Origin of the sequence: Hydrogenophaga intermedia (assembly GCF_023715105.1) — a bacterium.
Classification (GTDB): Bacteria; Pseudomonadota; Gammaproteobacteria; order Burkholderiales; family Burkholderiaceae_C; genus Hydrogenophaga; species Hydrogenophaga intermedia_A.
On the sequence record NZ_JAMBNO010000004.1, the window covers coordinates 54,800 to 169,460 of the forward strand.

Annotated in this window: 96 protein-coding genes and 1 pseudogene (2 of these 97 cut by a window edge); 57 read left to right on the forward strand and 40 right to left on the reverse strand. The window is 69.4% G+C overall.

Going from position 1 to position 114,661, the window contains the following annotated elements; genetic code table 11:
• On the forward strand, positions 1-801 hold the 3' portion of the coding sequence (gene pyk, locus M3149_RS05010) for a pyruvate kinase (protein WP_251708232.1). 627 nt of this gene lie to the left of the window's left edge; 801 of the gene's 1,428 nt are visible here — the last part of the coding sequence; its start codon lies off the left edge, out of view; it ends in the stop codon at positions 799-801.
• Positions 802-811: 10 nt separating this feature from the next.
• On the opposite strand, the gene M3149_RS05015 is transcribed toward pyk, so the two are convergent.
• Complete coding sequence (locus tag M3149_RS05015) at positions 812-1,579, reverse strand: DUF481 domain-containing protein (protein ID WP_251708233.1); 768 nt, start codon at positions 1,577-1,579, stop codon at positions 812-814.
• Positions 1,580-1,701: 122 nt separating this feature from the next.
• On the opposite strand from M3149_RS05015, the gene M3149_RS05020 reads away from it, so the two are divergent.
• Positions 1,702-2,577 carry an alpha/beta hydrolase gene (locus tag M3149_RS05020; RefSeq protein ID WP_251708234.1) on the forward strand — a complete coding sequence of 292 codons (876 nt, stop codon included), beginning with the start codon at positions 1,702-1,704 and terminating at the stop codon, positions 2,575-2,577.
• A gap of 88 nt (positions 2,578-2,665) precedes the next feature.
• The gene (gene fba, locus M3149_RS05025; protein WP_251708235.1) at positions 2,666-3,730 is read left to right on the forward strand and encodes a class II fructose-bisphosphate aldolase; all 1,065 of its coding nucleotides are present in this window, start codon (positions 2,666-2,668) and stop codon (positions 3,728-3,730) included.
• Positions 3,731-3,808: 78 nt separating this feature from the next.
• On the opposite strand, the gene M3149_RS05030 is transcribed toward fba, so the two are convergent.
• Positions 3,809-4,636: an IclR family transcriptional regulator gene (locus M3149_RS05030; protein WP_251708236.1), complete on the reverse strand. Its 828-nt coding sequence runs from the start codon at positions 4,634-4,636 to the stop codon at positions 3,809-3,811.
• A 196-nt stretch (positions 4,637-4,832) separates the two neighbouring features.
• Here M3149_RS05030 and M3149_RS05035 point away from each other — a divergent pair, with 196 nt between their 5' ends.
• From M3149_RS05035 to M3149_RS05045, 3 genes are all read left to right on the forward strand, one after another.
• The gene (locus M3149_RS05035) at positions 4,833-6,521 is read left to right on the forward strand and encodes a long-chain fatty acid--CoA ligase (protein WP_251708237.1); all 1,689 of its coding nucleotides are present in this window, start codon (positions 4,833-4,835) and stop codon (positions 6,519-6,521) included.
• Positions 6,522-6,589: 68 nt separating this feature from the next.
• Positions 6,590-7,582 carry a tripartite tricarboxylate transporter substrate binding protein gene (locus tag M3149_RS05040; RefSeq protein WP_251708238.1) on the forward strand — a complete coding sequence of 331 codons (993 nt, stop codon included), beginning with the start codon at positions 6,590-6,592 and terminating at the stop codon, positions 7,580-7,582.
• 102 nt (positions 7,583-7,684) lie between these two features.
• Positions 7,685-8,593 (forward strand): phosphoribosylaminoimidazolesuccinocarboxamide synthase, encoded by a 909-nt coding sequence (locus M3149_RS05045; RefSeq protein ID WP_251708239.1) that lies wholly within the window; start codon positions 7,685-7,687, stop codon positions 8,591-8,593.
• Positions 8,594-8,603: 10 nt separating this feature from the next.
• Here M3149_RS05045 and trxA read toward each other — a convergent pair whose 3' ends face one another.
• Positions 8,604-9,512 carry a thioredoxin gene (gene trxA, locus M3149_RS05050; RefSeq protein WP_251708240.1) on the reverse strand — a complete coding sequence of 303 codons (909 nt, stop codon included), beginning with the start codon at positions 9,510-9,512 and terminating at the stop codon, positions 8,604-8,606.
• A gap of 89 nt (positions 9,513-9,601) precedes the next feature.
• Between trxA and purE the strand changes: the two genes are divergently transcribed.
• The 3 genes from purE to M3149_RS05065 are packed head-to-tail and all read left to right on the forward strand — an operon-like array spanning position 9,602 to position 12,349.
• On the forward strand, positions 9,602-10,096 hold the full coding sequence (gene purE / locus M3149_RS05055; protein WP_251708241.1) for a 5-(carboxyamino)imidazole ribonucleotide mutase: 495 nt from the start codon (positions 9,602-9,604) through the stop codon (positions 10,094-10,096).
• Entirely contained in the window at positions 10,093-11,334 is a 1,242-nt protein-coding gene (locus M3149_RS05060; protein ID WP_251708242.1) for a 5-(carboxyamino)imidazole ribonucleotide synthase, read from the forward strand. The genes purE and M3149_RS05060 overlap by 4 nt, the downstream gene beginning before the upstream one ends.
• Before the next feature lie 13 nt (positions 11,335-11,347).
• Positions 11,348-12,349, forward strand: coding sequence for an L-threonylcarbamoyladenylate synthase (locus M3149_RS05065; protein WP_251708376.1), 1,002 nt, complete (start codon positions 11,348-11,350; stop codon positions 12,347-12,349).
• Positions 12,350-12,389: 40 nt separating this feature from the next.
• Here M3149_RS05065 and dacB read toward each other — a convergent pair whose 3' ends face one another.
• Positions 12,390-13,868, reverse strand: coding sequence for a D-alanyl-D-alanine carboxypeptidase/D-alanyl-D-alanine endopeptidase (dacB, locus tag M3149_RS05070; RefSeq protein WP_353056801.1), 1,479 nt, complete (start codon positions 13,866-13,868; stop codon positions 12,390-12,392).
• A 32-nt stretch (positions 13,869-13,900) separates the two neighbouring features.
• Between dacB and tsaB the strand changes: the two genes are divergently transcribed.
• The 3 genes from tsaB to M3149_RS05085 all read left to right on the forward strand — a co-directional run bounded on the left by tsaB (position 13,901) and on the right by M3149_RS05085 (position 16,180).
• Positions 13,901-14,653 carry a tRNA (adenosine(37)-N6)-threonylcarbamoyltransferase complex dimerization subunit type 1 TsaB gene (tsaB, locus tag M3149_RS05075; protein ID WP_251708243.1) on the forward strand — a complete coding sequence of 251 codons (753 nt, stop codon included), beginning with the start codon at positions 13,901-13,903 and terminating at the stop codon, positions 14,651-14,653.
• A 163-nt stretch (positions 14,654-14,816) separates the two neighbouring features.
• Positions 14,817-15,302, forward strand: a complete 486-nt coding sequence (rimI, locus tag M3149_RS05080; RefSeq protein ID WP_285886562.1) for a ribosomal protein S18-alanine N-acetyltransferase — start codon at positions 14,817-14,819, stop codon at positions 15,300-15,302.
• Entirely contained in the window at positions 15,299-16,180 is an 882-nt protein-coding gene (locus M3149_RS05085; protein ID WP_251708245.1) for a uracil-DNA glycosylase, read from the forward strand. Before rimI ends, M3149_RS05085 begins: the two co-directional genes overlap by 4 nt.
• Before the next feature lie 7 nt (positions 16,181-16,187).
• On the opposite strand, the gene M3149_RS05090 is transcribed toward M3149_RS05085, so the two are convergent.
• Positions 16,188-17,102, reverse strand: coding sequence for a DMT family transporter (locus tag M3149_RS05090; protein WP_251708246.1), 915 nt, complete (start codon positions 17,100-17,102; stop codon positions 16,188-16,190).
• A 71-nt stretch (positions 17,103-17,173) separates the two neighbouring features.
• On the opposite strand from M3149_RS05090, the gene pyrF reads away from it, so the two are divergent.
• The 5 genes from pyrF (at position 17,174) to M3149_RS05115 (ending at position 22,889) form a co-directional block, all read left to right on the forward strand.
• The gene (pyrF, locus tag M3149_RS05095; protein ID WP_251708247.1) at positions 17,174-18,016 is read left to right on the forward strand and encodes an orotidine-5'-phosphate decarboxylase; all 843 of its coding nucleotides are present in this window, start codon (positions 17,174-17,176) and stop codon (positions 18,014-18,016) included.
• 150 nt (positions 18,017-18,166) lie between these two features.
• Entirely contained in the window at positions 18,167-20,053 is a 1,887-nt protein-coding gene (locus tag M3149_RS05100) for a DUF1800 domain-containing protein (RefSeq protein WP_251708248.1), read from the forward strand.
• A gap of 10 nt (positions 20,054-20,063) precedes the next feature.
• Positions 20,064-21,497 carry a DUF1501 domain-containing protein gene (locus tag M3149_RS05105; RefSeq protein ID WP_251708249.1) on the forward strand — a complete coding sequence of 478 codons (1,434 nt, stop codon included), beginning with the start codon at positions 20,064-20,066 and terminating at the stop codon, positions 21,495-21,497.
• Between the two features lie 67 nt (positions 21,498-21,564).
• Positions 21,565-22,278 (forward strand): glutathione S-transferase family protein, encoded by a 714-nt coding sequence (locus tag M3149_RS05110; protein ID WP_251708250.1) that lies wholly within the window; start codon positions 21,565-21,567, stop codon positions 22,276-22,278.
• Positions 22,275-22,889 carry a glutathione S-transferase family protein gene (locus M3149_RS05115; RefSeq protein ID WP_251708251.1) on the forward strand — a complete coding sequence of 205 codons (615 nt, stop codon included), beginning with the start codon at positions 22,275-22,277 and terminating at the stop codon, positions 22,887-22,889. Before M3149_RS05110 ends, M3149_RS05115 begins: the two co-directional genes overlap by 4 nt.
• 23 nt (positions 22,890-22,912) lie before the next feature.
• Here the strand turns inward: M3149_RS05115 and M3149_RS05120 are convergent, their stop codons facing one another.
• Entirely contained in the window at positions 22,913-24,457 is a 1,545-nt protein-coding gene (locus M3149_RS05120; RefSeq protein WP_251708252.1) for a CYTH and CHAD domain-containing protein, read from the reverse strand.
• A gap of 131 nt (positions 24,458-24,588) precedes the next feature.
• Between M3149_RS05120 and M3149_RS05125 the strand changes: the two genes are divergently transcribed.
• Genes M3149_RS05125 through M3149_RS05135 form a run of 3 tightly spaced genes read left to right on the forward strand, consistent with a single transcriptional unit; the run spans position 24,589 to position 27,182 of the window.
• The gene (locus tag M3149_RS05125; RefSeq protein ID WP_251708253.1) at positions 24,589-25,770 is read left to right on the forward strand and encodes a DUF4382 domain-containing protein; all 1,182 of its coding nucleotides are present in this window, start codon (positions 24,589-24,591) and stop codon (positions 25,768-25,770) included.
• Positions 25,771-25,786: 16 nt separating this feature from the next.
• Entirely contained in the window at positions 25,787-26,338 is a 552-nt protein-coding gene (locus tag M3149_RS05130; protein WP_251708254.1) for a DUF1236 domain-containing protein, read from the forward strand.
• Between the two features lie 7 nt (positions 26,339-26,345).
• A complete protein-coding gene (locus M3149_RS05135; protein ID WP_251708255.1) occupies positions 26,346-27,182 on the forward strand; it encodes a MipA/OmpV family protein in 837 nt (278 codons plus the stop codon).
• Position 27,183: 1 nt separating this feature from the next.
• On the opposite strand, the gene uvrA is transcribed toward M3149_RS05135, so the two are convergent.
• A complete protein-coding gene (uvrA, locus tag M3149_RS05140) occupies positions 27,184-30,150 on the reverse strand; it encodes an excinuclease ABC subunit UvrA (RefSeq protein ID WP_251708378.1) in 2,967 nt (988 codons plus the stop codon).
• Between the two features lie 277 nt (positions 30,151-30,427).
• Here uvrA and M3149_RS05145 point away from each other — a divergent pair, with 277 nt between their 5' ends.
• Positions 30,428-31,606, forward strand: coding sequence for an MFS transporter (locus tag M3149_RS05145; RefSeq protein WP_251708379.1), 1,179 nt, complete (start codon positions 30,428-30,430; stop codon positions 31,604-31,606).
• On the opposite strand, the gene M3149_RS05150 is transcribed toward M3149_RS05145, so the two are convergent.
• Positions 31,592-32,941: a chloride channel protein gene (locus M3149_RS05150; protein ID WP_251708256.1), complete on the reverse strand. Its 1,350-nt coding sequence runs from the start codon at positions 32,939-32,941 to the stop codon at positions 31,592-31,594. The two genes, M3149_RS05145 and M3149_RS05150, sit on opposite strands and share 15 nt — an antisense overlap.
• A gap of 114 nt (positions 32,942-33,055) precedes the next feature.
• Between M3149_RS05150 and ssb the strand changes: the two genes are divergently transcribed.
• The 3 genes from ssb (at position 33,056) to M3149_RS05165 (ending at position 34,926) form a co-directional block, all read left to right on the forward strand.
• The gene (gene ssb / locus M3149_RS05155) at positions 33,056-33,565 is read left to right on the forward strand and encodes a single-stranded DNA-binding protein (RefSeq protein ID WP_251708257.1); all 510 of its coding nucleotides are present in this window, start codon (positions 33,056-33,058) and stop codon (positions 33,563-33,565) included.
• Between the two features lie 308 nt (positions 33,566-33,873).
• Complete coding sequence (locus M3149_RS05160) at positions 33,874-34,203, forward strand: hypothetical protein (protein ID WP_251708258.1); 330 nt, start codon at positions 33,874-33,876, stop codon at positions 34,201-34,203.
• Between the two features lie 69 nt (positions 34,204-34,272).
• Complete coding sequence (locus M3149_RS05165; protein ID WP_251708259.1) at positions 34,273-34,926, forward strand: ProQ/FinO family protein; 654 nt, start codon at positions 34,273-34,275, stop codon at positions 34,924-34,926.
• Positions 34,927-34,951: 25 nt separating this feature from the next.
• Here the strand turns inward: M3149_RS05165 and M3149_RS05170 are convergent, their stop codons facing one another.
• The 3 genes from M3149_RS05170 to M3149_RS05180 are packed head-to-tail and all read right to left on the reverse strand — an operon-like array spanning position 34,952 to position 37,974.
• Positions 34,952-36,244, reverse strand: a complete 1,293-nt coding sequence (locus M3149_RS05170) for an FIST signal transduction protein (RefSeq protein WP_251708260.1) — start codon at positions 36,242-36,244, stop codon at positions 34,952-34,954.
• A gap of 4 nt (positions 36,245-36,248) precedes the next feature.
• Positions 36,249-37,103, reverse strand: coding sequence for a PhaM family polyhydroxyalkanoate granule multifunctional regulatory protein (locus M3149_RS05175; RefSeq protein WP_251708261.1), 855 nt, complete (start codon positions 37,101-37,103; stop codon positions 36,249-36,251).
• 25 nt (positions 37,104-37,128) lie between these two features.
• Entirely contained in the window at positions 37,129-37,974 is an 846-nt protein-coding gene (locus tag M3149_RS05180) for an enoyl-CoA hydratase/isomerase family protein (protein ID WP_251708262.1), read from the reverse strand.
• A 109-nt stretch (positions 37,975-38,083) separates the two neighbouring features.
• Between M3149_RS05180 and M3149_RS05185 the strand changes: the two genes are divergently transcribed.
• Complete coding sequence (locus M3149_RS05185) at positions 38,084-38,437, forward strand: TraR/DksA family transcriptional regulator (RefSeq protein WP_251708263.1); 354 nt, start codon at positions 38,084-38,086, stop codon at positions 38,435-38,437.
• A 6-nt stretch (positions 38,438-38,443) separates the two neighbouring features.
• Here the strand turns inward: M3149_RS05185 and M3149_RS05190 are convergent, their stop codons facing one another.
• Positions 38,444-39,457, reverse strand: a complete 1,014-nt coding sequence (locus M3149_RS05190) for a fumarylacetoacetate hydrolase family protein (RefSeq protein ID WP_251708264.1) — start codon at positions 39,455-39,457, stop codon at positions 38,444-38,446.
• A 95-nt stretch (positions 39,458-39,552) separates the two neighbouring features.
• On the opposite strand from M3149_RS05190, the gene M3149_RS05195 reads away from it, so the two are divergent.
• From M3149_RS05195 to M3149_RS05210, 4 genes are all read left to right on the forward strand, one after another.
• Complete coding sequence (locus M3149_RS05195; protein WP_251708265.1) at positions 39,553-40,440, forward strand: IclR family transcriptional regulator; 888 nt, start codon at positions 39,553-39,555, stop codon at positions 40,438-40,440.
• Entirely contained in the window at positions 40,437-41,579 is a 1,143-nt protein-coding gene (locus M3149_RS05200) for a DUF3108 domain-containing protein (protein ID WP_251708266.1), read from the forward strand. The genes M3149_RS05195 and M3149_RS05200 overlap by 4 nt, the downstream gene beginning before the upstream one ends.
• Positions 41,580-41,736: 157 nt before the next feature.
• Positions 41,737-42,021, forward strand: coding sequence for a BTH_I0359 family protein (locus M3149_RS05205; RefSeq protein ID WP_251708267.1), 285 nt, complete (start codon positions 41,737-41,739; stop codon positions 42,019-42,021).
• 115 nt (positions 42,022-42,136) lie between these two features.
• The gene (locus tag M3149_RS05210) at positions 42,137-42,940 is read left to right on the forward strand and encodes a ChaN family lipoprotein (protein WP_251708268.1); all 804 of its coding nucleotides are present in this window, start codon (positions 42,137-42,139) and stop codon (positions 42,938-42,940) included.
• 12 nt (positions 42,941-42,952) lie between these two features.
• Here M3149_RS05210 and M3149_RS05215 read toward each other — a convergent pair whose 3' ends face one another.
• Complete coding sequence (locus tag M3149_RS05215) at positions 42,953-44,296, reverse strand: aminotransferase class III-fold pyridoxal phosphate-dependent enzyme (protein WP_251708269.1); 1,344 nt, start codon at positions 44,294-44,296, stop codon at positions 42,953-42,955.
• A 118-nt stretch (positions 44,297-44,414) separates the two neighbouring features.
• On the opposite strand from M3149_RS05215, the gene purU reads away from it, so the two are divergent.
• Positions 44,415-45,263, forward strand: a complete 849-nt coding sequence (gene purU / locus M3149_RS05220) for a formyltetrahydrofolate deformylase (protein ID WP_251708270.1) — start codon at positions 44,415-44,417, stop codon at positions 45,261-45,263.
• Positions 45,235-46,146, forward strand: coding sequence for a LysR substrate-binding domain-containing protein (locus M3149_RS05225; protein ID WP_251708271.1), 912 nt, complete (start codon positions 45,235-45,237; stop codon positions 46,144-46,146). The genes purU and M3149_RS05225 overlap by 29 nt, the downstream gene beginning before the upstream one ends.
• 34 nt (positions 46,147-46,180) lie before the next feature.
• On the opposite strand, the gene M3149_RS05230 is transcribed toward M3149_RS05225, so the two are convergent.
• Positions 46,181-46,603, reverse strand: coding sequence for an Hsp20/alpha crystallin family protein (locus tag M3149_RS05230; protein ID WP_251708272.1), 423 nt, complete (start codon positions 46,601-46,603; stop codon positions 46,181-46,183).
• A 203-nt stretch (positions 46,604-46,806) separates the two neighbouring features.
• Here M3149_RS05230 and M3149_RS05235 point away from each other — a divergent pair, with 203 nt between their 5' ends.
• From M3149_RS05235 to M3149_RS05245, 3 genes are read left to right on the forward strand one after another with little or no spacing between them, the layout of a single operon-like run.
• Entirely contained in the window at positions 46,807-48,309 is a 1,503-nt protein-coding gene (locus M3149_RS05235) for an FAD-linked oxidase C-terminal domain-containing protein (RefSeq protein ID WP_251708273.1), read from the forward strand.
• Between the two features lie 49 nt (positions 48,310-48,358).
• Positions 48,359-52,234: a PAS domain-containing sensor histidine kinase gene (locus tag M3149_RS05240; protein ID WP_251708274.1), complete on the forward strand. Its 3,876-nt coding sequence runs from the start codon at positions 48,359-48,361 to the stop codon at positions 52,232-52,234.
• Positions 52,231-52,716 carry a response regulator gene (locus M3149_RS05245; protein WP_251708275.1) on the forward strand — a complete coding sequence of 162 codons (486 nt, stop codon included), beginning with the start codon at positions 52,231-52,233 and terminating at the stop codon, positions 52,714-52,716. The genes M3149_RS05240 and M3149_RS05245 overlap by 4 nt, the downstream gene beginning before the upstream one ends.
• Positions 52,717-52,737: 21 nt before the next feature.
• On the opposite strand, the pseudogene M3149_RS05250 reads toward M3149_RS05245, so the two are convergent.
• Positions 52,738-54,549, reverse strand: a pseudogene (locus M3149_RS05250) (carboxyl transferase domain-containing protein); the annotation flags it as partial.
• A gap of 20 nt (positions 54,550-54,569) precedes the next feature.
• On the reverse strand, positions 54,570-54,875 hold the full coding sequence (locus M3149_RS05255) for an RNA recognition motif domain-containing protein (RefSeq protein ID WP_251708276.1): 306 nt from the start codon (positions 54,873-54,875) through the stop codon (positions 54,570-54,572).
• A gap of 247 nt (positions 54,876-55,122) precedes the next feature.
• Between M3149_RS05255 and M3149_RS05260 the strand changes: the two genes are divergently transcribed.
• On the forward strand, positions 55,123-58,053 hold the full coding sequence (locus M3149_RS05260) for a sensor domain-containing protein (RefSeq protein WP_251708277.1): 2,931 nt from the start codon (positions 55,123-55,125) through the stop codon (positions 58,051-58,053).
• Between the two features lie 15 nt (positions 58,054-58,068).
• Here the strand turns inward: M3149_RS05260 and M3149_RS05265 are convergent, their stop codons facing one another.
• Both M3149_RS05265 and M3149_RS05270 read right to left on the reverse strand, forming a co-directional pair.
• Positions 58,069-59,424, reverse strand: coding sequence for a glutamine synthetase family protein (locus M3149_RS05265; protein ID WP_251708278.1), 1,356 nt, complete (start codon positions 59,422-59,424; stop codon positions 58,069-58,071).
• 70 nt (positions 59,425-59,494) lie between these two features.
• On the reverse strand, positions 59,495-62,488 hold the full coding sequence (locus M3149_RS05270; RefSeq protein ID WP_251708279.1) for an L-glutamate gamma-semialdehyde dehydrogenase: 2,994 nt from the start codon (positions 62,486-62,488) through the stop codon (positions 59,495-59,497).
• 101 nt (positions 62,489-62,589) lie between these two features.
• Between M3149_RS05270 and M3149_RS05275 the strand changes: the two genes are divergently transcribed.
• Both M3149_RS05275 and M3149_RS05280 read left to right on the forward strand, forming a co-directional pair.
• A complete protein-coding gene (locus M3149_RS05275; RefSeq protein ID WP_251708280.1) occupies positions 62,590-63,063 on the forward strand; it encodes an Lrp/AsnC ligand binding domain-containing protein in 474 nt (157 codons plus the stop codon).
• A gap of 77 nt (positions 63,064-63,140) precedes the next feature.
• Positions 63,141-63,686 (forward strand): DUF3617 domain-containing protein, encoded by a 546-nt coding sequence (locus M3149_RS05280; RefSeq protein ID WP_251708281.1) that lies wholly within the window; start codon positions 63,141-63,143, stop codon positions 63,684-63,686.
• Here the strand turns inward: M3149_RS05280 and M3149_RS05285 are convergent.
• Positions 63,670-64,389 (reverse strand): YggS family pyridoxal phosphate-dependent enzyme, encoded by a 720-nt coding sequence (locus tag M3149_RS05285; RefSeq protein ID WP_251708282.1) that lies wholly within the window; start codon positions 64,387-64,389, stop codon positions 63,670-63,672. The genes M3149_RS05280 and M3149_RS05285 overlap by 17 nt on opposite strands.
• Positions 64,390-64,431: 42 nt before the next feature.
• On the opposite strand from M3149_RS05285, the gene M3149_RS05290 reads away from it, so the two are divergent.
• Genes M3149_RS05290 through M3149_RS05300 form a run of 3 tightly spaced genes read left to right on the forward strand, consistent with a single transcriptional unit; the run spans position 64,432 to position 67,590 of the window.
• Entirely contained in the window at positions 64,432-65,475 is a 1,044-nt protein-coding gene (locus M3149_RS05290) for a type IV pilus twitching motility protein PilT (protein ID WP_251708283.1), read from the forward strand.
• A gap of 29 nt (positions 65,476-65,504) precedes the next feature.
• Positions 65,505-66,641, forward strand: a complete 1,137-nt coding sequence (locus tag M3149_RS05295) for a PilT/PilU family type 4a pilus ATPase (RefSeq protein ID WP_251708284.1) — start codon at positions 65,505-65,507, stop codon at positions 66,639-66,641.
• 55 nt (positions 66,642-66,696) lie between these two features.
• Entirely contained in the window at positions 66,697-67,590 is an 894-nt protein-coding gene (locus M3149_RS05300; RefSeq protein WP_251708285.1) for an NAD(P)-dependent oxidoreductase, read from the forward strand.
• A gap of 6 nt (positions 67,591-67,596) precedes the next feature.
• On the opposite strand, the gene M3149_RS05305 is transcribed toward M3149_RS05300, so the two are convergent.
• From M3149_RS05305 to M3149_RS05315, 3 genes are read right to left on the reverse strand one after another with little or no spacing between them, the layout of a single operon-like run.
• Positions 67,597-68,274 (reverse strand): BON domain-containing protein, encoded by a 678-nt coding sequence (locus M3149_RS05305; protein WP_251708286.1) that lies wholly within the window; start codon positions 68,272-68,274, stop codon positions 67,597-67,599.
• Positions 68,271-68,891, reverse strand: coding sequence for an SIS domain-containing protein (locus M3149_RS05310; protein ID WP_251708287.1), 621 nt, complete (start codon positions 68,889-68,891; stop codon positions 68,271-68,273). Before M3149_RS05310 ends, M3149_RS05305 begins: the two co-directional genes overlap by 4 nt.
• Before the next feature lie 37 nt (positions 68,892-68,928).
• Positions 68,929-69,378, reverse strand: a complete 450-nt coding sequence (locus M3149_RS05315; protein ID WP_435370728.1) for a YraN family protein — start codon at positions 69,376-69,378, stop codon at positions 68,929-68,931.
• On the opposite strand from M3149_RS05315, the gene rsmI reads away from it, so the two are divergent.
• Positions 69,319-70,233 (forward strand): 16S rRNA (cytidine(1402)-2'-O)-methyltransferase, encoded by a 915-nt coding sequence (gene rsmI, locus M3149_RS05320; RefSeq protein ID WP_251708289.1) that lies wholly within the window; start codon positions 69,319-69,321, stop codon positions 70,231-70,233. The genes M3149_RS05315 and rsmI overlap by 60 nt on opposite strands.
• Before the next feature lies 1 nt (position 70,234).
• On the opposite strand, the gene M3149_RS05325 is transcribed toward rsmI, so the two are convergent.
• Entirely contained in the window at positions 70,235-70,555 is a 321-nt protein-coding gene (locus M3149_RS05325; RefSeq protein ID WP_251708290.1) for a hypothetical protein, read from the reverse strand.
• A 143-nt stretch (positions 70,556-70,698) separates the two neighbouring features.
• On the opposite strand from M3149_RS05325, the gene M3149_RS05330 reads away from it, so the two are divergent.
• From M3149_RS05330 to M3149_RS05340, 3 genes are all read left to right on the forward strand, one after another.
• Entirely contained in the window at positions 70,699-71,298 is a 600-nt protein-coding gene (locus M3149_RS05330) for a DUF502 domain-containing protein (RefSeq protein ID WP_251708291.1), read from the forward strand.
• A gap of 93 nt (positions 71,299-71,391) precedes the next feature.
• Positions 71,392-71,985 carry an intradiol ring-cleavage dioxygenase gene (locus M3149_RS05335; RefSeq protein WP_435370729.1) on the forward strand — a complete coding sequence of 198 codons (594 nt, stop codon included), beginning with the start codon at positions 71,392-71,394 and terminating at the stop codon, positions 71,983-71,985.
• A 25-nt stretch (positions 71,986-72,010) separates the two neighbouring features.
• Positions 72,011-73,030, forward strand: coding sequence for a metal-dependent hydrolase (locus M3149_RS05340; protein WP_251708293.1), 1,020 nt, complete (start codon positions 72,011-72,013; stop codon positions 73,028-73,030).
• Position 73,031: 1 nt separating this feature from the next.
• Here the strand turns inward: M3149_RS05340 and dinG are convergent, their stop codons facing one another.
• The gene (gene dinG, locus M3149_RS05345) at positions 73,032-75,239 is read right to left on the reverse strand and encodes an ATP-dependent DNA helicase DinG (protein WP_251708294.1); all 2,208 of its coding nucleotides are present in this window, start codon (positions 75,237-75,239) and stop codon (positions 73,032-73,034) included.
• Positions 75,240-75,318: 79 nt separating this feature from the next.
• Between dinG and M3149_RS05350 the strand changes: the two genes are divergently transcribed.
• Positions 75,319-76,398, forward strand: coding sequence for a patatin-like phospholipase family protein (locus tag M3149_RS05350; RefSeq protein WP_251708295.1), 1,080 nt, complete (start codon positions 75,319-75,321; stop codon positions 76,396-76,398).
• A 12-nt stretch (positions 76,399-76,410) separates the two neighbouring features.
• Here the strand turns inward: M3149_RS05350 and M3149_RS05355 are convergent, their stop codons facing one another.
• From M3149_RS05355 to M3149_RS05365, 3 genes are all read right to left on the reverse strand, one after another.
• On the reverse strand, positions 76,411-78,864 hold the full coding sequence (locus M3149_RS05355; RefSeq protein WP_251708296.1) for an ATP-binding protein: 2,454 nt from the start codon (positions 78,862-78,864) through the stop codon (positions 76,411-76,413).
• 77 nt (positions 78,865-78,941) lie between these two features.
• On the reverse strand, positions 78,942-79,622 hold the full coding sequence (locus M3149_RS05360; RefSeq protein ID WP_251708297.1) for a MarC family protein: 681 nt from the start codon (positions 79,620-79,622) through the stop codon (positions 78,942-78,944).
• 16 nt (positions 79,623-79,638) lie between these two features.
• Entirely contained in the window at positions 79,639-81,165 is a 1,527-nt protein-coding gene (locus M3149_RS05365; protein ID WP_251708298.1) for a BCCT family transporter, read from the reverse strand.
• A gap of 253 nt (positions 81,166-81,418) precedes the next feature.
• Between M3149_RS05365 and M3149_RS05370 the strand changes: the two genes are divergently transcribed.
• The 3 genes from M3149_RS05370 to M3149_RS05380 all read left to right on the forward strand — a co-directional run bounded on the left by M3149_RS05370 (position 81,419) and on the right by M3149_RS05380 (position 84,735).
• A complete protein-coding gene (locus tag M3149_RS05370) occupies positions 81,419-83,107 on the forward strand; it encodes an FAD-dependent oxidoreductase (protein WP_251708299.1) in 1,689 nt (562 codons plus the stop codon).
• Positions 83,108-83,187: 80 nt separating this feature from the next.
• Positions 83,188-84,264, forward strand: coding sequence for a calcium/sodium antiporter (locus tag M3149_RS05375; protein WP_251708300.1), 1,077 nt, complete (start codon positions 83,188-83,190; stop codon positions 84,262-84,264).
• Between the two features lie 72 nt (positions 84,265-84,336).
• A complete protein-coding gene (locus M3149_RS05380) occupies positions 84,337-84,735 on the forward strand; it encodes a hypothetical protein (protein WP_251708301.1) in 399 nt (132 codons plus the stop codon).
• Positions 84,736-84,777: 42 nt separating this feature from the next.
• Here M3149_RS05380 and M3149_RS05385 read toward each other — a convergent pair whose 3' ends face one another.
• From M3149_RS05385 to M3149_RS05395, 3 genes are all read right to left on the reverse strand, one after another.
• Complete coding sequence (locus M3149_RS05385; protein WP_251708302.1) at positions 84,778-85,875, reverse strand: enolase C-terminal domain-like protein; 1,098 nt, start codon at positions 85,873-85,875, stop codon at positions 84,778-84,780.
• 26 nt (positions 85,876-85,901) lie between these two features.
• On the reverse strand, positions 85,902-86,351 hold the full coding sequence (locus M3149_RS05390) for a hypothetical protein (RefSeq protein WP_251708303.1): 450 nt from the start codon (positions 86,349-86,351) through the stop codon (positions 85,902-85,904).
• 125 nt (positions 86,352-86,476) lie between these two features.
• A complete protein-coding gene (locus M3149_RS05395) occupies positions 86,477-87,004 on the reverse strand; it encodes a MarR family winged helix-turn-helix transcriptional regulator (RefSeq protein ID WP_251708304.1) in 528 nt (175 codons plus the stop codon).
• Between the two features lie 108 nt (positions 87,005-87,112).
• Between M3149_RS05395 and M3149_RS05400 the strand changes: the two genes are divergently transcribed.
• The 5 genes from M3149_RS05400 (at position 87,113) to M3149_RS05420 (ending at position 94,300) form a co-directional block, all read left to right on the forward strand.
• Positions 87,113-88,069, forward strand: coding sequence for a Bug family tripartite tricarboxylate transporter substrate binding protein (locus M3149_RS05400; protein ID WP_251708305.1), 957 nt, complete (start codon positions 87,113-87,115; stop codon positions 88,067-88,069).
• A gap of 34 nt (positions 88,070-88,103) precedes the next feature.
• Complete coding sequence (locus tag M3149_RS05405) at positions 88,104-89,072, forward strand: Bug family tripartite tricarboxylate transporter substrate binding protein (protein ID WP_251708306.1); 969 nt, start codon at positions 88,104-88,106, stop codon at positions 89,070-89,072.
• Positions 89,073-89,082: 10 nt separating this feature from the next.
• The gene (locus M3149_RS05410; RefSeq protein WP_251708307.1) at positions 89,083-90,408 is read left to right on the forward strand and encodes a sulfatase family protein; all 1,326 of its coding nucleotides are present in this window, start codon (positions 89,083-89,085) and stop codon (positions 90,406-90,408) included.
• Between the two features lie 25 nt (positions 90,409-90,433).
• Entirely contained in the window at positions 90,434-92,083 is a 1,650-nt protein-coding gene (locus M3149_RS05415; protein WP_251708308.1) for a SulP family inorganic anion transporter, read from the forward strand.
• A gap of 189 nt (positions 92,084-92,272) precedes the next feature.
• On the forward strand, positions 92,273-94,300 hold the full coding sequence (locus M3149_RS05420) for a hybrid sensor histidine kinase/response regulator (protein ID WP_251708309.1): 2,028 nt from the start codon (positions 92,273-92,275) through the stop codon (positions 94,298-94,300).
• Between the two features lie 21 nt (positions 94,301-94,321).
• Here M3149_RS05420 and M3149_RS05425 read toward each other — a convergent pair whose 3' ends face one another.
• From M3149_RS05425 to M3149_RS05450, 6 genes are all read right to left on the reverse strand, one after another.
• Positions 94,322-98,053: a CHASE domain-containing protein gene (locus tag M3149_RS05425; protein WP_251708310.1), complete on the reverse strand. Its 3,732-nt coding sequence runs from the start codon at positions 98,051-98,053 to the stop codon at positions 94,322-94,324.
• 4 nt (positions 98,054-98,057) lie between these two features.
• On the reverse strand, positions 98,058-99,602 hold the full coding sequence (locus M3149_RS05430) for a methyl-accepting chemotaxis protein (protein ID WP_251708311.1): 1,545 nt from the start codon (positions 99,600-99,602) through the stop codon (positions 98,058-98,060).
• A gap of 99 nt (positions 99,603-99,701) precedes the next feature.
• A complete protein-coding gene (locus M3149_RS05435) occupies positions 99,702-102,164 on the reverse strand; it encodes an ATP-binding protein (RefSeq protein WP_251708312.1) in 2,463 nt (820 codons plus the stop codon).
• Positions 102,161-102,577 carry a hypothetical protein gene (locus tag M3149_RS05440; RefSeq protein WP_251708313.1) on the reverse strand — a complete coding sequence of 139 codons (417 nt, stop codon included), beginning with the start codon at positions 102,575-102,577 and terminating at the stop codon, positions 102,161-102,163. The genes M3149_RS05435 and M3149_RS05440 overlap by 4 nt, the downstream gene beginning before the upstream one ends.
• Positions 102,578-102,682: 105 nt before the next feature.
• Positions 102,683-103,324 carry a response regulator gene (locus tag M3149_RS05445; protein WP_251708314.1) on the reverse strand — a complete coding sequence of 214 codons (642 nt, stop codon included), beginning with the start codon at positions 103,322-103,324 and terminating at the stop codon, positions 102,683-102,685.
• A 50-nt stretch (positions 103,325-103,374) separates the two neighbouring features.
• Positions 103,375-105,975 (reverse strand): sensor histidine kinase, encoded by a 2,601-nt coding sequence (locus tag M3149_RS05450; RefSeq protein WP_251708315.1) that lies wholly within the window; start codon positions 105,973-105,975, stop codon positions 103,375-103,377.
• A 238-nt stretch (positions 105,976-106,213) separates the two neighbouring features.
• On the opposite strand from M3149_RS05450, the gene M3149_RS05455 reads away from it, so the two are divergent.
• The gene (locus M3149_RS05455) at positions 106,214-108,253 is read left to right on the forward strand and encodes a PAS domain-containing sensor histidine kinase (RefSeq protein WP_251708316.1); all 2,040 of its coding nucleotides are present in this window, start codon (positions 106,214-106,216) and stop codon (positions 108,251-108,253) included.
• A 57-nt stretch (positions 108,254-108,310) separates the two neighbouring features.
• On the opposite strand, the gene M3149_RS05460 is transcribed toward M3149_RS05455, so the two are convergent.
• Entirely contained in the window at positions 108,311-109,348 is a 1,038-nt protein-coding gene (locus tag M3149_RS05460) for a GlxA family transcriptional regulator (RefSeq protein ID WP_251708317.1), read from the reverse strand.
• Between the two features lie 132 nt (positions 109,349-109,480).
• Here M3149_RS05460 and M3149_RS05465 point away from each other — a divergent pair, with 132 nt between their 5' ends.
• The 3 genes from M3149_RS05465 (at position 109,481) to M3149_RS05475 (ending at position 112,608) form a co-directional block, all read left to right on the forward strand.
• Positions 109,481-110,557, forward strand: a complete 1,077-nt coding sequence (locus tag M3149_RS05465; protein ID WP_251708318.1) for a class I SAM-dependent methyltransferase — start codon at positions 109,481-109,483, stop codon at positions 110,555-110,557.
• Between the two features lie 21 nt (positions 110,558-110,578).
• Positions 110,579-110,836, forward strand: a complete 258-nt coding sequence (locus M3149_RS05470) for a hypothetical protein (RefSeq protein WP_251708319.1) — start codon at positions 110,579-110,581, stop codon at positions 110,834-110,836.
• A gap of 182 nt (positions 110,837-111,018) precedes the next feature.
• Complete coding sequence (locus tag M3149_RS05475; RefSeq protein ID WP_251708320.1) at positions 111,019-112,608, forward strand: methyl-accepting chemotaxis protein; 1,590 nt, start codon at positions 111,019-111,021, stop codon at positions 112,606-112,608.
• Here the strand turns inward: M3149_RS05475 and M3149_RS05480 are convergent.
• The 3 genes in view from M3149_RS05480 to M3149_RS05490 are tightly spaced (each overlapping or abutting the next) and all read right to left on the reverse strand, a layout consistent with a single transcriptional unit that may run on beyond the window.
• Positions 112,571-113,476, reverse strand: coding sequence for an EamA family transporter (locus M3149_RS05480; RefSeq protein ID WP_251708321.1), 906 nt, complete (start codon positions 113,474-113,476; stop codon positions 112,571-112,573). The two genes, M3149_RS05475 and M3149_RS05480, sit on opposite strands and share 38 nt — an antisense overlap.
• On the reverse strand, positions 113,473-114,444 hold the full coding sequence (locus M3149_RS05485) for an SDR family oxidoreductase (protein WP_251708322.1): 972 nt from the start codon (positions 114,442-114,444) through the stop codon (positions 113,473-113,475). Before M3149_RS05485 ends, M3149_RS05480 begins: the two co-directional genes overlap by 4 nt.
• Positions 114,441-114,661, reverse strand: partial view of a bile acid:sodium symporter family protein gene (locus M3149_RS05490; RefSeq protein ID WP_251708323.1) — the final stretch only. It continues 706 nt past the right edge of the window; only the last 221 of its 927 coding nucleotides appear in the window; its start codon lies off the right edge, out of view — the gene reads right to left on this strand; the stop codon is at positions 114,441-114,443. Before M3149_RS05490 ends, M3149_RS05485 begins: the two co-directional genes overlap by 4 nt.

Here is a 114,661-nt window from a genome sequence, read left to right on the forward strand (position 1 = left end):
GTGGCCGGTGGTGGCCACAAGCCAGGCCTGATCGCCAAGATCGAACGCGCCGAAGCCATCCCCGAACTCGCCAACATCCTCAAGGTGTCCGACGGCATCATGGTCGCGCGCGGCGACCTGGCGGTGGAGGTGGGCAACGCTGCCGTACCCGCACTGCAGAAGCACATGATTCGCCTGGCACGCGAGATGGACAAGGTCGTGATCACCGCCACACAGATGATGGAGAGCATGATCGTGAACCCCGTGCCCACACGCGCCGAGGTGAGCGACGTGGCCAATGCCGTGCTCGACGGCACCGACGCGGTGATGCTCAGCGCCGAAACCGCGGCCGGCAAGTTCCCGCTGGAAACGGTGGAGCAGATGGCCGCCATCTGCCTTGAGGCCGAGAAGGCCGACCTGCACGAACTCGGCGCGGATTTCCAGGGCAAGACCTTCACCCGCATCGACCACAGCATCGCCATGGGCGCGCTTTTCACCGCGCACCACCTGGGGGCCAAGGCCATCGTCGCGCTCACCGATTCGGGCTCCACCGCGCTGTGGATGAGCCGGCACATCGTGCGCACCCCCATCTACGCGATGACGCCCAACCTGGCCACCCAGCGCCGCATGACGCTGTACCGCAACGTGCGCCCGCTGCTGATGGAGACCAACGTCGATCGCGACAACGCGCTGGCCGATGCCGAGGCGCACCTGAAGAAACGCGGCATCGTGCAGGCGGGCGACGTGTACGCCATCACCGTGGGCGAGCCCATGGGCCAGCCGGGCGGCACCAATACGCTCAAGATCTGCCGCGCCAGCTGAGGCACGGTGCTCAGTCGATGCGCATCGAGATGCCGGTCACGAACGTGAGATCGCCCTTCTCGATGCCGACACCCGGGTCGCTGTCGTAGCGGTAGCTCAGGCCTGCCGACAGGTTGATGCGCTGCGTCATCGCCACCGTCAGACCAGTGTCCAGCACCGCACGGTACTTGCTGCGTTCGCGCAGGTCGGGATAGAGCGTGAGCTTCTGTCGCAGGCTGGTGGTGTCGGTGAGCTTGTGGCTCGATTCCTCGGCCAGCACCAGCTCGGCGCGCCCGTAACGGTCGCGCACAGCGCCGGCGACATCAATCGGCGCCAGGTAGCGGTCCTGGGTGTAGCCCAGACCGACCGACACATCGAAGAAGCCGCCGTCGTCGTGCCACAGGTGGCGGCCCACACCGCCGGCCACCGAGTAGCGCGCCGCGATGTTGGCCAGGCGGTCGCGCTGCCATTCGGCGGCACCGAAGCCGAACCAGTCGACGCCGAAATCGCGGTTGTACTGGGTGCGCAGGCCATAGCGTTCGATGGTGTCGGCGCCGTTGCTGCGCGCGCGGTCGGCGCGGGCGTCCCAGGTCCATTTGTCCTGCGTGGTCTGGCGCGCGCCTTCGGCCGACAAGTTCAGCGAGCCGGCGTCGTTGTTGCCTGAGGAGACGTTGGCACCCGCGGTCAGCAGGTAACGCCACTGCCCGTCGGGCTTGAGCGTGACCTGGGCTGGCGCCAGCAGAGGCACAAGCAGCAGGACGGCGCCCAGCGACGCGAAGCGGGGATGGCGGGGAAACATGGCAACTCCTTTCTTTGGGCAAACCAGAAAGGGTCGGCGCCGGCGCCCCGAGGTTCCCCACGGGTTGTGACGATTTGTCGCACCGAGCGCATCGGGCAGCGCTTCGATGGCGTAATCCATTGATGCCCGATCTCATCCGCCGCGGACTCACCGCCCTGGGCCTGCTGCCACTGCTGCAGGCCTGTTCGCCACTGCGCGTGATCGACGCGCTGGTGCCCTCCGACACCCACACCCGCGTGCCCGACCAAGCCTATGGGCCCGATCCGCGCCAACGGCTGGATGTCTACCTGCCCGTAAAGCCGCTGCCGCTTGCCCCCATCGCCGTGTTCTTCTATGGCGGCAGCTGGACCACCGGTGAGCGCGCCGACTACCGCTTCGTCGGTGAAGCCCTGGCCTCGCGCGGCATCGTCACGCTGGTGCCCGACTACCGGCTCAGCCCCGCGGTGCGCTACCCGGCCTTCGTGCGCGACAGCGCCCGTGCGCTGCGCTGGGCGCAAGAGCGCGCACGCGATTTCGGCGCCGATCCGGCCCGCTTGTTCGTCTGCGGCCACAGCGCAGGTGCCTACAACGCGGCCATGCTCGCGCTTGACCCGCGTTGGTTGCTCGAGGCAGGCATGGCGCCGGGACAGCTCGCGGGCTGGGCGGGCCTCGCCGGACCGTACGACTTCCTGCCCATCGTGCAGCCGCAAACGCGCACGGCCTTCAACTGGCCCGACACCCCCGTCGACTCGCAGCCGCTGTTCCACGCCGAGCGCCTGCGCGGGCCGGCACCGCCCGCTCTGCTGCTGGCGCCGCTGAAGGACCCACTGGTGGAGCCTCAGCGCAACACGGTGGCGCTGGCCAGCGCGCTGCAGGCGCGCGGCGTGTCGGTGCAACACGCACTGCTGCCACGGGTGAGTCACGCCACGCTGGTCGCCACGCTGGCGCCGCCGCTGCGGCCGCTGGCCCCGACACTGGACCGGCTCGCCGGCTTCATGGGCTCCCCGGATCGGTCCTGACGAAGGGCCCAAAGCTAGAATCGTCGGCTGTCCATGCAGCCCGGCGGGCTGCCGCCTCGCCCACCCGAACCCTTCGAAGGAACTCCCGATGGCCCTCGTCTCCATGCGCGAACTGCTCGACCACGCCGCTGCCAACGGCTATGGCATCCCGGCGTTCAACGTGAACAACCTCGAACAGGTGCAGGCCGTGATGATGGCCGCCAACGAGGTGGGTGCCCCGGTCATCCTTCAAGCCAGCGCTGGCGCACGCAAGTACGCGGGCGAGGCCTTCATCAAGCACCTGATCCAGGCCGCGATCGAGATGTACCCGCACATCCCGCTCGTGATGCACCAGGACCACGGACAAAGCCCCGACGTGTGCCGCGGCGCGATCGACCTCGGCTTTTCCTCGGTGATGATGGACGGCAGCCTCGAGGCCGACGGCAAGACCATCGCCAGCTACGACTACAACGTCGACGTGACGAAGAAGGTGGTGGAGATGGCCCACAAACTCGGCGTCACCGTCGAGGGCGAGCTGGGCTGCCTGGGCAGCCTGGAAACCATGAAGGGTGACAAGGAAGACGGCCACGGAACCGACGCCACCATGACGCGCGAACAACTGCTCACCGACCCCGAGCAGGCTGCCGATTTCGTGAAGAAGACCCAGCTCGACGCCCTGGCCATCGCCATCGGCACCAGCCACGGCGCCTACAAGTTCACCCGCAAGCCCACGGGCGACATCCTGGCCATCGACCGCATTCAGGAGATCCACCGCCGCCTGCCCAACACCCACCTGGTGATGCACGGCTCCTCCAGCGTGCCGCAGGAGTTGCTGGCGCAGATCAACCAGTACGGCGGCAAGATGAAGGAAACCTACGGCGTGCCGGTCGAGGAGATCCAGAAGGCCATCAAGTTCGGCGTGCGCAAGATCAACATCGACACCGACATCCGCCTGGCCATGACCGGCGCGGTGCGCAAGTTCCTGGCCGAGAACCCCGACAAGTTCGACGCCCGTGAGTGGCTCAAGCCCGCGCGCGAAGCCGCCAAGCAAGTCTGCAAGCAGCGCTACATCGAGTTCGGCTGCGAAGGCCAGGCCGGCAAGATCAAGGGCGAGCCGCTGCAGGTGGTGGCGGGCAAATACGCCAAGGGCGAACTGGCCCAGGTTGTGAACTGATTCACCGCGAAGCCCCAACGCGCCACCGCTGCGGCACCGCCGGCGGTGGCGTTTTTCATGGTGCCCGGTCGTGACGCCTCAGTCCTCCCAGGCCGCGGTCTGGATCGCCGCGACGATCTCGCGCCCGGTGCGGATCAGCGCGGGCGCGAAGTCCTCATGCAGCAAGGCGCCCTGCAGGCGCGCGGCCGGCCCGCCCACGGTGAGTGAGAGTGCCTCGCGGCCGTCGCCCAGGTCCAGCCCCACGCCGATGGCCGCAATGTCCTGCTCCCACTCCGAGGCCGACACCGCATAGCCGCGCACAGCGTGCTCCGCCTCCGCACGGCTGAGCCCCGCCTCGCGCGCGGGCCAGCGCACCGGGTCCTCGGCCTGTAGCCGGCGCGCGATGAGCGCCTGCATGCCCGGCGTGGACGCGCACCAGATCGCACGGCCCATGGCGGTCTCGGCAAAGGGCAGGCGCGTGCCCACGTCCAGGCCAAGGATGAGACGTGCGGTGCTGCGGCAATGCGCCACGTAGACCACCGAGGTGTCGTGCCGCACGCCGAGCGAAATGGCGGCCTGCGTGTGCTCGGCCAGCGCCTCCATGAACGGCCGCGCGATGCGCCCGATCTGGAAGTTCGACAGCACGCTGAAGCCCAGCGAGAGCACCGCCGGGCTGAGCGCGTACTCGCCCGTGGCCGCGCGGTGACGCAGGTAACCCAGGCTCGTGAGCGTGAACGTGAGGCGCGAGACCGTCGCTTGCGGCAAACCGGTGCGGCGCGCGAGCTCCTGGTGGGCCAGCCAGCGATCGGCCGGGCCGAAGCAGCGCAGCACCGTGAGCCCGCGCGCCAACGCGGTAACGAAGCGGCGGTCCTGCGCGGGGTCGGCATCGGCGAGCGGGGGTGAAGCGGTGTGGCGCTGGCGGCCCATGGCTTGTCCTTTTCTGCAGATCGGAATATCGGGTCCGTCGCGTTCTGTGATATTCCGCTGTTCGGAATTTTCCCGAAGTGCCGGGTCGCAACGGATGCTCGATTTCCCTGAGTCAGGTTGACGTTACCTCTGGTACCGCCGCATATTGACTGTCCCCGATCGTTTTTCCGATCAGCGGAATAGCTTCAAGCCCGCCATGCCCACGCCACCCGCCGACCACTGGCCACCCGGCCTGCCGCGCCACCTGGCGCTGCCGGCCACCAACGTCTACGCCAATCTGGCGGCGTCGGTCGCGCGGCATCCGGAGAAGACCTTCACCGTCTTCTACGACACCGCGCTCAGCTACGTCGCCTTTCAGCGCGAAGCGGAGTTGCTGGCCGGTTACCTGCAGCAGGTGTGTGGCGTGCAGGCGGGCGATCGCGTGCTGCTGTGCCTGCAGAACAGTCCCCAGTGGGCGCTGGCGTTCTACGCCATCCTGCGCGCCAACGCGGTGGTGGTGCCGGTGAACCCCATGAACCGCACCGAAGAGTTGCGCCATTGCGTCGACGACAGCGGCGCGCGCGTGGCCTTCGTCGCGCAGGACTTGCTGGCGCAAGCGCAGCCCCTGCTGGCCGAGGCCGGCGCCGACGGCCTGCACCACGTGGTGGTGGCCACCTACAGCGACCACCTGCGCGCACCGACGGAGCTGCGCGTGCCCGAGTTCGTGAGCGCACCGCGCGCCGCGCTGGACGATCCGCGCCTGCATGCCTGGGCCGATGCCGTGGCCAGCGCCCACACCCCGGGCCCGCTCACCGCAGGACCAGACGACCTCTGCGCCATGCCCTACACCTCGGGCACCACCGGCAAGCCCAAGGGCTGCATGCACACCCACCGCAGCGTGATGGCCACGCTGGTGGGCGGGGTGCAATGGTTCGGCACCACGGCCGATGCGGTCTGCCTCTCGGTGCTGCCCTTCTTTCACGTCACCGGGCTGGCCGGCAGCCTCAACGGCCCGTTGTACGCGGGCGCCACGATCGTGGTGCTGGCGCGCTGGGACCGCGAGGCCGCGGCGATCTGCATGGCGCGCTATCGCGTGACGATGTGGCAGGCGATCTCGACCATGGTGATCGACTTCCTCGCGCAACCGCAGCTCGAGCGCTTCGACCTCTCGAGCCTGGCCTGCGTGCGCGGCGGTGGTGCGGCCATGCCCGATGCGCTGGCCGCACGCCTGAAGGCCCTTACCGGGCGCGACTACATCGAGGGCTATGGCATGACCGAGACCATGGCCGCCACGCATATCAACCCGCTGCACCGGCCCAAGCCGCAGTGCCTGGGCCTGCCGGTGTTCGACGTCGACGCCCGCGTGATCGACCCCGCCACGCTGGCCGAACAGCCCGCGGGCGCCACCGGCGAAATCGTGGTGCACGGACCGCAGATCATGCAGGGCTACTGGCGCAATCCGCAGGCCACGCAGGACGCCTTCATCGACATCGACGGCAAGCGCTTCCTGCGCACCGGCGACCTGGGCCACGTCGACGAAGAAGGCTACTTCTTCATGACCGACCGCTTGAAGCGCATGATCAACGCCAGCGGCTACAAGGTCTGGCCGGCCGAGGTGGAAGCGCTGATGTACCACCACCCGGCCATCCAGGAAGCCTGCGTGATCGGTGCGCGCGATCCGCGCCGCGGCGAGACCGTCAAGGCGCTCGTGGTGCTGCGCCCCGGGCAACGCGGCAAGGTCAGCGAGCAAGACGTCATCGACTGGGCGCACGGCCACATGGCCGCCTACAAGAGCCCGCGCATCGTGGAATTCGTGGAGTCGCTGCCCCGCTCGGGCAGCGGCAAGGTGATGTGGCGCGAACTGCAGGAACAGCAGGCCGCGCGCGACGCCACCGGCCCATCGTGAAACCCCTCGCCGTGCGTTGCGCGGCAACCCTCGCCAACCGGCAGCCCACCCAGCAAGGAGACGACAGCATGACAAAAGCGAACCCACCCACCATCCGCCGCCGCACCCTGCTGCTGGCCGGCGTCGCCGCCGGCAGCGGCGCTGCCCCCTGGGTGTCGGCGCATGCGCAGGCCTACCCCAGCCGCCCCATCACGCTCATCGTGCCGTGGCCCGCGGGCGGCTCGACCGATCGCCACATGCGCACGCTGGCAGAGATCGCCAGCCGCCACCTCGGCCAGCCAATCACGATCGAGAACCGCCCCGGCGCCGGCGGCACGCTCGGGCCTGCGAGCATGGCCCAGACGGCGAAACCCGACGGCTACACCATCTCGCAATTCCCGCTCGGCCTGCTGCGCATGCCGCACATGCAGAAGACCAACTGGGACCCACTCAACGACTTCACCTACATCATCGGCGTCTCGGGCTACACCTTCGGCCTCACGGTGAAGGCCGACTCGCCCTACAAGACCTTCAAGGACTACATCGAGGCCGCGCGGCAGAAACCCGGCGAGATCAACTACGGCTCCACCGGCACCGGCAGCAGCCCGCACCTGCTGATGGAGGAACTGGCTGGCAACGCCAAGGTCAAGCTCGTGCACGTGCCCTTCAAGGGCAACGCCGACCTGCAGGCCGCACTGCTGGGTGGCCACGTGATGGCGCAAAGCGACGCCAGTGGCTGGGACAAGTACGTCGATGGCGGCCAGATGCGCCTGCTGGTCACCTTCGGCGAGCAGCGCACCCAGCGCTGGCCGGAGGTGCCCACCGCACAGGAGTTGGGCTATGGCGTGGTGTCCACCTCGCCCTACGGCCTGGCCGGCCCCAAGGGCATGGACCCGGCCGTCGTCAAGACGCTGCACGACGCCTTCAAGAAGGCCATGGACGACCCCAAGCACATGGAGGTGCTGGGCCAGCTCAACCAGGCCGTGTGGTACCGCAATGGCGAGGACTACCGCAAATGGGCCACCGAAACCTTCGCCAAGGACAAGGCGCTGATCGAGCGCCTGGGGCTGGCCGCCAAGTGATTTCCGCTCGCCGCGCCAACTTGCGATAATCCCGGCGAACTGCACAAGGCCCGTTGAGCGTTCAACGGGCCTTTTTTCTCGCCTTCCGGATTCCACCGCGCCATGACCTCCGCCCTGCACACCTCCAACCTCACGTCGTTGCCGCTGCTTGCGCGCGGCAAGGTGCGCGACAACTACGCCGTCGGCGACGACCGTATCCTGATGGTCGCCTCCGACCGCATCAGCGCGTTCGACGTGATCATGGGCGAGCCCATTCCGGGCAAGGGCGAGTTGCTCACCCGGCTCTCGCTGCACTGGTTTGATCGCCTCGGTCCGAAGGGCCTGAACATCTGCCCGATCCACCTCACCGGCGAGGACCCCGAAAGCGTGGTCGCGCCGGCCGAGCGCGAGCAGGTTCGCGGCCGTTCCATGCTCGTGCAGCGCCTCAAACCGATTCCGGTGGAGGCCGTGGTGCGCGGCTACCTGGCCGGCAGCGGCTGGAAGGAATACCAGGAGAGCCGCTCGGTCTGCGGCGTGCCGCTGCCCGAGGGCCTGAAGAACGCGTCGAAACTGCCCGAGCCGATCTACACGCCCGCGGCCAAGGCCGAGATGGGCCAGCACGACGAGAACATCACCTACGAAAAGTCGGTGTCCATGGTGGGCGCCGAGGTGGCGGCCAAGATCCGCGACACCGCAATCGCGCTCTACAAGGCCGCAGCAGCCATCGCGCTCGAGAAAGGCATCATCATCGCGGACACCAAGTTCGAGTTCGGCCTCGACAAGGCCGGCAACGTGGTGCTGATGGACGAGGTGCTCACGCCCGACAGCTCGCGCTACTGGCCGGCTGAGAGTTATGCCGAGGGCAGCAACCCACCCAGCTACGACAAGCAGTTCCTGCGCGACTGGCTGGAGGCCGCCAAGGTCAACGGCAAGCCCTGGGACAAGACCCCGCCCGCGCCGCGCCTGCCGCGCGAGGTGATCGAGAAAACCGCCGAGAAGTACCGCGAGGCACTCACCCGGCTGGTGGGCTGAGGCGCAGGCCTCAGCTCAACACGGCGCTGGACAACCGGCGACGGTAGGTTGCCACCGTCGGGTCTTCCGGCGGCACCTGGCCTTCGGCCACCTTGGGCTTGGGCGGCTCGATCACATCGAGGATCGCGATGTAGGTCTTGCGCGCCAGCTCCTCGTTCCAGGCTTTGTCGCGCATCAGGATCTCCAGCAGTTCGTCCATCGCGGCCGTCCACTGACCGTGTGCAAACAGCAGTTGCGCCAGCGCGTGGCGCGCTGCGAAATCGCGCTTGTTGGCCGCGATGGCGGCCTGCAGTTCGGCCATGCGCGCGTTCGGGTCGGCCACCGTGGCCTGCTCATCGCGCGCGGCCATCCAGCGCTTGAGCGAATCGAGGCGGCGCACGCCGTCGGCCTTGGCGATCACGGGTGCGAAGGCCACCTTGGCGTCGTCGTCGCGGCCGAGTTCGAGCAGCAGCTTCACGAGGTCGAAGCGCGCGTCGTCGTTGGCCGGGTCGGCCTTGACGGCCTGCTGCAGCCGCTCCAGCGCGGCCTCGACATCGCCATCCGCCAGGGCCTCCTGCGCGGCGGCTTCCTCTTCCTCGGCCTCGACCTCGCCCACGCTGGGCACGTGCTTGTCGAGGAAAGCCTTGAGCTGGCCCTCGGGCAAAGCGCCCATGAAGCCGTCCACCGGCTGGCCATTCTTGAGCAGCACGCAGGTGGGAATGCTGCGGATGCCGAAGGCCGCGGCCAGCTGCTGCTCCTGGTCGGAATCGATCTTGACCAGCTTGAAACGGCCGGCGTATTCGATCTCCAGCTTCTCCAGGATGGGCCCGATGACCTTGCAGGGCCCGCACCAGGGGGCCCAGAAATCCACCAGCACGGGAGTGTGCATGGAGGCTTCGATGACCTCGGCTTCGAAATTGGCGATGGTGACGTCGATCATGGCGGCGCTCGGGCCCGGACGGGGCGTGGGGGGGCGAAACGTAAAATCGCGACTTTACCGGAGGCCCCGCGGGCCGAAAGCCGATCCCCATGAACCCCATCCACGTGGGCGTGGTCATGGGTTCCAGCAGTGACTGGGACACCATGCAGCACGCCGTGCAGATCCTTGAGCAGTTCGGCGTTGCGCACGAGGCGCGCGTGGTCTCGGCGCACCGCATGCCCGACGACATGTTCGCCTACGCAGAAGCCGCCGCCGGGCGAGGCCTGAAAGCCATCATCGCGGGCGCGGGCGGCGCGGCCCACCTGCCGGGCATGCTGGCGGCCAAGACGGTGGTGCCGGTGCTCGGCGTTCCGGTGGCCAGCAAGCACCTGAGCGGCGTCGATTCGCTGCACAGCATCGTGCAGATGCCCAAGGGCGTGCCGGTGGCCACCTTTGCCATCGGCGCCGCAGGCGCGGCCAACGCCGCGTTGTTCGCGGTGGCCATGCTCGCCAACCAGAACGCCGCGCTGCGCGCGAAGCTGGAAGCCTTCCGCGCCGACCAAACCGCCGCCGCACGCGCCATGACGCTGCCGCCCACCCCATGAAACCCTTGTCTCCCCTGCTGCCCGGCAGCACCTCGGCCACCGGCCAGCAGATCACCCTGGGCGTGATGGGCGGCGGCCAGCTCGGCCGCATGTTCGTGCAGGCCGCGCAGGCGCTGGGCTATTTCACCGCCGTGCTCGACCCCGATCCCGCCAGCCCGGCGGGCCTGCTGAGCCACTACCACATCCAGACTCCGTACGACGACCAGGACGGCCTGGCGCAGCTCATGCAGCGCTGCGACGCCATCACCACCGAGTTCGAGAACGTGCCCGCCGGGGCCCTGTTCACGCTCGGCGCGCACCGGCCGGTGGCCCCCTCGTCGGCCTGCGTCGCGATCGCGCAGGACCGCGTGAAGGAGAAAGCCCACTTCGTTCAGAGCGCACCCACCAGCGGCGTGCAACCCGCACCCTACGCCACCATCGACACGGCCGAGCTGCTGGCGGCGGCACCCGCCGACCTGCTGCCCGGCATCCTGAAGACCGCGCGCATGGGCTACGACGGCAAGGGCCAGGTGCGCGTGAAGGACCGCGCCGAACTCGCTGCGGCGTGGGAGCGGCTGGGCCGCGTGCCCTGCGTGCTCGAGAAGCTCATGCCGCTGCGCGCCGAATGCTCGGTGATCGTGGCGCGTGGCGCCGATGGCCAGTGCGTGAGCTACCCGGTGCAGAAGAACACGCACCGCGACGGCATCCTCGCGCTCACCGAGGTGTATGAGGGCGCCATCGAGGCCACGCTGGCGCGCCGCGCGCAGGCCGCCACCGAGGCCATCGCACACCAGATGAACTACGTGGGTGTGCTCTGCGTGGAGTACTTCCTGGTGGACGACGGCCGCGGCGGCCTTGACCTCGTGGTCAACGAGATGGCGCCGCGCCCGCACAACAGCGGCCACTACACGCAAAACGCGTGCGACGTGTCGCAGTTTGAATCGCAGGTGCGCGCGCTCGCGGGCCTGCCGCTGCGCTCGCCGGTGCAGCACAGCCCCGCGATCATGGTCAACCTGCTGGGCGATCTGTGGTTTGCCCCGAACGGCGTGCGCGCGCAAGCCAGCGAGCAGCCGGTGAGCCCGCCCTGGGCTGAGGTGCTGGCCCTGCCGGGCACGCACCTGCACCTGTACGGCAAGCTCGGCGCACGAGCAGGCCGCAAGATGGGCCACCTCAACATCACCGGCCCGTCGGTGACTGCAGTGCGCGAAACGGCGGCGCGGGTGCTGGCCCTGCTGGGCCTGCCCGGGCTCGACGCCTGAGGCCGGCATGGCCTTGTTGCTGGACGCGCGCGACGCCACCGCCATTGAACAGGCGGCGCAGCGGCTGGCCCGGGGTGGCCTGGTGGGCCTGCCCACCGAGACGGTCTACGGCCTGGCCGCCGACGCCGAGAACGCCACCGCCGTGCGCGCCATCTTCGAGGCCAAGGGGCGCCCGGCCGACCACCCGTTGATCGTGCACGTGGCGCCCGACGCGCCGCGCCAGGCGATCGATGCCTTCGCCAGCGCCGTGCCCGCATTTGCCGAGCGGCTCATCGCCGCCTTCTGGCCCGGCCCGCTCACGCTGATCCTGCCGCGCCGCGCCGACGTGGCCGCGGTGGCCGCGGGCGGGCAGAACTCCGTCGGCCTGCGCTGCCCAGCCCACCCGGTGGCGCAGGCGGTGCTGCGTGCCGCAGCCGCGCAAGGCGTGCGCGGCGTGGCCGCACCCAGCGCCAACCGCTTCGGGCGCGTGAGCCCGACCACCGCCGCGCACGTGGCCGAGGAATTCGCCGCACTGGGCGATGACGCGCTGCTCATCCTTGACGGTGGCGCCTGCGCGGTCGGCATCGAATCGGCCATCGTCGATTGCACGCGCGGCCACCCCGTGCTGCTGCGCCCGGGCGTGCTCACGCCCGCGCAGCTCGAGGCCGCTGCGGGCGAGCCGGTGTGGGGGCGCGACATCGGCGGCGCCGCGCCACGCGCCTCGGGCACGCTCGAATCGCACTACGCGCCACGCGCGAAGGTGCGGCTGATGGACGCGAAGCAGCTGCGCGCGGCGATGCAGGTGCTGGGCAATGACGCGAAGCACATTGCGCTGTACACGCGCACTCCCATCGAGGCCGCGCGCGGCACGCCCAGGCGGCGCATGCCCGACGACGCCGCGGCCACCGCGCAGGAGCTGTTTGCGGTGCTGCGCGAGCTCGACGCCACCGGCGTGCGCCTGATCTGGGTGGAGACGCCGCCCGAGGGCCCCGAATGGGACGGTGTGCGCGACCGCCTCAACCGCGCCGCGGCTTGAAGTGAGGCCCCCGCGCGCGCAGCGGCGCAGGGGGGAGTCGTCAGTCCGGCAATCGTGCCGTCCACTCCACCAGCGCTTCCAGCGCCGTGCGTGCGGCAGGTGCGTTCGGGTGGTTCACGAACGCCACCACCACGTAGCGCGTGCCATTGACCGCGTTCACGTAGCCGGCCACGCCACTCACGTCGCGCAGCGTGCCGGTCTTGAGCAGGGCATTGCCGTAGACCGGGCTGCGCTCGCTGGCCGCATAGCGCCGGGCGGTGCCGTTCACACCGGCCACCGCCAATGAACCCACGAAAGCCTCGGCCTTGGGGTGACGCGCAGCATGGCGCAACAGCAGGGCCAACGCCTCGGGCGTGATGCGCTCGTCGCGCGACAGCCCGGAGCCGTTGTCGAGCACCGGCGCGGGCACCGACGGCCCGAAGGTCCGCTTCCACCAGGCCTGCACGGCGCTGCGCGAGCGCTCGAAGTTGCCGCGCGGCAAGGGCAGCGGCCCGCTGCCGGCCAGTGGCGTGGCCTGTGGCGACAACTGGCCCAGGGTGAGGAACACCTGCTGCGCCATCACGTTGTTGCTCCACTGGTTCACGTCGAGCAGGATCTCCGACAGCGGCAGTGAGGAAGCCTCGAACAGCAGCGTGGCGGTGGGCGGCACCAGGCCTTCGCGCACGCGGCCGGTGAGCGCGCCGCCGGTGCTGCGCCACAGGCCTTCGAGTGCACGGGCCGCGTAGCTGGACGGGTCCTGGTAGGCGACGGGCCACTGACCCTCGCCACAGCGTGCGGGGTAACGCCCTTCGAAGAAGATGCGCGCCGGGTCGTCGAAGCGCGCGCGCAGCGCACCACGCCAGTCGCCGCACGGGCCGTTGGTGAGCGGCACACTGGCGTCGATCTGCATGCCCGCCATCGGTGGTTCGCTGACCACGCGGGCCACGCCGACCGCCGGGTCGGGCACGAACTTGAGGATGACCGACTTGAAGTTCACCAGCAGCGCGTCGGGCGACGCGTTGTAGGGTCGCAGCGCCTCGCCGTCGAAGGCGCCCGGGTCGCTGGGCGGCAAGTCGAAGGCGCTGTGATCGAGCACCAGATCGCCCAGCACGACCTGGGCACCCTGGTCGTGCAGCGCGTAGAAGGCATCCTGGATGCGTTCGAGCACGAACTTGGGGTCGCCACCACCGCGGATGTAGAGGTTGCCACGCAGTGCGCCGCCGTCGATGACACCGTCGGTGTAGAAGCTTGTGCGCCAGGTGTGCTCGGGGCCCAGCAGGTCCAGCGCGGCGTAGCTGGTGACGAGTTTCATCACCGAGGCCGGGTTCACCAGCGCGCCCGAGCGGTGGCGCAGCCGTGCCTCGGCCGCGTCCAGCGGCGCCACCACCGCCGAGAAATCCGACACCGGTACCTGCGCGCGCTGCAGAGCGGCCAGCACCGGGGCGGGCAGCGGCTCGCGCGATGGGCCCTGGGCACAGGCGGGCAGGGCCAGGGCCGCGAACAGGCCCAACGCAGCAGGGAGCAAACGGCGACGGATCACGAGGCGGATTATCGGCCGGGGATAATGCGCCGATGCCCGATAACCCGCGATTTCTCGCCATCGAGACCAGCACCGACACGCTGTCGCTTGCGCTCGGCGAAGGCGGGCAGCGCGCGCCCGTGCAGCGCTACCGCGGGCCCGGCGGCGCGCAGGCGTCGATCACGCTGCTACCCCAGGTGCAGGCGCTGCTGGGCGCCGCCGGCTGGCAGCTGGCCGATCTCGACGCCATCGCCTTCGGCCGCGGGCCGGGCTCCTTCACGGGACTGCGCACCGCCTGCGCCGTGGCCCAGGGCCTGGCCTATGGCACGCGCAGCACGCGCCACCCGAAGGGCCTGCCGGTGCTGCCGGTGGACACGCTGCTGGCACTGGCCGAAGACGCGCGCGACGGGCTGACCACCGAGGGACAGGCCGCTCCGCGCCACATCGCCGCGCTGCTCGACGCGCGCATGGACGAGCTCTACGTGGCGCTCTACGCCCTCACGCCGCAAGGCCTGCTCGAGCGCGCGCCGCCGCGCCTGTGCGCCCCCGGCGATCTGGCCGGCTGGCTGGCCGCGAACGACCTGGGGCCCGACACGGTGCTTGCGGGCAACGCCTTTGGTGTGTACCCGGCGCTGGCGGCCTTGCCGAACGTGCGCTGCAACGCCCTGCCCACGGCCGACGCGCTGCTGCGCCTGGCGCCTGCCCTGCTGGCCATGGGCCAGGCGGTGGACGCGCGCGATGCCTTGCCGCTGTACGTGCGCGACAAAGTGGCCCGCACCACCGCCGAACGCGAGGCGGCAGCATGAGCAACGCGCGGCAGGCCGCTTCTGCTCACGCCGGCACGCGACACGCGGGGGTTGCGTGGTGAGCACCACCCTGCCCACCTGGGCAAGCGGCCTGTGGCCCGCGCCCACCGAGGCCGGGCCAGCGCCGGCGGGCGCCATTGATCGCCCCATCGCCTTCGAGCCCATGAGCGAGGCCGATCTCGACGCGGTGCACGCGGTGGAAACCAGCGCCTATGGCCACCCCTGGACGCGCAAGCACTTGCGCGATTCGCTGCAGGCAGGCTACCCCGCGGTGATGCTGCTGGGCGAGGCGCTGCCCGGCGAACACCCACACCCGCCGCGCGCCGACGGCCGTTGGCTGATGGGCTATTTCGTGGCCATGCATGGCGTGGAGGAGGTGCACCTGCTCAACATCACGGTCTCGCCGGTGCACCAGCGCCAGGGCTGGGCGCGCTTCATGCTGCAGGCGCTGGCGCTGTGGTCGCGCGGCCAGGGCGCGCACACGCTGTGGCTGGAGGTGCGAGAGAGCAACGCGCCCGCGCGGCGCCTGTACGAGCGCTGCGGCTTTCAGGCCGTGGGTGTGCGGCGCGGCTACTACCCGCTCACCACGCTGCAGCGCGAAGACGCGATCGTGATGAGCCTGCGCCTGGACGAGCGGGCGGCCACATGAGCGAAGACTGGGTGCGCCAGCTCGACGCCCGCCAGCGCGCCATGCTGGCCGAGATGGGCGTGAAGGTGTGGGCGCCGAAGGCCCGCGCCACCGTGGCCGCAGACGTGCCAGCCGCCGTCGTGAGCGCGCCGGTGCCGCTGCCCGAGGGCGCATCCGCGCGACCAACAGCAGCGCCAACGACAGCGGCCCTGAGCCGCGAACCGATCAGCGAACCGATCAGCACACCGGCCAGCACGCCAATGCGTGCTCCCGCGCCTGCGCCGGCTCAGGGACCGGCCCGCGCCCCGGCTCACGAACGCCCTGACCGTGCTGATATCGCCACCCTGGACTGGCCCGCGCTGCGCGAGGCCGTGGCCGCTTGCCAGGCCTGCGGCCTGTGCGCTTCGCGCCGCAACACCGTCTTCGGCGTGGGCCACACACAGGCCGACTGGATGATCATCGGCGAGGCCCCGGGGGAGCAGGAGGATCGCCAGGGCGAACCCTTCGTGGGCGCCGCGGGCCAGTTGCTCGACGCCATGCTGCGCGCCTGCGGCCGCGCGCGCAGCAACGAAGAGGCCGGGCGCAGCGCTTACATCGCCAACGTGCTCAAGTGCCGCCCACCGGCCAACCGCAACCCGGCGCCCGAGGAGGTGCTGCAGTGCGAGCCCTACCTGGCGCGCCAGGTGGCGCTGGTGCGGCCGAAGCTCATCATCGCCATGGGCCGCTTCGCGGTGCAATCGCTGCTCAAAACCACCGAGCCCATCGGCCGCCTGCGCGGGCGGGTGCACCGCTATGAAGGCGTGCCGGTGATCGTGACCTACCACCCTGCCTACCTGCTGCGCACCCCGATCGACAAGGCCAAGGCCTGGGCCGATCTGTGTCTGGCGATGGATCAGTGAGGCGTGCTCAGGGTTTGTCCGGCGAGACGATCGGCGGGGTCCGGTCCTTCGCCGGCCAGAGCACCGACGCGATGGCCAGCATGATCAGGGCCACGGCCGCCCAGTCCTGCCAGTGCAGCACCTCGCCCAGCCACCACGCGCCACTGAAAACGCCCAGCACCGGAATCATCATCACGCTCAGGGTGGACGCGATGGGCGGCAGATCGCGCGCGAGGATGAGCCAGGCCACCTGCGCGAACGCGAACACGCCCAGTGCGTTGTAGATGATGGCGGCCCAGACCCCGGGCGACGGCAAGGTGCCCCAGGCGTGGCGCTCGAAGGCGAAGGCAAGCCCGCTCATCCACACCGTGGCCAGCACCGTCATCCAGAAGCACAGGGTGAGCGTGGCGTACGGCAGCGTGGTCCGGCGCATCATCTGCGTGCCCACGGCCCACATGGCGGCGGCCAGCAGCATCATGGCCACACCCTGCGGCGCGCCCGACAGGCGCACGAACTCGTGCCACAGCAGCAGCACCACGCCCAGCGCCGCGGCGCCCACGCCGCCCCAGGCGCGCAGCGGCAGGCGCTGGTGGAACCAGAGGGCGCCCACAATGGCCGAGAACACCGGCATGGTGTAGCCCAGGATGGCCGCGCGCCCGCTGGACAGCGATTGGATCGCGATCACCGCCAGGGTGTGCCAGAACAGCATGTTGAAGACAGTGAGCCAGCCAAGCGCGGCCCAGTGCTCGCGTGCGATGCGAAACGGTACGCGCCGCCACACCAGCACCAGTGCGAGCACCGGCAGACCGATCCACATGCTCAGCACCCGAAAGCTGAGCGGCTGGTAACCCATGATCCCGGCCTTCATGATGGGCCAGTTGATCCCCCAGACCAGGGTGAGTGCGACAAGCAGCACCAGGTGCTGGCGGGAGATGGCATGCATGGGCGGGCATGGTAGCGGCCCGCGGTGCCCGGCGGGCGCGGCGGGCACAGACCCCCACCTAGAATCGGGGCATGACCTTCACCGAACAACTGCTGGCCGCCACGCGCGATCACAACAGCCTGCTGTGCGTGGGGCTCGATCCGGACCCGGCGAAGTTCCCCGCCCACCTGAAGAACGACGCCACGCGCATCTACGATTTCTGCGCCGCCATCGTCGACGCCACCGCCGATCTTGCGTGTGCCTTCAAGCCGCAAATCGCCTACTTCGCCGCACACCGCGCCGAAGACCAGCTCGAACGCCTGATCGCGCACATCCAGCGCAACGCCCCCAAGGTGCCCGTCATCCTGGACGCCAAGCGTGGCGACATCGGCAGCACGGCCGAGCAGTACGCGATCGAAGCCTTCGAGCGCTACGGCGCCGACGCGGTGACGCTCTCGCCCTTCATGGGGTTCGACTCGGTGCAGCCCTACCTCAGACACCACGGCAAGGGCGCTTTCCTGCTGTGCCGCACCTCCAACCCCGGGGGCGACGACCTGCAGGCGCAACGACTGGCCTCGGTGGAAGGCCAGCCCCTGCTTTACGAACACGTGGCGCGGCTGGCGCAAGGCCCCTGGAACCTCAATGGCCAGCTCGGCCTGGTGGTGGGCGCCACCTACCCCAACGAAATCGAGCGCGTGCGTGTGCTCGCACCCAGCTTGCCGCTGTTGATCCCCGGCGTGGGCGCACAGGGCGGTGACGCCACCGCCACCGTGCGCGCCGGTTTGCGCACGCAGGGCGATGCGATCACCGGACCGATCATCGTCAACTCGTCACGCGCCATCCTGTATGCATCGTCGGGTGCGGATTTCGCGGCGGCTGCGCGCACCGCTGCCGAGCGCACGCGTGCGGAATTGCACGCTGCGCGCAGCCACTGAACGACCAGCGGTTTTTTCGATACCCCCCAGCGGTAAGCCGTCCGGCGGCTGCGGCGGCGCCGCGACAAGCATCTGTAACGGCTCGCAACCCGCCATCACGCTCGCTTCACGCCTTCCTAGACTCGCGCTCCATTCAACTGGAGGTTGGTCATGGCGAAGGAACGAGAAGCGTTGCCGGCGCTCGCTCCGGCGGACAACGAAACCCGCACACCCACCCACGCGCCTGCGCAGGCGCCCGACGAGCCCGAGGCGCAGCGTTGGCCGGGCGCCGCCGCCTCAGCGGCCGTCGCGGCAACCGCAGCACTCGCCGCCTGCGGGGGTGGCGGTGGTGGTGGTGCGGCCAGCAGTGAACCCGAAGAGCCGGCCATCGTGCCGGTGGTGACCTTCTCCACCGCGGGTTACAGCAACCTGGCGCCTGCCAACGACACCGAAGCCGCGCGCTTCCTGCAGCAGGCGCAGTTCTCATCCACCCGGACCGAGATCGCCGCATTGCGCGGTGAGGGCTACCCCATGTGGCTGGCGCGCCAGTTCCAGACGCCGCTGCGCTCCAGCGGCTGGAACTGGCTCGAAGCGCGCGGCTATGGCGCCAACAACAGCCACAGCTACTACTTCAACACGTATCCGGCCGACTTCATGATCTGGTCGCAACTGCTCAGCGGGCCGGACATGATGCGCAAGCGCTGTGCGCTGGCGCTCTCCGAGATGTTCGTGAGTTCCATGACCTCGGCCGAGTTCACCTGGCGCAGCCACGCCTACGCCTCGTGGTGGGACATGCTGGTGCGCAACGCCTTCGGCAACTTCCGCCAGTTGCTGGAGGACGTGACCCTGCACCCGGCGATGGGCTGGTTCCTCAACACCAAGGGCAACCAGAAGGAGAACCCCGCCACCGGCCGTGTGCCCGATGAAAACTACGCGCGGGAGGTGATGCAACTGTTCACCATCGGCCTGGTCGACCTCAACATCGACGGCACGCCGCGCATGAGCGGCGGTCGTCTGGTGGAGAGCTACACGCAAGACGATGTGACCAACCTCGCGCGCGTCTTCACCGGTTGGGATTTCGACACCTCTGATGGCGTGCGCATCACGCCCCCGGGCGCGAGCTGGACCATCGAGTCCAATGCGTTCGCGCGCAAACCCATGAGCCTGCGCGAGAGCCGCCACTCCACGCTGGAGGCGCGCTTCCTGGGTGCCGTGGTGCCGGCGGGCACACCGGGGCGCGACGCCCTGCGCATCGCGATGGACACGTTGTTCAACCACCCCAACGTGGGCCCGTTCTTCGCGCGCCAGATGATCCAGCGCCTGGTGACAAGCAACCCGAGCCCGGCCTACGTGGAGCGCGTGGCGCGCAAGTTCAACGACAACGGCAACGGGGTACGCGGCGACCTGCAGACCGTGTGGGTGGCGATCCTGCTCGACGACGAGGCGCGCGGCGCAGCCTCACTGGCCAGCACCAGCCACGGCAAGCTGCGCGAACCCATGCTGCGCTTCATTCAGTGGGCGCGCACTTTCTCGGTCACCTCGGCCGCGGGCAGCTGGAAGATCTTCGATTTGAGCAACCCCGGCACGCAACTGGGCCAGAGTCCGTTGCGCGCGCCTTCGGTGTTCAACTTCTTCCGTCCCGGCTACGTACCACCCGGCACCGCCATGGCCGCTGCCGACGCCACCGCTCCCGAATTCCAGATCGTCAACGAGAGCAGCGTGGGCGGCTACCTGAACTTCATGCAGGGCGCGATCGAACGCGGCATCCAGTGCCCCAACCCCTCGGTACCCGAAGCGGCCTGGAACAACCCCGCCTACGACGTGCGCGCGAACTACGCGTACGAGCTGTCGCTGGCGCTGGATGCAGGGCGCCTGGTCGATCACCTCAGCCTGGTGCTGACCGCCGGACAGATTTCACCGGCCACGCGCGCAGTGATGGTCAACGCGCTCGAGGCCACGCCGCTCAACGCGTCGAGTGACGCCACCGCACGCAACCGCCGGGTCTGGGCCGCCATCCTGATGGTGATGGGTTGCCCCGAGTACCTGATCCAGAAGTGAGGGACGAAACATGTATCTGATCGACCCCGCGAAACACACGCGCCGCGCCTTCCTGCGACGCGCCGGCCAGCTCGCCTTCACCGGGGCGGCCCTGCCCACCGCTCTCAACCTTGCCGCCATCGGCGAGGCTGCGGCTTTCGATGCCACCGACTACAAGGCGCTGGTGTGCGTGTTCCTGTTCGGCGGCAACGACTACGCCAACACCGTCATCAATTACGACAGCACCAGCCACGGCCAGTACGCCGCCATCCGCGGCGGCATCGCCATCGCGCGCAACGACCTCGCGGCCACCGTGCTCAACCCGTCGGTGGCCCTGCCCGATGGCAAGCAGTACGCGCTGCACCCGTCCATGACCGGACTGGCCGGCCTGTTCAATGGGGGGGCGGCGGCGGTGCAACTCAACGTGGGGCCGCTGGTGGTGCCACTCACGCGCCAGCAGTACAACCTCAACAGCAGCAACTTCCCGCGCCCGCCCAAGCTGTTCTCCCACAACGACCAGCAGTCGGTCTGGATGACATCGGCCGCCGAGGGCACCACCACCGGCTGGGGCGGGCACATCGGGGATCTGGCCCGCTCCTCCAACACCAACAACGTGCTCACCTGCATTTCGGTGGCCGGCAACACGGTGTTCCTCTCGGGCGACCAGGCATTGAGCTACCAGGTCAGCAGCAACGGCGCGGTGCGCATCAACAGCCTCAACAACAACGTGTACGGTTCGGCCGCGGTGCGCGCGGCGATGCTGCAACTCGCGCTGCAGACCCGCTCGCACAGCCTGGAGAACGAATACAACCTGGTGACCGCGCGGGCCTACAGCACCGAAGGCGCGCTCACCAACGCACTCACGCAGTTTCCTGCCACCAACGCACCATTCAACGCCTTCCCCGCCAACAATGGGCTGGCCAACCAGTTGCGTCTGGTGGCGCGCCTGATCGCGGCGCGCAACGTGCTGGGCTCCAAGCGCCAGGTGTTCTTCGTGTCCATGGGCGGCTACGACCTGCACGACAACCTCATCAACGGCCAGGCCAACCTGATGAACCAGTTGAGCAGCGCGCTCACTGCGTTCTACGACGCCACGGTGCAACTCGGTGTGGCCAACCAGGTGACCGCGTTCACCGCGTCCGACTTCGGCCGCACGCTCACCTCCAACGGCGACGGCTCCGACCACGGCTGGGGTTCGCACCACTTGATGGTGGGTGGCGCGGTGCGCGGCGGGCGTTTCTACGGCAAGGCACCCCCGGTGAGCGTGACCAACAGCACCACCGACGCCTTCGACCAGTGGCACGTGGGCCAGGGCCGCCTGCTGCCCAGCACCTCAGTCGACCAGTACGCGGCCACGCTGGCGCGCTGGTTCGGTGTCTCGGCCGGCGAGCTCGGGCAGATCCTGCCGTACATCAACAACTTCGGCGGCACCGACTACCCGGTGGACCTGGGCTTCATGGCCTGAGCGCCGGCGGTACCAGGCCGCCGCGCACGCGACACGGCCGATCGCGCGGGCGCACTAGCATGCGCCCATGATCGATCTCTACACCGCCGCCACGCCCAACGGACACAAGGTCTCGATCGCGCTCGAGGAACTGGGCCTGCCCTACACGCTGCAGGTGCTTGACCTCACCGCGGGCGAGCAGAAGCGCCCGGAATTTCTCGCCATCAACCCCAACGGCCGCATTCCCGCCATCGTGGACCGCGAGGCCGACGACTTCGCGGTGTTCGAATCGGGTGCCTGCCTGATCTACCTGGCCGAAAAGACCGGCCGACTGATGCCCACCGACGCAAAGGGCCGCTCGCGCGTGCTGCAGTGGCTGATGTTCCAGATGGGCGGCATCGGCCCGATGATGGGGCAGGCGAACGTGTTCTTTCGCTACTTCCCCGAAAAGATCCCGGCCGCCATCGAGCGATACCAGGGCGAGACCAAGCGCCTGTTCCGCGTGCTCGACGGCCACTTGAAGGACCACGAGTACCTCGCGGGCGACTATTCGATCGCCGACATCGCCAACTGGGCCTGGGTACGTACGCACCGATGGTCGGGCGTGGACATCGACGACCTGCCGCACCTCAAGCGTTGGCGCGATGCGATCCGCGCGCGGCCCGCGGCGCAACGCGGCATCGAAGCCCCGCCGTCGAAGATCGACCTCACGCGCGACGGCGATGCCGCCGCCCAGCGCTTCGCGGTGGACGCGCGCAAGCTGATGGAAACCGGCCAGAGCCTGAAAGGCGATACCCGATGAAGCTCTATGTGTCCGAGCGTGCGCCCAACCCGCGCCGCGTGCAGATGTTCATTGCCGAGAAGGCCATCACCGGCATCGAGGAGGTGCTGGTGGACATCAACGCCCACGAGCACCACCGGCACCCGGCGCTCTCACGCGGCCCGATGGCGCGCATTCCCGTGCTCGAACTCGACGACGGGCGCATCCTGGGCGAATCGCGCGCCATCTGTACATGGCTCGAAGGACGCTACCCCGAACCGAACCTGATGGGACGCGACGGCGACGAGCGCGCCTTCATCGAGATGATCGACCGCCAGGTGGAGTGGTGCCTGACGCTGCCGCTGGCGCAGGCGATCCGCCACCAGCACCCGGGCCTGGCGGTGCTGGAACAACCGCAATTCCCCGACTTCGGCGCTTCCCAGCAGGTCAAGGCGATGGAATCGATGCGCTGGCTGGAAGCCCGGTTGCAGACCCAGCCCTGGGTGGCGGGCGAGCGCTTCACCATCGCAGACATCACCGCGTTCTGTACCGTGGAGTTTGCGCGGCTGCTCAAGCTCAAGCCTGCCGAGGCCGGCCTGCCGGCCGTGCAGGCCTGGCGCGACCGCGTCGCCGCCCGCGGCACCGCACGTTGAACAAGGGCTGAGCGCGCGCTGTCTCAGCGCCAGGGCGTGGGTGCCCGCGCCAGCGCCGTCTCCATCGCCGGCAGGGCCAGCAATCCCGCATCGAGCTGCGCCTGCAGACCATGCTGCCACTGCGCCACCAACGCGGGAGCCACCGTGGGCGGCACCTGCGAGAGCAAGGTCTGCGCGGTGCTAAGGTCGTTGAGCTCGCCGAGCAGCGTCTGCGCCTCGGCCAGCGTGGCGGTGCTGCGTGCCACGCGTTTGGGCGGCAGCAGACTGGAGAGGAACTCCTGCGTGTAGCGCAGCTTCTTGAGCACCAGCCGCAACTCGTGTCGCCCGTCGGGGCCCAGGCGGCGCGCCTCGCGCGCCTGATCGCGCAGCCGCGCATGGCCTTCGCGCAATTGCGCGTGCGCCCACGCCGTCAGGTCATCCACGCCACGCCGCGCGGGCAGTGCCAGCAGCGAGCGCGTGAAGGCCAGCAGCACCAGTGCATGCGAGGGCGCTGCCAGCCGTGCCACGGCATGTTGATTGGCCCGCAAACGCTGCCCATGCACCCAGTCGCGCAGCGCGCGTGCCTCGGGCCGTGCATCGCTCTCGGGCAGCAGACTGGGCAGGGTTTCGGTGGCGAACACGTCCCAGTTGCGTGCCTCGCCCAGGCCACTGGCCAGCGCCCTCCACTCGGCCGACCAGTGTGACACCCACGCGGCATCGAATTGGGCGCGGAACAGGCGCAGACCGGTGCGCAGGCGACGCAGGGCCACGCGCGCCTGATGCACAAACTCGGGGTCGGGCAGGTGCCGCGCGTCGATCGGCACGCGCAGCAGTCCTTCGGTGTTGGCCTGCAGGTGCGCCAGTGCCGCCAGGCACGCCGTCTGGCAGGCCTCGCGCACGCCCATGCCGGGGGTGAGATCGACCGCGGCGGCCTTCAGCGGCGCCGGCCGTTCACCGCGAAACAGCGCATAGCCGCGCTCGGCCTTGCTGCGCTGGGCCGGCCACAGGCGCAGCGCACGCTCGGTGCGGCCTTGCGGGCCGAGCACCAGCGTGTGTGCGAGGTCGAGCAACGCGTCCAGCGGCCCGTCAAGCAGTTCGAGTTCGACCTCCAGAATGCGCTCGCGGCGCACGCGCGGCGCCGCGCCCGAGCGCAGTTCGCCCTCGTCCAGCGCCACCTCGATGCGCGCGCCAGCGTGCGCGAGCACCCAGGTGCGGCGTGCGAAATCGGTGTGGAACACAGGTACCAGTTGCGGGGCCCAGGCGTCCAGCCGCTGCGCGAGCGCGGCGTCGTCCACGAAGGGGGCGAAGCGCAGTGCGCCCCGCGGCCGCGGAGCTTCCCACTCACCGCGTCGCGACAGCCCCCCCACGGAGGTTCCGGCGGTCTTGACCGTGAGCAGCACGCGGGTGCCGACGCGGCGCTCGCGCACAGCCATGCGCGCGTTGCGCAGGTCAAGCGCGGGCGTGTCGAAATAGGTGTTGAGCAAGCGCGCCGGCTCGGCGCCCCCCCCGCCTTGCAGCAGCGGGTGGGCCAGCAGACGCGGCAAGTCCTGCGGGTGCAGGGCGAGCTTGATTTCGGTTTCCAGGGCCATGGCGACGCGCAACGGTGCAAGAGTTTCAGCAGCGGTCACCATACCGTACATCTGGTAACGAGGGTTCGTTTGCCGTGACCAACAATTGCCGCTCTCGCCCACCGGCGAGGCGTTGGGAAAGGACACAAACCATGTACAGACTGATCAACACAGGCAAGGCCTTGCTGCTGACCGCACTGCTGGGCGTGCTGGCGGCCTGCGGCGGGGGCGGCGGCAGCGCCGGCGAGGGCACCTTGCGCGTGGCCCTCACCGACAACCCGGCCTGCGGCTACAGCGAGGTCGTGGTCACGGTGCGCGAGGTGCGCGTGCACCAGAACGACGCCCCGGACGATGACGCGGGCTGGCAGTCGATCCCCGTCGATCCGCCGCTCACCATCAATCTGCTCGACTACACCAACGGTGCGCTGCTCGACCTGGGCCAGACGCAAGTGCCCGCCGGCAACTACACCAAGCTGCGCCTGGTGCTCTCACCGAACACGGGTGCCCAGGCCGATCGCAACTGGATCGTGCTGTCGGGTTCAAGCACGAGGGTGCCGCTGAAGACACCCAGCGGCCAGCAATCCGGCCTGAAGATCAACACCAACCTGGACGTGCAGACCGGCGGCCTGACCGACGTCGTGATCGACTTCGACGCCTGCAAGTCGGTGGTGATGGCCGGCAACTCGGGGCAGTACCTGCTCAAACCCGTGCTGCGCACGCTGCCGCGGGTGGAAACCGGCGTCGTGGGCGAGGTCTCGGTGGCCGCGGCAGCCGCCGGTGCCTCGGTGTCGCTGCAGCAGAACGGCGACGTGCGCCGCGCCACGGTGGCCGATGCCAATGGCAACTTCAAGCTGCAACCGGTGGAGCCGGGAACCTACACCCTGGTGGTGGTGACGCCGGGCATGGCCACCGCCGTGGTGCGCAACGTGCAGGTGTTCAGCGGCCAGCTGGTGCGCGCCGCACCCGCAGGGGAGCGAATCGACCCGCCCGCATCCACCACGGCCAGCTTCGCAGGCGAGGTGACGATCACGCCGGTGCCGAGCGCGATCGAAGCTTCGGTGGCGGTACGGCAGACGATCACGGCGGGCGACATCATCACGCTGGTGGATCGACCGGTCAACGCGACGACGGGCGTGTACGGGTACTCCGGCATCGCGGTGGAAGCGCCGCCCGTGGCGCAACACGCGGCCGGCGCCAGCCTGAGCTTCGCGGCCGACAATGCGGCAGCCGGGCAGTTCAGCGTGCGCGCCACCGCAGGCGGCGTGAGCAAGTCCGTCGGTCCGCTGCCGGTCGCGGCCGGTGCGACACTCGACCAAGATTTCGCCTTCCCGTGAACCACGGAGACACCCCATGAAACGACCCACAATCACCTGCAAGACCTTCGTTCTCGGCGCCGCGCTGGCGCTGGCGGCCAGCCTGCCCGCGCTGGCCGAAAAACCCGCCCATGCCGGCGGCGGCAAACACGACAAGCAGGAACACAAGGCGGAGAAGGGCGGCAAGCACAAAGGTGGCGGCCACGACGAGCCGCACCGCGTGATCTCCTCCGGCGGCGGCGACCGCACCAGCATCTCGGTCAACCTGCAGATCGGTGGCTACTTCAGCGACTCGCAGCGTCGCGCGGTGGTGGAGTACTACGAGCCGCGGTTTCGGGCCGGAAACTGTCCGCCCGGCCTGGCCAAGAAGAACAACGGCTGCATGCCGCCCGGGCAGGCCAAGAAATGGCGCAAAGGCTACCCGTTGCCGCAAGACGTGGTCTATTACCCGGTGCCCGACAGCATCTCGATCCGCCTGGGCCTGCCACCCGAGGGCCACAAGTTCGTGCGCGTGGCCACCGACATCCTGCTCATCGCCGTGGGCACGGGCATGGTGATCGACGCCATCGACGACCTGAGCCGCCTGTGAGCCCCCGGTGAGTCGACGCCCACGCGTCATCGCCGGGGCACTGCTGCTCGCCACCTGCGCCGCTGCAGCGCAGGAATCGAGACCGGATGACGTGCAGCTCGAGGCCAGCCGCGACTATCTGATCGGCCTGTCGGTCGGCTCCTCGCGCGACCCGTTCGGCGATTCCGAGCAAAAGGTGCGGGCCGGCGGCATCTGGGCCTTCCAGCTCGGGCGTTTCCGCTTCGCCACGTCCGGCGCCAGCGCCCTGCTCTACCAGGGCCGCGAGACGGTGGACAGCGGCGTCAGCACGGTGCTGGCACGCGGCGACCGGCTCTCGCTCAACACCTCGCTGTCCATCGACGAAGGCCGCGACTGGGCCGACGAGAAAGACCCGCGCTTCGACGGCCTGCCAAAGATCCGGGCCACGGTTCGCGGGCGCCTCACCGCGGGCTACAAGTTGAGCGAGCGCTGGAGCGGCTCGTTGCGCGCCTCGCAGGACCTGCTGGGCCGCGACGGCGGTCTGCGGCTCGACGCCGGCGTGGTCTATCGCCACCCGGTCAGCTCGCAGACGCACTGGGACCTGTCCTTCGGCGCTGGCTGGGCCAACCGCACCTACCGCCAGACGCACTACGGCATCACGCCCGCGGGCGCGGCCAGCAGCGGGTTGCCGGCCTACGCGCTGGGCGGGGGCTTCGACACGGTCTCGATCGGCTGGCGCATCACCTCGGCACTGAGCGCGCGCTGGGTGGCCTACGCCGGCGTGGGCGCGAGCCAGCTGCAGGGTGCCGTGCGCCGCAGCCCGCTGGCCACCACAGCCACCACCTACGGCGCCACCGCAGGCATCGCCTACCGCAACCGGCGCTGAGTCAGAGCAGCCGCGCCAGATAGCGCCCGGTGTGACTCGCGGGGTTCGCGGCCACCTGCTCGGGCGTGCCCTGGGCCACCACGGTGCCGCCGCCGGCGCCGCCTTCGGGGCCCATGTCGATCACCCAGTCGGCGGTCTTGATGACGTCCAGGTTGTGCTCGATGACGACGATGGTGTTGCCTGCGTCGCGCAATTGGTGCAACACCTTGAGCAACAGCTCGATGTCGGCGAAGTGCAGGCCGGTGGTGGGCTCGTCGAGGATGTAGAGCGTTCGCCCGGTGTCGCGCTTGCTGAGTTCCTGCGCGAGCTTGACGCGCTGGGCCTCGCCACCGGATAGCGTGGTGGCACTCTGGCCGAGCGTGATGTAGCTCAGTCCGACGTCCAGCAAGGTCTGCAGCTTGCGCCGCAGGGTGGGCACGGCACCGAAGAAGGCGTGCGCCTGCTCCACCGTCATGTCCAGGATCTGCGCGATGTTGCGGCCCTTGTAGAGGACTTCCAGCGTCTCGCGGTTGTAGCGCTGGCCATGGCAGACCTCGCAGGGCACGTAGACGTCGGGCAGGAAATGCATCTCGACCTTCACGACGCCGTCGCCCTGGCAGGCCTCGCAGCGGCCACCGGCGACGTTGAACGAGAAGCGCCCCGGGCCGTAGCCGCGCTCGCGCGCGGTGGGTACCTCGGCCATGAGTTCGCGGATGCCGGTGAACAGCCCGGTGTAGGTGGCCGGGTTGCTGCGCGGTGTGCGACCGATCGGCGACTGGTCGACGTTGATGACCTTGTCGAAGCCGTCGATGCCTTCGATGGTGTCGTGCGGGGCGGGCTCGTCGTGCGAGCGATACAGCGTGCGCGCCACGGCGGCGTAGAGCGTGTCGTTGACCAGCGTGGACTTGCCCGACCCCGAAACGCCGGTGACGCAGGTGAACAGACCCACCGGCACGTCCACCGTGACCTGCTTGAGGTTGTTGCCGCGCGCGCCGACGACCCGCAGTGCCGCGCTTGGTGCGCTGGCGGCGGGCGCACTGGCCGTCCCGCGCGCGCTGCCCGGGAAGCGCGGTTTGGCCGGCGCAGCCGGCGCGCCAGGGGCCGCGGGTGGTTGCCAGGGCGTGCGACTGGCCGGCACGGCGATGCGGCGCACGCCGCTCAGGTACTGCCCGGTGAGCGAGTCGGCGCTGGCCAGCACGTCGGCGTAACTGCCCTGTGCCATGACGCGGCCACCGTGCACGCCTGCCCCCGGGCCCATGTCGACGATGTGATCGGCCGCGCGGATCATGTCCTCGTCGTGTTCGACGACGAGCACGGTGTTGCCGAGGTCGCGCAGATGCTGCAGGGTGGCGATCAGCCGGTCGTTGTCGCGCTGGTGCAGGCCGATGCTGGGCTCGTCGAGCACGTACATCACGCCGGTGAGGCCGCTGCCGATCTGGCTCGCCAGGCGGATGCGCTGCGCCTCGCCGCCCGAGAGCGTGTCGGCGCTGCGCTCCAGGCTCAGGTAGTTCAGCCCGACGTCGTTGAGGAATTTGAGGCGCTGGCGAATCTCCTGGATCACGCGCGCGGCGATCTCGCCCTTGGCCCCGGGCATCACGAGCTCGGCGAACCAGGCGTGCGCCTCGCCCAGGGTGACATGCCCGATCTGGTGGATGGCGCGCCGCTGCGCGCCTTCGCCGACAAACACGTGGCGGGCCTCGCGCCGCAGGCGTGCGCCGCCGCAGTCGGGGCAGGGCTGGGTGGCGCGGTAGCGCGCCAGTTCTTCGCGCACGGTGATGCTGTCGGTCTCGCGCCAACGGCGCTCGAAGTTGTGCACCACGCCCTCGAAGGGATGCTTCTTGGTCACGCGCTTGCCGGCGCGTTCGCCACCATCGAGCGCATAGCTGAACTTGATGACCTCGTCCCCCGAGCCGAAGAGCACCACCTGGCGCACCGCTTCGGGCAGATCCTCCCACGGGGTGTCGGGGTTGAAGCCGTGGTGCGCCGCCAGGCTTTCGATCAGCGAGAAGTAGTGGCCGTTGCGCCGGTCCCAGCCCTTGATGGCACCGCTGGCCAGGCTGAGTGAAGGGAAGGCGACGATGCGCGTCGGGTCGAAGAACTCCGTGTGGCCCAGGCCATCGCAAGTGACACAGGCGCCCATGGGCGAGTTGAAGGAGAAGAGCCGCGGCTCGAGCTCGCTCACGGTGTAAGTGCACAACGGGCAGGCAAAGCGCGCCGAGAAAGCGTGTTCGATACCGTTGTCGGTGTCGAGCGCGATGGCGCGCCCGTCCGCCAGGCGCAGCGCGGCCTCGAAGCTCTCGGCCAGCCGCTGCCGCTGTGGGTGGGCGGCATCGTCGTCGCCGGCACCGCGCACCTTGATGCGGTCGATCACGACATCGATGTCGTGCTTGTCGTTCTTGCGCAGCGCGGGCAGGGCATCGGCCTCCAGCACCTGGCCGTCGACACGGAAGCGCACGTAGCCCTGGGCCTGCATGTCGGCGAACAGTTCGGCGAACTCGCCCTTCTTCGCGCGTGCCACCGGCGCCAGGATCATGAGCTTCGTGCCCTCGGGTAGCGCCAGTGTCGCGTCCACCATCTGCGCCACGCTTTGTGCAGCCAGCGGCAGATCGTGGTCGGGGCAATGCGGCGTGCCGGCGCGTGCGTACAGCAGGCGCAGGTAGTCGTGGATCTCGGTCACCGTGCCCACGGTGGAGCGCGGGTTGTGGCTGGTGGCCTTCTGTTCGATGGCGATGGCCGGCGCCAGACCCTCGATCAGGTCGACATCGGGCTTGTCCATCAGTTGCAGGAACTGGCGCGCGTAGGCCGAGAGGCTCTCCACGTAGCGGCGCTGGCCTTCGGCGTAGAGCGTGTCGAACGCCAGACTGGATTTGCCCGAACCCGACAGGCCGGTGATGACCACCAGCTTGTGCTTGGGCAGGTCGAGGTCGATGTTCTTGAGGTTGTGCGTGCGCGCGCCACGCACCGCGAGCACGGCGCTGCGCTGGCGCACCGCGTCACCGAGGTAGCGCGCATCCGGTTCCTGCACAGGCAGCACGTTGGCGGGCAGGTCCGCGCTCAGGTTGTTCCGCAGGTTCTGGTTCAAGGCTGTCGGCACGTGGAAGGCAACCCGCCATGATAATCCCGCGCCCCTTGCGCACCGGTGCCCCCCGGGCCGACCAACGCCTTGGCCGACAATAAGCGGCTACCCCCTCCGAACACGCCCCCGCACCGCCTTGCGCACCGCCTCCCCCGACACCCCCACGGCCCTGGCCGACGCGCCGCAGCGCATGACCGCCGTCGAGCGCCGCACCAGCCTGGCGCTGGCGGCCGTGTACGCCCTGCGCATGCTGGGCCTGTTCATCGTGCTGCCGGTATTCGCCTTGCAGGCGCGGCACTACCCGGGCGGCGACGACCCGGCGCTGGTGGGCCTGGCCATGGGCGCCTACGGCCTCACGCAGGCCTTGCTGCAGGTGCCGCTGGGCATGGCCTCCGACCGGCTGGGCCGCAAACCGGTGATCCTGGCCGGCCTGGCGCTGTTCGTGCTTGGCAGCATGGTGGCGGCCTGGGCACCCAGCATGGCGTGGCTGGCGGTGGGGCGTGCGCTCCAAGGGGCGGGCGCCATCTCAGCCGCCGTCACTGCCCTGCTGGCCGATCTCACGCGCGACGGTGTGCGCACCAAGGCCATGGCGCTGGTGGGCATCAGCATCGCGCTCATGTTCGCGCTCTCGCTGGTGGCAGCGCCGGTGCTGGTGGCCCATGTGGGCCTCTCAGGCCTGTTCGTGCTCACCGCCACGCTCGCGCTGGCGGCCATGGCCGTGGTGGCCTGGGTGGTACCGCCCGAGCCCGGCAGCCACATCGATGCGCCGCGCGCGCGCCTGGGCGAGGTGTTGCGCGACGCCGAGTTGCTGCGCGTGGATGTCGGCGTGTTCGTGCTGCACGCGGCGCAGATCATGACCTGGCTGTCGGTGCCCGCCCTGCTGCTGCAAGCCGGGCTGGACACCGCACAACACTGGCACATCTACCTGCCGGCGGTGGGCGCTTCGCTGCTCATCGTGGGCGGACTGCTGTTCAGGCTGGAACGCCAGGGCCACTTCCGCGCGGTGTACCTGGGCACGATCGCGCTCATCGGCCTCGTGCAGCTGGGATTCCTCACGCAGTTGCAGGCGCCCGGCCTGGCCGCGCTGGGCGTGCTGCTGTGCCTGTATTTCGTGGGCTTCAACACGCAGGAAGCCAGCCAGCCAAGCCTCGTCTCGCGACTGGCCGCGCCGCACCAGCGCGGCACCGCGCTGGGCGTCTACAACACGCTGATGTCCCTCGGCATCTTCGCCGGCGGCGCTGTCGGTGGCGTGGTGGCAAGCGTCTGGGGCGCGTCGGGCATCTTCGTCTTCAGCGCCGCGCTCGTGCTGATCTGGCTGCTGGTGGCGTGGCCCATGAAGTCCGTGGGCGCGACATCAACGCGGGCCTGATCCCTCCACCGTTGGCTCGCGCAACGAGCGCATCATGAACTGCGCCATGGTGCTGTAGAGCGGGCGGCTGATCATGCGCGAGACCAGGCTGGCGAGCAGCGCACAGGCAATCAGGCTGAGCACCATGCCATGACCTTCGGTCATCTCCATGACGATGATCATGGCGGTGATGGGCGCTTGCGTGACGGCCGCCAGCAGGCCGCACATGCCCAGCGCGATGAGCGCGGTGGCGTGTGGCGAATCGAGCAACCACGCGATGTCGGCCGCGACGCCAGCGCCCAGCGACAGACTCGGACCGAAGATGCCTCCAGGCACGCCAGCCCAGGCCGACAGCCACGAGGCGATGAACTTGAGGAAGGTAAACACCAAGGGCTGGTGTTCGCCCAGCTCGCCGCCGTCGAGCAACGCGCGCGTGTGCTCATGCCCAACGCCCACCGCGCTGCCCCCGCTGATGACCGCAATCACCCCCACCGCAAAACCGCAGAACGCTGCGAACGCCACCGGCCGCTTGCGCCGGTAGGCGCAGAAGCGGTCCGGCAAACCGGTGAAAGACGCCAGCATCAGGCGCGAGAGCAGGCCACCGACCAGGCCACAGGTGATCGCCACCAGCAACCCCGGCAACAGCAGCGTCCACCAGGAGATGCCATCGGTGCGCACGCGCCCGAAGGTCGCCAGGTTGCCGAAGGCCGACACCGCCACGAGGCCGGCGATGACGATGCCGGCGAGCATGAGGCCACTGCTGCGCTCGGTCAGGCGCCGTGAGAGTTCCTCGATCGCGAACACGATCCCCCCCAACGGCGTGTTGAAGGCCGCGGCGATGCCGGCCGCGCCGCCCGCAACGAGCAACTCCCGATCGCTGATGCCCGAGCCCGGGGAGAGCCAGCGCCGCGCGTGCAGCATGACACCCGCGGCCACCTGTACCGATGGTCCCTGGCGGCCCACCGACAGCCCGGCCAGCAAGGCACCCGAGACCGCCAGGATCTTGGCAACGGTGACCCGGAGCGAGACAAAGCGCGGCCGCTCGGCAATGGGTGTGGCGGGGTCGAGCGCCACCAGCACCTGCGGCACGCCCGAACCGCCCGCGCCCGGGGCCCAGCGTCGGATGCTCCAGACCACCAGGGCCGTGATGGCCGGCGTCCAGACCAGCGGCACCCACCAAGCCATCGAGCGCAGGCTGCCATAGGCCTCGGTGGCGGCATCGGCGAGCAGGGTGAGGGCCACCACGGCCAAACCCGCGAGCACGGCGTACACCAGCACAACCACGCGGTCCAGCCACTGGCGACCTCCCCCGAATTCGTCGCGCAGGCTCTGGAAGAAATCGGGCTCGCCTTTCATGGACGGGCAGTGTAAGACCGCGCTCGCACAGGTTCGGGCGCCTGGCCAGCTTGCGGCACAATGGCCGACCGGTATTCCCCGCGCACGCGCGCGACTGCTTTCTCAGGACACCCCATGGCATCCGTCAACAAAGTCATCCTCGTCGGCAATTGCGGCCGCGACCCCGAGATCCGCTATCTGCCCTCGGGCCAGGCCGTGGCCAACGTGAGCGTGGCCACCTCCAGCCGCCGCAAGGACAAGAACAGCGGCGAGATGATCGAGGAAACGCAATGGCACCGGGTCACCTTCTTCGACCGACTCGCGGAGATCGCGGGGGAGTACGTCAAGAAGGGCCAGCCGATCTACGTGGAGGGCCGCCTGACCTATCGCAAGTACACCGACAAGGACGGCATCGAGAAGAGCTCCACCGACATCATCGCCACCGAGATGCAGTTGCTGGGCCGGCGTGAGGGCATGGGCGGTGGCGACGAGACAGGCGGGTCGGGGGGCGGTTACGCCCCGCGCGCCAGCGCCCCGCGCGCACCGGCTGCACCGGCTGCACCGGCTACAAGGCAGACAGCCGCCCCGGCGCCAGCCCGCCAGTCCAGTGGCTTCGACGACATGGACGACGACATTCCTTTCTGATTTCGTCCAAAGCGCGTAATCTGGCTCGTCGCCCTGCGGCGATGGGCTTCTTGCGTCTCTCTCGGCCGCTGAATCGCCGAAAGGTCTTACATCTAGACGCCCAGGCCGCACAGGTGCAGATCGAGCCTCGCGCGCTAGACCCTCACTTCCAAAAGCTGGCAACAGGAGTTCATCAAGTTTGCCAGCAGGAAAGGCCTGCAGCTGCATGTGCAGCCCTGATCGGCCTGGGTCAGCGCCGACGCCACCGTGCTGTGCTGCATCCGCTCCAACCTTATCGCCAGCGCCCCGCGCTACGTCGCGGCTCGCTGATGAAGATCCAAGTCTTCGGCATCGGTATCGGCATCGGCGAAGTGTCCGAACTGCTAGAGACCGACTTTGAGGAATTCAACCAGATCGGCCGGACACGCGCGCTGCGGCAACTCCCCCAGTCTTGTGGCCTGGGCCTATTTATGCTCAGGCGTAGCGCACGCCCCATCGCCGCCGTCCATGCCTGCCTCGGGCGTGCCGTGCCCACCTTCATGCTCACCGGCGACACCTCTTCGCAGCGCATCCAGGAGGCCTCCGAGCTCGGCTTCCCCCTCCTGCACAAACCCGTCGACACCAACGCCCTCATCAAGGCATTGGCCACGTACGCATGACCGCCGCCAACGGACCGCCGCTGGCCACGCTGGCATGATCGCGCCTTCGCGTCAGACGCCCCCGCATCCATGAACCAGCCCACCCGGCCCTCCCGCCCCGCTCGCCGCCCTCGTCCCGCAGCCAAGGCCGCCCCGGCTGCCCCCCGCCATCCCTTGCTGGTGCAGTTGGGCGAATGGCACCCCGAACTGTTCGGCGACGAGCCACGACCGCTCAAGCGCGGCATATACGAGGACCTGATGGCAGCTCACGGGGAAGCGTTGTCGGCCGAGGAGCTGAAGGCCGCGCTCGCCCTGCACACCCGCAGCACGCGCTACCTCAACGTGCTGGCCTCGGGCCAGCCCCGACGCGGCCTGGACGGTCAGGCGGTCGAGCCGGTGGCACCCGATCAACGCTTCCACGCGATCGTCGAGGTCCATCGCCGCCGCCAGCAGCGCAGTCCCGAGGACATGAAGCCGCAACTGCAGCAGCGCATCGTCCGGGCCTTCGAGGGCAGTGGTCTGGGCCGCGAGGCCTACGCCGCGCTGGTGCGTGGACGCGACGAGGCCATCAACGCCATCACCGAAGCAGCGCTCGACGAGGCCAGCACACGCATCGCCCGCGAGGCCGCGTTGCTGCGCGCATTCGAGGCCAGCGGCCAGGACCTGGAAGCGTTTGCCAGCGGTTACGGCATGCCGACGGACGAGGCACGCCGCATGCTCGAGCGAGCGCGCCAGCGACGCTGAGCGTGGTGGTCGGCCGGCCGTCCGATCAGGCCGGCCGCGTGAACACCGTGAGCACGCCGGTGTAGCCATAAAGCCGGTGGTGCGCGATCTCGCCACCGGCAAAGAAGCCCACCAGGGGCACGTCACCCAACGCGTGCCGCACGATCTGCAATTCCGCGCTCGGCCCCCCGAAGTGCGGGCCGCCGCGCCCGGCGCAGCTCACATACACCGCGCCCGCGATGGCGCGCGCTGGCCGCGGCGAGGCCTCCACATCGCCTTCGCCAGCGCCCACCAGAACCTCCTCGGGTTCCAGCTCCTCGCGCACCTCGGCGCAAACGCGCGTGAGATCGGCACGCGCAGCCTGCACGTGACGCTCGCAGAACGCCAGCCGCGTGCCCGCGGGTGCAAGATCGGCAATGGCCACGCCGCGGCGCGCGGGATCCAGCCCGATGAGGTGGCGCACGATGACCTCGTGCCCGAAGGCGCCGCGCAGGCGCGCGGTTTCGCTGCCGCGCGCCACCCCGCCGTCGGCCTCGGGCCGTGTCAGGCCCACCAGCGTGCTGCGCAGCCTGGGCATGGCGTGCTCGGGGTGATCGAGCGAGATCTGCAGTTCGCGCAACAAGACATCCAGGGCGGGCTCGCCGTCCAGACGCAGCACGAGGTTGCCCTCGGATTCGGTGATCAGGTGCTGCGGCGCGATCGGCTGCGCGCCCTGCGTGACGCGCGAGACCACGTCCACGCCGCGCGAGAACGCCACACCGCTGAGGCCCCCGTGAAACACGCCACCGGCCGCGCCCTGGCCGCTGAGGTTGCCCGTGCTGCCGAGCGCAAACTGCACCGTGGGTCCGCGGCTGCCCGCCAGGCCGCCGAACAGGTAGCCGCTGCCCGTGCGGTCAGCCATCTCGTGGATCAGCTCGGCCAACTCGGGCGTGTTGCCATCGGCATGCACCAGCGCCGTGTGCGCGCTGAAGCCATCGCTTGCGTCGGCGCGTCCACTCACCGACAGCGGGGCCACGCCACTGAACACACGGTATTGATCGGGGCTCAGGTCGCACAGCATCACCGCCATGGCGGGCTCGTCGAAGTACTCGACGTTGTTGGCCGACACGCCCACGCCCACGGTGCCGGCCCAGTCGGTCACCTCGGGCAGTTCGGCACTGAGGCACTCGAGGATGGCCTCGGCTTCGTGCGCATAGTGGTCGGTGATGTAGAGCAGACCGAGCGAGGGTTGGGCCGCGTGGTCGGGCAGGGCCATCTGGGCGCGCAGCTGCGCCACCACCATGGCAGCGGCCATGCGCCACTGCGGGTGGGTGGCGTGGGCGTGGGGAAAGCGTTTCATGGCCTCAGCGCGCGGCCTTGCGACGGGGCGCGGTTTTCCGGGCTGCCGGTGCGGGCCTGGCCGCGGGCGCCGGCGCCAGTGCGCGCGCGGCTGCACGCCCTGCGCCGGCCGCCGCCCCCACCCCGCGGCCCACGGTACCGGCCGCCTTGCGCGCGGCCTGGCCGGCCAGGCCGGTGGCGGTCTTTACCGCGGCGCCGCTCAGGCCGCTGGCGACCTGGCGTGTGGTGTCCAGGGCGGTCTGTTTCGCAGCGTCCTTCATCGCGTTGGCGGCGATCTGCTGGAACTGCTGCGACAGCGCGCCCCACCACTGCACCGGGTCGACCACGCCGGCCGCGGGCGTCGTTGCCGGCGACGGCGCAGTGGACTTCTTCGCCGCCGTCTTGCGCGCCTTGCGGGCGGGCCGCGGCACCACCTTGGCGGCATCGGGCACCGCGTCGCCGTAAGTGCGCGGCGGGATCTCAAGCCCTGCGAACTTGCCGGCGCGCGCCGGCGCGGCCGCCAGACCGGCCATGGTGTCCGCGGCCTTGATCTTGAGCGCGTTGGCCACGTCGCCCATGCTGAAGTTCATGGTCTTGAGCGTGGACAGCGTCATCTTCTGCACTTCCAGTGCCTGGATGGTGGCGCCCAGCGCCTTCGCGTTCTGGTCGAGCCAGAAGTGCACGGTCTTGAGCTCCTCGATGCGCTTTTCGAGTTCTTCGACGTTGAAGGTCGGCGCGACCCAGTTGCTGAGGTTGGGCAATTGGGGAATGTTCTGGCCGATGCCCTGCGCGATACCGCCGGCGGCCTGTGAGGCCAGGCCCTGCAGGAAATCGAAACCCGGCACGAACTTGCCGAATCCGCTGGCCGACGCATCGCTCATCGCGTTCTCCTCAAGGGCTTCGATATCAGCCGTCGACGCCATATCGCGGCGCGCGGCGCTCACGCAAGGATGCCACACCTTCGCGCACGTCGGGGCCGGCAAAACCCATGAACTCGAGCGCCAGCGAGGTGTCGAAAGCCGGACCGGCCTGACGCAGCCAGTTGTTGAGGGAGTACTTGGTCCAACGGATGGCGCTGGCACTGCCGCTGGCCAACCGGTCGGCCACCTCGTAGGCCTTGGTGAGCAGCTGGTCGTCGTCCACCACGAGCGAGACCAGGCCGATGCGCTCGGCCTCCTCGCCGCTGATGGCGTCGCACAGCATGAGGTAGTACTTGGCCTTGGCCATGCCGCACAGCAGCGGCCACACGATGGCCGCGTGATCGCCCGCGGCCACGCCCAGGCGCGTGTGCCCATCCACAATCTTCGCGCTGCGTGCGGCGATCGAGATGTCGGCCAGCAACCCGGCCACCAGGCCCGCGCCCACCGCGGGCCCGTGCATGGCGCTCACGATCGGCTTGTCGCAGTTGACGACGTTGTAGACCAGGTCGCGCGCTTCCTTCCACACGCGGCTGCGCACCTCGAAATCGGTCGCCATGTCCTGCACCAGTGCCAGATCGCCACCGCCCGAGAAGCCCATGCCGCTGCCGCGCAGCACGGCCGCACGCACGCTGTCGTCGCGCCCCACGTCGCGCCAGATCTCGCTGAGCTCCCAGTGCCCTTCGTGGCCCGCCGTGGGCAGCTTGCCATTGCCGCCCGGGCCATCGGCGCGCATGCGGATGTCCAGCACGCAGGGCGTGCCGTTCACCAGCGGTCCGCGGCGCGTGATCTCCAGGGTCTGGTAGCGGGTGTAGTCGACGGCGGGTGTGCTCATGGCTTGTCTCCTTCGGATACGGTCGTGTCGGGTATGCGGACGATTGTGCTTGACCTGCATCAAGGCGGTCCGCAGCGGGCCGAACCATCATGGAGTCATGGAGCGACCCATGAACAAGACCGTTTCCGACACCTTCGAAACCCAGCTGCGAGCACGGCGCGACGAACTCACGGAGCGGCTGCACCGCCACCGCGGTGGTGCCCGCGGACGTGCAGAAGCGGCGGCGGACAAGCGCGAACAGGCCGGCGAAGCGGGCCTGACGCCCGATGACGCCTTTGACCTCGGTGGCGCACTGGGTGAGCGCGAGGCCGCAGAGTTGCAGGCCATCGAGCGTGCGTTGCAGCGGGTGGCTGACGGCAGCTACGGCTTGTGCCTGCAATGCGGCGCGGCCATACCCGCCGCGCGACTGCATGCCCAGCCCACGGCCGAACGCTGCGTGAGCTGCCAGGCCGCGGCGGAGTGACCGGCTTCAGACTGTCTGAAGCGGTGCGATCTTCTGGTCGATCGCGCCGAAGACGGACTGGCCGTCCTTGCCCTTCATCTCGATGCGGATGGTATCGCCGAACTTCATGAAGGCGGTCGAAGGCTTGCCGTCGAGGATGGTCTCGATCGCGCGCTTCTCGGCGATGCAGCTGTAGCCCTTGGGCCACTCCTTGCGGCCATCGACCTCCACGGCCTTGTTGCTCACCGTGCCGCTGCCCACGATGGAGCCGGCGCGCACGTTGCGCGTCTTGCAGATGTGGGCGATGAGCTGGCCGAAATGGAAGGTCATTTCCGGCCCGGCTTCGCACATGCCCACCTTGCGGCCGTTCCAGGTGCTCTGCAGCGTGAGGTGCACGCGCCCACCCTGCCAGGCATCGCCCAGTTCGTCGGGCGTCACCGCCACCGGGCTGAACGCGGTGGCCGGCTTGCTCTGGAAGAAGCCGAAACCCTTGCCGAGCTCGGCCGGAATCAGGTTGCGCAGCGACACATCGTTGGCGAGCATGATCAGGCGCACACCGTCCAGTGCCTGTTCGGGCGTGGCGGTCATGGGCACATCGCCCGTCACCACCGCGATCTCGGCCTCGAAGTCGATGCCGTAGTCCTCGCTCGGGCACACCACGTCGTCCATCGGGCCGATGAAGTCGTCGCTGCCGCCCTGGTACATCAGCGGGTCTTCATAGAAGCTGTGCGGCACCTCGGAATTGCGCGCCGCGCGCACCAGCTCCACGTGGTTGATGTAGGCCGACCCGTCGGCCCACTGGTAGGCGCGCGGCAGCGGGGCCATGCACATCGCCGGGTCGAACGGGAAGGCGTGGCGCGCCTTGCCCTGGTTCAGCGTCACGTACAGGTCCTGCAGCTGCGGCGCGATGAAATTCCAGTCGTCCAGCGCGCGCTGCAGGGTGTTCGCGATGCCGGTCGCATAATGGGCCATGCTCAGGTCGCGCGAGACCACCACCAGTTGTCCGTCGCGCGAGCCGTCTTTGTAGGTGGCGAGTTTCATGCCGTTCTCCTGCTGCCGATCCAGTGATCGTTCGGGTGAATTGGTGCCCCGCCTGCTTCGGGGTGATAATTACGAATAGTGAAATTCATTCACCTATGCGTAAGCGCGAGATTCTAGACCAAACCCCGGCCGACGACGCGACGGACGACAACGAACCCCAGCGCGCGGGCATCCAGTCCGTCGAGGTCGGCTTCGAGTTGCTGCAGGCCATGTCCGAGGCCGACGGCCCGCTGATGCTGCGCGACCTGGCCGCAGCGGCCGGCATGAGCGCGGCCAAGGCGCACCGCTATCTGGTGAGCTTCCAGCGCCTGGGCCTGGTGATGCAGGACCCGGTGAGCACCCGATACGACCTCGGCCCGGCCGCACTGCGCCTGGGCCTGGCGAGCCTGGCGCGCATCGACGCCGTGAAGCTCGCGCGCGAGCGCGTGGCCGATCTGCTGCAGGAAACCGGCCACACGGTGGCGATTGCCGTCTGGGGCAACCAGGGGCCGACCATGGTGCACTGGGCCGAAGCGCCCCAGGTGATGCCGGTGACGCTGCGCCTGGGCGACGTGATGCCCTTGCTGAGTTCGGCCACCGGCCGCTGCTTCGCTGCCTTCATGGGCCGCGAGGGCCGCGACGCGCAACGCCTGGATGCCATGGTGCGCGAAGAACTGGCGCGCCTGAAGAAGTTGCCGCGCAACGGCGCCTTGCCGCAAGACCTGCCGCAAAGCCAGACCGAGGTGCAAGCCATGCTGGACGAGGTGCGCCAGCGTGGCCTAGCGCGCGTGGTGCACAGCCTGCTGCCCGGCGTGGGTGGCTTCTGCGCTCCGGTGTTCGACGCCCAGGGCCACCTCGCGCTCGGGTTGGTGGTGCTGGGCTGGGTGGCCACGCTGGACACCGACTGGCACGGCACGCCCGCCGCCGCCGTGCTGCGCACCGCACGTCGGTTGAGCGCCGACCTCGGGCACCCGCAGGCGCCTCTGCGGTCGCAGAAAGCGTGACCCTGCGCACCGGCCCCTCCCTTGCCACGCTGGCCCTGCTGGGCGGCGCCGTGCTGGCGTTGCACCTGGGCTTGCTGACCCAACCGACCTTGCTGTCCCGCGAGACGACGCCTTCGACGCACGCCCCCTCGCTGGCGGGCGCGCCAGCCACGCCCACCGTGCAGGTCACGCAAGTGCGCACGGTGTCCCTCGCGCTGCCGGCCGCAACAGCACCGCTCCAACCCACTGTGGCGCCGGGCCGCTTGCAGAGGCCCGTTGCACCGCCGGCAGCAACCCGCGCAGAGGTTGCCACCGAGACCACGCAGCACGCGGCGCCCAGCCCAACAGCCCCGAGCGAGGTGCAAACCCTGCCGCCAGCGGTTGAGCCCGCGGCTGCCGATGACGCGCCGACGCAGCAAGTCCTGGCACAGGCCGCGTCGCCGGCCCCGTCCACGGCGAACGCAGCGCCGGCATCTCCGCCCGTATCCCCGCCCGCTGCCGGGCCGGGCCGCCCACCCGGCGACCTGCCGCCCAGCGATCTTCCTCCCAGCATCACGCTGCCCTACGACGTCGTGGGCGAGGCCGGTGGCCTGAGCTACCGCGCGAGCGGGCAACTCGACTGGCGCCTGGATGCTCAGGGTTACGAAGCACGCATGGAACTGTCGATGCTCTTCCTGGGCAGCCGGGTGCAGACCAGCCGCGGCAGCGTCGGCCCCGAAGGCTTGCGCCCGGAACGCTTCGCCGATCGGCGCCGCAGCGAGCGCGCTGCGCATTTCGACCGCGAGAGCGGACGCATCCGTTTCAGCAACAACGCCGCGCCCGCCGAGTTGATGCCCGGCGCCCAGGACCGGCTGAGCCTGTTCATGCAGCTTGCCGGCCTGCTGCGCGCGCGAACGCACCGCGAGGGAGAGGTCATCACGTTCCAGGTCGCCGGCATCGGCGACGCCGAGCCCTGGCACTTTGAAGTGGGGCCGGTGGAGACGCTGGACCTGCCCTCGGGCCCGCTGCAGGCCCGGCGTCTGGCGCGCACCCCGCGCAAGCCGCACGACAGCACGGTCGAGGTCTGGCTGGCACCCTCGCTGGGCCACCTGCCCGTGCGTCTGCGTGTGGCGCAAGCCAACGGCGACGTCGCCGATCAGCGGCTCGCGCGCCTGCCATGAACAGCCGCCCGGGGGGAACCGCCTGGGGTGCAAATGCCACAACCCTTGAAAAATATCCCTTGGGGCCCAACTGCTTCGTCATCGGCCTGCAGTCGCGGCCGGTTTTGCCGATATAACGGAAACAGGCCCAAACCCCTGCGGAAAGGAACAGCCCTCCATGCACATGCTCTACGACTCGGATGCTTTTGCGGTGGTTCACATCCAGGCCAACGCGCCCGCCGAGGGCGAGGTGGCCGTGGCTGACGGGCCGCAGATCCCGCGCCACGGCTTCGAAATCGTGGACAAGCGCTCGGGCAAGGAGGTCTACCTCGACGGCTCGTGGGCGGAGCTGTTCCAGCAGCAGATCACCGAATGGCAGCGCAACAGCCCTTCGCAAGAAGAGGTGGAAACCACGCTTGAGGGCTACGCCACCCTGGCGCAGAACCCGGTGGTGATGCACTGACGCTTCCCCCTCTGCCCACACCACACAAGCCCGGCCCGCCCGGGCTTTGTTGTTGCGGGGGTCGGTTTTTCCGCCGGCGCCAGCGGGCATGCGGCGGCGCGCCTACCATCATGCGATGCGCTCGCGAACCCTGGTGACCCTCGCCGCCACGCTGGCCCTGGTGGCTGGGTGTGCCACCCGTGCCGACACGCCCTCCCCCGACGCGCTGCTGTCGCGCGTGATGCCCACCCCTTTGCTGCTGGTGGGCGAGCAGCACGACGCGAGCGAGCACCAGCGGCTGCAGCGCGACCTCGTGCAGGCCCTGGCCACGCGCGGCCAACTCGCTGCGGTGGTGATGGAAATGGCCGAAGCGGGCCACGACACACGCGGTCTTGCGCGCAATGCCGACGAAGCCGCTGTGCGCGCCGCGCTCGGCTGGAACGAGCAACACAACTGGCCTTGGCCGACCTACCGGCCGGTGGTGATGGCCGCGGTGCGCGCGGGCGTGCCGGTGGTCGGCGGCAACCTGCCGCGCAACCGCATGCGCGAGGCCATGGGCGATGCGGCGCTCGATGCGAGCGTGACGCCCCCGGTGCTGCTGCAGCAGCGCGAGGCCATCCGCACCGGGCACTGCGACCTGCTGCCCGAGACGCAGCTGGGGCCGATGACGCGCATCCAGCTGGCGCGCGATCGGACGTTGGCACAGGTGGCGACAGCGCAGCTCGCCGCCGGCCGCACGGTGCTGCTGATCGCCGGCAACGGCCACGTACGTGGCGACCTTGGTGTGCCGCGGCACCTTAGCCCCGGCCAGGCGCACCGCGTGATCGTGGCGCGCGCCGGCAAAGCCGGCACCGATGTGCCCGCCGACGCCCACTGGGACACACCCGCCCTGCCCGAGACCGACCACTGCGCCGGGCTGCGCGCGCGCTTCAAGCGCTGAGCGCGTTCGTGTTCAGGCCGGCAGGCGCTTGATGGCGTCGGCCAGCACCGAGACCATGGTCTCGATGTGCTCGCGCTCGACGATGTAGGGCGGTGCGAACACCAGGTTGTCGCCCGCGTTGCGCACCAGAACGCCGCGGTGAAAGCAATCGAGGAACACATCGAACGCGCGTTTGCCGGGCATGCCGGGCTGCGGCGCAAGCTCCACCGCGCAGGCCAGGCCCAGACTGCGGATGCCGATGACGTGCGGCAGGCCCTTGATGGCCGAGAACATCGCATCGCTGAGCACCTGGCCCATCTCGCCGGCACGCGCGAACAGGTTTTCCTGCTGGAACAGCTCCAGCGTGGCGATCGCCGCGGCGCACGCCACCGGATGACCCGAGTAGGTGTAGCCGTGGAAGAACTCGATGGCGTGATCGGGTGCACTGCCGTGTGCGCCCATCATGGCGTCGTAGATGCGCTGGCTGCAGACCACGCCGCCCAGGGGAATGACGCCGTTGGTGACGCACTTGGCGAAGTTGAGCATGTCGGGCTGCACGCCGTACCAGTCGGCGCCGAAGGCCGTGCCCAGGCGGCCGAAGCCGGTGATGACCTCGTCGAAGATCAGCAGGATGCCGTGCTTGTCGCAAATCTCGCGCAACCGCTTGAGGTAGCCCTTGGGCGGCACATACCAGCCCGCGCTGCCGGCCACCGGCTCCACGATCACCGCGGCCACGTTGCTCGGGTCGTGCAGCGGCAGGATGCGGTTCTCCAGCTCGAGCAGGATGTCCTCCTCCCACACCGGTTCCTGGTGCTGCACGAAGGCGTGCTTGACCGGGTCGTGGATGAAGCGCAGGTGATCGACACGCGGCAGCAGGCTGGTGCCGTAGACCTTGCGGTTGGCCGGAATGCCGCCGACCGACATGCCGCCGAAGCCCACACCGTGGTAGCCGCGCTCGCGGCCGATGAACAGGTTGCGCTGGCCTTCACCGCGCGCGCGGTGGTAGGCCAGGGCCACCTTCATCGAGGTGTCGGCCGCCTCGGAGCCCGAATTGCAGAACAGCACCTTGTTCAGGTCGCCCGGCGCCATGGCGGCGATCATTTCGGCCGCGCGAAAGGCCTTGTCGTTGCTCACGCTGAACGCGGTGGCGTAGTCCAGCGTGTCGAGCTGCTTCTTGATGGCCTCGTTGATCGGTTTGCGGTTGTGCCCCGCGCCCACGCACCACAGGCTGGAGATGCCATCGATGACCTGACGGCCGTCGTGCGTGGTGAAGTGCATGCCGTCGGAGGCGACGAAAATGCGCGGGTCCTTGGCGAAGCTGCGGTTGGGGGTGAAGGGCAACCACTGGTTGTCCATCTTGAAATCGTTGTAGGCCATGGCGGCGTCTCCTGCACGTTGATCGTGCCATTCTGGCACCGTGCGAGGCCGCCCGGAGGCACCACTGCGACGCGCCCGCCAGGGCCCACCGCCGCGCGCCTGCGACAATCTCGCCGCCATGGAAAACACCTACGTCCTCACCCTCTCTTGCCCCGACAAGCCCGGCATCGTGCACGCCGTCTCCGGCTTCCTGTTCGAGCGCGGCGGCAACATCGAAGAGGCGGCCCAGTACAACGACCACGACACCGGCCTGTTCTTCATGCGCGTGCAATTTGCCTGCGCCCAACTGAGCCGCGAGCAATTGGGCGAGCAACTGGCGGCCTTCGCCGCGCCGTTCGGCATGCGCTGGGGCCTGCACCCGCTGGCACAACCCATGCGCACCGTGATCTTCGTGAGCAAGGAAGGCCACTGCCTCAACGACTTGCTGTTCCGCTGGAAGAGCGGTCTGCTGCCGCTGGATATCCGCGCCATCGTGAGCAACCACCGCGACTTCTACCAGCTCGCGGCCAGCTACAACGTGCCCTTCCACCACATCCCGCTGACGGCCGCCACCAAGGCGCAGGCCGAAGCAAAGCAGCTGGACATCATCCGCGCCGAGGACGCCGAACTGGTGGTGCTGGCGCGCTACATGCAGATCCTCTCGAACGAGCTGTGCCGTGAACTGGCCGGGCGCGCGATCAACATCCACCACAGCTTCCTGCCCAGCTTCAAGGGCGCCAAGCCCTACTACCAGGCGCACGACCGTGGCGTGAAGCTCATCGGCGCGACCGCCCACTACGTGACGGCCGATCTCGACGAAGGCCCCATCATCGAGCAGGACGTGGCGCGCGTGGACCACACGGACACGGTGGAAGACCTCACCGCACTGGGCCGCGACACCGAGAGCCAGGTGCTGGCGCGTGCCGTCAAGTGGCATGGCGAGCACCGCGTGCTGCTCAATGGCCACAAGACCGTGGTCTTCAAATGACGCAGGAGCAGGCGCGGTGATCCGTATTCCCCCGATCCAGTGCCTGCTCACCTTCGAGGCGCTGGCGCGCCTGCGCAGCGTCACGCAGACCGCCGACGAGCTCAACGTCACACCCAGCGCGGTGAGCCACCGCATCCGCCAGCTCGAGGAAGCACTGGGCACCAAGCTGTTCGGACGCGCCGACTTCTCGCTCACCACGGAAGGCATCGAGTACCTGGCGCATGTGCGCGAGGGCCTGGTCTCGCTGCAGAAGTTCCCGAGCCAGCAGGCCGCGCCCGGGCGGCGCAAGCTGCGCCTGGCGGTCACACCCACCTTTGCGCGTTCGATCCTGCTGCCGCGCCTGAAGCAGTTCAGCGACACCTACCCCGAGATCGACCTCACATTGCAGGTAAGCATCCCGCTGCTGGACGTGGTGGCCGAGGATGCCGACCTGATGGTGCGCTTCGGCACCGGTCGCTACGCCGACGTGGAGCACCTGCTGCTGGCCAAGGATGAGGTTTCGCCCATGGCCTCGCCCACCTTCGTGCGCGAGCATGGGCCGTTCGATGCGCCCGAGGATCTGGAGGGCCTGCCGTTGCTGCGCAGCCCGCTGGAGCCCTGGCGCACCTGGTTCGCCGCGCACGACCTCGATTGGCCCGAACCCACCGAAGGCTCGCAGTTCAACGACATCGGCCTGATGTGCGACGCCGCCGCCGCCGGCATGGGTGTGGGCCTGCTGCGCTACAAGCTGGCCGCACCCTGGCTCGACAGCGGCGCGCTGGTACCGCTCTACCCACGCCGCGTGCCCAGCCCGCACGCGCACTACCTGTGCTGGCGCAGCGGCACCATGGAGCGCTGGGAGTGCGCGGCGTTCGCGCGCTGGCTGCAGCAGGCGATGGGTTGAGACCGACCGCTGCCGGCCCCGACCGCGATCGGTCTTATTCGATCGTCAACCGCTGCCCCGCGATCGCGGCCTTCTTGGGCAGCGTCAGGTGCAGCACGCCGTTGTCGTAGCGGGCCTTCGAGGCGTCCTTGTCCACGCGCTGGGGCAACTGGAATGCGCGCGAAACTGCGCCGTAGAAACGCTCGCTGCGCAGCACGCGCTGACCGTCGCGCTGCTCGTCGAGCTGCTTGACCTCGGCGCGCAACGTCACCACGTCGTCCTCGATCGTGACCTGGATGTCTTCCTTGGCGACACCGGGCAACTCGGCGTCCACGGTGTAGGCGGTGGGGGTTTCCTTCACGTCGACACGGATCTGCGCGGGCAGCGGGTCGCCATGCAGGGGCTTGACGTAGAAGCCGGGCGCCACGTCCTTGAAGAAGTCGTCGAACAGGCTGCCGCGGGTGATGAGACCGTTCATGGGATGCGTCCTCCATTGAAGCGGGGCGCGCGACCATCGCAGCGCCCGGTGCCGCTCAACTGGCGCCGGGCCGCAAGATTTTCAAGGGCTGCCCGACGACCGTGCAGCGCCCGGGGGCCCCGCGGCTCAAGCCCTGCTGCAGGAATTTTCAACACACCTCCCCGCAGGCGCGGCCTACACTGGCTGCCTCCTGGAGACACCCGATGAACGCCCCCGCCGCCCCCCAGCAGATCGACCGGTTGCAGCGCGCCGAGCGCCAGGCCGAGGTGGTGCGCGCGCTGCAGCCGCTGCTGCCCGCGCACACGTTGCTCTGGCAGAGCGAGGACACCATCCCCTACGAGTGCGACGGGCTCACGGCCTACCGCGAGCGCCCGCTGGTGGTGGCACTGCCGGAGAACGAGGCCCAGGTCGCCGCGGTGCTCAAGGCCTGCCACGCGCTGGGCGTGCCGGTGGTGGCGCGCGGCGCGGGCACCGGTCTGTCCGGCGGGGCCATGCCGCACGCCATGGGGGTCGTGCTCTCGCTGGCCAAGTTCAACCGCATCCAGGCCATCGACCCACGCGCGCGCACCGCCACCGTGCAGGCCGGCGTGCGCAACCTGGCCATCAGCGAGGCGGCGGCGCCGTTCGGCCTGTACTACGCGCCCGACCCGAGCAGCCAGATCGCCTGCACCATCGGCGGCAACGTGGCCGAGAACTCGGGCGGGGTGCACTGCCTGAAGTACGGGCTCACCCTCCACAACGTGCTGCAGGTGAAGGGTTTCACCATCCAGGGCGAGCCGGTGGTGATCGGCAGCGAGGCGCTGGACACCCCGGGCCTGGACCTGCTGCCGTTGGTGGTCGGCAGCGAGGGCATGCTGGCGGTGACGACCGAGGTGGTGGTCAAACTCGTGCCCAAGCCGCTGCTGGCGCGCTGCATCATGGCCAGCTTCGATGACGTGCGCAAAGCCGGCGACGCGGTGGCGGCGGTCATCGCGGCCGGCATCATCCCGGCCGGGCTGGAGATGATGGACAAGCCCATGACGGCCGCCGTGGAGGATTTCGTGCACGCCGGCTATGACCTCACGGCCGAAGCCATCCTGCTGTGCGAAAGCGACGGCACGCCCGAGGAAGTGGCCGAGGAGATCGAGCGCATGAGCACGGTGCTGCGCCAGCATGGGGCGACGGCCATTGCCGTGAGTCGCGACGAGGCCGAGCGGCTGCGCTTCTGGAGCGGACGCAAGAACGCGTTTCCGGCCAGCGGACGCATCAGCCCCGACTACATGTGCATGGACTCGACCATCCCGCGCAAGCGCCTGGCCGACATCCTGCTCGCCATCCAGGCCATGGAGAAGACCTACGGCCTGCGTTGCGCCAACGTGTTCCACGCCGGCGACGGCAACCTGCACCCGCTGATCCTGTTCGACGCCAACGACCCGGACCAGCTGAGCCGCTGCGAGCGCTTCGGCGCCGACATCCTGGAGACCAGCGTGGCCATGGGCGGCACCGTCACCGGCGAGCACGGCGTGGGCGTGGAAAAGCTCAACAGCATGTGCGTGCAGTTCAGCGCCGAAGAGAACGCGCAGATGTTTGCCATCAAGCACGCTTTTGACACCAAAGGATTACTCAACCCGGGGAAGGTGATCCCCACCTTGCAGCGCTGCGCCGAATACGGGCGCATGCTGGTGCGCGGCGGGCAGTTGCGCCACCCGGAACTCCCCCGCTTCTGAGGGGCATTGCACACGCCGTGTGGCGCGACCTGTCGGGTACATTGCGGCAATGAGCGCCTTGCTGCCGCCCGGTCACGCGCAGCCGGCCCGCCGCGATGGCGAGGCCGGTGCCACCGAGCGCGAGCGTGCCCTGCTGCTCGAGCTGAACGCCCTGCGGGCCGAGAACGAGCACCTGCGCCAGCGCTACGCGCAGCACATCAACAGGCAGCCGTCGCCCGCCAACGATCCGGGCGGCCGCGCAGGCGAAGCCATCGCACCGCATGCCGAGCTGCCCCTGCCGCTGGAAGCCACGCTGGAGCCCACCGAGGGCAACGCGCAGCCGGCGCTGGTGCAATACGAGGCACTGTTTGCCACGCTCGGCAGCGTCTTCCCCATCGGCATCTTCCGCACCGATGAAGCCGGCGTGCTCACCCACGTCGACACGCAGTTGCAGCAGATCTTCGGGCTGCCGCGCGAGGGGTTCCCCAATTTCGGCTGGCTCGAGCGCGTGCACCCGGATGACCTGGAGCGCGTGAAGTCCAGCTGGGCGCAGGCCATTTCCCGCGCGCAGAGCCTGAGCCTGGAGTTCCGCCTGATGCGCCCCGGCGAGCCGGTCCGGCACCTGCTGGCGCGCAATGCCCCCGTGCGCGACGCCAACGGCAAGCTCACCGGCCAACTCGGCTTCGTGCAGGACGTGACCGCGCTGCGGGTACTGGAAGCCGAGGCGCGGATCAAGGAAGAGCTCAACCGGCAGATCATCGCCAGCAGCCCGGACTGCACCAAGGTGCTCGACCTCGATGGCCGCGTGGTGCAGATCACCGAGCAAGGCCGCCGCCTGGTCGAGGCCGACGACCTCGAACAGGTGCAACACAGCGACTGGACCACCTGGTGGCCCGAGGAAGGCGCCCTGCTGGCGCGCGAGGCCATTGCCACGGGCTGCCAGGGCAGAAGCTCGCGCTTCGTGGCCTACGGCACCACCTTCAAGGGGACGCCCAAGTGGTGGGACACGGCCGTCACACCCATTTGCGACACACAGGGCAAGCCTGCGATGCTGCTGGTGGTCTCGCGGGACATCACGGAGCAGCACCGGCAGCAGGAAGAGATCCGCCGTTTCAATGTGGAGCTCGAACGCCGCGTGAAGGAACGCACCGACGAGCTGGCCGATGCCAAGGAGCGGGTGAGCATGGCGCTGGCCGAAGCGCAATCGCTCTACAACCAGGCACCATGCGGTTACCACTCGCTCGACGAGAACGGCACCTTCGTGCTGATGAACCGCACCGAGCTGGAATGGCTGGGCTACGAGCGGCACGAGGTGATCGGGCAATTGCATCTGCGCGACGTGCTGCTGCCCGAACAGCTGGACTTTGCACTCAAGCGCCTGCGCGAGCTGGTGGCCGGCGTGCGCATCGATCCGGCAGAAATCACGTTGCGACGCCGCGATGGAAGCACCTTCGTCGCCCTGGTCAGCAGCACCGCAGTGCGCGACCACAAAGGTCGGTTCTTGCGCACCAACAACACCCTGATCGACATCACGGCGCGCAAGGCGGCCGAAAACGCACTGGCTGCGCAGAGCCGTTTCCTGCAGGCCCTGACGGACTCCGTGCCGGTGCAGCTGGCGTATTTCGACCACGACATGATCTGCCGCTTTGCCAACGCCAGCTACGCGCGCTGGCGCGGCGGCGTGCCGTCCGATGTCGTGGGCCTGCACCTGCGCGACATCGCACAGCCACGCTACTACGAGGCGGCCCGCGAGCGCCTGGCCGCTGCACTGGCGGGCATGCCGCAGCGTTTCGAGGGCGAGCGCGCCTTCCCCGACGGCCACACCTTCTACGCCAGCATCGAATACACCCCGTTCACGATCGAGGGCCACGTGCAGGGCCTGATCATCCAGATGCTCGACATCACCGAGCGCAAGGCTGCCGAGGACCGCGTCGCACAGGCCAACCTGCAGCTGGGCGACGCGCTGGAGCAGGCCCGCACGCTCTACAACGGCGCGCCCTGTGGCTACCACTCACTCAACCTGCAAGGCACCTTCGTTTCGATCAACGACACCGAACTCGGCTGGCTGGGCTACCGGCGCGAGGAAGTGATCGGCAAGCTCAACTTTCGCGATGTCATTCCCCCGCGGCAGGTGGCGCTGCTGGAAGCACGCATGGGCCGCATGCTCGATGACGACGCCCTGGAGGCGGTGGAGTACGAGATGCAGCGCCGCGACGGCAGCCGCTTCTTCGCGCTGCTGTCGTCTTCGGCGGTGCGTGACGCGCAGGGCAATTTCCTGCGCAGCAACACCACGGTGGTGGACATCACGCGACGCAAGGCCGCCGAAGACGCCCTGCGCGAGCAGCAGCATTTCCTGCGCACCATCACCGACCACGTGCCAGGACTCATCGCCTACCTCGACGCCGGCCTGCGCTTCCGTTTCGCGAATGCCGAACACCTGCGGGTCTACGGCATGGACCCCCAGCGCATTCTGGGCGAGCACATCAGCCAGTGTGTACCGCCCGATGTCTGGGCCGACATCGCACCGCGCATGGCGGCCGCCCTCGACGGCACGCCGCAGCACTTCGAGACCTGGCGCCGCACCGTCGACGGCAGCCCGATCTTCGTCAGTGCGAACTACCTGCCCGATCTCGATGCCGAAGGCCGTGCGCGCGGGCTTTTCGTGCAGATCATCGACATCACCGAGCGCAAGCGCATCGAGGAGCGCGTGAGCCACCTCAACGAGGAACTCGAACTGCGCATCCAGGAGCGTTCATCCGAGCTGCTCGACAGCGAGCAGCGCTTCCGCCTGATGGTGGACAACCTGCGCGACTACTGCATCTTCTTCATGGATGCGAACGGCTTCATCACCGACTGGACCGACAGCGCCCAGCGCATGGATGGCTATTCGCCGGTGCAGATGATCGGCCGCCACTACGGGGTGCTGTTCGACCCGAACGACCCCGAGGCCGGCAAGGCCGATGCCGAGCGCATGCTGCGTCTGGCCGCCTCGCGCGGTCAGCACGACGTGCAGAGCTGGCTCACGCGCAAGGATGGCACGCGCTACTGGTCGCACTCGGTGCTGATCGCCTTGCGCGATCAGCGCGGCGAACTGATCGGCTTTGCGAAGATCAACCGGGACATGACCGACGCCAAGCAGCTCGACGATCTGATGCACAACATCAACGACGAGCTGGAGAAGCGTGTGGTCGAGCGCACGGAGCAGCTGCTCGCCGCCAACCGCGATCTCGAATCGTTCTCCTACTCGGTCTCCCACGACCTGCGCTCACCGCTGCGCCACATCTCCAGCTTCGTGAGCCTGCTCGAAGAACACCTGGGCGCCACACGCGACGAGACCACTTCGCGTTATCTCTCCACCATCGGCAACTCCGCGCGGCACATGAGCCAGCTCATCGACGGCCTGCTCGCGTTCTCGCGGCTGGGCCGCGCGGCGGTCAACATTGCCCCGGTGGACTTCAATCACCTGGTGAGCGCGGTCGTTTCCCAGATCGCACACGACACCGATGGGCGGGTGGTGGACTGGCACATCGACCACGACCTGCCCGTGGTCCACGGCGACGCACTGCTGCTGCGCGAGGTCTGGGCCAACCTGCTGGGCAACGCCTTCAAGTACACGCGCCCGCGCGAGCGGGCTGTCATCGCCGTGAGCTGGCACCTGGAGCCGGTGCGCGGCTACGTGTTCTCCGTCCGTGACAACGGCGTGGGTTTCGATACAAAATATTCCCAAAAGCTCTTCGGCGTGTTCCAGCGGCTGCACCGGGCGTCCGAATTCGAGGGGACGGGCATCGGTCTGGCACTGACAAGGCGTATCGTCGAGCGGCACGGTGGCAGCGTCTGGGCAGAAAGCCGCCTGGGCGAGGGCAGCGTGTTCCACTTCTCGATACCGATCGAAGGCCCACGCCAGATCGAGCCCACCGATTCGATGCCGGCCCCGCTAGAACCATGAACAAGAACGCCGATGCCATCCTGCTGGTCGAGGACAACCCCGACGACGCCGAGCTGACCAAGCTCGCCCTCTCACGCCACGGCCTGGAGGGCCGTGTCACACACGTCTCTGACGGCATGCAGGCGCTGGACTACCTCTTCCGCCGCAACCAGTTTGCAAACCGGCCGGGAAGCCACCCGGTGCTGGTTCTGCTGGACCTGAAGATGCCGTTGCTCGACGGCATCGGCGCGCTCAAGGAGATCAAGAGCTCCGAGTTGCTGCACAACATCCCGGTGGTGGTGCTCACATCGTCCACCGAACCCAGCGACCTGCTGCGCGCTTACGACGCCGGCACCAACGCCTACATCGCCAAGCCGACCGAGTTCTCGCAGTTCCTCGGCGCCATGAAGCACGTGTGCGAGTTCTGGGTGAACATCAACCAGACCGCGCCGCCGCTGGCCTCAAGCGGCGTGCGCAGCACCGGTTTCGGCGACCTGCTCTGAGGACCCTCGGACGATCCCGATTCACCAGGGATCGACGTAGCGCGCCGGCCGGTCCTCGCGCACGCGTGCGCCGGCCAAGCCACGAAGCAGCCAGTCGCGCGTCTCGGCCGGGTCGATGACGGCGTCGATCTCCAGCGTGGTCGCCATCGGGATCGCTGCGCCCTGTGCCACCTGCCGGGCCAGCAGTTCGTCGAACAGGGCCTGGCGCTGCGGCCCCTCGGGCAAGGCCTCCAGCTCCTTGCGGTAGCCCAGGCGCACCGCGCCTTCCAGCCCCATGGCGCCAAACTCCGCGCTGGGCCAGGCCACGGTGAAACCCGGGGCATGCAAGCCGCCGCCGCTCAAGCCCATGGCTCCCAGGCCGAAGGCTTTTCGCAAGACGACGCTGAAGAACGGCACGCGCAGCGCTGCTGCGATGACGAACAGGCGGCTCACGTGGCGCACCTGCGCTCGGGCTTCCACGTCGGGCCCCACCATGAAACCGGGTGTGTCGATCAGGCTGACCAGGGGCAGGCCGCGCGCATCGCACAACTGCATGAAGCGCGCGAGTTTGTCCGCTGCATCGGCATCCACGGCGCCGCCCAGGTGCTGCGGATTGCTGGCCACGAAGCCGACCGCGCGGCCGCCCAGGCGGCCCAGGGCCGTGTGCACCGCCTGGCCGAAGCCCTCGCGCAGCCAGACCACACTGCCCCCGTCGGCCAGCCCCAGCACCACCGGGCGGCTGTCGTAGCTGCGCACGCGGCTGTCGGGCAGCACCTCGCGCAACAAGGCACCCTCAGGCGGGTCGCCCGCTTGGGTGACGCCCTGGAACATCGCCAGGCACTGACGCGCCGCGGCCACGGCCTGCGCCTCGTTCTCCACCAGGATGTCGATGACACCGTTGGCGTGTTGCAAGGAAGCGGGCCCGATGTCCTCGGGCGCATACCGGCCCAGGCCGGCTCCTTCGACCATGGCGGGCCCACCCATGCCGATGTTGCTGCCGCGCGTGGCGATGATCAAATCACAACACCCCAGCAGTGCCGCGTTGCCGGCAAAGCATCGCCCTGCGGCGATGCCGATGGTCGGCACCCGCCCCGACAGGCGCGCCATCGCGGCAAACGTGCCCACGTGCAAACCGGCCACGATGGGCATGTCGGTGTCGCCAGGGCGCCCGCCACCGCCCTCGGCAAACAGAACCACCGGCAATTGCTGGTCGTGCGCGATCCCGAGCAGGCGGTCGGTCTTCTGGTGGTTGCGCATGCCCTGGGTGCCGGCCAGCACCGTGGCGTCGTAGGCCAGCACGGCGGTGCGCGCGCGCTCGGGGCCGAACAGTGCGCCGTTGACCGCGCCGATGCCCGTGACCATGCCGTCGCCCGGGGTGTTGGCGATCAGGTCGGCCTCGCTGCGCCGCGTGCGCTGTGCGGCCACCGCCAGCGCCCCGTACTCGATGAAGCTGCCGGGATCGCACAGGTCGGCGACGTTCTCGCGCGCGGTGCGCAGGCCCTGTGCGTGTCGACGCGCCACGGCCTCGGGGCGCGCGGCGTCGGCCACGAAGGCCATGCGCTCGCGCCAGCGGCGCAGGTCCTCGCGTTCGGTGGGTGTCTGTGCGGCGGGCCCGGGGTCGGCGCCCTCGGCGGACTGCGGTGATGCCAGCGGGTCGATGCGCCAGAGCGGGTCACCCGCCTGCACCGCCTCGCCCGGTGCCACGAGGCATTCGGCAAGCCGACCATCGGCATCGGCCCGCAGTTCGTGTTCCATCTTCATGGCCTCGACCAGCAGCAAGGGCTGACCCCGGCGCACGAGGTCGCCTGGCCGCGCAAGCCACTCGACGACCTGGGCCTGCAAAGGCGATTGCAAGGGGGGAGCGTGAGCCGCGCTCAGTAAATGTCGGAGTCGGCCCACTGCGACGAGGGGCCGAATTCCTGCTGCTTGGCGGGCACGTTGAGATTGAGCACGAACACGACTTCGCCGCCGAAGCGGCCCACGCCCAGGCTCTTCATGAGCTGTTGTTCCTGCTCCGGGCGCTCCATGCGCAGGAAGCAGATGGCCTGCTTGGTGCCCTCGTGCATGGCCGTGAGAATGTCCAGACGCGTGATGCGGCCGAACTCGCTGCACAGCTGGTGCAGGGCGGATTTCAGGCTGGTCACGTCGCTGTGCTGCCTGAGTTCTGCGAGTGCGCTCACTTTGTCAACTCCCCCGGTCTTGCCTGGCTGGGCCGATCCCTGCGCTTGGCGCAAGTCTGTGTCATCAGAGACGCCTTTTTCATGACAACCGTCAAGCATCGTAGAACAGCCGCTACAAAAAGTCACAACTATGTTACAAAAATCCGGCGCACCCGCCCGAGGCGTGTCGAAGTTCACGACTCGGGCCCGGCTTGCCCGGTGAAAGACCACAGACCGCTGCCAGAGCGGTCGCTATCCTAGGCCTTCCATGCGACGCCCGACCACCGAAGTCTCCCTGGCCAGCGCGGCCCATCCCCACAACGTCGAGTTTCGTGACGCGTTCGACCGCGTGGCCCACCAGCTGGTGCGCGAGCTCGACATCACCTCGGCCGTGGTGCTGGAACGAGAGGGCCAGGGCTGGCACTTGCTGGGCAGCGCCGGGCTCGATGCCGCCCAGGAGGACGTGGTGCTGGCGCTGTGCGAGCGCCTGGACGCCACCGAGGAGTGGATTGCCGACGCCGGCCGCGAGTCGCGCTGGTCGCACCTGGACCTCGGCCGCGGCAGGCGCGGCCTGCGCCACCTGCACTGGCTGCCCTTCGCGCGCGCCGACGGGGCAGCGCTGCTGCTCATCGATGCACAACCGCGCGAGGAACGGCGCGACGCCCATGGGCTGCGGCCCCTGTGCGAGCTGGCCTGCGACCTGCTGCTCGCCGTGCGCCGTGGCCGCGAGGTGCTGGCCACCAAGACCACGCATCAGCGCAACCACCAGAGCCAGATTGCGCTGATCGAACGCACCGCGGGACTGGGCAGCTGGTCCATCGAAACCAGCGGGCAGCGCCTGGAATGCTCGCCCGGCTTGTTGGCGCTGCTGGCGGTCGAGGGTGACGACGTGCCCGGCACTCTGGAAGCCATGCTGGAGCGGCATGCGCCGGAGTGGCGCCACGGACTCAGGCAGCGCATCGAGCGCTGCGCGCTGCGCGCCGAGCCTTTCGACGAGGAGGTGCAGATCCTGCTGGAGGGCGTGGGCCCGAAGTGGGTGCGCACGGTGGGCGACGCCGTGTGCGACGACGCGGGCGACGTGGTGCGGGTGCAGATCGCGGTGCACGACATCTCGGCCACCAAACAGGCACAGCAGGAAACCTTGCGCCTGGCGATGCGGTTGACCACGACACTGGCGAGCATCACAGAAGCGTTCGTCACGCTGGACCGCCAGTGCTGCTTCACCTACCTCAACCAGGAGAGCGAGCGGCTGCTGCAAAAGAGCACTGCGGATCTTCTGGGTCTGGAGCTCTGGCACGACTTTGCGCCTGCCGTGGCGCAACGCCTGAGAGAACAACTGCTCAACGCGCTGCAGACCAATCGCCGCGTGGAACTGGAAGACTGGTTCCCGTCCCTGGGCAAATGGCTGGAGGTGCGCGCCTACCCGTTCGCCGAAGGGTTGGCGGTCTACTTCCGGGACGTGACAGAACGTCGTCGCTCGCAGGAGCAACTGATGCTGCTGGAGACGAGCGTCGCACGGCTCAACGACATCGTTCTCATCGCCGAAGCCGGCGACCGCGACGTGGAGCCGCGCATCGTGTTCGTCAACGATGCTTTCGAAACCCAGACCGGCTACGCACGCAGCGACATGCTTGGCCAGTCGCCGCGGCTGCTGCTTGAACTGGACCCGACCGTCACCAAGATGCGCGAGCTCACCCAAGGCTTGCGCGACACGCAAAAGGCGCGCACGGAGCTGATGGTGCGACGCAAGAACGGCGCGATGTTCTGGGTCGAGCTCGAGGTGGTGTCGGTGCAGTCCGGCAACGGCGATGCGACGCATTGGGTCGCGGTCGGGCGCGACATCACGCAGCGCAAGACGGCCGAGGACATGATCCGCCACCTGGCGTTCTACGACCCGCTGACCGACCTGCCGAACCGCCAGTTGCTGCAGGACCGCCTGCAGAAGGCGCTGGCCAGCAGCGCGCGCAGCGGGCAACACGGCGCGCTGCTGTTCATTGACCTGGACAACTTCAAGATGCTCAACGACACGCTGGGGCATCAGATGGGCGACCAGTTGCTCAAGAAGGTGGCGCAACGCCTGAGCGCCAGCGTGCGAAAGACCGATCTCGTGGCGCGCCTGGGCGGCGACGAGTTCGTGGTGATGGCCGACGACCTGAGCAACGACCCCACCGCTGCCGCGCACAAGGCGCGCGTGCTGGCCGAAAAGGTGCTCAACACCTTGCGCGAGCCGTTCGCACTCACCGGCCACCACCACTTCGCCACGCCCAGCATCGGCGTCACAATCTTCAGCGGTACGCTGGCCGACGTGGGTGAGTTACTCAAGCAGGCCGACCTGGCCATGTATCAGGCCAAGTCATTGGGCCGCAACACGCTGTGCTTCTTCGACCCGGCGATGCAGTCCGCCATGAGCGCGAATGCGCGCACCGGCTCCGACCTGCGCGACGGCCTGCGCCGTGGCGAGTTCGCCCTGTACTACCAGCCGCAGGTGGACCGTGCGGGCGTGATCACCGGCGTGGAAGCGCTGCTGCGCTGGAACCACCCCGAGCGCGGCCTCACCTTCCCGGCCGACTTCATCCCCGTGGCCGAGGACACCGGCCTGATCCTGCCGCTGGGCCTGTGGGCGCTGGAGACCGCGTGCGCCCAGCTGGCCGCCTGGGCACGGCGCCCCGAGACGGCCAACCTGAGCATCGCCGTCAACGTGAGCGTGCGCCAGTTCCGGCACCCCGATTTCGTCGACTCCGTGGTCGCGTGCATCCGCAACAGCGGCGTGCGCCCGCACCGGCTCAAGCTCGAACTCACCGAGAGCCTGCTGGCCGACCGCATGGAGATCACGATCGAGAAGATGGGCATGCTCAAGGCGCTGGGCGTGACGCTCTCGCTGGACGACTTCGGGGTCGGCTATTCGTCGTTGTCGGTGCTCAAGCGGCTGCCGCTGGACCAGCTCAAGATCGACAAGGCCTTCGTGGCCGACGTACTGACCGACCCGAACGATGCCGCGATCTCGCGCGCCATCATCGCGCTGGCGCAGTCACTGGGCCTGCAGGTCGTGGCAGAAGGTGTGGAGACGGTCGAGCAGCGCGACTTCCTCACCTACCAGGGCTGCGACCAGTTCCAGGGGCACCTGTTCTCCAAGCCGCTGCCGATCGAACAGCTCGACGCCCTGCTCGCCAACCCCTTGGCAGGCATGGTGGTCATGTGACCGCGCCGAGCGCGTTCAGACGTTGAGCAGCAGGAAGCGCCGCTCCCACGGGCTCACCACATCGAAGTACTCGCGGTACTCGGTGTCCTTGATGGCGCCGTAGGTCTGGATGAAGTGCTCGCCGAACAAGTCCACCAGCGGCGCGCACTGCATGAGCCGCTCGACCGCGTCGTCCAGGTGGCGCGGCAGTTGGTGCGGTTGCTCGTAGGCGCTGCCGGTGAGGGGCTCGGTGGGCTTGATGCCCTGCTTCATGCCCAGGTAGCCGCAGGCCAGGCTGGCCGCCAGCGCCAGGTAGGGGTTCACGTCCACCCCCGCCAGTCGGTTTTCCACGCGGCGCGCTTGCGGGCCCGAGTGCGGCACGCGCAGGCCGCAGGTGCGGTTGTCATAGCCCCAGCTCAGGTTGATGGGCGCCGAGGTGTAGCGCGACAGGCGCCGGTACGAGTTCACGTAGGGCGCGAAGAAGGCGGTGGCCGCGGGCAGGTAGGTCTGCAGACCCCCGATGAAGTGGAAGAACAGATCCGACGCCTCGCCATCGGCGCGGCTGAAGATGTTCTGTCCGTTGTCGATGCCCACAACGCTCTGATGGATGTGCATGGCGCTGCCGGGCTGGCCCTGCATGGGCTTGGCCATGAAGGTGGCGTACATCTGGTGGCGGATCGCCACCTCGCGGATGGTTCGCTTGAACAGGAACACCTGATCGGCCAGCGGCAGCGGGTCACCGTGGTCGAGGTTGATCTCCATCTGGGCTGTGCCCATCTCGTGGATCAGCGTGTCGAGCTGGATGCCCTCGGCCTCGCACCAGTCGTACATCACGTCGAAGATGTCGTCGTACTCGTTGATGGCGTCCATCGAGAAGCTCTGCATGCCCGCCTCGGTGCGCTTGGTGCGGCCCACCGGCGCCTTGAGCGGGATGTCCTCATCGGGCTCGACCTGCACCAGGTAGAACTCCATCTCGGGCGCCACGATGGGCTTCCAGCCTTCGTCGGCATAGAGCTTGAGCACGCGGCGCAGCACGTTGCGCGGCGACAGCGCCACGCCCTTGCCGTCGAAGCTGAAGCAGTCGTGGATGATCTGCGCGGTGGGTTCCTTGGCCCAGGGCACGGGGCGCAGGGTGGTGGCGTCCGGACGCAGTTGCATGTCCGGGTCGGCCACCGAGGTGTAGTCCTTCTCGGGGTAGTCGCCGGTCACCGTCATGGTGAGCACAGCCTCGGGCAGGCGCAGGCCCACGGCCGGGTCGTATTTGTGGCGCGGCACGATCTTGCCGCGCGCCTGGCCCGCCATGTCGGGAATCAGGCATTCGATCTCGGTGATGCGGTGTTCGTCCAGCCAGCGCTGGATCTCCGCGGCGTCGTTGCTGGGTTGCTCGGCCATGAAGGGCACTCGGGAGTTCGGGATGCGCGCGACTGTAAGCGCAGCCCGGCCCTGGACACCAGACCGCTTCTCAGTGTGCGAACAGCGCCACGTTGCCGCCAGCGGCGGTGGTGTTGATGGTGAGCGTCTGCTCGGCGCAAAAGCGCACCAGGTAGTTCGGCCCGCCGGCCTTGGGGCCGGTGCCGGACAGACCCTCGCCACCGAAGGGCTGCACGCCCACCACGGCGCCGATCATGTTGCGGTTGACGTAGACGTTGCCGATGCGCGCGCGCGCCGCCAGCGCCAGCGCGCGGCTGTCGATGCGCGTCTGCAAACCCAGCGTGAGGCCATAGCCCAGCGCGTTGATCTGCTCGATGACAACGGCCGGATCGCCCGACCAGCGCACCACCTGCAGCACCGGGCCGAAGATTTCCTGCCGCACATCGGCGATGGATTCCACCTCGAACATCTGCGGCGCCAGCGCCTGTGGCGGAAGGCCGTCACGCTCGGACAGCAGGGCGCGCGCGCGTTCGCGCAAGCCGCGGACCGCCTGCGACACGCCGGCGAAGGCCTCGGCGTCGATCAGCGGGCCGACGTCGGTGGCCATGTCGGCCGGGTCGCCCACCACCATTTCGGCCGCGGCGCCGCGCACCATGGCGATCACCGCGTCGGCCACCGCCTCGTGCACGCACAACAGCCGCAAGGCCGAGCAGCGCTGGCCCGCGCTGCGAAAGGCGCTCTGGACCACGGCGTCGGCCACCTGCTCGGGCAGCGCCGTGCTGTCCACCAGCATGGCGTTGATACCACCGGTCTCGGCGATCAGGGGCACGATCGGCCCGTCCTTGGCGGCCAGCGCGCGCTGGATGGCCTTGGCCACCGGCGTGGAGCCGGTGAACACCACGCCCGCCACGCCCGGCTGAGCCACCAGCGCCGCGCCCACCGTCTCGCCCGGGCCGTGCAGCAGTTGCAGGGCATCGGCGGGCACACCGGCGGCGTGCAGCAGGTCCACCGCCGCCTGGGCGATCGCGGGCGTCTGCTCGGCGGGCTTGGCCAGTACCGTGTTGCCGGTGACCAGCGCCGCGGCCACCTGGCCGGTGAAGATGGCGAGCGGGAAGTTCCAGGGGCTGATGCAGACCCAGGCGCCGCGGCCGATGAGCCGCAGCGTGTTCGACTCGCCGGTGGGGCCGGGCAGTTCGATGGGCGCCTGGATGTGCTCGGCCTCGACGGCGTAGTAGCGCAGGAAGTCCACTGCCTCGCGCACCTCGGCGATCGCATCGCCCCAGGTCTTCTTCGCTTCCTTCACGAGCAGGGCGCACAGGGTGGGCAGGCGTTGCTCCATCGCGTCGGCAGCGCGACGCAGGCAGGCCGCGCGGTCGGCCACGGGCACGGCGTGCCACGCGGCAAAGGCTTGCTGCGCGCGGGGCACCGCGGCGATCGCGTCGCCGGCCTGCGCCTCGGGCACGGTCGGCACCGTGGTGACGCCCCAGGCGGCGTGCAGGCGGGCGCGCTCGGCGGCCACCGCCAGGTCAAGCCCCTGGCTGTTGGGGCGCGCGTCGCCGTAGAGCGCACACGGCAGCACCAGCGCGGGCGCCGGGTCCTCGCCACGGCAGCGCTCGATGGGCGAGGCCAGCAGTTCGTCCAGGCCCACACGCTCATCGGCCAGCTGATGCACGAAAGACGCGTTGGCGCCGTTCTCGAGCAGCCGCCGCACGAGGTAGGCCAGCAGATCGCGGTGTGCCCCCACCGGCGCGTATACGCGGCAGCGCACGGTGGCGTCGCGCAGCACCTCGCGGTAGATGCCTTCGCCCATGCCGTGCAGGCGCTGCAGCTCGAACGGCACGCCAGCGGCACGCGCCATCTGCTGGATGGCCGCGATGGTGGTGGCGTTGTGCGTGGCGAACTGCGGGTAGATCACGTCGCCCGCGTCGATCAGCGCTTGCGCGCAGGCGAGGTAGCTCACGTCGGTGCGGTGCTTGCGCGTGAACACCGGGTAGCCAGCCAGACCGAATTCCTGCGCGCGCTTGATCTCGGCGTCCCAGTACGCGCCCTTGACCAGGCGGCACATCAGGCTCACGCCATGCCGGCGCGCGATCGCGGCCACCTCGCCGATCAGCTCCACCGCGCGGGTCTGGTAGGCCTGCAGCGCCAGGCCGAGGCCGGACCAGGCCGGGCACTGCTGCGCCACCCGCGCCACCAGCACCTCGAACACGTCGAGCGACAGCTCCAGGCGCTCGACCTCCTCGGCGTCGATGGTGAGGTTCAGCCGCGCGGCGGCGGCGCGTTCGCACAGCGTCCACACGCGCGGCACGAGCACCTGCAGCACGCGCTCGCGCTGGGCATGTTCATACCGCGGGCACAGCGCGCTGAGCTTGATCGACAGGCCATCGTTGCGCGCAGGGTCGCCCAGCGGATCAGCACCGGCCGCGATGGCGTCGATCGCGTGTGTGTAGCTGGCCAGGTAGCGCTGGGCGTCGGCGTCGGTGCGGGCGCCCTCGCCCAGCATGTCGAAGCTGTGCACGCGGTTGGGCTGCGCGGCGTGCGCGGCGCGCGCCAGGCGCAGGGCCTCCTCGATCGTCTGGCCCAGCACGAACTGGCGCCCCAGCAGCTGTACCGCGCGTAGCGTGGCGGCCACCACGGTGCGCGCCCCCAGGCGGGCCACCAGCCCGCCGGCCTCGCCCGCGGACGGCAGCCAGCGCTTGCTCCAGCCGATGGCGGTGGACGACAGGCGCGCCAGCACCGCATCGCCCGCACCCTCGAAATCGGCCCGCCCCAACTGGTCGGCCGTGAGCGCGATGGCGGTCTCGGCGTCGGGCACGCGCAACAAAGCCTCGGCCAGGCGCATCAGCGCGAGGCCTTCGGCGCTGGAGATCGGGTACTCCTTGAGCAGCCGCTCCATGACCCAGAACGGCGGCGGGTTGTCACGAACGGCCCGCACCCAGGGCGTGGCTGCGGCCACCACCGCGGGCCAATCGGGGCCCGCGGCCAGGCTTGACAGGCGATCGGCCAACACGTCCGCCTCGGGCCGGCAAGGATCGGGCAGCCGATCGGCGTGGGCGACAGGGGGGAGCGGGTCGGGGTGGAGCATGGCGGGCACCTGTGTTGCAGAATGGTGAATATGCGTATGCTCTGCGCATCGGTGATGAATTTTTCTCCTGATTCAGGCCTGTCTGCCGCACTTTATTCACCATGACCACCGATCTGCCCGACCTCGACCGCATCGACCTGAAGATCCTGCGAGCGTTGCAGGCCGACGGTCGCCTGACCAACCTGAAGCTGGCGGAAGCGGTCGGGCTTTCCCCCACCGCGGTGCTGTCGCGCACGCAGCGCCTGCAGCGCGACGGCTACATCACCGGTTACGAGGCGCGGCTCGACCCGCACAAGCTCGGCCGCGGCATGCTGGTGTTCGTGGAGGTGCTGCTCGACCGCACCACGCCCAACGTGTTCGAGGCCTTCAAGGCCGCGGTGCAGGTCCGCGAGGAGATCCTGGAGTGCCACATGGTGGCCGGTGGCTTCGACTACCTGCTCAAGACCCGCATGGCCGACATGGCCGCCTACCGCGACTTCGCGGGCAGCGTGCTGTGGCAGTTGCCCGGCGTGCGCGAAACACGCACCTACGCGGTGATGGAAGAGGTCAAGCACAGCGGCCGCCTGCCCATTTGACCTCCCCCATCGAGGCTGGTCAGGCGGGCGGCACACCGCCAGAATGCACCGGGTCACCCCGTCACAAGGAGCACGCCATGTCCCACCCCGCCCGCCTCGCCGTCGCACTCGCACTCGCAATCCCCCTGCTGGCAGCCGCGCAGGGCGTCAAGCCCGGGCTCTGGGAAGTCACCCAGAAGATGGGAGGCAACCCCAAGGCCGACGCCGCCATGGCCCAGATGCAGCAGCAGATGGCCGCGATGAGCCCCGAACAACGCAAGATGATGCAGGACATGCTCGCAAAGCAGGGGATGTCCATGCCCGGCGCAGCGGCCGGCGGCGGCATGAGCATGCGCTACTGCCTCACGCCCGAGATGGCCGCGCGCAACGAGCCGCCGCCCGCAGCCGACGGCAAGTGCACGACGAAGGTCACACAACGCTCGGCCGCCGAGATGAAGATGACGTTCCAGTGCACCGAACCGCCCTCCAGCGGGGACAGCACCATCCGCTTCCAGGGCGATGGCGCCTACAGCTCGATCACCAACGTGACCACGCAGGTGGGCGGCAAGCCCGAGCGCGCCACCATTGAAGGTTCGGCGCGCTGGGTGAGCGCCAACTGCGGTGCGGTCAAGCCGCGGCCGTAGCGTCCTTCAAGGGGCGGTGGCCGAACACCGCCCGCCCCACGCGCACCATCGTGGCGCCGGCGGCCACCGCGGCCTCGAGGTCGTCGCTCATGCCCATGGAGAGCGTGTCCAGGGCGTGGCCGCGGGCGCGCAGGTCCTCGAAAGCCGCGCGCACGCGCAGGAACAAGGCCTTCTGGGTGGCGAAGTCGGGTGACGGCTCCGGGATGCTCATGAGGCCGCGCAGGCGCAGGTTGGGCAGTGCGGCCACCGCGTCGGCCAGTGCGGGCAGTTCGGCCGCGCTCACGCCCGATTTGTTTGCCCCGCCATCCACGTTGAGCTGCAGGCACACGTTGAGCGGCGGCAGGCCGGGTGGGCGCTGCTCGCTCAGGCGCTGGGCAATCTTCAGGCGATCGACCGATTGCACCCAATCGAATTGCGCAGCGACCAGGCGCGTCTTGTTGCTCTGCAGCGGGCCGATGCAATGCCACTCGATGGCCTCGCGCGGCAGCATTTGCGCCACCTGCGCGATCTTGTCGATGCCTTCTTGCACATAGTTTTCGCCGAAAGCCGTCTGGCCGGCGGCATGGGCCTGACGGACGGCGTCGGCTCCGAAGGTCTTTGAAACCGCCAGCAAAGTAACCTCTGCGCTGTCCCGCGAAGCCGCTTCGCAGGCCCGCCACAGCCGCTCCCGCACTTGCTGGAGATTGGCGGCGATGCTCGTCATAATCGTTTTCAACTGCCCTCAGAGAACACGGAAACACCCGGGATGGACATCACCCAACTGCTGGCTTTCAGCGTCAAGAACAAGGCCTCCGACCTGCACCTGTCCGCCGGGCTGCCACCCATGATACGGGTGCATGGCGACGTGCGCCGCATCAACGTCGACGCGCTCGACCACAAGGCTGTTCACGCCATGGTGTACGACATCATGAACGACAGCCAGCGCAAGCAGTACGAGGAGTTCATGGAATGCGACTTCTCGTTCGAGATCGAAGGTCTGGCGCGTTTTCGCGTCAACGCGTTCAACCAGAACCGCGGCGCCGGCGCCGTGTTCCGCACGATTCCAAGCAAGATCCTCACGCTCGAACAGCTCAACGCACCCAAGATCTTCGGTGAACTGGCCCTGCGCCCGCGCGGCCTGGTGCTGGTGACCGGCCCCACCGGTTCGGGCAAGTCGACCACGCTGGCGGGCATGGTCAACCACCTCAACGAAACCGAGTACGGCCACATCCTGACGGTGGAAGACCCGGTGGAATTCGTGCACGAGTCGAAGAAATGCCTGGTGAACCAGCGCGAGGTCGGCCCGCACACGCTGAGCTTTGCCAACGCGCTGCGTTCGGCGCTGCGTGAAGACCCGGACGCCATCCTCGTGGGTGAGATGCGCGACCTGGAAACCATCCGCCTGGCCATGACGGCCGCCGAAACCGGTCACCTCGTGTTCGGCACGCTGCACACATCGAGTGCTGCCAAGACCATCGACCGCATCATCGACGTCTTCCCTGCGGAAGAAAAAGACATGGTGCGCGCGATGCTCTCCGAATCGCTGGTGGCGGTGATCTCGCAGACGCTGTGCAAGCTCAAAGACGGCAGCGGCCGCGTGGCTGCCCACGAAATCATGCTGGGCACCAGCGCCATCCGCAACCTCATCCGCGAGGCCAAGGTCGCGCAGATGTACTCGGCCATCCAGACCGGCAACAGCGTGGGCATGCAGACGCTCGACCAGAACCTCGCCGACCTCGTGCGCCGCAACATCATCAGCCCGGCCGAGGCGCGCAGCAAAGCCAAGATTCCCGAGAATTTCCCGGGATGACCACCGCCCAACATTGAGGCACCCGCACCATGGAACGCGATCAGGCATCCAAGTTCATCAACGACCTGCTGCGGCTGATGCTCAGCCGCGGCGGCAGCGACCTGTTCATCACGGCCGAATTCCCACCCGCCATCAAGGTCGACGGCGCGGTCACCAAGGTGTCGCCGCAGCCGCTCACGGCCGGCCACACGCTGGCGCTGGCGCGCGCCATCATGAACGACAAGCAGGCCGCCGAATTCGAACGCACCAAGGAGTGCAACTTCGCGATCTCGCCACCGGCGATCGGGCGCTTCCGCTGCAACGCCTTCATCCAGCAGGGCAAGATCGGTCTGGTGATGCGCACGATTCCCGCGGTGCTGCCCACGATCGACAAGCTCGGCCTGCCCCAGGTGCTCAAGGACGTGGCCATGTCCAAGCGCGGCCTGTGCATCCTGGTCGGCGCCACGGGCTCGGGCAAGTCCACCTCGCTGGCCGCCATGGTCGACTGGCGCAACGAGAACTCGCACGGCCACATCGTCACGGTGGAAGACCCGATCGAGTTCGTGCACCCACACAAGAACTGCGTCGTGACGCAGCGCGAAGTCGGCATCGACACCGACAGCTGGGAAGCCGCACTCAAGAACACGCTGCGCCAGGCGCCCGACGTGATCCTGATGGGCGAGATCCGTGATCGCGAAACCATGGAGCACGCGATCCAGTTCGCCGAGACCGGCCACCTGTGCCTGGCCACGCTGCACGCCAACAGCGCCAACCAGGCGCTGGACCGCATCATCAACTTCTTCCCCGAGGAACGCCGCCCGCAGCTGCTGATGGACCTGTCGCTCAACCTGCGCGCGCTGGTCTCGCAGCGCCTGGTGCCACGGCAAGACAACAAGGGCCGCTTCGCCGCGGTCGAGGTCCTGCTCAATTCGCCCCTGATCTCCGACCTGATCTTCAAGGGCGAGGTGGCCGAGATCAAGGAAGTGATGAAGAAGAGCACCCAGATGGGCATGCAGACCTTCGACCAGGCGCTGTTCGAGGCCTTCGAGTCCAACCTCATCACCTACGAAGACGCGCTGCGCAACGCCGACTCGCTCAACGACCTGCGCCTGCAGATCAAGCTCAACAGCCAGCGCGCAAAGACCCTCGATCTCGCTGCCGGTACCGAGCACCTCACGATCGTCTGAGCGGGGCTCGGTAACATCCCTGGGTTGCTGTACCGACAACCCAGGAGACGACACCTTGAACCCCAAGAACTACGAACCCACCCCCGCGCGCCGCGTCGCCTTCCTCGGCCTGGGCGTCATGGGCGGCCCAATGGCGGGCCACCTGGCCAAGGCCGGCCATCAGGTCACGGTCTACAACCGCACCACCGCCAAGGCCGAGGCCTGGGCGAAGCAACACGGCGGCGCCTTCAAGGCCACGCCGCGCGAGGCCGCTGCGGGTGCCGACATCGTGTTCGCCTGCGTCGGCAACGACGCTGATCTGCGCGCGGTCACGCTGGGCGTCGACGGCGCCTTTGCCGGCATGAAGGCCGGCGCCATCTTCGTCGACCACACCACCGCGTCGGCCGACGTCGCGCGCGAGCTCTACGCCGCCGCCAAGGCCCTGGGCATCGCCTTCGTGGACGCGCCGGTCTCGGGCGGCCAGGCAGGTGCCGAGAACGGCCTGCTCACCGTCATGTGCGGCGGCGATCAGCCCGCGTTCGACGCCGTCAAACCCGTGGCCATGGCGTTTTCGCGCGCCTTCACGCTCATGGGTGCCAGCGGCGCGGGCCAGCTCACCAAGATGGTCAACCAGATCTGCATCGCAGGCCTCGTGCAAGGCCTGTCCGAGGCGATTGCCTTCGGTCAGAAAGCGGGCCTGGACATGAACCTCGTGCTCGACGTGATCGGCAAGGGCGCGGCCCAGAGCTGGCAGATGGACAACCGCGGCAAGACCATGGTGGCCGACCAGTTCAACTTCGGCTTCGCGGTGGACTGGATGCGCAAGGACCTCGGCCTCGTGCTCGACGAGGCCAAGCGCAATGGCGCACGCCTGCCGGTGACGGCTCTGGTGGACCAGTTCTACGCCGACGTGCAGGCCATGGGCGGCAACCGGTTCGACACCTCGAGCCTGATCAAACGGCTGAAGTGATCGGCCTCACTGGCGCGGGGCGGCACTGGGCGTTGTGCCCGCCGCCGGCGCCGGTTGCGCCGCCGGCGCTGGCGCCAGGCGCTGCAGCTCCTCTTCGGTGAGGATCTCGAAAATGCGTACCACGCGCTGCACGCCGTCGACGTTGCGCGCGATCTCGGTGGCCCGATCGGCCTCGCGCTGCGTCACGCGGCCCATGAGGTAGACGATGCCATGCGTCGTGGTGACCTTGATGGCGGTGACCGGCAGGTCGCGCGCGTCCACGAAGCCCGCCTTCACGCGGCCGGTGATCAGCGTGTCGGACGTGCGTTGCGACAACGGCGGCGTGTTCATCACCTTGACCTCGTTGACGGTGCTGCGCACGTTGTCCACACCCGCCACGATCTTCTCGACTTCGGCGCGCGTGGCCTCGCTGTTGGCTTCGCCGGTGAGCAGCACCTGGCGGTTGTAGCTGGTCACCGACACGTTGGCGCGACCGCCCACCTGGTCGCGCAGGCGGTTGCTCGCGCGCAGTTCGATGGACTGGTCGTCAAGCTGGGCGCCGGAGCTGCGGCGATCGGTGGCGACGAGGGCGGTGCCCACGGCAGCGCCGCCCAGCACCAGGGGCGCGCAGGCGCTGAGCACCGCGGACAGGGAGACCACCGCCAGCGCGGCGGCGCCCAGGCGGGGCAAGGGTTTGAGGTTCATGCGGGGTTCTCCGTTTCGGTCGAAGGGGTTTCGGGCAGGCCCAGCAGCTGGGCATCCAGTCCGTCGGCCAGGCAGTGCAGCACGAGCAAGTGCAGTTCGCTCACGCGCGCAGGCTGCTCGTGTGGCACACACACATGCACGTCGGTGTCTCTCAGTTGGGCGGCGAGACGGCCGCCGCGCGCGCCGGTCAGCGCCACCACGGTCATCTCGCGTTCATGGGCTGCCTCGACGGCGGCCACCAGGTTGCCGGCCTGCCCGTCCGGGCTGAAGACCAGCAGCACGTCGCCGGCCTGACCCAGGGCGTGCACCTGGCGCGCATAGACCTGACGGCCGTCGAAATCGGTGGCGATGGCGGACATCGCCGCGGCGTTGCCCGAGAGCGAGAACGCCGCCAGACCGGGTCGCTCACGTTCGTAACGACCGACGATGTGCGCCGAGAAAAGCTGCGCCAGCGCCGAACCCGCGCCGTTGCCGCAGGTGAGCACCTTGCCGCCGCCGGTGAGCCCGGCCAGCAGCGCCGCCACGGCCGCTTCCACCAGCGGTGCCAGCATGGGTGCGCTCTGGTACTTGAGGTCGGCGCTGTCGATGAATTGCTGCTGGATGCGCTGCAGGAGCATGGGGCGATGATAGCGGCCGGCCCGGGTTGAAATGGCATCAAAACGCTTCACCGGCGTCGAAGGCCGCGGGCAGCCATTGCGGTGTGCTGTCGCCGTCGATGAGCACCGCGTCGAAGCGGCACCTTGGCATGGACCGCAGACGCGCCAGAAAGTGCCGCGCCGCCAGCACGATGCGCCGGCGCTTGATGGCGCCGATGCTGGCGGCCGCGCCGCCATGCGTGCCTGCGCGGCGCTGACGCACCTCCACGAACACCAGCGTGCCATCGGGCTCCCGCATAATCAGGTCGATCTCGCCGCCACCGCGCCCCGGTGTGCGGAAGTTGCGCATCACCAGGTGCATGCCCTGCCCGCGCAGCAAGGCCAGCGCCACGTCCTCGGCCTGTCGACCCACCGCCGACGCCGTTGCCCGCTTCTCATCGCCCCACACGTGTCTCTCCAATCGATCGAACTGCTCGCCGCCGCGCGCCTGGCCGCGGGGGCGCAGCATTGTCCGCAGGGCGCGCTCTACATACTGGCTACCCCTATCGGCAACCGCGCTGACATCACGCTGCGCGCCCTGCACGTGCTCGACCTGGCCGACGCCGTGGCCTGCGAAGACACGCGCCACACGGCCGCCCTGCTGCAGGGCTATGGGCTGCACAAGCCATTGATCGCGGCGCACGAGCACAACGAACGCGAGGCCGCGCAGGCGGTGATCGAGCGCTTGCGCGAGGGGCAGCGTGTGGTCTATGCGAGCGATGCCGGCACGCCGGGCGTGAGCGATCCTGGCGCGCGGTTGGTGGCCGAGGTGCGCGCGGCCGGGCTGCGTTGCGTGCCGCTGCCTGGCGCCAGCAGCGTCACCGCCCTGCTGAGCGTGGCCGGCGAGGTGCAGGGTGGGGGCCGCTGGCGTTTTGCGGGCTTTCTGCCGCCCAAGGGCGCCGAGCGCGAGCGCGCTCTGCAGGCCCTGGCCGCCTCGCCCGAGGCGAACGTGCTGCTGGAGGCGCCCCACCGCATCGAGGCACTGGCACAGGCACTGGCGACCCACCTCGGCGAGCGGCAGGTCACGGTCGGGCGCGAACTGACCAAGCAGTTCGAGGAAGTGGACACCCTGCCCGCCGCACGGCTGCCCGACTGGCTGGCCGCCCACCCGCAGCGCACGCGCGGCGAGTTTGCGTTGCTGGTGCACGCAACAGCACCGGTGGCGGCCGGGGAGGACGAGGTGAACGCCGGTGCGCTGCGCGTGCTCGACGCGCTGCTGGGCGAATTGCCGCTGAAAACGGCGGTGAAGCTCGCGGCGCAGATCAGTGGCGCGCCGCGCAACCTGTTGTACGAGGCCGCGCTCGCGCGCAAGCCTCAAGGTTGACTCAGGGCCGGCGCGGGCCGCCCACGTCCTCGATTTCGCGCGCCTCGACGTCGACCACATCCCCACGCGCGGCCCCGCGGGTGCCCTGCGCGTCGCCACGCCAGGCACCTTGTGCGTAGCGCTGCGAGCGCTCGCGCATGCGGGCGAACAGCACCGCCGGTGCCGGCTTTCGCCCGGTGATCAGCGACCACAACGACACCCCGAGCACCACCAGCAAGGAGGCCAGCAGCAGGCTCAAGAGGAAGACCGCCGCGGCCAGCGCCAGCGCCAGGCGCAGGACGGTGCGGCCCAGACGGCCCAGCAAATCGGCAAATGCGTTCATGGGTGACAGAGCGGACAGGCTCACGTGAGTTCCGATGGCGGTGGTGGACACCGGGTGCACCTGCGGCCGGGGAGCCGCGCTTGCAAGAACCGCCCGTCGGAACACACGGGCATACACCGCCGGCTGCTATTCTCGCTGCGCCCATGAAATCGCGAATCACCCAGTACTTCCTGCGCGGCCTGATCACCTTCCTGCCGCTGGCGCTCACCGTCTACACCTTCTACCTGCTGGTGGTGTGGACGGAGTCGCTCGCGCTGCGTCTGATCCGCCCCTTCATCGGCGACTTCTACCTGCCCGGCCTGGGCATCCTGATCGTCGCGGGGCTGATTCTCGGCCTCGGCGTGCTGGTGTCGCAGCCCGCGGTGGCGCGCCTGCTCTCGTGGCTGGAGCTGCCCTTCACCAACCTGCCGGTGGTCAAGAGCATCTACACATCGCTCAAGAACTTCGCCGACTACTTCGCGCCGCACGACAAAGGCGAGCCGCAACAGCAGGTGGTGCTGCTGCGCGCGCCGGGGCAGGACATGTCCATCGTCGGCCTGGTCACGCGCCAGTCCTTCGGCGACCTGCCGGGGGCGCTCGGTGAACTGGATCAGGTGGCTGTCTACCTCCCCATGGGCTACATGATCGGGGGTTACACGGTCTTCGTGCCCCGCGACTGGGTCACGCCGATCGACATGTCGGTCGAGGAGGCCATGCGCTCCTCGCTGCTCGCCTGGATGTCCTCCAGCCGCGAGTCGGGCTGACCCGCTCCCGCGGAACTCCGCCGGCGCGCCTGCTTCGAAGTGGCCATGTCACACACCTCGCACCCGCGCCTGCCACGACGTCGCACCTTGCTGATGGGCGCCGCCGCGGCCCTGGCCGCTCCCGCCTGGCTGCGCCCCGCCCTGGCCCAGGGCAAGGCCTTGCGCCGCACGCCGAGCCAGACCGAAGGCCCGTTCTATCCGGTCGAGATCCCGGTCGACCACGACGCCGACCTGCTGCGCAACGGCCAGGCCCGCTACGCCCGCGGCCAGGCCTGCTGGGTCCAGGGCACCGTGGTCGATCTCGACGGCCGCGCGATCGACGGCGCTGCTGTCGAGATCTGGCAGTGCGACGAGGCCGGCCGCTACCACCACCCCGGTGACGGCAACCGCGCCGACCCCGCATTCCAGGGTTTCGGCCGCGTGCTGGCCGACCGCGAGGGCCGCTACCGCTTCCGCACCATCCGCCCGGTGCAGTACGGCGGGCGCACGCCGCACATCCACGTCAAGGTCAAGCTGGACCGCCAGGAACTGCTCACCACCCAGCTCTACGTGCAGGGGGATCCGGGCAACGAGCGCGACTTCCTCTGGCGCCGCCTGAGCGAGGCCGACCGCGCGCTGATCACCGTGCCATTCACCACCGCGGCCGACGGCCTGCAGGCCACATTCCCCATCGTCGTGCAGGCCTGAAGCGCCGCGGCTACGCTCGCGGCCCATGGATTCCCTGACACAGATCGCCCTGGGCTCGGCCGTGGCCGTGGCCACCATGGGCCGGCGCACCGCGGTGTGGAAATCGGCGCTGTGGGGCGCCGTCGCCGGCACCCTGCCCGATCTCGACGCCCTCATCGACCACGGCGACGCCGTGTTGAACATGGTGCTGCACCGGGGCGAGTCGCACGCGCTGTTCTACCTCACGCTCTTCGCGCCGCTGATGGCCTGGCTGGTGAGCCGCCTGCACGGCGAGGCCGCGCTGTTCAAGCGCTGGTGGCTTGCGCTGTGGCTCGTCCTGATCACCCACCCGTTGCTCGATGCGATGACGGTGTACGGCACGCAACTGCTGCTGCCCTTCACCAACCATCCCTACGGCGTGGGCAGCGTCTTCATCATCGATCCGGGCTATACCGTACCGCTGTTGATCGGCGTGGGCATGGCATTGGCGGCCTCATCCCGCGTGGGATTCAAGGCCAACGCCCTTGGCCTGTTGCTGAGCAGCGCTTACCTGGTGTGGAGCGTGCTCGCACAGCAGCACGTGGCCCAGGTGGCACGCGAATCGCTGCGTCAGCAGGGCATCGAGGTCAATCAACTGCTGGTCACACCGGCGCCCTTCAACACCGTGCTCTGGCGCCTGGTGGCCGTGGGAAGCACCAGCTACCACGAAGGACATCACTCGCTGCTGGACGATTCGGCCGAGATCCACTGGCGGCAATACGACCGCGGGACCGACATCGCGCAGCGCCACGCCGATGTCGAAGGCCTGCGTCGCATCGCTGCCTTCAGCCACGGCTTCTACAAGGTGGACGAGCGCCACGGGCGCCTGTTCGTCACCGACCTGCGCATGGGGCAGGAGCCAAGCTACGTGTTTCGCTTCGACCTGGGCAGCGTGGCCGAGCGGGCCAACGGCGGGCGCGCGGCTCACCTGGTGGGCGAACGCGGCGATCTGCGGGCCGGCCTGACATGGATCTGGCGTCGGATGTGGGGTGAACGGCTGACCCCGCCAGGCGTGTCGGTGCACTGACTCAGACGTCGACCGTCTGCTGCCCCTGCCTGCGCTGCAGCCGGTACGGGGGCAGGCCTTGCAACATGCGCCGGCCATAGCCCTGCCGCAGCAGCCGCGCGTCGTAACAGATCACGGTGGCCTCGTCGGTCTCGGTGCGCAGGGCGCGGCCGGTCCACTGCAGCAGGCGGGCACCGGTGGCGGGCACCACGAGCTCGCTGAACGGGTCCCGGCCCTGGGCCTTGAGCCAGTCGGCGCGCGCCTGGCCCACCGGGTCGCTGGGCGATGCAAAAGGCAGCTTGGTGATGAACACCCATTCGCAGAGCTCACCCGGCAGGTCCAGGCCCTCACCGAAGGATTGCAGGCCGAACAGGATGGAGGCCTCGCCGTCGGCCACGCGTTGCGCGTGGCGCTTGAGCAGCACCGTGCGCGAGGCCTCGCCCTGCACCAGCACGCGCTCGCGCAGGTCGGTGTTGGCGCCGCGCTCCAGCAAGGCGATGGCAGCGCGCATCTGCACACGCGAGGTGAACAGCACCAGCGCGCCGCGTGTCACCTGCCGCAGGTCGGTCATCAGCAGATCCAGCATCTCGCGCGTGTAGCCGTCCACGTCCTTCGGGTCGGCCGCGGTCTGCACCACCACCAGCCGGCCCTGCTTCGCGTGGTCGAACGGGCTTTGCACGGCGCGCGTGGTGGTGGCCGCGTCCCAGGCCAGGCCGGCCTCGTGCAGGAAGTGATCGAAACCACCACAGGTGACCAGTGAGGCCGAGGTGACGACCGCGCCACGCACGTGCCGCCACAGGTGGTGGTGCAGCAGGCTGCCCGGTTGCAGCGGGCAGGCGTGCGCGCTCAAGGTGACCATGCCGTGCATCACGCCGGCCTGCAACCACTTGGCCAGCGGCGGTGCCCCGGACTCGGCCGCCTGCAGCCACAGGCTGGCGGTTTCGTGCAGGCTTTGCAGGCGGGGGGCGAAGCGGCCGATGCGCGCGTAGTGCTCGGCGCTTCGCGTTGCCTCGCCCGGGTTCTCGCGCGCGTTGGCGCGCAGTTGCACGGCCAGCGCCTCGGCCAGCTTGAGCAGCACCCCCGCGTGCAGCTGCAGCGCGGCGAGCGGTTCGTGCCAATCGGTGGGCAGCGCGCCGCCTTCGAAGCGGTGCGTGAGCGGGGGCGACTCCGATGCGAGGTCGCGCACGGCGGGGCCCACCGCGGCCATGCCCAGACGCGCCAGATCGGTCAACGCAGCACGCGCGCCGCGCGCGTGTTCGTTCAAGTCCACCCCGTGCGCGTGCGTGATCGCCTTGGCCACCTCGTCGAAAGCCTTGGGCAGGCGATCGAGCCAGGTGGTGTGCATGAGGTCCATGTGCGCGGTGAACTGGCCTTGCGCCACGTCGGGCAGGTGGTGCGCCTCGTCGAGCACGACGTAGCAGTCCTGCGGCTTGGGCAGCGCGTGCAGGCCCAGGGTGGAGAGCAACAGGTCGTGGTTGACCACGATGACCTGTGCATGCGCGAGCCGGTTGCGCGCCTGGTAGTAGCTGCAGCCGTTGTAGGCCGGGCAATGGCGCGCGGTGCAGGTGTGGCGCTCGGCGGCCACGGGCGCCCACAACGCGGGCTCGGGCGGCTCGGCCAGGCGGTCGCGGTCGCCGTCCCAGTCGCCCTGGTCGAGCGCCATGGTCCACTGCGCGTACTGCTGGGTGCGCTGGGCCGCGTCCCCCAGGGGCTTGCCGCCGCCCTCGCCATCGAACAGATCGGCGCCAGCGTCCTCGCCCGCGGCCAGTTGGTCGAGCTTGAGGCGGCACACATAGCGCCCGCGGCCCTTGGCGAGCGCGAAATGGAAAGGCTGCGGCAGCAGCGCCGCGAGCGCGGGCAGGTCCTTGGCGATGAGTTGCTCCTGCAGCGCCACGGTGGCGGTGCTGATGAGCACGCGTTTGTCCTGCGCGAGCGCGAGCGGGATGACCGTGGCCGCGTAGGCCGCCGACTTGCCGACGCCGGTGCCGGCCTGCACCACCGCAATGCCACGGTCCGGTCGACCCGCCTCGCCGGACACGCTGTCGTCGCCCAGCTTCACACCCGCCAGGGTTTCAGCGATGAAAGCCGCCATCTCGCGCTGGCCCTCGCGGGCGCGAAAGCCCGGCGCGCGCCCCACCACGTGGTCGAAAGCGGCCAGGGCCAGGGCTTCGCGCGCGAGCGCGTCCTCGGGCGGGGTCGGGTCGGGGGAGGCGGGCTGCTCGTCGCGCATGGAGGCCGGGATTGTCGCCGTTCGCCGGAGGGTGACCGGTGGGCGCCAGATCGTCATGCTGCAGTGCAACAATGCACGCATGGCCAACCGCAAGCCCCCCATCCTCCGCATCGACCTGGCGCTGCAAGGCGGTGGCTCGCACGGCGCCTTCACCTGGGGCGTGCTGGACCGCCTGCTCGAGGACGAAGGCCTGGAGATCGCCGGCGTGAGCGGTACCAGCGCGGGCGCGATGAACGCGGTGGCGCTGGCCGCCGGCCTGATGGAAGGCGGTCGCGAGGGCGCGCGTGCCGCGCTGCGCCGTTTCTGGACGCGCGTGGGCGAGCTCTCGCCCTTTGGCAGCGTGGCCGCCGCGCCCGTCGCACCGTGGCTCGACCCGGCCAGTGCCTGGGCAGCACCCTGGCTGGCGCCACTGCGCGCCACCCAGCAATGGCTGGGCGCGCAGGCCTCGCCTTACCAGTTCAACCCGCTCAACCTCAACCCGCTGCGGCGCATCCTGCTCGACACGGTGGATTTCGAGCGGGTGCGCGGCTGCACCAGGACGCGCCTGTTCATTGCCGCAACGCGCGTGCGCACCGGCGAGCTGCGCGTGTTCGACCAGCACGAACTCAGCGCCGACGTGGTGCTGGCCTCGGCTTGCCTGCCGCTGCTGTTCCAGGCGGTGGACATCGACGGCGAGGCCTACTGGGACGGCGGCTATGCGGGCAATCCCTCGCTGCTGCCACTGGTGATCGACAGCCCGGCCGACGACCTGCTGATCGTGCAGATCAACCCCGCCGAGCGCGAGACCCTGCCCATGCGCGCGAGCGACATTCTCGACCGCATCAACGAAGTGACTTTCAACGCCAGTCTGCTCAAGGAGCTGCGCTCCCTCGGCCTGCTCAAGCAGCTGCTGGCGGCCGAGGGCTGGGCCGCGCGGCGCCTGCGCAACCCGGTGCTGCGGCGCGTGGCTCGGTTGCGGCTGCACCGGGTGGACGGTGGCGAGGCACTCGCCGCCCTGGGCGCGGGCAGCAAGCAGCGCACCGATCCGGCGTTCCTGCAGCGGCTGTTCGAGCAGGGCCGGGGGGCGGCCGATGGCTGGCTGGGCGCGCACCGCGACGCGCTGGGCGAACGCGGCACGTTCGACCCCGGCACCGAACTCGGTCCGCCGCTGGCGCGCTGAGCGGGCGGGCGCTTACTGCGGCGACGGCAGGCCGAAGCGCAGGCGCGCGCCGCGCCCGGGTTCGCCTTCGCCGCGGATCCAGCCGCCGTGGCGCTCCAGCACACGCTGCACCGTGGCCAGGCCGACGCCCGTGCCCTCGAACTCGCTGGGCGCGTGCAACCGCTTGAAGGGCTCGAACAACTGCGCGGCGAACTGCATGTCGAAACCGGCGCCGTTGTCAGCCACGCAAAAGGCCGTGCCTCCTTCGGGCGCGGGAATGGCCTCGAAGCGGATCTCGGCATGCTCGGTGCGGCGCGTGTATTTCCAGGCATTGCCCAGCAGGTTCTGCAGCACGATCTGCAGCAATGCGACATCGCCCCAGGCACGCAGGCCGTCGGCGATGACCCACTGCACCGCGCGATCGGGCTCGCTGGTGCTCAGGTCGCTGGCGATGCCGCGCGCCAGCGCCGACAAATCCACCCATTCGGGATACAGCTCGGCGCGGTTCACGCGCGAGAGCGCCAGCAGCGCGTCGATGAGCTGACCCATGCGGTTGGCCGCCTGGCGGATGCGATCGAGGTGGCTGCGCGTGACCGGATCGAGGCGCTCCTGCAGATCCTCGGCCAGCAGACTGGCGTAGCCATTGATGCTGCGCAGCGGCGTGCGCAGGTCGTGCGAGACGCTGTAGGCGAAGGATTCGAGTTCGCGGTTGAGCATCGAGAGCTCGCGCGTGCGCTCGGCCACGCGGTCCTCCAGCGCCTCGTTGAGATCGCGCAGCGCCTCCTCGGCCTCGTGCATGGCGGTGATGTCCTGCACCGTGCCCACGCTGCGCACCGCAGTGTCTCCATCGAACTCGGTAACCGCGCTGTGGCGCACGTGCTTCACGCGGCCGTCGGGCATCACCAGCCGGTGCACCACCTGGTGCGGTGTCTGCGCATCGACCGCGATGCGGTAGGCGCGATTGACGGCAGCGCGGTCGTCGGGGTGCACGCGCTCGATGAACACCTCGTAGGACGCAGGCTGCCCCACGGGGTCGATTTCGATGATGCGGTAGAGCTCGTCGGTCCAGGTGGTGGTGTTGCTGCGCAGGTCGATCTCCCAGCTCCCCACCGAGGCGATGCGCTGCGCGTCCTTCAACCGAGCCTCGCTCGCCTTGAGCGCGGCCTCGGCGCGCCGCCGCGCGGTGATGTCCAGCAGTGTGAACTGCAGCAACTGACGGCCGTCGGTATCGAAACCCACCAGATGCACCTCGGCGTCCCATTGCGTGCCGTCGGGGCGCTGGTGCAGCCACTCGAACACCGCCGAGCCTTCCTTGAGCGCACGACCCACCCAGTGACGACCAGCCACCACGGACGGTCTGCCATCGCGCTGCACGGGCGCCGAGACGTCCATCGCGTTGCGCCCGAGCGTGCTCGCGCGGTCGGCAAAGCCATAGGCACGCACCGCAGCGTCGTTGCATTCGATGAGTGTGAAGCTGACCGGGTCAAGCACCACCATGGGGACCTGGGAGTTGTCGAACAGGCGTTGGCGCATGGACTGCGCGGCTGCGTTCTGCGCCTCGCTGCGCACCACGCGCGCCAACAACCACGCCAGGCCCGCGCCGCCGAGCAGAAGCACCAGCGAGAAGACCCCTGTCAGGAGGCGCCCACGGGCGATGGCAGGCTCCAGCGGCGCCAGCACGCCGGCGTCGGCCAGCCCGACCGCCACCACCAGGCCGCGCGCGCCCACACGATGCCAGCCGTAGGCGCGCGGCGTGCCGTCCACCTGGCCGCTCACGTGGAAGCTGCCGTTGCGCTGCGCTGGTTGCACGAGGAACGGCCGGTCGGCGGGCAGCACCTGACCCATGGCCGCCTCATTGCCCGTGCTTCGCGCCAGGAACGCACCGGTCGCGTCCACCAATGCCACCACGTCCAGCGATGACAGGTTCAACGCCGCCAGCCGGCGCGCCAGGAAGTCGGTGGACACGGCCAGCTGCACCGTGCCGGCGAAGGCATCATTGACCAGCAGGGGCCGCGCGACCATCACCACCCATTGGTCCGCCAGGCGCGAGCGCACCGGCTGGCCGATGAACAGCCGGTCGCCGCCGTCGCGCAGGGCCTGGAAATGCGCGCGGTCCAGGACCGTGGTGCCGTCGTCGCGGCCCAGGCTGTTGTAGACGATGCGGCCCTGCGCGTCCGCGATCGACACATGGGTCACGAACCCGGGCGGCATCACCGACAGCACATTCAGCGCGGTGGCGCCGAAGCTCACGGGCATCTGCAGCCATTCGCGGCGCAGATAGAGCAGTTCCAGATCGAGCAGGCTCACCAGTCCTTCGACCTGACCGGCCATGGCGTCGGCCAGGTGCACCGCGCTGCGCTCGGACTCGGCCAGCACCTGCGCGCGCAGCTGTGCCTGTGCGCGCCCTGCCTGCCACCACAGCAGCGCCGCGGCCAGCACCGACAGGCACAACACCAGCAACGGGAGCAGGCGCGTGCGTGTCGTCATGAAGTGCCGCGGCAGAAAAAGGTGGAGGACATGCCCCGAGTATCGGGCCATGCGAACCGCCGCGGTGACGAAATCCCTCAACCCAGGGGCAGGCTGCGCAACAACTCGCTCACACCGTCCCAGACAATCTGCACCCCCAGGCAGAGCAGGATGAATGCCGACAGGCGCAGGAAGATGATGGCGCCCGCCTCGCCCAGCGGGCGCAGCAGATGATCGGCGTAGCGGAAAGCCAGGTACAGCAGCACGCCGATGGCCAGCAACGCGATCACGCCGCCGCCGATGTTGGCCAGTGCCAGCGTGACGCGCTCATGGCTGAGCGACACGCCCACGGTGATCGCGGCGGCAATCGAACCCGGCCCGCAGCTGATCGGAAAGGTCAGCGGATAGAAGGCCTGGCGACGGGCCATCTCGGGCGTGAACGCCTCGGCGAGCTCGGTGCGGCTGTCGGCTGTGGATTGGGTGGCCGTGAGCAGCCGCCACGCCGTGGCTGCGAGGATGAGCCCGCCGCCCACGCGCACGATGGGCAGCGAGATGCCGAAGAAAGCCAGCACGTGCGAACCCACCAGCATGCTGCCCAGCATGAGTGCGAACATGTTGCGTGCGATCTTGCGCGCCAGCATGGCCCGCGTGCGCGCCGAAGCACCTTCGGTGAGACCGAGAAAGATCGGCGCGGTCGCCGCCGGGTTGAGGATGGGCAGCAGCGCGGCAAAAACAAACAGGAAGCTCTTGCCGAAAGCGAGCGCGATCTCTGCCGTCATCACCATCGCCCTGGCGTCAAACCTTGGGCGTGTCGACCATTTCGCGCATGCGGCGACGCAGCGCGCGCTCGCGGCGGTTCTCTTCGGCCCAGTCGTCGCGCACACCGCGCCACAGCGCCACCGCCATGAGCACGATCACAAGCGCAAACGGCAACGCGAACACGATGGTGGCCGTCTGCACCGCCTTGAGACCGCCGGCCAGCAGCAACGAAATGGCAATGCCCGAGACCAGCACACCCCAGACGATCTTCACGCGCGCGCCCGGGTTCGGCTGGCCGCCCGAGCTCATCATGCCGAGCACCAGCACGGCCGAGTCACCCGAGGTGACGAAGAACACCAACACCAGCACCGTGGCCACGGCGGCCATGATCGCGCCCAGAGGCAGTGCCTCGAACATCGCGAACAGTGCGGTCGATACGTCGGCGGACACCGCCTCAGCGATCGGTGCGCCCTGCATGATCTCCAGCGTCAAGGCCGTTCCGCCAAAGACCGAGAACCACACGAAGGCCGCGAGCGAGGGCGCCAGCACCGTGCCCAGGATGAACTCGCGAATGGTGCGTCCGCGCGAGACGCGCGCGATGAACAAACCCACGAAGGGCGACCAGCTCACCCACCAGGCCCAGTAGAAGACCGTCCAGCCGCCCACCCAGCCGCTGTCGCGAAACGGCGTCATGCGCAGGCTCATGCGCACGAACTCGCTCACGTAGCTGCCCAGCGTGGTGGTGAAGGTGTCGATGATGGCCACCGTGGGGCCGAGCACGAAGATCGCGAGCGCCAGCAGGGCGGCGACGATCAGGTTGAAGGTGGAGAGCCACTTGATGCCGCGTGTGACGCCAGTGACGGCCGACGCGAGGAACAGCAGTGTGGTGACCACGATGATGCCGACCTGCCAGGCATTGCCCACCGGTACGCCCGCCACGGCCGCGAGGCCGCTGTTGATCTGCAGGGCACCCATGCCCAGTGAGGCCGCCACACCGAACGCGGTGGCGATGACCGCGAGCACGTTGACCACCGGCCCCAGGCCGCGCGCCCACGACCACGGCAGCGACTGAACAGCCGTGCTCACGAGCGCCGAGCCACCCTTGCGGAACTGGAAGAAGGCGATCGCCAGCGCGACGATGCTGTACACCGCCCAGGGGTGCAAGCCCCAGTGGAAGAAGCTGTAACGCATGGCCGCGTTGGCGGCCTCGGGTGTGTTGGCCGTGATGCCCGGCGGGGGTGCGCCGTAGTGCGAGATCGGTTCGGCCACGCCCCAGAACACCAGGCCGATGCCCATCCCGGCGGCGAACAGCATCGCGAACCAGGCGCCGATGGAGAACTCGGGTTCATCGTCTTCAGCACCGAGCTTGAGGTCACCATAACGGCTGAAGGCCAGGACCAGGGCCATCACCACCAGACCGAGCACCACCCACAGGTAGAACCAGCCGAAGTCACGCGTGATGACGGCAAGCAGGGTGTCGAACACCGAGCCGAGCGAGGCCGGTGAGATGACGCCCCAAAGAACAATGGCCAGGATCAGCCCGGCCGAGACGAAGAGTTGCATGGGTTTTCCTCCAAAGAGCGCCCGGCGCGTGGCCCGATGTGACAGAGGCATCCGGTGTGCAGGGCCGTCCAGGGGAGCGGCGCCGGGGCTGTCAGCAAGGGCCGGCAGGTGTGGTTGCGTGCGCAACCAGTTACCAGGGCAGCCTGCCATTATGGGCATGGAAAAGTGTTTTTCAGGGGGCCAATTCCGCGCCATGGACGCGAGGATGGCGGTCCAATCTGGCAAACATCGCCCGAAACAGGCAGGAGATCACGTGAAGGAATTGCAGGACGCACAGCGCCAGGGGACGGTCCTCGAAGTGGACGTGCTGGTCGCCGGTGCCGGCCCGTGCGGCCTGATGCTGGCCAACGAGCTCGGGCTGCGCGGCATCGGCTGCCTGCTGGCGGACCCGAAAGCGACCACGGCCTTCAACCCGCAGGCCAACGCGACGCAAGCGCGCACCATGGAGCACTTCCGGCGCATCGGCATCGCGCAGGAGATTCGCGCACTCGGCCTGCCCGCTGACCACCCGACCGACATCGCGTACTTCACGCGGTTTGCCACGCACGAACTGGCCCGCCTGCGCCTGCCCACCGCGGCGCAGGCCACCGAACACGTGCGCGCCCTGCGCGGCGCGTGGAACGCGGCCGAGCTGCCGCACCGCGTGTCGCAGAAGTTCGTGGAGGCCGTGCTGCGCAAGCACGCCGAGGCGCGCACCGGCCGGCCGGTGGCCTTCGGCTGGAAGCTGCTCGACTTCGAGCAGGACGCCGACGGCGTGAACGCGCGCCTGGCCCCGGCCGACGGCAAAGGTCCGCCGGTGACGGTGCGCGCGCGCTACCTGGTCGGCGCCGACGGCGCGCGCAGCACGGTGCGCCAGGCGCTGGGTGTCTCGTACAGCGGGGCCACCGGCGTGCAGCGCCAGTTCATGGGCGGGCGCATGTTTGCGGTGTACCTGCGTGCACCCACCTTCTACCAACAGTTGCCGCACGACCGCGCCTGGATGTATGTGAGCGTGAACCCCGAACGCCGCGTGTTCATGGCCTCGGTGGACGGGCGCGGCGAGTTCGCCTTCCACGCCGCGGTGCACCCCGATGAGGACCCGTCCGGCTGGACGCATGAGGACGCGAAACGCCTGTTCGCGCAGGCCAGCGGCATGGCCGTCCCGATCGAGGTGCTGTCCACCGGCACCTGGATCGCCGGCCACTCGCTGGTGGCCGAGCGCTATCAGCAAGGCCGCGTGTTCATCGCGGGCGATGCGGCGCACCTGTTCACGCCCACCGGTGGCCTGGGCTACAACACGGCCGTGGGCGACGCGGTCAATCTGGGCTGGAAGCTCGCCAGCGTGCTGCGTGGCCACGCGCGCCCCGAGTTGCTCGACAGCTACGACAGCGAGCGGCGCCCCATAGGCGTGCGCAACACCGGCTACGCGCGCGGCTTTGCGGATTCGATCGGCGGGTTCCACACCACACCCGCACTCGAAGCCGAGGGCCCCGCGGGCGACGCGCTGCGCGCGCACGCCAGCACCGTGCTCGACGACCACGTGCGCCGCGAATTCAACATTCCCGGCGTGACCTTCGGCGAGCGCTACGACGGCTCACCGGTGATCGCGGGCGATGGCGGCACGCCCCCGCCCGACAGCGCCAACGACTACCAGCCCAGCACCTGCCCGGGCGGACGCCTGCCGCACGTGTGGCTGGGCGGCGAGCGCTCGCTGTACGACGAACTCGGCTTCGAATGGACCGTGCTGGCGCCGGGCACGCGACGCGCTGCGGCGCAGGCGCTGGTGGCCGCTGGCACGCAGGCGGGGATCGACGTCAAGCTGCGCCTGTGCGACGAACCCGAGGCGCGCGAGGTGCTGGGCGATGCGCTGCTGCTCGTGCGGCCGGACCAGGTGGTGGCCTGGCGCGGCGGCGCCGTGGAGGCGCCGCAGGCGGTCTGGCGCAGGGTGGCCTGCACGCGCTGAGCCTGGGCTCCCGCGCGGGCTTGGGTGCGCGGGCCGGCTGTGGCAGGATCGCATGGCCCTCCACCGCCTCCGAACTCACCATGACCCTGCTGCTCTTTATCGCCGGCCTGGCCGGCCTCATCGCTGGCGCCGAGTTGCTGGTGCGCGGCGCCTCGAAGCTCGCGCTGTCGTTCGGCCTGTCACCCCTGGTGGTGGGGCTCACCATCGTGGCCTTCGGCACCAGCTCGCCCGAGCTGGCGGTGTCGGTGGGGGCGGTGTCCAGTGGCCAGACCGATATCGCCATCGGCAATGTGGTGGGCAGCAACGTGCTCAACGTGCTCTTCATCCTGGGCATCTCGGCCCTCATCACACCGCTGGTGGTGCACGTGCAACTCATCCGCCAGGAGGTGCCCATCATGATTGGTGCGGCGCTGCTGCTGGTGCTGTTCGCGCTGGACGGCCGCGTGAGCTGGTACGAAGCCGCCATGCTCACCGCGGCCATGGTGGCCTACACCGTGTTCCTGGTGGTGCAGTCGCGCCGCGAAAGCCGTGATACCCAGGGCGACTATGAGGCCGAGCTGCAACCGGCAGCGGCCGGTGCCTGGGATTCGAAACTGCCCGCGCAGATCGCCCTCATCGTGGTCGGTCTTGCGCTGCTGGTGCTGGGCGCCGAGGGGCTGGTGCGATCGGCGGTGGTGTTCGCGCAGCACCTGGGCCTGTCCGAGCTGGTGATCGGCCTGACCGTGGTGGCGCTGGGCACCTCGATGCCCGAGGTGGCCACGTCGATCATGGCCGCCGTCAAGGGCGAGCGCGACCTGGCCGTGGGCAACGTGGTCGGTAGCAACACCTTCAACATCCTGGGCTGCCTGGGCATCTCCGGCCTGGTGGCCGGCGGCGCCGGCCTGCAGGTGCCCGCCTCCGTGATGGCCTTCGACATCTGGGTCATGCTGGCCGTGGCCCTGGCCTGCCTGCCGGTGTTCATGACCGGCCGCGAGATCGCGCGCTGGGAGGGCGCCATCTTCCTGGGTTACTACATCGCCTACGTGGCCTACCTGATCCTAGCCGCCCAGCAGCACGCCGCGCTTGGCGCCTTCAGCACGGCCATGCTCAGCTTCGTGGTGCCGATCACCGTGGTGACCCTGGTGGCAGTGATGGTGCGGCATACGCCGAAGCGCTGAGGCGGCCACCGGGAACCTCAGCTTGTCCCGCGGGATCGACAGCGCGTTGCAACAACCATCGGGAGTCTGATCGTGAAATTCGCGCTGTGGGGTGGCTTCGTTCTGTTGGCCGCGCTGTGGACCGGCGGCGCCGCGCTGCTGGCCCAGGTGGTGCAGTGGTCCGCACAAGGCCTTGCATCCGGGGCCGCCGGCAACATCGGCAACGCCGCTGCGACGATGGCCATGCCCGTCTGGCTGGCGCCCTGGTTCGACCCGGCCGCCTGGGCCGCCCTGCAGCAAAGCATCAGCGCCGCCTTCGAGGGGCTTGCCGCGCTGATGCCGGGCATCGGGGGTCTCGTGTCCTGGCTGTCGCCGCTGGTCTGGGTGTTCTGGGGCCTGGGCCTGGCGCTGCTGCTGGCGCTGACCCTGGCGGGCCACTGGCTGATCCAGCGGTTCGGCAAGCCGCCGCACAGCAACCCGCAAGTCGCCTGACCAAGGGCCTTCAGGTGTGCGGCCGGGTGGCGGCCCGCGCCCTCACGGCGCCAGGCACCGCGCCACCGCCGCCTCGTCCCATTCGATGCCCGTGCCCGCGCGATCGGGCACGCTGACCTTGCCGTCGCGCACCCGCACCGGCTCGGCCAGCACCGGTGAGGCCCAGTCGACATATTCGAGCCAGTGCCGCGTCGGCGTGGCCGCCATCAGGTGCACGCTTACCTCCGGGAACAGGTGCGTCGAGAGCGGCAGGCCCGCCGCCTCGGCCAGCGCCGCGGCCTGCAGCCAGCCGCTCACGCCGCCGATCTTCATCGCGTCCGGCATGCCGAGGTCCGACGCCCCCGCGGCCAGGCTGTCGGCCATCTCGCGCGGCCCCCACCAGTTTTCGCCGATCTGGATCGGGCATGTCGAGCGCGCACGCACGCGCGCACACCCCGCGTAGTCGTGCGCCAGGCAGGGTTCCTCGATCCAGGTGAGGCCTTCGTCCGCCAGCACCAGCACGCGCCGCTCAGCCTCCGGCACGCTCAGGCCCTGGTTGTAGTCCGACATCAGGTACACATCCGGGCCGATGGCGGCCTTCACGGCGCGCACCACGCGCAGGTCGGTGGCGAGGTCGGGGTAGCCCAACCGCACCTTGATCGCGGAGAAGCCCTCGGCCACCAGCGCCTCGGCCTCGGCCGGCGCGGCCTCGGGGCCGATGAGGCCCAGGCCGCAGCTGTTGTAGGCGGGAATGGCCATCACGTCGGCCCCCAGCGCGCGCGCCAGCGGGCGGCCCTCGGCGCGGGCCAGTGCGTCCCAGGCCGCCATATCGATACCGGCCAGAGCCATACCGACGATACCGCTGTCGCCCAGCAGCCGGAAACGCGCGCGCAGCAGACGGTTGATCTCCAGCGGTGCGGCCGACACGCCGCGCAGCAGGGGATCCAGGTTCATGAGCAGCTCGCACACGGGCTTGAGCACCAGCGGCGTGTAGCAGAACAGGTAGGTGTGGCCGACCACGCCTTCCTCGGTGCGCAGGTCGATCAGGCACAGCGGCGCCACGCGGATCGTGCCGCTGCTGGTCTGCAACGGCAGGCGCATGGGCACGTGCACGGCGCGCACCGCAAGGCTGTGCACGGTCAGCTGGCTCGAAACGCTCATGGGTTTTTTCCTCGTTGATCGGGTCGTCAGGGCTGGAGCTCGGCCTTCACCAGTTCGACGTGAGACGTGCCCCGACAGGGGCTGGTGAAGCTCGCCTTCACGATGGCGCGCACCGACGGCGCGTACCAGTAGGTGGGCATGAACTCACCCGCCAGAACGCCCGGCCACCCTTGGAGCGGCCCCGTCAGGAGATTGCCCATGTGAGGCGTCACAAAGTGCACGACGACCCTCGCAGACCGGCCGCCGTTCCATCGAACGGCCGACCCGCATTGGATGCCTGCACGGCGCTGCTGTCCAGCCGGCGCATAGGCCCGGATGTCGGGGCTGCCCGGTTCGTTGAGCGTCATCAGGGCACTGCCGAGCACGAGAACAACATTGGCCTGACGCTGCTTCGGCTGACAAACGCACCGCCAGTTGCTGCTGGAGCTCCCGGGGCCGGCAAACGCCGGCAACCCACGCTGCGTGCGCTTGCACATGGGCAACCTGCGCAACAAGATCGAGGCCGACCCGGCGCGGCCACTGTGGTTGCTCAACGAGATCGGCGTGGGTACCGGTTCTCGCCGCCGCAGGCGCCTTCCAGACGACCTCCGGCGACGCGGTGTCAGGGCTCGTCGTCGGGGTTGTCCCGCGCCAGCGGTGCTGCGCCGTCCAGCAGCGTGTCGGCCTTGGCCTGTATGGCCCCCACCATGTGATCGAGTGCGTGGCGCTCCTGAAGCGACAACCCCTCCACCAGCGCCTGGTTGATCGCACGGATGCGCGGAAAGAGATCGTCGTGCACACGGTGGCCCGCCTCGCTCAGGTACATCTGCACCTCGCGCCGGTCGTTGGGTTTCGGGCGGCGCTCGATCAGCCTCTTCTCGGCCAGCAGCGTCAGCGTGCGCGAGGTGCGCGCGCGATCGAGCATGGCGCGCTCGGCCAGCTCGGACGACAGCACGCCCTCGTTCTCGGCCAGGAAGGACAGCACGCGCCATTCGCGCCGCGTGAGTCCGTGCAGGCTCTCGCACAGCTGCACCACCTGTCGGCCGGCGGTGATGTGGATTCGGTAGAGCCGGTAGAGCAGGAACTCGGCCTGCTGCCCGGGATGGAGCAGGGTGTCGCGCGGCGCGCGCGCATCGGTGTCGGCAGGCATCAGGGTTATCCCCCGCAATGATTGATTTCTGCAATCCATTGTGAATGCCTAGCATGGCCAGCTCCAGCGGGGGAAACACCTCGCCCCTCAACCAGCCGGAGACACGCCATGGCCCTCACCCGCCGCCTCATCCACGCTGCCCTGCTGGGCGCCTTTGCCCTGGGCGCGCACGCGCAGGACAAGACCCCGCTCAAGATCGTGGTGGGCTTTCCGCCCGGCGGCTCGGCCGACACGCTGGCGCGCCTCATCGGCGAGCAACTGCGCGGCCAGTACGACCCGGTGGTGGTGGAGAACAAGCCCGGTGCAGGCGGTCGCATCGCACTGCAGCAGGTCAAGCGCGCCGCGCCCGACGGGCAGACCGTGATCGTGCTGCCCAGCGGGCCGATGGTGCTGTTCCCGCACGTCTACAAGAAGCTCGACTACGACGCGGTGACCGACTTCACCCCGATCTCGCTGATCGCCAACTTCCAGTTCGGCGTGGTGGCCGGGCCGGCGAGCAAGGCGAAGAACGTGGCCGACATGGTGGCCGCGGCAAAGGCACAACCGGGTGTGGCCTCCTACGGTACGCCAGGCCTGGGCACGCTGCCGCACTTCATGGGTGTGCTGTTCGAGCAGCAGGTCGGCGCAAAGCTCAACCACGTGCCGTTCCAGGGTGGTGGGCCGGCCAACACCGCACTGCTGGGCGGCCACATCGACTACAAGTTCGACGTCGTCTCCGAAACCGCCGAGCTGCACCGCGCGGGCAAGGTGCGCATCATCGCCGTCACCGGCGCCACGCGCGACCCGCAGGTGCCCGAGGTGCCCACACTCAAGGAGAGCGGCGTCGACATGGTGGCCACCGCGTGGTTCGCGATGTACGGCCCCGCACACCTGAACCCCGCCACACGCGATCGCCTGCAACAGGCCGTGAGCGCAGCGGTGAAATCGCCCGCCTTGAGCGAACGCCTCAAGGGCCTGGGCTATGAACCGGTGGGCTCCACCGCGGCCGAACTGGCCGCGGCGCAGGCCGCCGACCTCAAGCGCTGGCAGGCCCCGATCAAGGCCACCGGCGTGCAGCTCGACTGAACGCCTCAGTCCCTTCCCCCCTGGAGATCCCGACATGACCGCTCGCCGTCGCGCGCTGCTGGGCCTGGCCCTGGCCGCCGCCTTCACCGCCCCCGCCCTGCACGCACAGACCACCTGGCCCACGCAGACCGTGCGCTTCGTCAACAACTTCCCCGCGGGCGGTCCGTCCGACATCCTGGCGCGCTCGGTCTCGCAGGTGCTGCAGGAGGCCACGAAGCAGAGCTTCGTGGTCGAGAACAAGCCCGGCGCGGCCGGCAACATTGGCGCGGCCGACGTGGCCAAGGCCGCGGGCGACGGCAACACACTGCTGTTCGGCATCGACACGACCTTCACCATCAACCCGCACCTCTACCCCAACCAGGGCTTCAAGGTCTCGGACCTCAAGCCGGTGATCGTGATGGCCTCGTCCGGCATGCTGATCGGCGTGAACCCGTCCACCGGGATCAAGACGCTGACGCAACTCGTGGAGCAGAGCAAGGGCAAGGCGTTGAACTTCAGCTCGGCCGGCAGCGGCAGCCCGGGCCACCTGGCGGTGGAGGTGTTCGCCGAGGCCACGAAGAACAAGCTCAACCACGTGCCCTACCGCGGCAACACGCCGGCCGTCACGGCCGTGCTCTCGGGCGAGGTGGATGGCGGCACGCTGGCCACGCCGGGCATGCTGCCGCACGTCAAGAGCGGCAAGATCACCGCGCTGGCCGTCACCAGCCGGCAGCGCTCGGGCCTGGCGCCGGAGATCCCCACGGTGGGCGAGCTGGGACTGAAGTCGCTCGAACAAGAGGTGCTCTATGTGGTGATGGCGCCCGCGAGCACGCCCGACGCGCTGGTGCAGCAGATGGCCAAGGCCATCGGCGATGCGCTGCAGCGCCCCGATGTGAAGGCGCGCCTGGCCAACCTCGACCTGTTCCACGAAGGCCTCGCTGGTGCCGCCGCGGCCAAGCGCCTGAGCGGACTCAACACGCGCTACGGCCAGCTGGTGAAGGCCACCGGCATGAAGGTGGAGTAAGAAGCCCGCCATGACCCGACCAAACATCGTCTACATCGTCTGCGACGACCTGGGCTACGCCGACCTGGGTTGCTATGGCGGGCGCGAGGCCGGCTTCGGCCGCGTCTCGCCGCACATCGACGCGTTGGCCGCGGGCGGCCTGAAGTTCACCGAGGGTTACTCGAATTCGCCGGTGTGCTCGCCCACGCGCTTTGCGCTGATGACGATGCGCTACCAGTACCGGCTGCGTGGCGCAGCAGAGGAGCCCATCAACAGCAAGGCGCGCCACAGCCAGACGCTGGGCCTGCCGCCCGAGCAACCCACGCTGCCTTCGCTGCTGCGCGCATCGGGCTACCGCACCGCGCTGATCGGCAAATGGCACCTGGGCTACCCACCGGCCTTCGGCCCGCTGCGCTCGGGCTACGAGGAATTCTTCGGACCCATGGCCGGTGGCGTCGACTACTTCACCCATTGCTCCAGCACGGGCGACCACGACCTCTGGTTCGGCGAGAACGAGCACCCAGAGGTTGGCTACCTCACCGACCTGCTGAGCCGCCGCGCGGTGGACTATGTGAACCGCATGGCCGAGGGCGCGAAGACAGGCACGCCATTCATGCTGAGCCTGCACTACACCGCGCCGCATTGGCCCTGGGAAACGCGCGACGACGCGCACGTGGCACCCGAGGTGGCAAAGAACCTGTTCCACCTCGACGGCGGCAACGTCGAGAGCTACCGCCGCATGATCCATCACATGGACGAAGGCATCGGCTGGATCATGGAGGCACTGAAAGCGCATGGCCTGAGCGAGAACACCATCGTCGTCTTCACCAGCGACAACGGCGGCGAGCGCTTCTCGGACAGCTGGCCGCTGGTGGGCGGCAAGATGGACCTCACCGAAGGCGGCATCCGCGTGCCGTGGATCGTGCACTGGCCAGCGCAGGTGCCCGCGGGCAGCACGACCGCGCAGCACGGCATGAGCATGGACTTCTCGCGCACATTGCTCGACGCGGCCGGCGTCGCACCTGCCGCCTCGCATGCGCCCGACGGCGTCTCGCTGCTGCCGGTGTGGCGCAACCCGACGGCCCGCTTCCCGCGGCCGATGCACTGGCGCATGAACCACCGCGGGCAGCGCGCGCTGCGCGAGGGCGAGTGGAAGTACCTGCGCGTGGACGGCCACGACTACCTGTTCAACATCGCACGAGACGCGCGCGAGCGCGCCAACCTGGCCCGACGCCACCCGGAGCACCTCGAGGCCATGCGCGCGCGCTGGGAGGCCTGGAACGCCACCATGCCGCCCATACCGGAGGACGCCACCGTGAGCCTGGGTTACGGCAGCAAGGATATGCCGCAGCGATGAGCCGCGCGCTGGTTAGCATCGCGGCATGACCCGCTGGCAACGCCTGTTCCCTTTCCTCCAATGGCCGCGCCCGGACGCGGCCCTGCTGCGTGGCGAGGCACTCGCTGGCCTCACGGTGGGCCTGATGGTGATTCCGCAGGGCGTGGCCTATGCCGCGCTGGCGGGCATGCCACTGATTGCGGGCATCTACGCGGCGCTGCTGCCGGCACTCATCGCGGTGCTGTTTTCGGCTTCGCCGCGCCTGGCGGTGGGGCCCACCGCACTGACCTGCCTGCTGGTGAGCGCCTCGCTCACGCCGCTGGCCACGCCCGGCAGTGCCGAGTGGGTGCAACTCGCGGTGTGGCTCGCGCTGCTGTCGGGTGCGTTGCAGGTGTTGCTGGGCGCGGTGCGCTTCGGCTGGCTGCTCAACCTCGTCAACTCACCGGTGCTGATGGCCTTCACGCAGGCCGCGGCGGTGCTCATCCTGGCTTCGCAAGTGCCTGCGCTCACGGGCTTTCGCAGCTGGCACGCCATCGCCGACGGGGCTGGCTGGCACGCGCCTGGCCTGGGCTTCGGCCTGGCGGCACTGGCCGCGCTGGTGGCTGCGCGCCGCCTGCGCCCGGGCCTGCCCTCGGTGCTGGCCGTGGTGCTGGCCAGCGCGGCCGTGAGCCGCGCCATCGGTTTCGAAGCCGGTGGCGGCGCCGTCATCGGTGCGCTGCCGCAGGGCCTGCCCGCGGCCTATGTGCCCGCGTGGCCGGGTTGGGAGCGTTTCAGTGCGCTGCTGTTGCCCACCTTGATGATCACGTTGGTGAGCTTTCTGGAAACCGCCAGCAGCGCCAAGGTGGACAACGGCCGGCGCGGCGTGCGCTGGGACCAGGACCAGGACCTGATCGGCCAGGGTCTGGCCAAGCTGGCTGCGGGCTTCACCGGCGCCATGCCCACCAGTTCGTCGTTCTCGCGTTCGGCGCTCAACCTGTACGCGGGTGCGCGCACCGGCTGGGCCACGGTGTTCTCGGTGGTGGTGGTTCTGATCGCGCTGCTGGTGGCCATGCCGCTGCTGCACCACGTGCCGCTGGCGGTGCTGGCGGCCATCGTGGTGCTGCCCATCTGGGGCCTGCTGCAGCCGCGCAGCTTCACGCGGCTGTGGCGCCTCTCGCGCGTGGAGGCGGTGATCGCGGCCAGCACCTTCGCGATCACGCTGGTGGCCGCGCCGCGCCTGTACTGGGGCGTGCTCGCGGGCGTGGTGATGGCACTGAGCCACTTTCTGTACCTGCGCCTGCACCCGCGCATCATCGAGGTCGGCCTGCACCCGGATGGCAGCCTGCGCGACCGCCACCTGTGGCAGCTGCCGCCACTGGCACCGAAGCTGTACGCGCTGCGCATGGACGCCGCGCTCGACTTCGCCACCGCCAACGGCTTCGAGCGCGCCATCGCCGAGCACCTGCAGGCCCACCCCGACACCGAGGGCGTGATGCTGATCGCGCACCCGATCAACTGGATCGACGCCACCGGCGCCGAGGCCTTCGGCCGCGTGCGCGAGCAACTCGACGACCGGCGCATCCACCTGCACTTGGTGGGCATCAAGCTGCCGGTGGAGACGGTATTGCGCGACGCCGGCCATCTTGGTGAAAGTGAGCGATTGCACCTTTACCGCACCGAGGGCGAGGCCTTGCAGGCCTTGGCGGCGCCGGGCTGACCGCTACCCCACCCCCGCACCGGCCCTGCAGCCGGTGCCACCCGGGCCGGGATGGCGCGCCAGACGCGGCTTAAGTCACGACCGCGCGGCGGGAATGCCCGCCCGTGGCTTCAGCGGCGTTCCCCCGTGTCGATGCAAGGTCTACATTTCGCTACCCGCCCGGCCCCGCCGGACGTGCCGGAGCAACGCTTGGATGCGCCGCGAAAACCCGTGATCACCCCGCAGGAACGCGCCGAACTGGACGCGCTGGCGGCGCTCGTGCTGGGCGCGCTCATGGCCCACGACGTGACGCCCGACGGGCACGGGGAACTGGTCTACATCAGCGAAGGCTGCATCGATCTGTGGGCCCTGGACGCCCCGACCATCCTGGCCGACGAAGGCGCGATCTGGATGATGGCGCCACGCGAAGAGCGCCGTCTGCTGCGCCACAGCTTCATCGAGGCCGTGCGCGATGCCGTTCCCTGGGCGCACGAGTGGCGCATTCGCGATGCGCGCGGCCAGACCCGCTGGCTGCGCGGCATGGGCAAACCACGTGCCCGCCCCGACGGCCGCACCCGCTGGACCGTGTTCGTCAACGACGTCACCGACAGCGTGCGCGCCCGCGCGCTTGACCTCGCCAGCGACGACCGCTTCCGCCGCATCTTCGACAGCATCCCGAGCATCGCGGTGCAGGCCTACGGGCCCGACATGATCGTGCGCTACTGGAACCGCGGCTCCGAACAGCTCTACGGCTTCAGTGCCGAGGAGGCCATCGGGCGCAGCATGCTCGAACTGGTGATCCCGCCCGCACTGCGCAGCAGCTTCGACCGCAACTTCCTGCGCTCGCTCGATGGCCACACCACGCTCAACTCGGGTGTGCAATGGCTGCAGCGCAAGGACGGTCGCACGGTGGAAGTGCAGTGCAACGAGATCATCACCGAGCACCCCGAACGCGGCTTCGAGATCTACTGCATCGACTTCGACCTGACGCCACGCCGCGAGGCCGAGGACCAGCGCCTCGCGCTGGAGGCGCAATTGCGCGAATCGCAGAAACTGGAGGCGCTGGGGACGCTGGCTGGCGGCATCGCGCACGACTTCAACAACATCCTGGCCGCCATCCTGGGCAATGCACGGCTGGCGATGGAGGACGCGCAAGGCCAGCCGCACATCGCCGAAAGCGTGGGCGAGATCCTCAAGGCCGGCTCGCGCGCCAAGGATCTGGTGCAACGCATCCTGGCCTTCAGCCGGCGCCAGCCGTTGCAGCGACGCCTGGTGAAGCTGCAGACGGTGGTGGACGAATCGGTGCGGCTGCTGCGCGCCACCATCCCCAAGGGGGTGGAGCTGCGCGTGGAATGCGACCCGCAGACGCCCGCCGTGCTGGCCGACCCGACGCAACTGCAGCAGGTGCTGCTCAACCTGTGCACCAACGCCTGGCAGGCCATGGCCGACCGCTCGAGCGGACAGCTCGGCATCCGGCTGCAGCCACACCGCGGCCCACCGCCACAAGAGGCGGCCGGCGTGGTGCTCGAGGCTGGCGTGCGCGAGAACTGGCCCGAGACCAACGTGCGCCTGAGCGTGTCCGACAACGGCGTCGGCATGGACGAAGACACCATCGCGCGCCTGTTCGAGCCCTTCTTCACCACCAAGGCGCCGGGCGAAGGCACAGGGCTGGGCCTGGCCGTGGTGCACGGCATCGTGCGTGACCACGAGGCCACGGTGCACGTGCAGAGCCACCGGGGCGTGGGCACGGTGTTCGACCTGTACTTTCGCGCCGCCACCTCGTTGGGCACCGACGACACGGCGGACGACGGCACCGACGCTGTGGCCGCGCGCGATCGCCGTGCGGGCGAGTCGCGCATCCTGTATGTCGATGACGACGAACTCATCGCCGACCTGATGCTGCGGCTGCTGCGCCGCGCGGGCTACACGGCGCATGTTTTCACCAGCCCGGTGGAGGCGTTGCGCGCGGTGCGCGACCAGGGGCTCGCCTACGACCTCGCGATCAGCGACTACTCGATGCCCGGCATGACAGGCATCGAGCTGGCGCGCGCCTTGCGGGCGCTGCACCCGCGGCGCGAGGTGGCCATGACCACGGGCTACATCAGCGCCGAGCTGCGCCAGCAGGCGCCGGCGGCTGGCGTGAGCGAGCTCATCTACAAGCCCAACACCGGCGACGAGCTGCTCGATGCGATCGAGCGGTTGGCCAGCCGCGTGCAACACGGTCGATCAGGCGACTGAGCGCGGCGCGCGCGGGGTTCTTCAGGCTGCGCTTTCACCTGCCGGCTTGGCCAGCACGGCGTCCAGCTCCCGGCGCGCAGCAGCGAAATCCAGGTTGTCGATAGCTGCAGCCATGGTCTGCTGCGCCGCAGGCGTCAGGTGTTGCGTCAGCGCGCCGCGAAGGGCTGCGAACTGGTCTGCTGCGGCAAGATCGTTGTGGTCGAGCGCGTCGGCCAGGGCCTGAACGCGCGAGCGGACAACGGTCGCCGCCAGCGGGGGCGACGGCGGCGGCACTGGCTCGGGCGCGCCGGGCGCCGCCTGCAGCTCGGCGAAGCAGCGCTGCACATCGACCAGAGCGCGGCTGGCCGCTGCCCAGCCCGGCGCTTTGTTCACGGGGGTGGCCAGCGCGCGCTCGAAATCGGTTGCAGCGCGCGACAGTGCATGAGCTCCCACCATTGCAGCGCTGCCGCGCAGGCGATGGGCACGCGCGCACCAGTCAGCGGCCTGCTCGGCGCCCCACTGCTGCGGCGCTGCGGGCAGCAAATCGGCCCAGTCGCCGCGCTCGGCCAGCAGACGGTTGAGTACGCGGCGAAACAGCACCACGTCGCCACCGAGCTGGCGGTGGGCGCTGACCGCGTCCACGCCGGGCACATGCGGCCAGTCTGTCGGCAATGCGATGGGGAGCACTTCCTGTCGCTCGGCGCAACCAGGCGACGCAAACAAGGCCGCAGGCGTCGCCGCCGCGGGTTGCCTGGCCGCACGCGCGCGGCGCAACACCTCGTACAGCTCGGGCGGATCGATCGGCTTGGCAACAAAGTCGTCAAAGCCGGCGTCCAGTGCGCGCTGTCGTTCGTCAGACAACGCACCTGCGGTCAATGCGATCACAGGCAGCCGCGCGAAGGTGGTGTCACCACGCAAGCGGCGCGTGGCCTGCAGGCCGTCCATCACCGGCATCTGCACATCCATGAGCACCACATCCACGGCGGCGGGCGATCGGTACAGCCAGGCCAGGGCCTGCGCGCCATCGCTGCAGGTGTGGACCCGCGCGCCTTCGCGTTCGATCATGCGCCGCGCAATCTCCAGGTTGACGTCGCTGTCGTCGACCAGCAGGACGCGCAAACCCGCCAGACCTTGCACGGGCAGGGACGCAGAGGCGATGGCCGGCAACCGCGCCGGGTCCGCCGCACGCAGCGGCAGCTCGATGCTGAACTCGCTGCCCTGCCCTGGCTCGCTCTGCACGTGCACCGTGCCCTGCATCAGTTCCACCAGCCGACGCACGATGGACAAACCCAACCCGGTGCCACCGAAGCGGCGCGTGGTCGTTTCGTCGGCCTGCGAGAAGGGCTGGAACAGACGCGCCCGTTGTTCGGGCGTGATGCCGATGCCGCTGTCCTGCACCGCCAGCCGCAGCCGTGGCGCGGCGGCGCTGCCCTGCAACATGGCCGAGATGACGATCCCGCCTGCGTGGGTGAACTTCAGCGCATTGCCCACGAGGTTTGCCATCACCTGGCGCAAGCGCGGCGCGTCGCCCATCAGGGCCGGCGGCAGGCTCTCGTCGATCTGCAGCGTCAGCGCCAGGCCCTTGTCGTCGGCCTGAACCGCGTACACCGATTCCACCTCGCGCAGAACCTCGCGAAGCGCAAAAGGCTGATCGCTCAGATGCATTTCGCCCGCCTCGATCTTGGCGAGATCGAGTACGTCGTTGACGATGCCCAGCAGCGCTCGCCCTGCGGTCTGCGCCTTGTCGAGCAAGGCGCGTTGGTCGGCGTCCAGCGCGCTGTCCGCCAGCAAGTGGGTCACCCCAAGCACCGCGTTGAGCGGCGTGCGGATCTCATGGCTCATGTTGGCCAGGAAGGCGCTCTTGCTAAGGCTGGCTGCTTCAGCGGCGCGCTTGGCCTCGCGCAGGTCGTGTTCGATCGCCTTGCTTGCGCTGATGTCGAGCTGCGTGCCAAACATCCACTCGGGCGCACCGCTGGCCGTGCGCGTGCGCACCTGGCCGCGGTTGAGCACCCACACCCAATGTCCGCCGGCGTGGCGCATGCGCACCTCGCACTCATAGAAAGCCAGCTCGCCCGTGATGTGGCGCAGCAGCTGCGCGTTCGAGCGCACGAGGTCGTCGGGGTGTACGTGGTCCACCCAAGCCTGCGAGCTCACCGGACGCAGTTCGTCGTAGTCGTGCCCGATCATCTCGGCCCAACGCTCGTTGAAGTGGCACTCACCAGTCTGGATGTTCCATTCCCAGGTGCCCACGTTGGTGCCCTGCAGGATGCTCTGCAGCCGCGTTCGTTCGGTGGCTTGCACGGCGAGCATGGCTTCCAGCGAGCGCCGGGTGCGGTTGATGTCGGTGACGTCGTCGAGCACCGCGTAGTAGCCCTGCACCCGACCGTCGCGCAGGTCAGGCAGGTAACGCATGTGCAATTCGCGGGGTTCGCCCGTGGCCGGGTTGGGCATCGTGAGTTCGAACGACTGCGGCTCGCCACGCAACACTGCCTGGATGCGGGGGCGCAGCACGGCGTAGGTGGCCTCGCCCACCACCTCGCGCGCGCTGCGGCCCACCAACGTCCCACCCTGGGGCCTCCGCCAGGCCAGGTTGGCGCGGTTGGCGGTGCGGTTGATCTGCACGCTGTCCCAGTAGCTGATCATCGAAGGCACCGCGTCGAGCACGGTGCGCAGGAAGTGCTCCACATCGGCCAGCGAGCGCGTGCGTTCGAGCACCCGCTCCTCCAGTCCGGCATTGAGCTCCTGCAGGTGCTGCGCGTGGGCCTCGCGTGCGGCGGCCTCGCGCAATGCGGTCTGGCGCTGGCGCCGGCGCAACGCCAGCCACGCCCAGTGCAACGCGGTGAGCAGCACCGTGACGAGGGCGCCGGTCCAACCGACCACGCGCGGCGCGAGCAGGCCGAACTGCGCCGCGTATCCCGGCCGCGCCTCGGTCTGGATGGACCAGGAGCGTCCGAAGGGCACACGCAGCAAGGCCTGGCGCAACGCATCGGCGCGCGGTGCCTCGCCCAGCGCCAGCGTGCTGAAGAACTCGGTGGCGTGCTCGGTCTCGGTGATGTCGGTCAGCGTGAGCGCGATGTGCGCCGCTCGAAGCGGCAGGCCATGCAGCACCTCGTCGGTCACCAGGGGCGCGTAGGCCCAGCCGAAGGCGGCGGCCTCGCGCGCCGCAGGGGTGTCGGTAGGCAGATCGGGCCGGTACACCGGCAGCAGCGCGAGAAAGCTGCGTTGTTGGGCCTGCCGGGCCTGGACCAGGGTGATGGGTGCCGTCATCGTGGCACGCCCGCTGCGCACGGCCGCGAGCGCTGCCATGCGTCGCGAGGGCTCGCTTGCGATGTCCAGCCCCACCGCCTCGCGGTTGGCCTCGATGGGCTCGACGAGCTCGATGATGAAACGCTCGCCCTGGTGCGGTTCGATCTCACGCACGCCGGCGCGCGGCGCTCCGGCGGGCCAACGGTGAATGAAGCCAAAACCGCGTGCACCCGGGAACTCGCGTCCCAGGTCGCGCGAGAGCAAGTAGCGGCGAAACGCCGGCACCGACAGGCCATTCTCACCGGCGTTCTGAATCACACCGCGCGCCCCGCGCAAGCCGTATTCGTACAAGCCGAAGCGGGCAACGATGGCGTCGGCCAGCTCCCGGGACTCGGCCTCGAAGCGCGCGCGCACAAAAGTCGCGTTATCTCGCTCGCGCTGGAGCACCGCCAGCGTGGTCAGCAAGGCGCCGAGCAGCAGCGTGCCCAGCACCCACAAGCCGTGTAGCCGACCAAGGCGCCAGGCCATGGCGTCAGAGCTTGAACACGCGCACCGTCTCGGTGACGGTGGCAGCCTGCGTGGACAGCGAAGCCGCCGACGCCGACAGCTGCTCGACCATGGCGGCGTTCTGTTGCGTGAGGCTGTCCAGTTGCGACACCGCAGCATTCACCTGCGCCACGCCCGAGGATTGCTCTGCCGACGCGGCGCTGATCTCTGCCACCAGCGCGCTCACGCGGCCGATCGAACCCGCCGTTTCCTGCACCGTGGCCTGGGTGTCGCTCACCAGCTTTGCGCCGGCGAGCACCTGCTGCTCCGAAGCGGTGATGAGGGTCTTGATCTCCTTGGCCGACTCGCGCGCACGCGCCGCCAGCGAGCGCACTTCACCCGCCACCACAGCAAAGCCGCGGCCGTGCTCGCCGGCGCGCGCGGCTTCGACCGCGGCGTTGAGGGCCAGCAGGTTGGTCTGAAACGAAATGCCGTCGATCACACCCACGATGTCGTTGATGCGCTGGCTGGCGGCCTGAATATCGGCCATGCGCTGCGCCACCGATTGCACCGCCGCGCCGCCGCGCTCGGCCAGTTCGCGCGCCGAGGCAGCGAGTGCGGCCGCACGCTGCGCCGCGTCGGCGTTGGCCTTGATGGTGGCGGTGATCTGCTCCAGCGAAGCCGCCGTCTGCTGCAGGTTGCCAGCCTGTGCCTCGGTGCGAGCGCTCAGATCGGCACTGCCGGCACTGATCTCGCGCGAGGCGTTGTGGATGCCGTCGACCTGCGTGCGTACGTCACTCACCACGGCTTGCAGGTTGACGTTGAGCTGCGTGAGCCCGCGGTGGATCTGCCCGACCATGCCGTCGCCACCCTCGGCGCGGCGCGTGGCCAGGTCGCCCGCCGCAAGGCGGTTGGCCGATTCGAGCACCCGCCCGAGCGGCGCCACGCCGCGGCGCTGCAGCAGCCAGCCCGCCACCAGCGCGACCGCGCTGGTCAGGCCGATGGCCAACGCGTGGCTGGGCAGGTACGAACCCAGCACCGCGCCACCGGCGCCCATGGCCAGCAGCCAGAGCAGTGTGTGTTGTGCCAGCAGCGCGCGCATCCCGCGGGCGGCACGCGCCAGCGGCGTCTGGCGCAGCACCGCGCCGGCAGACAGCACGTGTTCGCGCCGGCCGCCAGCGGCTTCCTCACGCATACGGGCATAAAGGGTTTCGGCCTGCTGCACCTGCTCCCGGCTGGGCACGGTGCGCACCGACATGAAGCCGGTGATGCGCCCGCCATCGAGCACCGGCGTGACGTTCGCCTGCACCCAGTAGTGATCGCCGTTCTTGCGGCGGTTCTTCACCAGGCCCGACCAGGGCTTGCCCGCCTGGATGGTGGCCCACATGTCGCGAAACGCCTCCTGCGGCATGTCGGGGTGGCGAATCATGTTGTGCGGCTGGCCGATGAGTTCCTCGCGCTCGAAGCCGCTGACCTCGATGAACGAGGGGTTGCAGTACACGATGCGGCTCTTGAGATCGGTGGTCGACACCAGGGTCTGACCCGGCTGCAGGGGATATTCGCGTTGGCTGACAGGACCGTTGTTGCGCATGGCGGGCTCCGGCTTGGGGGGTTGGATGCTGGTGGTTTCGACCGCCGGTGGGGGCGGTTGTGCGGGGAAAGCTGGATTCGCGAGTACAGGGAGTTGCGCTCAGGCGGATCGCCCGGCGGGATCCATCGCCAGTTGGACCCGCGCCAGCGCCGCGTCGATCGCGGGCAGTTGCGCCAGCAGCGATTCGCCCTGCCCTTGATCGGCAGCGGCCGCGCGCGCTGCGCGCTCGAACGCGTCGAGCAAGCGGCCCAGGCCGTGCGCGCCCACCGCGTGCGAGGACGATTTGACGCGGTGCGCGGCCAGCCCGGCACGCAGCCAGTCGCCCAGGCCAAGGGCATCGCACCATTCCTCCTGGGCCCTGACCAGGGAAGCAAGGTAGGTGCGACGCAGCGTGGCCTGGTCTTCGGGGTCGAGGCCGATGGCGCGCGCCAGGGCTTCGGGGTCGAAGTCGTCGGCATGATCCATCGGCTCGCCCGCAACGGCTTCGGGCGACAGCGGCAGCCAGTGCCGCAACGCTGCGGCCAGCCGTTGCAGTGGCACCGGCTTGGTCAGGTAGTCGTCCATGCCGGCGGCGATGGCACGCTCGGCCTCGCCGCGCACCGCGTTGGCGGTGAGGGCGATGATGGGCAGGCGTCGCCCGGCCGCCTCTTCGGCACGGATCGCGGCGCACAGGGCCTCGCCGTCGAGCCCGGGCATGTGCAGGTCGGTCAGCAGCAGGCTGAAGCGTGCGCCATCGGCTCGCCAGCGTGCGAGGGCGGCGTCGCCGTCGTCCACGATGACCGCGGGCACGCGAAGGCGTTGCAACTGGCGCCCGATCACCATCCGGTTGACCGGGTTGTCCTCGGCCACAAGCACCGGCGCCATGCCCGGCGGCAGGCTCCGCGGCGGCGGTGCCGCGCCGGGCTGTGCCGCGATCACGCCCGTGGCAGGTTCGAACGCACGGCTCAAGGCCTGCAGCAGGGCGCTGCGGTGCAGTGCGTCGGTGTCGAGCCAGAGCAGGCCACGGGTGTCGGCGCGGGCGCCGCGCTGCGGGCCGGGGCGCAGCGCCACGCGTCCGGACCGGGCACCGCGCTCGACATGCCAGTGGCCCAACGTGCCGGACTCCTCAGGCGTGGCTTCGCACACATGCACCTGGGCGCCGGCGGCCAGCAGGTAGGTACGCCAATCGCCAAGGCCGGCGGGATGCTGCCCACGCCAGGTGCAAACAGTGCCCGCCAGGTCGGCACCGTCCACACCGCCCGGCACGGCGGTTGCGCCGGGCGCAGGCCTCAGGGGCAGGTGCAGTGTGAAGCAGGCGCCGGCGTGGGGTGCCGAGACCACGTCGATGCGGCCCCCCATGGCCTGCACCAGGCGGTGCGAGATCGCCAGCCCGAGCCCGGTGCCGCCGAAGCGGCGCGTGGTGCTGGCCTCGGCCTGCTCGAAAGGCTGGAACAAGCGCGCAAGGGCATCGCTGGACATGCCCACGCCGTCATCGCGCACTTCGATGGCCAGCGCGCCCTGATGCGCGAAGGCGCGCAGCGAAACCTGGCCGGTCTGCGCTCGCCCGCCACTGAACTTGATGGCGTTGCCCAGCAGGTTGGCCACCACCTGGCGCAGCCGTGCGGCGTCGCCAAGCAGGGTGCCGGGCAGACCGGGCGCCACGAAGACGTGCAGCGACACGCGTTTCTGGCAGGCGGCGCCAAGCCAGGCATCGGCCGTGCCTTCGATGAGACGGCGCAGCTCGAACGGTTTGTCCTCAAGGTGCAGGTGGCCCGATTCGATCTTGGAGAAGTCGAGGATGTCGTCGATCAGCCCGAGCAGGGTGTGCGCCGACTCGCGGGCGGCATGCATGAGCTCCTGCTGCTGCGGCGGCAGGCCGCTGCGGTCCATGAGCTCGATCAGACCCACCACGCCATTCATGGGTGTGCGGATCTCGTGGCTCATGGTGGCCAGGAAAGCGCTCTTGGCGGCACTGGCGGCCTCGGCCGCCTCGCGCGCGTGCTCGAGTTCGGCGGTGCGCAGCGCCACCAGCGCGTGCAGGCGCTCGCGCTGGCGGGTCTCGAGTTCGACCCGGCTCAAGCGGTCGCGTCGGTTCGCGAGCCAGTGCGACGCCACCCGCGCGAGGTCTTCCAGTGCCTCGCGCGCCGCGGCATCGATATCGCGCGGCGCGGTGTCGAGCACGCACAAGGTGCCCAGCGTGTGTTCGCCGTCACCGATCGGCAGGCCAGCATAGAAGCGGATGTGCGGCTCACCCGTCACGAGCGGGTGGCGTGCGAACCGCGCGTCGCCGCTGAGGTCATGCACCACGAGTGCACGGCGCTGGTCGGTGACGGTGGAGCAGAACGCCACCTCGCGCGGCACCCAGGAGCGCTCGGCCTCGGTGCTGGCGATCGACCAGGCACTGTCGGCGTCCACCACGTTGACCATCGCGATCGGACTGCGCAAGCTGCGCGCGGCCAGGCGGACCAGGCCTTCGAGCACGGGGTCATCGGGCAGGTTCGCCAGGCTCAACTGTTCGATCGCCCGCTGGCGGCGCTCCTCGCTGGCCTCGGTCACATCCACCACGTTGTCGCGCGCGTTCACGGTCTGCCCTCCGAAGGCGACGCGCTGCCATCGCCGGGCAGGTGGCGACGGGCCCACCAGCGCAGCACCGTGGGAAGCTCGCGCCAGTGCCAGGCACTCGGCGTCCCCGAAGAACCATCGACAAGTGCATCCTCGAACGCGAACACCTCCAGTTCAGCACGCCAGCGGGCGAGCTGGCCGATCAATGCACGGCCCCCGGAACGCTCCAGCCGCGCATCGACGATGGCCAGCGAAGGAGGTTCGGCCAAGGCCAGGCGCAGCGCGTCGATCGGGTCGCTGGTCCAGCGCACCCGCACCTGCACCGGCCAGGGCGAGAGCACCTCCCGCACCGTGGCCACGCAATGCGAGCGCGTGCAGACCAACAGCACATCCACCGGGTCGATCCGGGGTTTGCTGTCGAAACGAGGGGGCATGAGGGTCTCCGCAATCATGGAGACCGATGGTGCGACCGCGTGAACCGCGGCGATGCCGGGAAAGCTGGACCCGACGCGTACGGGATCGGCGCCCGCTGCCGGCTTTCAGAGATCGTCGGCGCTGATCAGGCCTTCGCGGATGGCCAGGCGCACCAGCGCTGGCAGGTCGCTCACACCCAGCTTGGCCATCAGGCGGCTGCGGTAGCTCTCCACCGTTTTGGGCGACAGGTGCAACTGTTCGCCGATCGCCACGCTGGTGTGGCCCTGCACCACGAGCTGGATCACCTGGCGCTCACGCACCGAAAGCGATGCGATGCCGCCGGTCTCGCCGCCCTGCGTGAGGCCCTGCACCGCGAGTTCGGCCACCTCGCCACCGAGATGCTTTCGCCCGGCGGCCACCGCCTCGACCGCCTGCAGCACCTCGCGCGCCGGCGAGCCCTTGAGCACATAGCCGTGCGCCCCGAGGCGCATGGCCTCGGCCACATGGCGCGGCTGGGCCGACATGGTGAGCATGATCACGCGTGTGGACAGCTTGCGTTTGACGAGCTGCTCCAGCAGCTCGAAGCCAGAGCGCTGGCCCAGCTGCAGGTCCAACAAAAGCAAGGCCGGTGTCAGCCGTGTCAGCTCGGCAAGCGCCTCGGTGGGGTTGTCGGACTCGCCCACCACGCGGTGGCCGGCGTCCTCGAGCACGGCACGCAGGCCGTCGCGCATCATGGCGTGGTCGTCGACGAGGTAGATGTCACTCATGGTCGGGGTCGGGTCCTTCTGTTTCGTGTTCGTGTCGTTACTCTCGCTGTTCAGTACCGCGTGCTCGATTCGGCGCTGGCGTCCAGCTCGCCAAGGCCACTGTCGGGCCGCGTGGCCCAGGTCAGCGTGACCAGCGTGCCGCCGGCATGGCGGGTGCGTACCTGCAGCCGCGCGCCGATGGCCAGCGCCCGCTCGCGCATGCCCACCATGCCCAGGTGGCCGGGCCGCCCGTACAGCGCGTCCTCGGGCAGGCCGATGCCGTCGTCGCCGATGTCCAGCCGCAGCCGCTCGGCATCGCCCTGCACGCGCACACGTATCTCGCGGCACTGCGCATGCTCCAGCGCGTTGGCGATCGCCTCGCGCGCCACCATGAAGGCCGCGTATTCCACGTCCTCGGGCCAGCGTTGTTCGCTATCGCGGGAGTCGCTCACAAGGTCGATCCGCACCGGCTCGGCCTCGGGCGCCCGCTGGCGGATCTCGTTGTCCAGGGCGGCCACCAGGCCCGCCGATTCGAGCAGCGGCGGGCGCAACCTGACCAATGCCTGGCGCACCTCCGCAATCGCCTGGTCGATCTGCTGTCCCACGATGCGCGCGCGCTCCAGCGCCTTGGGCGGCAGCTGCTCGCGCGTGAGGTTGCCCAACGCATCGAACGACAACCGGATCGCCCCCAGCGTCTGGCCCAACTGGTCATGCAGCGTTTGTGCAAGCTCCCGCGTGGTGACCTGCTCCTGCTGCAGCAGCCGTTGCGTGAGCTCGGACAACTCCACCTGGTAGCGCGCCAGCGCCTGCTCAGCGCGCACGCGCTCGGTCACGTCGCGCAGGATGGCGGTGAGCAGCTTGTGTCCGCGCACCGTGATCTGCGAGATCGAGGCCTCCAGCTCGAGCTCGGTGCCGTCGGCACGCATGCCCTTGACGCGACCGAAACCCATGCGACGCGTGGTCGTGCTCGACTCGGCAAAGCGCTGCATCAGCCCCAGATGCCCCGCCCGGTGCGCGGGCGGCAGCAGCACGTCCAGCGGCTGGCCGAGCATGTTCTCGGCACTGCGCCCGAAAATGCGCGCCGCCGCCGGATTGAACAGCGTGATGCGGCCGTCCATGTCCACGCCGACGACCGCGTCGCTGGCGGCGTTGATGACGGCGGCCAGCACCTCGCCTTGCTCGCGCAGACGCAATTCGCCCACGCGCTCGGCGGTGAGGTCGCGCACCTGCGCCAGGATCCCGACCGGCTTGCCGTCGGTACCGAGCAGCTTGGTCAGTCGCCATTCGCCCCAGATGTCGCTGCCATCGCGGCGCAGCATGTGGCCTTCGAAGCCGCGCGGCTGGTTGTCCAGCGCCATCTCGCGCCGCAGCGCCTGTCGCACGCCGTCGGGGACCTTGTCCTGGAAGATCTCGTCGACATGGCGCCCTTCGGCCTGCGCCGCGCTCCAGCCGAACATCGCCTCGGCCGCCCGATTCCAGTACAGCACGCGATAACCCATGTCGACCAGATACACCGGCGCGGGCAGGTGGTCGAGCACGTTCTGCAGGCGGCTTGCGTCGTTGAGCACCTGCGCCAGCGTCTGCTCGGCGCGGGTGGCGCCGCCGCGTGGTGGCAGGCGGCGCATCTGCTCGGTGATCACGCGCAGCACCGCCCCCGGCGCGGCGTCGAGCTGGGGGTCGAGCCGCTCGGCCACGGCATCCAGCACTTCGCTGTAGGGCCGTGCCAGGCGCCGCGACAGCCAGAAGCCCGCCAGCCCGAGGAACAGGGCGGTGAGGCTTCCAGCCCACACGATGCTGCGCTGCACCTCGCGCACCGGTGCCAGGGCCAACGCCAGCGGCTGCCAGGCCACGGCCTGCCAGTCGGTGCGCAAGGGCGAATCGGCGGGCACGACCGGTGTGCGCACCATCAGCAAGGTCTCGCCGGTGGTGCTGACGACGGTGCGCGGCGAGCCCGGGGGCGCTGCCATGAGCGCAGCCCATTGATCGGGCGTCACCGGCGCGCGTTCGCCCAGCAGACGCTCGCCGCCCGCGTTACCCAGCTCGACCTGCAGTCCGCGCTGCGTGGCAGACGGCCCGACCACCGCCTGGCGCAGGCCCTCGAAGAACGCAGCATCCAGGTGCGCCGCCAGAACACCCACGGGTTGACCCGTCGCATCGAGGTAAGGGCGCGCGATGTCGGCCAGCTCGTCCGGCACAGGCAGCTGTTGCGCACGCAAAGGCTCCACCAGGGCGCGCGGTGGGTGCAGGCTTCCGAACCACAGGCCGCGGCGCCCTTCCAGGAACACCGGGCGGTTCGCGATGCTGAGGCCCTCCAGCAGCCCGTCGCTGCCGGCGATCACCACGCCCTGTGCGTTGGTGGCACCGATCCATACATACGCCGGCGAGCTGCGCTTGAGCGCATCGAGTTGCAGGCGCAGGGCGCTGCTGTCCAGCCCCAGCGCGGGCATGTTGGCGACGAGGCTGACTTCGGCGGCGCGGCGGGCCAGCACGCGCGCGAGCTGATCGGCATACACCGCCGAGGCCTGCTCCACGCGCTGTTGGGCGCGGCGCTCCAGTTCGTCGCCGACGATGCGCTCGACCAGCCAGATCACCAGCCCCAGCAGCAGCACCGCAGCGGCGGCCGGCAGCAGTGGTAGCCATAACTGCACCGAGCGTGTTCGGTGTTGCGCCATGCCGCGCGTGCTCCTTCCCCTGACCGGTTCCCTGGCCGGCCTTCTCCGGGCTGCGCCGACTTTACGGCACCGCCCATCAGGGAAAAACCACGATTGCCTCAGGGGCAAAACCGTCACCAGCCCTTGCGCCCTGAAAGTGGCGCAACGGGGCCAGCGACGCTAGAGTCCCGAGCACCGGGGTTGCCACCCCGCCAACCACAACGCCGCGCAGTCCGCGATGCGCATCAGGGGGCGACGCATGAATGCTGCAGACAAGGGGCCGACCGAGGTGTCAGCGAGCGCGGGCGCAGACGCGCGCGACGAGGTTCGCGCGCTCGGGCAGAACGCGCCGTGCGGCCTGCTCGCGCTGGACAGCGGCCTTCGGGTGCGCGCCATCAACGACACGCTGCTTCACTGGCTCGGCCGCGAGCGCAGCGAGCTCGAGCGGCTTGCCGGCCACGCCGGCTGGGCCGACTTCCCCACGCTGGCGCGCCTGAGCGAGGAAAGCGAGCTGCAGTTGCTGCGCGAACACCTGCACGAGCTGCAGACCAGCGGGCGGGCGCCGCCGCTGGCTTTGCGCCTGTTTGGCAAGGACGGCGGTTTTTTCACGGTCGAGCTGATCTCGCAGGCCGTGCGCGACGCCAGCGGGCGCTTCGTGCAATCGCGCAGCGTGGCGGTGGACGTGAGCGCGCGCGAGCAGATCGAGCACCAGATCGTTGCGCGGCTGCGTCTGCTGCAAAGCATCACCGACCGCACGCCCTCGCGCCTGGCCTACTACGACACCGATCTGGTGTGCCGCTTCTGCAACAGGGCGTATGCCGAGGGCTATGGCCTGACGCCCGACGAGGTGATCGGCGTCGAGCTCGGGCGCGTGCTGCTGCCCGAGGTGCTGCCCGAAGTGCTGCCGCGCGTGGCCCGTGCGCTCAATGGGGAAACCATCAGCCACGAGGCCGAACGCCCCGATGCGGACGGCTTGAAGCGCTACCACGAGGTGCATTACCTGCCCGACCTGCAAGACGGGCAGGCCGTGGGCTTTTTCATCGAGCTGATCGACATCACCGAGCGGCGCCGCACCGAGGACTTTGTCTTCAACGCCAACCTCGACCTCGAAGAGCGCGTGGCGCAGCGCAGCGCCGAGCTCTACGCCAGCGAGCAGCGCTTCAGGCTCATGTCGCGCACCATCCGCGACCACGGCATCTTCTTCATCGATCCCGACGGCGCCGTGGCCGACTGGACCGACAGCGCGCAGCGCCTGTTCGGCTTCGAGCGCGCGCAGATTCTGGGTCGCGCGCTGGACGCGCTGTTTCAGGCCGAGGGCAGCGCCGTCGAGCCGCCCGGCACGCAGGACGCGCAGGCACTGCTTGACCGCTGCATCGAGACCGGCCACGCCGAGCACCAGGGCTGGAGCCTGCGCCGCGACGGTACGCGTTTCTGGTCACAGACCATGCTCACCGCACTGCGCGACGAGCGCGAGCAGTTGCAGGGCGTGTCGGTGATCGTGCGCGACCTCACCGAGAGCAAGCGCCTGGCCGACGTGACGGCACAACTGAACCAGGCGCTGGAGCGGCAGGTGAAGGAACGCACGGCCCAGCTCGACGAAGCACACCGCGACCTCGACGCCTTCTCCTACACCGTGGCGCATGACTTGCGCGCACCGCTGCGCCACATCAGCCAATACGTGACGCTCACGCAGGAGGAGCTCGAGCCCGAGGCGCGCCACGAACTGCTGCAGTACCAGGCCTCGATCGCCGCCGCCGCGCGGCGCATGGGCCTCATGATCGACGGGCTGCTGGAGTTCACGCGCCTGGGCCGCGTGCGGCTCGATTCGGTGCCGGTCTCGCTCGCACCGCTGGTGCAAGGGCTGGTGAGCCACCTGCGCGCCGAGGTCACCCCGCGCGAGATCGACTGGGTGATCGACCCCGACCTGCCGATGGTCAGCGGGGATCCGATCCTGCTGGCCGAGGTGCTGGGCAAGCTGCTGGACAACGCCGCCAAGTTCACCCGCCGCGTGCCGCAGGCGCGCATCGAGATCGGCCAGTTGCCGGCCGCCGACCACAAGGTCACCCTGTTCGTGCGCGACAACGGCGTCGGCTTCGACCTCGCCAAGGCACGCAACCTGTTCCTCATGTTCCAGCGCCAGCACCATTCGATGGACTACGAGGGCATCGGCATGGGCCTGGCCCTGGCGCACCGCATCGTGCAGCGCCACGACGGCCGCCTGTGGTGCGAAACCGCGCCGGGGGAGGGCTGCACCTTCTTCGTGGAGCTGCCGCGGGCACAAGACGCCACGCCCGGTTGACCCGGTGAGCCCGCAACGGCCGCCGCGGCTGGCCGAGGCCCTGCGCCGCCCCCGCACTCAGGGCCGCGCGAATGCGGGCACCTGAAAGCGCTTTCGGTACGCACCCGGAGCCATGCCGGTGATGCGGCGGAACAGCCGGCGAAAGAAGGCGGCGTCCTCGTAGCCCACGCGCCAGCTGATCTCGTCCACCGACGCGCTGGTGCGCTCGAGACGGCGCTTGGCATCTTCCACCCGCAGGCGCTGCACATAGTCGAGCGGGGTGAGCCCGGTGGCGGCACTGAAGCGGCGCTTGAAGGTGCGCTCGGCCAGGCGCGAGCGGCGCATCGCTTCCTCCACCGGGTTCGCCACCGAGAAATGCGTGTCGAGCCAGGCCTGCGAGGCCTCGATCTCGGCATCGCCGTGGTCGGTGCGTCCTTCGAACACGATGAAGGGCGCCAGACCCTCCTGGTGCCACTGCAGCGCGAACAAACGCGCCACGTCCTGCGCGGCGGTGGCGCCGGCGTGGCGCGCGATGAGGTAGAGCACGAGGTCGTGCCAGGTGGCCGAAGCCCCCGAGCAGATGAGCTCTTCGCGGTGACCGGCAATCACCAGCACACGCTCGGGATGCACGGTGATGGCGGGATGCACCGCCTGGAACAGCCGCTCGTAGGCGAAGTGGACGGTGGCGTCCTTGCCGTCGAACAGGCCCGTCTCGCCCAGCAGGAAGATGCCCGAACAAGCCGAACACAGCAGCGCGCCCTGCGCATGCATGCGCAGCATCCAGCGCACGAGCGTGGGGTAGCGCTGCTTCACCCAGCCGTCGGCGCGCAACACCAGCGACGGCACGATCACGATGTCGGTGCTCTCCACGTGCGCCACGCTGCGTTGCACCTGCACCGGCACGCCGCTGGCCAGCATCAGCGGCCCCGCACGTTCGCTCACGATCTCGACCTCGAAGGGCGCCTGGGCACCGGTGGCCCGGCCCATCGCGTCCATCACCGAGAACGCGTTCATCACGTCGTAAACGCCGAACAACGTGGACGCCCCGGCCTCGGGCAGGGCCACGAGGCTCACGTGCAGCGCACGGCCGCGAGTGCGGGTCGAGGTGGGTTTCATGGCCGGCCATTGTGACGCGACGCGCTGACGCGCGCATGGCACGAATCGACCGTTCGAGGGCACATCCGCCACTGACGCGATCGGGCTGCGAACGGGAAGATGCCTTCACCCACCCACCACCAGGAACGCCCCATGACCACCGCCACCACCACCGCCATCGATCCGCAACGCCTCGAGGCCTTCGTCAACCGCGCCATCCAGGACATCGCCGCCGCCTACGGGGGCGTGATGGTGGGCCTGGGTCACAAACTCGGCCTGTACCGCGCGCTGGCCGGCGCCGGACCACTGACCTCGCGCGAACTCGCCCGCCGCAGTGGCTGCGCCGAGCGCTATGTTCGTGAGTGGCTCAACGCGCAGGCCGCCGCCGGCTACATCGACCACCACGCCGTCAGCGACAGCTTCGAACTCTCCCCCGAGCAGGCCTTCGTGCTGGCGGACGAAGACAGCCCCGTCTTCATGCCGCCCGCCTGGGAGGTGCCGGCCTCGATGTGGTTCGACGAGGCGAAGACACTGGAGGCGTTTCGAACCGGCAAAGGCGTGGCCTGGGGTGAGCACGACCGGCGCATGAGCTGCGGCGTGGCCGCGTTCTACCGCAACGGCTACCGGGCGGCGCTGGTGCCGCATTGGCTGCCTGCGCTGGACGGCGTGGTCGAACGCCTGCAGGCCGGCATCGCGGTCGCCGACATCGGCTGCGGGCATGGACACACCACGATCCTGATGGCGCAGGCGTTTCCCCGCTCACGCTTCCACGGCTTCGACGCCCACGCCGCCTCGATCGAGGAAGCCCGTCGCAACGCCGAGGCCGCAGGCGTGGCCGAACGTGTGCAATTCGATGTCGCCCGTGCCACCGAAGTGCCCGATCGCGGCTACGGCCTCGTGTGCTTCTTCGACTGCCTGCACGACCTGGGCGATCCAGTGGCCGCGGCACGCCACGCGGGCCAGGTGCTCGGCGACGACGGCACGGTCATGCTGGTGGAGCCGTTCGCCAACGATCGGCCGCAGGACAACCGCTCGGTCACGGCGCAGCTCTACTACGCGGGGTCCACCACCATCTGCTGCGCTCACGCCATCGCCGAAGGCGGACACCTGGTGCTGGGCGCACAGGCCGGCCAGAAGCGCCTGGCCGCGGTGTTTCGCGAAGCCAGCTTCACGCACTTTCGACGCGCCGCGGAAACACCGCACAACCTGATCCTGGAGGCGCGGCGCTGAACGCGCACCGCAGCATCACCCATGTTGCCCAAGTACCACCCCCGGATGTGGGTGCGCCTGGAGCGCCTCATCACCACCGCTGGTCTGAATCTGGCGGGCTCGGGCCTGCTCGCCTTGCTGTTGTGCGCGGCCGGCCTGCGCGGCACAGGCACCCTGTTCGTCGACTGGGGGGTGCTGGCCAGTTCGCTGGCACCCGCCGCTGGCCTGACCTGGCGGCGCCTGGCGCCGTTGTTCTGGAGGGCCCCGCGCCTGCGTGACAGATCGATGTCATCACGATGACCGTTCGTCGTGGCGCATGCATTCCCGGCTTCGCTGCGCCGATACATCGCTGACAGGCGCCTGGTGTGCATCGAAGCATGCCGGTTCCTGCGACACGCGTCGACAGCTTGCCCGGGGAGGAGTGCCAGGAGAGGCGAGCTGCCGAACACGGCCCCTTCGCGCTTCATCGGGAGGTCCTCGCCATGGGCATCGATCGTCTTTCCATCAAAGCCCGGTTGCTCGCCGGCTTTCTGTTTCTCGCACTCATCGTGCTTTGCGTGGCGGCGCTGTCGCTGCGCGCACTCGGACAGGAACACGCCACTTTCACGCAATACGTGGGCGAAACCGCGCAGCGCGTGACGTTGGCCAACGGCATCCTCGACGCGGCCAATGCTCGCGCCATTGGTGTGCGCAACCTGGTGCTGGTGCAAAACCCCGCTGAGCAGGAGAAGGAAAAGGCCGCCACCACGGCTGCGCATGGTCAGGTGGTGGAAGGCTTCAAGCAACTGCGCGCGGCGCTCGCGGCCGATGTGCATGCCGACGGCACCGAACGCCGGCTGTTCGAGGAACTTGCCGCCGTGGAGGCGAAGTACGGCCCGGTGGCGCTGGGCATCTTCGCCATGGCCAGCAGTGGCGACCGCGAGGGCGCCGTGCGCCGCATGGAGACCGATTGCCGGCCGCTGCTGAGCGCGCTGGTGGACGCCAGCCATGCCTACCTCGCGCACGTGGGCGAAGCCGCGGCACAGGAAATCGAGGCTTCGGACGCGGGCTATGCGTTGAACCGCAACCTGCTGATCGGTGCCGGCGCGGCAGCGGTTCTGGCCGCCCTGGCGCTTGCGCTGCTCATCACGCGCTCGATCGCGGGCCCGATCCGCGAGGCGGTGAACGTGGCACGCACGGTGGCCGCGGGCGACCTGAGTTCGGTCATCTCGGTCAGCCGGCGCGACGAGCTGGGTGAGTTGCAGGGCGCGCTCAAGGCCATGAACGAGAGCCTCGTGCGCATCGTGAGCGATGTGCGCCAGGGCAGTGACAGCATCGCCACCGGGAGCGACCAGATCGCCACCGGCAACGCCGATCTGTCGACCCGCACCGAGCAGCAGGCCAGCAGCCTGCAGGAGACCGCGGCGTCCATGGAGCAGATGAACGCGACCGTACGCAACAGTGCGGACACCGCTCGCCAGGCCACGCAACTCGCCACTGCAGCCAGCAGCGCGGCCGTCAAAGGAGGCGAGGTGGTGGGCCAGGTGGTGGCCACCATGCAGGACATTCAGCACAGCAGCCAGAAGATCGGCGACATCATCGGCGTCATCGATGGCATCGCCTTCCAGACGAACATCCTCGCGCTCAACGCGGCGGTGGAGGCCGCACGTGCCGGCGAACAGGGCCGTGGCTTTGCTGTGGTGGCCACCGAGGTGCGCAATCTCGCGCAGCGCAGTGCCGAGGCCGCCAAGGAGATCAAGGGACTGATCGGCGCCAGCGTCGACAAGGTGGACGCCGGCTCGCGCCTGGTGGGCGACGCCCGTGCGGCGATGGACGACATCGTGGGTCAGGTGCGCCGCGTGACCGACCTCATCGCCGAGATCGGCGCCGCCACCGCCGAGCAGACCAACGGCATCGGCCAGGTCAATACCGCCATCACGCAACTCGATCAGGCCACCCAGCAGAACGCAGCCCTGGTGGAAGAAAGCGCGGCCGCCGCCGACAGCCTGCGCACCCAGGCCGCGCGGTTGGCCGAAGCGGTGGGCTTCTTCCGGCTCAGCGGCGCCAGCGCAGCGGCACACCACCCTGGTTGATCACGAGTCCGCCGATCACCCCCGCCACACCGAGCCACTGCAACGGCACGGGCAGTTCGCCAAAGGCGGCCCAGGCCGCCCAAAGGCCCACCACCGGCACCAGCAGCGAGAACGGCGTGACGCGCGCGGCGGCGTGGCGTTGCAGCAGGCGCGTCCACAGGCTGTAGGCCAGCAACGTGGCGCCCAGTGCGAGGTAGAGCACCGCGAACCAGGCGCGCGAGTCCATGCCCGCGAGCTGGTTCGCCACCTGCATCGGGCCGTCGAGGGCGAGCGCGATCAGTGCGAACGGAACGATGGGAAAAACACTGCTCCACACCACGAAGGGAAAGGGCTCGTAGCGCGCGAGCTGGCTGGCGCGGCGCGCCACCAGGTTGGAGACCGCCCACATGAACGCGGCCGACAGCGTGAGCACGAAGCCCGCGAGCGTCATCTGCCCAGGGCCTTCGCCGTGGGCGGCGGCAATAAGCACCAGACCGGCGAGCGCCACGCCCACGCCCAGCCACTGGCGCGTTCGCGCACGCTCGCCCAGTATGGGCAGCGCGAGCATCAACGTGAAGAAGGCCTGCGTCTGCATGACCACCGAGGCCATGCCGGCCGTCATGCCCAGCTGCAGGCCGAGGAACAGGAAGCCGAACTGCCCCAGGCCCTGCGCCAGGCCGTAGCCCGCAACGAAACCCCAGGGCAGCGGCGGCGGGCGCACGAACCACACGAAGGGCAGCGCTGCGGCCGCGAACCGCAGCGCACCCAGCAGCCAGGGGCTGAGCGATTGCAGGCCGAGCTTCATGACAACGAAGTTCAGGCCCCAGATCACGACCACGGCCAGCGCGCGCAGCGCATCGCCACGCGAGAACGGGGTGGGCGCGCTCACAGCGGACGGCCCTGTGCGCGCCGCGCGGCCACGAAGGCGTCGAAGGCTTCGGCGCTGGTCTTCTTCGGCACGTAGCCGAAGCGGCTCTTGAGCAGGCTGTTGTGCAGCACCGGGCGATAGCGCAGGAAGTCGAGCTGCTCGGGCCCGTAGCGCGAGACGCCGAGCGCTCGGCCGATGGCGAGCGCGGCGCGCAGCAGACAGGCCGGGAACACGCGCGTGCGCTTGCCCAGGCGTTTGGCGATGTCATGAATGCTCAGTGCGCCGTCGCCCGCGAGGTTGAAGCAACCCGATGGTGCCTGGCCGCTGAGCGCGTGCAGCAGCGCGCCGATGACGTCTTCGTCCCAGATGAAGACGAAGGGGCTGTCGCTGCCGGCAATCGCGATCGGGCGCGGCTTCTCGAACAGCGCAGTGATCTGGTTGTCCACCTGTTCACCGAGGATGGTGCCGATGCGCAGCACGGTCTGCGCGAGCGCGGGGTGGTTGCGCCGTGCCTCGGCCAGCATCTCTTCCACCAGGCGCTTGTGGTGCGCATAGGCGAAGGCCTCGTGGCCGCGCAGCGGGTGGTCCTCGGTGAGCCAGGCGGGGTTGTCGGCGTGGTAGCCATACGCCGCGCCGCTGGAGGACACCACCAGGTGCCGCACGCCGTGCGCGAGGCAGGCGGTGAGCACGTTGCGCGTGCCGCCCACGTCCACCGCGTATTCGAGTTCGCGCGACGAGCCTTTGCCCGGCGTGACGATGGAGGCCAGGTGCACCACGGTGTCGATGCGGTGCTCGGCCAACACCGCACCCAGGCCGCTGTCGCGCACGTCAAGCACGCGGTACACCACGCCGGGCCGTTGCCGCGCGGGGTCCACGGCACGCACGTCGGTGGCCACGACAGAACTGTCGGGACGCTGCGCGAGCGCGGCGATGAGGCCACGGCCGAGAAAGCCGTCGGCACCGGTGACCAGGATGCGCTGCGCCCTCATGCGGTGACGTTCTCCGGCACACCGCCCTGCAGTGGCCGGCGGCCCCACCAGCCCGCGAGCACCATGCCGGCAATGATGTCCCAGAAGCCCCAGACACCGGCCACCACGGCCATGCCGCCCAGGCCACCGAAGAAGCTGAAGATCAGCACCAGGCCGAGACCCGCGTTGCGGATGCCGACCTCGATGGAGAGTGCGCGGCGGTCGTAGTCGGGCAGGC

Excerpts from the sequence above, each read along its gene's own strand:
- M3149_RS05015 (WP_251708233.1), bottom strand. The coding sequence starts at position 1,579 with ATGTTTCCCCGCCATCCCCGCTTCGCGTCGCTGGGCGCCGTCCTGCTG.
- M3149_RS05020 (WP_251708234.1), top strand. The coding sequence starts at position 1,702 with ATGCCCGATCTCATCCGCCGCGGACTCACCGCCCTGGGCCTGCTGCCA.
- fba (WP_251708235.1), top strand. The coding sequence starts at position 2,666 with ATGGCCCTCGTCTCCATGCGCGAACTGCTCGACCACGCCGCTGCCAAC.
- M3149_RS05030 (WP_251708236.1), bottom strand. The coding sequence starts at position 4,636 with ATGGGCCGCCAGCGCCACACCGCTTCACCCCCGCTCGCCGATGCCGAC.
- M3149_RS05035 (WP_251708237.1), top strand. The coding sequence starts at position 4,833 with ATGCCCACGCCACCCGCCGACCACTGGCCACCCGGCCTGCCGCGCCAC.
- M3149_RS05040 (WP_251708238.1), top strand. The coding sequence starts at position 6,590 with ATGACAAAAGCGAACCCACCCACCATCCGCCGCCGCACCCTGCTGCTG.
- M3149_RS05045 (WP_251708239.1), top strand. The coding sequence starts at position 7,685 with ATGACCTCCGCCCTGCACACCTCCAACCTCACGTCGTTGCCGCTGCTT.
- trxA (WP_251708240.1), bottom strand. The coding sequence starts at position 9,512 with ATGATCGACGTCACCATCGCCAATTTCGAAGCCGAGGTCATCGAAGCC.
- purE (WP_251708241.1), top strand. The coding sequence starts at position 9,602 with ATGAACCCCATCCACGTGGGCGTGGTCATGGGTTCCAGCAGTGACTGG.
- M3149_RS05060 (WP_251708242.1), top strand. The coding sequence starts at position 10,093 with ATGAAACCCTTGTCTCCCCTGCTGCCCGGCAGCACCTCGGCCACCGGC.
- tsaB (WP_251708243.1), top strand. The coding sequence starts at position 13,901 with ATGCCCGATAACCCGCGATTTCTCGCCATCGAGACCAGCACCGACACG.
- rimI (WP_285886562.1), top strand. The coding sequence starts at position 14,817 with ATGAGCGAGGCCGATCTCGACGCGGTGCACGCGGTGGAAACCAGCGCC.
- M3149_RS05085 (WP_251708245.1), top strand. The coding sequence starts at position 15,299 with ATGAGCGAAGACTGGGTGCGCCAGCTCGACGCCCGCCAGCGCGCCATG.
- M3149_RS05090 (WP_251708246.1), bottom strand. The coding sequence starts at position 17,102 with ATGCATGCCATCTCCCGCCAGCACCTGGTGCTGCTTGTCGCACTCACC.
- pyrF (WP_251708247.1), top strand. The coding sequence starts at position 17,174 with ATGACCTTCACCGAACAACTGCTGGCCGCCACGCGCGATCACAACAGC.
- M3149_RS05100 (WP_251708248.1), top strand. The coding sequence starts at position 18,167 with ATGGCGAAGGAACGAGAAGCGTTGCCGGCGCTCGCTCCGGCGGACAAC.
- M3149_RS05105 (WP_251708249.1), top strand. The coding sequence starts at position 20,064 with ATGTATCTGATCGACCCCGCGAAACACACGCGCCGCGCCTTCCTGCGA.
- M3149_RS05110 (WP_251708250.1), top strand. The coding sequence starts at position 21,565 with ATGATCGATCTCTACACCGCCGCCACGCCCAACGGACACAAGGTCTCG.
- M3149_RS05115 (WP_251708251.1), top strand. The coding sequence starts at position 22,275 with ATGAAGCTCTATGTGTCCGAGCGTGCGCCCAACCCGCGCCGCGTGCAG.
- M3149_RS05120 (WP_251708252.1), bottom strand. The coding sequence starts at position 24,457 with ATGGCCCTGGAAACCGAAATCAAGCTCGCCCTGCACCCGCAGGACTTG.
- M3149_RS05125 (WP_251708253.1), top strand. The coding sequence starts at position 24,589 with ATGTACAGACTGATCAACACAGGCAAGGCCTTGCTGCTGACCGCACTG.
- M3149_RS05130 (WP_251708254.1), top strand. The coding sequence starts at position 25,787 with ATGAAACGACCCACAATCACCTGCAAGACCTTCGTTCTCGGCGCCGCG.
- M3149_RS05145 (WP_251708379.1), top strand. The coding sequence starts at position 30,428 with ATGACCGCCGTCGAGCGCCGCACCAGCCTGGCGCTGGCGGCCGTGTAC.
- M3149_RS05150 (WP_251708256.1), bottom strand. The coding sequence starts at position 32,941 with ATGAAAGGCGAGCCCGATTTCTTCCAGAGCCTGCGCGACGAATTCGGG.
- ssb (WP_251708257.1), top strand. The coding sequence starts at position 33,056 with ATGGCATCCGTCAACAAAGTCATCCTCGTCGGCAATTGCGGCCGCGAC.
- M3149_RS05160 (WP_251708258.1), top strand. The coding sequence starts at position 33,874 with ATGAAGATCCAAGTCTTCGGCATCGGTATCGGCATCGGCGAAGTGTCC.
- M3149_RS05165 (WP_251708259.1), top strand. The coding sequence starts at position 34,273 with ATGAACCAGCCCACCCGGCCCTCCCGCCCCGCTCGCCGCCCTCGTCCC.
- M3149_RS05170 (WP_251708260.1), bottom strand. The coding sequence starts at position 36,244 with ATGAAACGCTTTCCCCACGCCCACGCCACCCACCCGCAGTGGCGCATG.
- M3149_RS05175 (WP_251708261.1), bottom strand. The coding sequence starts at position 37,103 with ATGAGCGATGCGTCGGCCAGCGGATTCGGCAAGTTCGTGCCGGGTTTC.
- M3149_RS05180 (WP_251708262.1), bottom strand. The coding sequence starts at position 37,974 with ATGAGCACACCCGCCGTCGACTACACCCGCTACCAGACCCTGGAGATC.
- M3149_RS05185 (WP_251708263.1), top strand. The coding sequence starts at position 38,084 with ATGAACAAGACCGTTTCCGACACCTTCGAAACCCAGCTGCGAGCACGG.
- M3149_RS05190 (WP_251708264.1), bottom strand. The coding sequence starts at position 39,457 with ATGAAACTCGCCACCTACAAAGACGGCTCGCGCGACGGACAACTGGTG.
- M3149_RS05195 (WP_251708265.1), top strand. The coding sequence starts at position 39,553 with ATGCGTAAGCGCGAGATTCTAGACCAAACCCCGGCCGACGACGCGACG.
- M3149_RS05205 (WP_251708267.1), top strand. The coding sequence starts at position 41,737 with ATGCACATGCTCTACGACTCGGATGCTTTTGCGGTGGTTCACATCCAG.
- M3149_RS05210 (WP_251708268.1), top strand. The coding sequence starts at position 42,137 with ATGCGCTCGCGAACCCTGGTGACCCTCGCCGCCACGCTGGCCCTGGTG.
- M3149_RS05215 (WP_251708269.1), bottom strand. The coding sequence starts at position 44,296 with ATGGCCTACAACGATTTCAAGATGGACAACCAGTGGTTGCCCTTCACC.
- purU (WP_251708270.1), top strand. The coding sequence starts at position 44,415 with ATGGAAAACACCTACGTCCTCACCCTCTCTTGCCCCGACAAGCCCGGC.
- M3149_RS05225 (WP_251708271.1), top strand. The coding sequence starts at position 45,235 with ATGGCCACAAGACCGTGGTCTTCAAATGACGCAGGAGCAGGCGCGGTG.
- M3149_RS05230 (WP_251708272.1), bottom strand. The coding sequence starts at position 46,603 with ATGAACGGTCTCATCACCCGCGGCAGCCTGTTCGACGACTTCTTCAAG.
- M3149_RS05235 (WP_251708273.1), top strand. The coding sequence starts at position 46,807 with ATGAACGCCCCCGCCGCCCCCCAGCAGATCGACCGGTTGCAGCGCGCC.
- M3149_RS05240 (WP_251708274.1), top strand. The coding sequence starts at position 48,359 with ATGAGCGCCTTGCTGCCGCCCGGTCACGCGCAGCCGGCCCGCCGCGAT.
- M3149_RS05245 (WP_251708275.1), top strand. The coding sequence starts at position 52,231 with ATGAACAAGAACGCCGATGCCATCCTGCTGGTCGAGGACAACCCCGAC.
- M3149_RS05260 (WP_251708277.1), top strand. The coding sequence starts at position 55,123 with ATGCGACGCCCGACCACCGAAGTCTCCCTGGCCAGCGCGGCCCATCCC.
- M3149_RS05265 (WP_251708278.1), bottom strand. The coding sequence starts at position 59,424 with ATGGCCGAGCAACCCAGCAACGACGCCGCGGAGATCCAGCGCTGGCTG.
- M3149_RS05270 (WP_251708279.1), bottom strand. The coding sequence starts at position 62,488 with ATGCTCCACCCCGACCCGCTCCCCCCTGTCGCCCACGCCGATCGGCTG.
- M3149_RS05275 (WP_251708280.1), top strand. The coding sequence starts at position 62,590 with ATGACCACCGATCTGCCCGACCTCGACCGCATCGACCTGAAGATCCTG.
- M3149_RS05280 (WP_251708281.1), top strand. The coding sequence starts at position 63,141 with ATGTCCCACCCCGCCCGCCTCGCCGTCGCACTCGCACTCGCAATCCCC.
- M3149_RS05285 (WP_251708282.1), bottom strand. The coding sequence starts at position 64,389 with ATGACGAGCATCGCCGCCAATCTCCAGCAAGTGCGGGAGCGGCTGTGG.
- M3149_RS05290 (WP_251708283.1), top strand. The coding sequence starts at position 64,432 with ATGGACATCACCCAACTGCTGGCTTTCAGCGTCAAGAACAAGGCCTCC.
- M3149_RS05295 (WP_251708284.1), top strand. The coding sequence starts at position 65,505 with ATGGAACGCGATCAGGCATCCAAGTTCATCAACGACCTGCTGCGGCTG.
- M3149_RS05305 (WP_251708286.1), bottom strand. The coding sequence starts at position 68,274 with ATGAACCTCAAACCCTTGCCCCGCCTGGGCGCCGCCGCGCTGGCGGTG.
- M3149_RS05310 (WP_251708287.1), bottom strand. The coding sequence starts at position 68,891 with ATGCTCCTGCAGCGCATCCAGCAGCAATTCATCGACAGCGCCGACCTC.
- M3149_RS05315 (WP_435370728.1), bottom strand. The coding sequence starts at position 69,378 with ATGCTGCGCCCCCGCGGCCAGGCGCGCGGCGGCGAGCAGTTCGATCGA.
- M3149_RS05325 (WP_251708290.1), bottom strand. The coding sequence starts at position 70,555 with ATGAACGCATTTGCCGATTTGCTGGGCCGTCTGGGCCGCACCGTCCTG.
- M3149_RS05330 (WP_251708291.1), top strand. The coding sequence starts at position 70,699 with ATGAAATCGCGAATCACCCAGTACTTCCTGCGCGGCCTGATCACCTTC.
- M3149_RS05335 (WP_435370729.1), top strand. The coding sequence starts at position 71,392 with ATGGGCGCCGCCGCGGCCCTGGCCGCTCCCGCCTGGCTGCGCCCCGCC.
- M3149_RS05340 (WP_251708293.1), top strand. The coding sequence starts at position 72,011 with ATGGATTCCCTGACACAGATCGCCCTGGGCTCGGCCGTGGCCGTGGCC.
- dinG (WP_251708294.1), bottom strand. The coding sequence starts at position 75,239 with ATGCGCGACGAGCAGCCCGCCTCCCCCGACCCGACCCCGCCCGAGGAC.
- M3149_RS05350 (WP_251708295.1), top strand. The coding sequence starts at position 75,319 with ATGGCCAACCGCAAGCCCCCCATCCTCCGCATCGACCTGGCGCTGCAA.
- M3149_RS05355 (WP_251708296.1), bottom strand. The coding sequence starts at position 78,864 with ATGACGACACGCACGCGCCTGCTCCCGTTGCTGGTGTTGTGCCTGTCG.
- M3149_RS05360 (WP_251708297.1), bottom strand. The coding sequence starts at position 79,622 with ATGACGGCAGAGATCGCGCTCGCTTTCGGCAAGAGCTTCCTGTTTGTT.
- M3149_RS05365 (WP_251708298.1), bottom strand. The coding sequence starts at position 81,165 with ATGCAACTCTTCGTCTCGGCCGGGCTGATCCTGGCCATTGTTCTTTGG.
- M3149_RS05375 (WP_251708300.1), top strand. The coding sequence starts at position 83,188 with ATGACCCTGCTGCTCTTTATCGCCGGCCTGGCCGGCCTCATCGCTGGC.
- M3149_RS05385 (WP_251708302.1), bottom strand. The coding sequence starts at position 85,875 with ATGAGCGTTTCGAGCCAGCTGACCGTGCACAGCCTTGCGGTGCGCGCC.
- M3149_RS05390 (WP_251708303.1), bottom strand. The coding sequence starts at position 86,351 with ATGTGCAAGCGCACGCAGCGTGGGTTGCCGGCGTTTGCCGGCCCCGGG.
- M3149_RS05395 (WP_251708304.1), bottom strand. The coding sequence starts at position 87,004 with ATGCCTGCCGACACCGATGCGCGCGCGCCGCGCGACACCCTGCTCCAT.
- M3149_RS05400 (WP_251708305.1), top strand. The coding sequence starts at position 87,113 with ATGGCCCTCACCCGCCGCCTCATCCACGCTGCCCTGCTGGGCGCCTTT.
- M3149_RS05405 (WP_251708306.1), top strand. The coding sequence starts at position 88,104 with ATGACCGCTCGCCGTCGCGCGCTGCTGGGCCTGGCCCTGGCCGCCGCC.
- M3149_RS05410 (WP_251708307.1), top strand. The coding sequence starts at position 89,083 with ATGACCCGACCAAACATCGTCTACATCGTCTGCGACGACCTGGGCTAC.
- M3149_RS05415 (WP_251708308.1), top strand. The coding sequence starts at position 90,434 with ATGACCCGCTGGCAACGCCTGTTCCCTTTCCTCCAATGGCCGCGCCCG.
- M3149_RS05425 (WP_251708310.1), bottom strand. The coding sequence starts at position 98,053 with ATGGCCTGGCGCCTTGGTCGGCTACACGGCTTGTGGGTGCTGGGCACG.
- M3149_RS05430 (WP_251708311.1), bottom strand. The coding sequence starts at position 99,602 with ATGCGCAACAACGGTCCTGTCAGCCAACGCGAATATCCCCTGCAGCCG.
- M3149_RS05440 (WP_251708313.1), bottom strand. The coding sequence starts at position 102,577 with ATGCCCCCTCGTTTCGACAGCAAACCCCGGATCGACCCGGTGGATGTG.
- M3149_RS05445 (WP_251708314.1), bottom strand. The coding sequence starts at position 103,324 with ATGAGTGACATCTACCTCGTCGACGACCACGCCATGATGCGCGACGGC.
- M3149_RS05450 (WP_251708315.1), bottom strand. The coding sequence starts at position 105,975 with ATGGCGCAACACCGAACACGCTCGGTGCAGTTATGGCTACCACTGCTG.
- M3149_RS05455 (WP_251708316.1), top strand. The coding sequence starts at position 106,214 with ATGAATGCTGCAGACAAGGGGCCGACCGAGGTGTCAGCGAGCGCGGGC.
- M3149_RS05460 (WP_251708317.1), bottom strand. The coding sequence starts at position 109,348 with ATGAAACCCACCTCGACCCGCACTCGCGGCCGTGCGCTGCACGTGAGC.
- M3149_RS05465 (WP_251708318.1), top strand. The coding sequence starts at position 109,481 with ATGACCACCGCCACCACCACCGCCATCGATCCGCAACGCCTCGAGGCC.
- M3149_RS05470 (WP_251708319.1), top strand. The coding sequence starts at position 110,579 with ATGTTGCCCAAGTACCACCCCCGGATGTGGGTGCGCCTGGAGCGCCTC.
- M3149_RS05475 (WP_251708320.1), top strand. The coding sequence starts at position 111,019 with ATGGGCATCGATCGTCTTTCCATCAAAGCCCGGTTGCTCGCCGGCTTT.
- M3149_RS05485 (WP_251708322.1), bottom strand. The coding sequence starts at position 114,444 with ATGAGGGCGCAGCGCATCCTGGTCACCGGTGCCGACGGCTTTCTCGGC.